Here is a 114,555-nt window from a genome sequence, read left to right on the forward strand (position 1 = left end):
GCATGGTCAGATCCTCGCGAAATCGACCCTGCCAGTTAAAAACTGTTACCTATGTGCGTGAACTGATTTGTAACCCATGTGGGTGAGTCATACCGGCGAGGACCTTTTGGTTACTTTTGGGTCCCTCCAAAAGTGACCCGCTGTAAGAGCGGAACCATAAGTGGCCGTTACCTAAATAACGGATATGTACACCCCGCCAAAAAAAACCACCCCCCATCTGATACTTTTCCCAATCTCAACTGGCAAACACATCAACCCCACCCCACAGGCCCCCATCCATGCGAGTGATCCGCAGCGCACTGCTCAGCCTGGCCCTCACCAGCGCCGCCATGGCCGCGCAGTTGGACGCTGTCACCCTGCACACCTACCAAATCACCCCCGGCCCCCTAGGCGCCACGCTGTCGAGCTTCGCCGTGGACGCCGGCATCGCCCTGTCGTTCCTCCCCGCCCTCACCGAAGGCCTCACCAGCCCCGGCCTCTCCGGCACCTACTCGACCGAAGAAGCCGTCACCCGCCTGCTCGCCGGCAGCGGCCTGGAAATGGTCTTGCGCGAAGACGGCAGCTACACCCTGGTACAACGCCGCGTCACCCTGTCACAGACCACCGTCAGCGCCACCGAACAGCGCGCCGACAGCCTGCCACCGGCGTATTCCGGCGGCCAGGTCGCCGTCGGCGGGCGCCTGGGCATGCTGGGCAACAGCGACGTGATGGACGCCCCGTTCAGCGTCAGCACCTACACCGCTGCGTTGATCAAAGACCAACAGGCAACCACCGTCGGCGACTTGCTGGAGCGTGATTCCTCAGTGCGCTCCACCGGGCAAACCGGCGGCATCGTCGATTCGTTTTTCATCCGTGGCTTCCCGGTCGGCGAAGGCAACCTCGGCGAGTTGGCCTTCGACGGCGTGTACGGCGTGGCCTCCAACTACCGCGTGTTCACCGAGTACGCCGAACGCATCGAAGTGGTCAAAGGCCCCGGCGCGCTGCTCTACGGCATGTCGCCCAACAGCGCGGTGGGCGGGGTGATCAACGTGGTGCCCAAGCGCTCCCTCGACGAAGACCTCACCCGCTACACCGCCAGCTATGCCCAGGATTCGCACGTCGGCAACCGCATCGACATCAGCCGCCGCTTTGGCGACGAGCGCCGTTTCGGCCTGCGCCTCAACGGCGGCGTGCAGCAAGGCAACACGGTGATCGACGACCAATCCCGTGAAGTCGGGATTGGCGCGCTGTCCCTGGATTATCAGGGTGAACGCCTGCGCACCAGCCTGGACCTGATCTCCCAGGAAGAAGAGTTCGACGCCGCATCCCGCCCGTTCCTGATCGCCCCCGGCGTGGCCATTCCCGACGCCGCGAACGGCCGCACCAACGTCAGCCAGGACTGGGGCTGGTCGCGCACCCGCGACAAGTCCGCGTTGCTCAGCGGCGAATATGACCTCAGCGACAACCTGACCCTGTTTGCCCACGCCGGTGGCGGCAAATCGGCGGTGGCGCGTATGTCCGACCAGACCCCGAAGATCATCAACGCCGCCGGCGACACCGACTCGACACCGGGCTATTACCGCTTCGAAGTGCAGCGCTACACCGTAGACGCCGGCGCCCGCATGCGTTTCGACACCGGGCCGGTCAGCCACAGCGCTGTGGTGCAAGCCAGCCGCTATCGCGATGAGCTGTCGCGGGGGATTATTTCCGGCGACTCGGTGCTGTCGAATATCTACCACCCCATCGACCGCCCCAAGCCGTCGATTGCCAAGCCGGATGCGCCGAAAGTCTCCGCCACCGAGCTGTCCGGCGTGGCCATCGCCGACACCCTGTCCGTGCTCGACCAACGCGTGCAAGTCACCATGGGCCTGCGCCAGCAGCGCATCCAGTCCAACAACTACAACAGCGCCGGCGCGGTGACCACGGCCTACGACGACGGCAAGACCACGCCGCTGTTCGGCGTGGTGCTCAAGCCGTGGCAGCACGTGGCGTTCTACTACAACTACCTCGAAGGCCTGAGCAAGGGCGACGCAGCGCCGTCCAACGCGGCGAATGCCGGGGAGATCTTTGCGCCGTACGTGTCCAGGCAGCATGAAGTGGGGGTCAAGCTCGACTACGGCACCTTCATGTCAACCCTGGCCCTGTTCCAGATCGAAAAGCCCAGCGGTGAACTGGCCGCCGGACGCTTCTCGGTGCAGGGCGAACAGCGCAACCGTGGCCTGGAATTGAACCTGTTTGGCGAAGTCGCCCCAGGCACCCGCCTGCTCGCGGGCGTGACCCTGTTGGACGCACAACTGACCCAGACCGCCATTGCCGCGAACCGTGGCAACTCCCCGGTGGGCGTGCCCGAGGTGCAAGCCAACCTGTGGGGCGAATGGGACACGCCGTGGGTCGAGGGGCTGACGTTGACCAGCGGCGCGATCTACACCGCCAGCCAGTACGTCGACCAGGCCAACACCCAACGGCTCGACCCCTGGACCCGCATCGATGTCGGCGCACGCTACAGCACGCGCATCGCCGAGCGGCCGACCACGTTCCGCGCCACGGTGCAGAACCTGTTCGACCGCCAATACTGGTCCGGTGTGGCCTCCTACGGCGCGTTCTCCCAGGCGTCGCCACGCACTCTCCTCCTCTCGGCCACGGTCGATTTCTGATACCTGCAAGGGCTCCCATGATGCTTTCGATTGTTCGACGCGGCCACGTCCTGGCGGCGCTGTTGTTCACCGGGTTACTGGCCATGCCGGCGGTTGCTGCGCCCACCACCGTCACCGACCTGCTCGGGCGCCAGGTCAAGGTCAACCTGCCGGTGCAACGGGTGATTCTCGGCGAGGGCCGCCAGCTGTACCTGGTGGCCGCGCTGGACACACAAAACCCCATCGAACGCATCGTCGGCTGGCGCAAGGACCTGATCCAGTCCGACCCGGACACCTACAACGCCTACCTGCGCAAATTCCCCGCCATTGCCAAGATCCCCACCTTTGGCGGCTTTGAAGACGGCACCTTCGACATCGAACAAGCCATCTCCCAACGCCCTGACGTGATCATCCTGAATATCGAGGCGCAACACGCCACCGAGGATGCGCGCTATATCGAGAAGCTCGACGCCCTGGGCATCCCCGTGGTGTATGTGGATTTTCGCAACCAGCCGATGACCAACACCGAGCCGACCATGCGCCTGTTCGGCCAACTGTTCGGCAAGGAGCCACAGGCCGAGGCGTTTATTGCGTTTCGCAACCAGCAGATCCGCCGCGTCACCGACGTGATTGCGGCGCAGCAACCGACGCGCCCAGCGGTATTTATCGAACGCATCGGCGGCTATACCGACGATTGCTGCCTGAGTTTCGGCAATGAAAACTTCGGCCTGTTCGTCGAGATGGCCGGCGGCAATAACATCGCCAAGGGCATCATCCCCACTACGTTCGGCCAATTGAACCCCGAGCAGGTGATCGTCGCCAACCCGGCGCAGGTGGTGGTGACCAGCGCCAACTGGGAGGCGTTCGCGCCGGGTGGGCACTGGGTCGGTGTCGGCCCCGGCGCAGACATGGCCGAGGCCCGACGCAAGCTGGCGTGGTACACCCAACGCCCGGCCTATGCCGGCATCCAGGCCCAGCAAAACCAGGCCTTCCACGCCATCTGGCACCAGTTCTACAACAGCCCGTACCAGTTCGTGGCGATCCAGCAATTGGCCAAGTGGTTTCACCCGACGCTGTTTGCCGACCTCGACCCCGAGGCGTCCTTTCGCGAACTGCACGAGCGCTTCCTGCCGGTGCCATATGAGCCGGGCTACTTCGTGAGCCTCAAGCCATGACCGTCACCTACCGCCGCCTGGTGCTGCGCAAACGCCTGATCCTCTGCGCCCTGGCCGTGCTGTTGCTGGGCAGCGTGCTGCTCGACCTAGCCCTGGGCCCGGCGCGCTATAGCCTCAGCGAAGTGCTCGGCGCCCTGCTGTCGCCCGAAACGGCCACGCCGCAAGTGCGCGTGGTGATGTGGGACATCCGCCTGCCCGTGGCCTTGATGGCCGTGGCGGTGGGCGCCGCGCTGTCCCTGGCCGGGGCGCAGATGCAGACCATCCTCAACAACCCGCTGGCCAGCCCGTTCACCCTGGGCCTGTCCGCCGCCGCCAGCTTCGGCGCGGCCATGGGCCTGGCGTTTGGCGTGGCGTTGTTTCCGCTGGCGGCGCAGTACATGGTGCCGCTCAACGCGTTCATCATGGCCATGCTCTGCGCGCTGCTGATCCACTTCCTCAGCCTGCGCCGTGGCGTGACTGCGGAAACCATCGTGCTGCTGGGCATCGCCCTGGTGTTCACCTTTAACGCGCTGCTGGCGCTGGTGCAGTTTTTTGCCACCGAGCAAGCCGTGGCCGCCGTGGTGTTCTGGACCATGGGCAGCCTGACCAAAGCCACCTGGCCCAAACTCGGGGTGATCTGCCTGGTGATCCTGATCACCCTGCCGATCTTCGCCAAGCGCGCCTGGGCCCTGACCGCCCTGCGCCTGGGCGATGACAAGGCCGCCAGCTTCGGCATCAACGTGCGCAGCCTGCGCTTCCAGACGCTGATCATGGTCAGCCTGCTCGCCTCGTTCCCGGTGGCGTTTGTCGGCACCATCGGCTTTATCGGCCTGGTGGGACCGCACATCGCGCGCATGCTGATCGGCGAAGACCAACGCTTCTTCCTGCCCGCCTCGTTGCTGACCGGTGCGTTGATCCTGTCGGCCAGTTCGGTGGTGAGCAAAACCCTGATCCCGGGTGCGATCTTCCCGATCGGCGTGGTCACCTCGCTGATCGGCGTGCCGTTCTTTATCTCCCTGATCCTCAGCGGGAAGAAAAACTCATGGTAAGTATCCAACTGGACGACGTGGGCGCCTGCTACGGGCCGCGCACCATCATCCGCGGCGTCAGTACCGCGCGGTTTGTCGGTGGCCAGGTGGTCGCCGTGGTCGGCCCCAATGCGGCGGGCAAATCCACCCTGTTCAAGCGCATCGCCGGGCTGATCGACGGGCCGGGTGAGGTGAGCCTGCAAGGCTCGGCAAAGGGCGTGCAAGGCATCAGCTACATGCCCCAGGGCCTCAACGCCAGCGCCCGCTTGACGGTGTACGAATCGGTGCTGCTGGCGCGCAAGCAACTCGCGCCGGGCTGGGCGGTGCACGATGATGAGCTAAAACTGGTGGATGAAATGCTCGATGCCCTCGGCATCCGCGACTTGGCCTTTCGCAACCTCGGCGAACTCAGCGGCGGCCAACAACAGTTGGTGTCCATCGCCCAAACCCTGGTGCGCGAGCCCGAGGTGCTGCTGATGGACGAACCCACCAGCGCCCTCGACATGCACCGCCAGGTCCAGGTGCTGAACTTTATGCGCGCCCTCGCCCGCCAGCGCCAGGTCATCGTATTCATCGCCCTGCACGACCTCAACCAGGCGCTGCGCTTCGCCGACCAGGTACTGGTGATTGCCGACGGCACGGCCCAGGGCAGCGGGCCAAGCCACGAGGTGATCAACGAGGCGATGTTGCGCGCGGTGTACAAGGTCGAGGCGCGTATCGAGCGGTGCAGCCGGGGCCAGCACCATATCCTCATCGACGACATTGTCTGACTGACCTATTCCTCGCGAATTCTTGCCTGATCCTGCGGACTTGACGACGGCCGGCCACATGGCCCTTGCGCGGTGGTCTAGAGTTCGACACTAAGCGGCCAACGCATTTCCTACTCAATAAAGGCCGCACCTACCGTCGATCAGCAGGTGAGCCATGGAATTACGAATCAACCAGACGACCTATCAGGTCGATGCTGATGCCGATACCCCGTTGCTGTGGGTCATCCGCGATGACCTCGGCCTGACCGGCACCAAGTACGGCTGCGGCCTGGCCCAGTGCGGCGCCTGTTCGGTGCTGGTGGACGGCAATGTGGTGCGCAGTTGCGTGACCCCAGTGGCCGGCGTGGTCGGGCGTGAAATCACCACCATCGAGGCGATTGAGGCCGATGAGGTGGGCAAGCACGTGGTCGCGGCCTGGGTCGAGCATCAGGTGGCGCAATGCGGGTATTGCCAGTCCGGGCAAGTGATGGCGGCCACGGCGCTGCTCAAGCACACCCCCAAGCCCAGCACCGAGCAGATCGACGCGGCGATGGTCAACCTGTGCCGTTGCGGCACGTACAACGCGATTCATGCGGCGGTCAACGACCTGGCCAAGCAGGAGAACGCCTGATGAAAGCGCGCGATGACTTATTCGATGGCCCGGTGAACCTGTCACGCCGAGCTTTCCTTGCGAGTACGGCGGTGGGGGCGCTGGTGATTGGTTTCGGTTTGCCGCTTGGCTCGTCCAGGGTGCAGGCCGCCACTGCCGAACGGGGTACCCAGGTGCCGGCGTTCCTGGAGATTCGCCCGGACGGCAGCGTGCGGTTGCTCAGCCCCTTTATGGAAGGTGGGCAAGGCACGCACACGGCGATGGCGCAGATTGTCGGCGAAGAACTGGACGCCGACCCCGCCACGTTCATCGTCGAAGCCGCACCACCTGGCGAAGCTTATGTGGTGATGGAAAACGGCATGCGCATCACCGGCGGCAGCATGTCGGTGCGCATGAGCTACCCGACCATGCGCCGCCTCGGTGGGCTGGCGCGGGCCATGTTGCTGCAGGCCGGCGCCGAGCAATTGAACGTGCCGCTGGCCGAACTGAGCACTCAACCCGGCCGCGTGGTACATGCCGCGTCCGGGCGTTCCCTGGGCTACGGCGAGTTGGCCGGGCGCGCCCTGGACATGCCGGTGCCGGACCCGGCCACCATCACCCTGCGTGACCCGAGCCAGTTCCGCTGGATCGGCAAGCCGGTGCGCCGCGTCGATGCCTATGACAAATCCACCGGCAAGGCGCAGTACAGCATCGATTTGAAGGTCGACGGCATGCTCCACGCCGCCGTGCAGCACGCGCCGCGCCTGGGCATGACCGTCGGCAGCCTGCGCAACCAGGCGCAGGTCGAAGGCATGAAAGGCGTGCATTCGGTGCACCAGTTGCCTGGCGCCGTGGCGGTGGTGGCTGAGCGTTGGTGGCACGCCAAGCGTGCGGTGGAGGCGATCCAGGTCGATTGGCAGGAAGCCGGCGCCGACGCCAAGGTACGGGTGATGCCCGCTGACTTTTCCAGCGATGGCTGGCGCGAAGTGCTCGCCGCCCAGCAAGGCCCGGCCCGTGACGATGAAAACGAAGGGGATGTCGCGGCCGCGCTGAAAGGCGCCAAGACGAGCGTCGAGGCCACCTACCACAACCAGTACGTCAACCACGCCCAGCTGGAACCGCCGTCTGCCCTCGCCCGCTTCAACGCCGACGGCACGCTGGACATCTGGCTGCCCAACCAGGCGCCGGACATGTTCCGCACCGACATCGCCAAGCGCGCCGGCCTCGACCCGGCGCAGGTCAACCTGCACTCACCGTTGCTCGGTGGTTTTTTCGGCCGGCATTTCCTGTATGACTCGGCCAGCCCGTATCCCCAGGCCATTGCGCTGGCCAAGGCGGTCGGGCGCCCGGTCAAGCTGATCTGGAGCCGCGAAGAAGAATTCCTGCGGGATGTGCTGCGTCCGGTGGCAGTGGTCAAGTTCCGCGCCGCGCTGGATGACAAAGGCTTCCCTGTGGCCATCGAGGCGGTGAGTGCCACCGAAGGCCCCACCGAAGCGATTGCCGGCAAACAGGGCGACAAACTCGACCCCACGGCGCTGGAAGGGTTGTCGGGCAAGTCCTATGCCATCCCCAACAAACGTATCGCGCAGATCTACGTCAAGGGCCCGGCAATGCTCGGCTACTGGCGTTCGGTAGGCAATTCGCTGAATGACTTCTTCTACGAAGCGTTTCTCGATGAACTGGCCGATAAAGGCGGTCACGACCCTTATGAACTGCGCCTGCACCTGCTGCGCGACAACCCACGGCTGACCACGCTGCTGCAAGCGGTAGGCGAGTTGTCCGGCGGTTGGAAACGTGGGCCGTTCACCGCCGCAGACGGCAGCCGCCGTGCGCGCGGCGTGGCCATGGCTTCGCCGTTCGGCTCCCACGCGGCGGTGATCGCCGAAGTGTCGATTGAACACGGCCAGGTCAAGGTGCATGACATCTGGGAAGCGATTGACCCGGGCAGCATCGTCAACCCGGCGATTGTTGAAGCCCAGGTAAATGGTGCGGTGGCGCTGGGCTTGTCGCAGACGCTGCTGGAAGAAGCGGTGTATATCGACGGCAAGCCTCGGGCGCGCAACTACGACCTGTACCCGATCCTGCCGCCGTCGCGGATGGCGCGGGTGCATGTGCGGATCGTCGAGAGCGGCGAAAAGATGGGTGGCATCGGCGAACCGCCGCTGCCCGCCGTCGCGCCGGCCGTGGCCAATGCGGTGGCGCAGTTGACCGGCCAGCGTATTCGCAGCCTGCCCTTGAGCCGTCACACCTTCAGCTAACCGCCAGGAAATGCCAATGAACAACCGTCGATTCGCAAGAACCGCAGGCTGGCTGGTGCTGCCCTGCCTGGTCGCCGCAGGGGTGCTGGCCTGGTATGTTACCCGCCAGCCCGCCTCGCCTTTTGAACAAGCGCAAAGTGTGGATGCCGCATTGGTCAGTCGCGGCGAGTACGTCGCCCGGCTCAGTGACTGCGTGGCCTGCCATAGCCTGCCGGGCAAGACGCCGTTCGCCGGCGGCCTGGAGATGGCCACGCCGTTGGGGGCGATTCACGCCACCAATATCACCCCGGATCGGGAGCACGGCATCGGCAACTACTCACTGGCCGACTTCGACCGCGCGGTGCGCCATGGCGTGACGCCGGACGGGCGTCGGCTGTATCCGGCGATGCCCTACCCGTCGTACGTGAAGCTCAGCGACGACGACATCCGTGCGCTGTACGCGTTCTTCATGAAAGGCGTGCAACCGGCCAGCGAACCGAATATCCCCAGCGACATTCCCTGGCCGCTCAACCTGCGTTGGCCCATCGCGCTGTGGAATGGCGTGTTCGCGCCGAGCACGCCCTACGCGCCCAAGCCGGAACAGGACGCCCTGTGGAACCGTGGCGCGTATATCGTGCAAGGCCCCGGCCACTGCGGCAGTTGCCACACGCCGCGCGGGCTGGCGTTCAACGAGAAGGCGCTGGACGAGTCCGGCGCGCCGTTTCTCGCCGGTGCCCTCCTCGACGGCTGGTATGCGCCGAGTTTGCGCCAGGACCCCAACACCGGATTGGGGCGCTGGAGCGAGCCGCAGATCGTGCAGTTCCTCAAGACCGGGCGCAACGCCCACGCGGTGGTCTATGGCTCGATGACCGAAGCGTTCAACAACTCCACCCAGTTCATGCAGGACGACGACCTCGGCGCCATCGCCCGCTACCTCAAGTCACTGCCCGGCGACCCACAGCGTGACGGCACGCCATGGCAATACCAGGCAGCTACCGCCAGCACCGGCCCGGGCGCCCACACCTACGCCACCCGCTGCGCCTCCTGCCACGGCCTGGATGGCAAGGGCCAGCCCGAGTGGATGCCACCGCTGGCCGGCGCCACCTCGGCCCTCGCCAAGGAAAGCGCCTCGGCGATCAACATCACCCTCAACGGCTCGCAACGCGTTGTGGCGGCAGGTGTGCCGGACGCCTATCGCATGCCGGCGTTTCGTGAGCAACTGTCGGACCAGGACATTGCCGACGTCCTCAGCTATATGCGCAGCACCTGGGGCAATAATGGCGGCGCGGTGGATGCGAAGGCGGTGGGCAAGCTGCGCGGGCATACCGATCCGGCCAGTAGCAGCCCGATCATTCTGCATATGCGCTGAGGTCGGGCTTGATCATTCCCACGCTCTGCGTGGGAATGCCGCCGGTGACGCTCTGCGTCAAGCCTTCAGAACGGACGCAGAGCGTCCGGGGATGCATTCCCACGCAGAGCGTGGGAACGATCGATCCTCCGACAATCGAAACAGAATCCCACTACAAAGCGAACTGATCATTACGCGCGGAAATTGGTTGTGGGTCTCAGCAGAATTGAGACCCCAACTGATCGACGGAACAGGACCTTGGCCGATCAAAGCCAACCACGGCTTATCAATGCCCTGACTGACGGTCCCTTCAATCGCTTTGTTATACATATAAAATATGCATAATTACGACATTCAGGATTCAGTTCGATGCAGCAAAAAATATCGCCAATCAGCAAAAGCACAAGGGCATAAGCCTGGCTGACGCAGAACCGGTGTTTAACGACGAGGCAGCCCTGACGCTGCAAGACCATGACCACAATGAAGAACGCTGGGTGACCATGGGCACGGACGCCAAGGGACGCATATTGGTGGTGGCCTACACCTACCGTGACCCCAACTTCGTACGCATTATCAGTGCCCGGCTCGCCTCTAAAAATGAACGGCGCCAGTACCTGGAAACTTGAACCATGAAAGACGAATACGACTTCAGTAACGCCAAGCGTGGCGCAATCGCCAGCAACAAAGGCAAGACCCGCATCACCATCATGCTGGACGATGCGGTCATCGACGCCGCGCGCGCGCTCGCGGAACAAGCGGGCACAGGCTATCAAACGGTGATCAATAACCTGCTGCGTCAGGCATTGCTGCCCCAGGACACGCATGCTCTAGCGCCTGTTCCGAAGAGGCGAGCCAAGACCCTGCAAGTTCTCAACAGCAGCATCAGCCTCTCAGAGGTCGAAGCACTGGAGCAGCAACTGATTGCGGTTGCTGGTGAACTGAATCGGGTGCTGGGCGCGTCCAAACCGACCCCATCAAAAACTAAAGCCCCACTATGAGGCTGATGCTGCTATCGAATCGTTTGAAAGTCGGGCAACGCCTTGCGCCGCCGATGTTCAAACCAAAGATAGACCACGGGTGTGGTGTACAGCGTCGTATCTGCGACACCGCCAGCCCACAGACACTGGAGATCCAATGTGGGAGCGGGCTTGCTCGCGAATACGGTGGATCAGCCAATGAATCTGCTAACTGACACACCGCATTCGCGAGCAAGCCCGCTCCCACATTTTGATCGCCGTGCAGCAGGGTACTTCGGTGGGTTGCTGGCGTTTTGTCATGGTTTGTAAAGGGCCAGCAAGCCGTGTCGCTTTAAATTGCAGGACGTTTCCTAGACAATCCCTGCCGCCTTGTGCCTGCTGAAATCGGTGGCTAGTCTGCGGTCCGTCACTGCCCATTCAGTGATCGGGTTTAGTCGCTCGGATTCTTAATCAGGCGCATGGTTCTCCATGAGGTTTTATGGTGGCTGTGCGCAGGGCACCTTCGGGTGCGCCGGATTTTCCTGATTTGCCGGTCGACTAACCTGCGCACAGCCGCCACCCATCGTTTAGTCGCGATGGGGCCGGCTTCTGACTTAATCAGGAGCTTCATCATGAACAAAGTTGCCCCCGATCCGCCCTTCGACCCCGCCAAAGACCGCGCCGCCTTCAACCGCGCCATCGATCATTACCTGCCCACCCATGGTTTCCACTCGGTCAACGAAGACCTGAGCTTCGAAGATGCCCTGCTCTACACCGCCAGTTTGCTCGACAGCGCGTCGGCCACTGCGCTGGATTGTGGTGAGCAACTGGCAAGCCCCGAGCGAGCGAAGATACTGGCTGTGTGGCATTTGCTGGAGATTGCCAAGACCACGGTGGATCGCTCTATCAACTGCCTGAAACACGGTTGAAACAGGTTAGATCGTTCCCACGCTCTGCGTGGGAATGCCGCCGGTGACGCTCTGCGTCACGCCTTCAAGAGCGGACGCAGAGCGTCCAAGGATGCATTCCCACGCAGAGCGTGGGAACGATCATTAGCGCCGATCATGAAAATTAATAATTTTATAAATTATCTAAATAACAATATTTAATAATTAGCTTATTCGAAAAAAGAATTTCACTACGGTTTTTTATAGTAATAAATTCAGTTCAACCCCACCTTAATCGTTTCCCTACCTCGCTTTCGAAGCTGTACCCACGCCACGGGCCAGTACCAGAATCAATGGACTATTGCTGACATGCCCGATATCGCCTGCGCCCTACCGCTGAAAAAGTTTCACCTGTCCTTGCTGACCAGCTCCCTGCTATTGGCCGCCGCGCCATCGTTTGCCGATGACGCCAAGCTCGACACCGTGACCGTGATCTCCACCGGCCTGCGCGGCCAGGAGCGCACCGTGGCCGACAGCCCGGCGCCGATTGACGTGATCAACAGCGACCAGTTGCTCAAGACCGGTCGCGCGGAGTTGTCCGAGGCGATTGCCAAGTTGCTGCCGTCGTTCAACTTCGGCACCAATATCGCCGGCTACAACTCGGTGACTCGGCCCTTGAGCAACCGCAGCCTGGGCCCGGCGTACACCCTGGTGCTGGTCAACGGCAAACGCCGGCACAACGGCGCCACCGGCCAGCGCGGCTCCATCGACAACAGCGGCGCGAATGCGGTGGACATCGACCTGATCCCGGTCAGCGCCGTGGACCATATCGAAGTGCTCAAGGACAGCGCGGCCGCACAGTACGGCTCGGATGCGGTGGCCGGCGTGATCAATATCATCCTGAAGAACACCAAGAGCGGCGGCCACCTGGAGACCAGTTACGGCCAGCTGTTTTCAGGCGAAGGCGAGACGATCAAGGTGGCTGGCGACCAAGGCTTCGAGCTGGGCCAGGGCGGCTTTTTCCACCTCTCCGCCGACGCGCGCAAACGCGGCAATGCGTCGTGGAACGACAAGGCCGACAGCAGCGTCAAGGCCTTCAACGACCCAGCCAAGGAAGCCGCCTGGGACCGCGTGGCAATCAAGAACGGCGACCCTGACCTCAAGGCCTTCAACCTCGCCTACAACGCCGAACTGCCCCTGGAAAATCTCACGCTGTACTCGTTTTCCACCTACGGCGAACGCGATGCCGAAGCCGCCAACTATTTCCGCCTGCCCACCGGCACCGCCGCCGTGCCTGAGGTGTTCCCCGACGGTTATTACCCGCTGAACAACATCAAGGACCGCGACTACCAACTGCTGTTTGGCGGCAAGGGTGAAGTGGCCGAGTGGAACTGGGACCTGAGCACCACCTACGGGCGCAACAATGTGCACCACTCCAGCGACCTGAATATCAACCCGTCCCTGGGCACCGCGTCGCCGACCAAGTTCGACAACCTGGCGACCTTCCGCTTTGAACAGTGGGTGAACAACCTCGACTTCACCCGCCGCTACGACAGCCTGTTCAACCTCACGTCGCCAGTACAGGTGTCGGCCGGCCTGGAACATCGCTGGGAGCATTTCAGCACCTTCGCCGGTGACCGCGAGGCCTATATCACCGGCACCTACCCCGCCGCGTCGGGCGCGCAGGCGGCGGTGACGATCCGCCCGGAAGATGAAGTCAGCCTGATCCGCAACAACGTCGCCGGTTACCTGGATTTGGGTTTCGACCTGACCGACAAATGGTTCCTGGACGTGGCCGGTCGCGTCGAACATTACGACGACGACTCGGGCAACACCTTCGGCCTCAAGGTCAACTCACGCTATGAACTGACCGACAGCGTAGCCGTGCGCGGCACCGTCGGCACCGGCTTCCGTGCGCCGTCCCTGACGCAGATCGGCTACACCGTGGCCGACAACCGCGTGGCCCTGGATGCCGACGGCAACGTGGTGCCCGCCGTGACTCGCCTGACGCCGTCGGGCAGCAACCTGGCCAAGGCCCTTGGCGGCGATGACCTCAAGCCGGAAAAATCGCGCAACCTCGGCCTCGGCCTGACCTGGCAACCGGCGCCACGCACCAGTATCACCGCCGACGCCTACCTGATCGACATCGACGACCGCATCGCCCTCACCAGCAATATCTACGACCGTGGCAACGGCGCGATCAACGCGATCCTCACCGCCCAAGGCGTGCCGTCCGGTACCTGGGTCAACTACTACACCAACGCCTTCGACACCCGCACCAAGGGCCTGGACGTGGTCGCCGACCACACCACGCCGCTGGATGCCTATGGCGAGGTGCGCTGGAGCCTGGGCTTCAACTGGAACAAGACCACCATCCAGGACAGCCGCGACACCCCGGCCGCGCTGGCCAACACCGGCGTGACCCTGGTGGGCCGCGACCGCGCCGGTGACCTCACCGACGCCTCGCCCAAGACCAAATGGATCCTCGGTGCCAACTGGAAAATCGACGACCTCGCGGTGAACCTGCAAACCGCGCGCTACGGCGCGGTCAAGACCCTCGCGGTCAACCCCAGTGGCGATCGCAGCTTCGGCGCCAAATGGATCACCGACCTCGACGTGAGCTACACCTTCGTCGACCACCTCACCGTGAGCATCGGCGGCACCAACATCTTCGACGTACGCCCCGACAAGCACGCGGTGTACAGCAACCTGGGCCTGGCGGCCTACGGCAACCCGCCGTTCTACCCGGGCGGCGGCTACTGGTACACCAAACTGGCCTACGACTTCTGATTCACACCGTGCATGCACCCGAACCGCCACATGAGGGCTAACCATTGACTACCTCCAACTTGATGAGCCGCTTGCTGGCCCCGTGCGCCCTGGCGCTGGCCCTGGCCGGTTGCTCGCCTTCGGGTGAGCAGGCCCAGGCCAACAAAACCCTGAACATCGCGTTCTTTGGCGACAACACCATTCTGGTCAGCGTCGACCCGTTCCAGGTCTATTGGCTGGAACACCGGGTGCTGCTGCGCAATGTCGCCGAGTCCCTCACCGACCAGGACCCGGAAACCGGCAAGATCATCCCGTGGCTGGCCAAAAGCTGGGAGGTCAGTGACGACGCGCTGACCTACACCTTTCACCTGCGCGAAAACGTGACCTTCAGCAACGGCGAACGCTTCGATGCCAAGGCGGTGAAGACCGCGTTCGACAGCGACAAGGCCCTGGCCACCGAGCTGCCGGCCACGTTTGGCGCGACGTACCTGGCGGGTTACGACCACGCCGAAGTGGTCGATGACTTCACCGTCAAGCTGGTGCTGTCGCGGCCCAACGCGGGGTTCTTGCAGGCCACCTCCACCACCAACCTGGCGATCCTCGCGCCCGCCTCCTATGCGCTGACGGTCAAGGAGCGCTCCCTGGGCAAGATCATCGGCACCGGGCCGTTCGTGCTGCAGAGCTACACCCCGGAAGTCGGCGCGCACCTGACCAAACGCAAAGGCTACGCCTGGGCCTCGGCCAATATGAAAAACCAGGGCGAAGCCCATCTGGACGCCATCGACGTCACCTACATTCCCGAAGAAAGCGTGCGCAACGGCCTGTTCCTGCAAGGCAAGGCCGACATCCTGTGGCCGCGCAACCCGTTCTCCGAAGTGGACCTGAAACTGTTCCAGTCCAAGGGCGCGACCATCCAGAGCCGCTCGCTGCCGGGCCCGGCGCTGAACCTGTACCCCAACACCCGTGGCGAACGCATCCTCGCCGACCGGCAAGTGCGCCTGGCGGTGCAGAAGTCCATCGACCGCACGAGCTACGCCAGCACCGTGTACAACGCCGAGTTCCCGGTGGTGCAAGGCATCTTCGACGTGACCACGCCCTTCGCCAAAAGCCAGGCGGCCAAGCTCGGCTATGACCCGGCGGGCGCCGAACAACTGCTGGATCAAGCTGGCTGGGCCAAGGGCGCCGACGGTTACCGGCAGAAGAACGGCAAGCGCCTGAGCCTGAGCTACAACATCAGCCCGGCAGAAACCGCTGGCGACGTGTTGATCCAGGACCAACTGCGCAAGGTCGGCATCGAGGTGAAACTCAGCGTGGTCACCCGTGCCGAGTGGGTGGCCAACAACTCGGCGGGCAACTACGACCTGACGATCAACTACATGACCCGCGCCGACCCGATCATCCTGCAAACCATCCTTGATCCGCGCACCGCCAACAGTTCAACCGTGGCCACCAACACCTATGAACCGGCCACACTGGAAAAAGCCAAGGGCTTGTTCGACGCGGGCATCACCGCCACTCAAGGCCCACAACGCGCCGCCGCTTATGGCGACCTGCAAGACCTGCTGATCGATGAAAGCTCGGCGTTCCCGGTGTATGAGCGGGTGTGGCAGGCCGCGACGTCGGCCAAGGTGAAAAACTTCCGCTGGACCGCAGAAGGTTTCGCCCTGCTGGGTGATATCGAGATCGGCACGCCATGAGCCGCTACCTGATCGGCCGGGTCGGCCAGGCGCTGCTGGTGTTGTGGGGCGCCTACAGCATCACCTACTTCATCCTGTATCTGCTGCCGGGCGACACCCTGTCGCTGATGCTCAGCGCCTCGGGCATGGAGGCCGATGCGCTGTCGGTGGAAGACCTGGCCAAGGCACGGGCTTATTACGGTTTGGACAAGGGCGTGTTCGAGCAGTACTTCGACCTGCTGTGGGGCGCGTTGCGCGGTGACTTCGGCCAGTCGCTGTCGATGAACCGCCCGGTGGCTGAATTGCTGGTGGAGCGCCTGCCGCAAACCCTGTCCCTGGCCGGCCTGGCCATCGTGTTGTCGTTGCTCGGCGGCATTGGCTTGGCCTACCTGACCGCGTATATCCGCTGGCAACCGTTGAAAAAAGCCCTGACGCGCCTGCCGTCATTGGGCTTTTCGGTGCCGGTGTTCTGGATGGGCTTGTTGCTGATCCAGGTGTTTGCGTTTGGCCTGGGCTGGTTTCCGGCCACCGGCAGCAAGGGCTTTGAAAGCCTGATATTGCCCGCCGTGACCCTGGCGATTCCCAGCGCGGCGGTGTACGCCCAGGTGCTGCAACGCAGTTTCCAGGGTGTGTGGAAAGAGTCGTATATCGTCACCGCCTACGCCAAGGGCCTCAGCCGCGGCCAGGTGCAGGCGCGCCACGGCTTCAAGAATGCAGCGTTGCCGATCCTCACGCTGATCGGTTTGCAGGTGGGCAACACGGTGTCCGGTGCGGTGCTGGTGGAAACCATTTTCGCTCGCTCCGGCATCGGCCGCCTGGCTCAGGAAGCCGTGTTGCGCCAGGACATCCCGGTGGTGCTGGCCATCGTCGCGGTGTCGGCGGCGGCGTTTGTGCTGGTCAACCTGCTGGTGGACCTGCTGTACCCGTGGCTCGACCCGCGTATCTCCCACACGCCAAAGGTGTCCTAGACCATGACCATCCTTGAGCAGAACCTGCGCGGCACAGCCCTGCCGGCCAGCCAACCGCTGTGGCGCCGCCGCAGCCGCCTGCAACGCGCCACGGCGGTGTTGCTGCCGTTGCTGCGCAAACCCGGTTTCAGCCTGGCGCTGCTGCTGGTGCTGTTCGCGCTGGTCTCGGCCGTGGTGCCGCACCTGCTGACCAGCTTTGACCCCTACGCCACCGCCCCCGCCGACAAGCTGCGCGCGCCCAACTTCACCCACTGGTTCGGCACCGACGAGCTGGGCCGCGACCTGTTTACCCGGGTGGTCTACGGCGCGCGCCTGTCGATGCTGGCGGCGTCGCTGGCGGTGGGCATTGCGTTGTTGGGCGGGCTCGGGTTGGGTATCCTCTCGGGCTTTGCCGGCGGGCGGATCGACTCGCTGATCATGCGTTTTGTCGATGTGCTGCTGGCCCTGCCCGGCGTGCTGCTGGCCCTGGCGATTGTCACGGCCATCGGCTTTGGCACGGTGCCGGTGGCCATCGCCGTGGGCGTCGGCATCATTCCAGGGTTCGCCCGCACCACCCGCGCCGAAGTGCTGCGGGTCAAGACCCTGCCCTATGTCGAAGCCGCGCGCCTGGGCGGCGCCAGTTGGGGGCGCACCTTGCTGCGCCATATCCTGCCGAATGCCTGGGGCCCGGTGGCGGTGTTGGCGACCCTGGACTTCGGCGCCGCGATCCTCGCCACAGCCGGGTTGAGTTTTCTCGGTTTCGGCGCGGTGCCTCCGGCTGCCGAATGGGGCACGTTGATCGCCAACGGCCGGCACTTTCTGATCACCGCGCCGTGGGTGTCCCTGTTGCCCGGCCTGTTCCTGGTGGCCGTGGTGTTCAGCCTCAACCATATCGCCCGCACCTTCGAGGAGACCCAACGATGAGCGCTTTAGTGGATGTGCGCCAACTCAGTGTCAGCTACCGTTCCGGCGGGCAACTTAGTCCCGCAGTTAAAAAGCTGTCGCTGGCGATTGCCGAGGGCGAGACCGTGGCGATTGTCGGCGAGTCCGGCTCGGGCAAATCGACCCTGGCCAACGCGATCCTCGGCTTGCTGCCGGACAACGCGCAGATCAGCGGCGGCGAACTGTGGATCGCGGGCAACGACCTGACCCACGCCAGCGAACGCCAGAAGCGCGGCGTGCGCGGTCGCACCGTCGGGCTGGTACCGCAGGACCCAATGGTCAGCCTCAACCCGACCTTGCGCGTGGGCCAGCAGATCGCTGAAGCGTTGATCCTGGCGCACGGCAAACGCTATCCCGGCGTGGATGCCGACATTGTCGAGCTGCTGCAACAGGTGGGCATCGACAACCCGGTGTTGCGCGCCCGCCAGTATCCCCACGAACTTTCCGGCGGCATGCGCCAGCGTGTGCTGATCGCCATCGCCCTGGCCGGCAACCCGCGCCTGATCATCGCCGACGAGCCCACCAGCGCCCTCGACGTGACCGTGCAGCGCAAGATCCTCGACCACCTGCAACGCCTGGTCAGTGAGCGCGGGATTTCGCTGCTGATCATCACCCACGACCTCGGCGTGGCCACCGACCGCGCCGACCGCATCCTGGTGATGCAGCAAGGTGAGCTGGTGGAACAGGGCCCGCCCCGGCAGATCCTCGACGCGCCGCAACACGACTACACCCGCGCCCTGATCGCCGCCGCGCCGGCGTTCGCCAGGCGCCGCGAACCGTTGCTGAATCTGGACCCTACGCAGGCACCGATCCTCAGCCTGCACCACGTCGGCAAGACCTTCGCGCTGCCCAAGGTCAAGGGCGAAGCCAGCACCTTCCTGGCCCTGGAGGACTTGAGCCTGGAGGTCTACCCCGGGCAGACCCTGGCGATTGTCGGCGAGTCCGGCTCGGGCAAGAGCACGGCGCTGCGCATTGCCCTCGGACTGGAAAAACCCAGCCACGGCCGCGTGCACTTCGAACAGCAGGACATCACCGACCTCAGCTGGCGCGAATTCCGCCCGCTGCGCCAGCGGATCCAGCTGGTGCAGCAGAACCCATTCGCCGCCCTGGACCCGCGCTTGACGATTTTCGACAGCATCGTCGAGCCGCTGGAATCCTTCGGGCTGCTCAAAGGCGCCGCCCTGGAACAGGCCGCGCGCGAACTGATCAGCCGCGTGCACTTGCCCGTCAGCTACCTGGACCGCCTGCCCCGCGAACTCTCTGGCGGGCAATGCCAACGTGTGGCCATCGCCCGCGCCCTGGCCTTGAAACCGGACCTGTTGCTGCTGGATGAGCCGGTCAGCGCCCTCGACGTGTCGGTGCAGGCGCATATTCTTGAGCTGCTGGAGGAGTTGCAACGGGAGATGGGGATTGCTTATGTGCTGGTGTCGCACGACCTGTCGGTGGTGGCCAACTTTGCGCACCAGGTGTTGGTATTGCGCCATGGTCGGGTGATCGAGCATGGCTCGGTGGAGCACATCTTCAACCGGCCGGCGACGGAGTACACCCGCGAGCTGATTGCGGCGATTCCGGGGCGGCAAGCGGCGGCGTGACTCGGTCAAAAAAATGTGGGAGCGGGCTTGTGTGGGAGCTGGCTTGCCTGCGATAGCTATGTGTTAGGCGCTGAGGCTTTTTGGTCGGAGTACATATCCGTTATTTAACTGATCGTTCCCACGCTCCGCGTGGGAATGCTCCCCGTGACGCTCTGCGTCACCCTTGCGCATGGCTTGAGTGTGCCGCCGTCTGGTGGGACGCGGAGCGTCCCAGGAGGCGTTTCCACGCAGAGCGTGGGAACGATCATCCCAGGCGAAAAAAAACCACTCGTACGAGTGGCTGTTTTTTTTGCGGCGGACGGGTCAATCGTGGCCCGCACCGGCCTTGAAGCTCGACGGGTTGATCCCGAACTGCTTGCGAAACGCCGTCGCAAAATGGCTGGCATTCGCGTACCCCAGGTCCGACGCCACTCGCATCACCGACGCCTCGCCTTCCATCAGGCGACTGCGCGCCTGGGCCATGCGTGCTTGCTGGAACACGCCGTACACGCTGTTGGCAAACAACTGGCGAAAGCCCCGCGTCAATTTCGGCTGGCTCATCCCGGCCTCCCGCGCCAGCTCGGGCAGGCTGGGCGCCTTGCCCAGGTCCGCGAGCAAATACTCGCGGGCGCGCAGCAGGCGTTGGCGGTCGAGGGGGCTGAGGCGGCAGGTGCAGGCGAGGTTGCGCCGGGCTTGCAGGAACAGGCTGACCAACGTGACGCTCTGGCCGTACAGCCACAGGCTGCTGCGCGGCTGGGACAGGTCCATGGCGTTGCACAGCAGGTGCGCGGTGGCGCTCATTTCACCGCTGCGGTAGCCGTCGAGGAAGCAATGCTCACAGGCCAGCGCACTGCCCAGGGTCGGATCAATCTCCACGTCCCACTGGGCCAGCAACTGCGGGTTGATCATCACCGTGATGTTGTCAATCTCGCCCTGCTGGTGATACAGGCCCTCGCGGCTGCGACCGAAGCTGATGCTGCCGGCGCCTTCGTTGATCGCATGGCGTGTGTGCCGGCGGCCGTCGTGGAAGCTGCAATGGGCCTTGCCCTTGAGGCGGTGGGTGAAGCTGAAGTGGATGCGTTCGCTGTCGTCCTGCAACGGCAGCTCCACGGGCTGAGCAAACGTGCTTTGCCAGCGCACGATATCCAGCCCACCGTGCAAGGTCACGCGGGTGACACGGCACTGGTTGCCGGGGCCGAATTCGCCGCGATAGCCGTTGGCAATGATCTGCGAGACCGGCGTGGGCGCCTGAACAGCTGACATCGTTGAATCTCCCTGCTGACCGGATACGGCTCGAATCAGACCACATCGGGGTAGAGTCGCGCAATTGATAATCACTAGCATCTTGACCGTTATCGCGACTCCCAAAAACCCTCAGCCAAGGCCCCATCATGTCGACTCGCCGACTCGCGCAAAGTAGTTACACTATAACAATAGCCATCAGTTTGACACTCTGTCATCACGCCTACGCCGACACGCCCGCCGAAGCGGTGCAACTGCCCGCCTCCACCGTCACCGCACGCATGACGCAGGAAGACCCCAAGGACGTGCCCATCAGCCTCAGCGTGATCAGCGGCGAACAGTTGCGCGTGCAACGCCTGGACACCCTGGAAAGCGCCCTGCGCAACACCTCCGGGGTCAGCGTCAACTCGTCCGGTGGGCCGAATGACTTCAACGTGCTGATCCGTGGCGTGGGCTCGCTGTACCAGATGTCGATGGATGACAGCTCCGTCGCGTTCAACATTGATGGCGTGCCGGTGTCGTCGCGCAGCCTGGGGTTCGAGACGCTGGACGTGGAGCGCGTCGAAGTGCTCAAGGGCCCGCAAGGCACGCTGTCCGGGGCGATCGGCCAGGCCGGCGCGGTGAACATCACCACCCGCCAGCCGACCCGCGAACTGCAAGGCTATGTGCGCGGCGAAGTCGGCCAGCAAGGCCAGTTCCTCAGCGAAGGGGCGATCGGCGGCCCGCTCAGTGACCAGCTCAGCGGGCGCCTGGCCGTGCGCAGTGCGGGCTACGACAGCTGGATCGACAACGACCAGAACAATCACCCCCTGACCAAGCCGCGCAACGAAGCCTTCCGTGGCAGCCTGCTGTGGGACGTCAACGACGACACCCACGTGCTGTTCAGCGCCGAGCGGCAAAAGACCAAGCGCGCCACCAACTCCCTGGTGCTGCGCCCCTACGGCAGCGACCCGAGCCTGGACCTCAGCCCCGGCCTGTTCGATGACAACTACAAGACCACCGAGCGTTATGCGATCAAGCTCGATCATGATTTCGCCAACAGTCGCCTGACCTCCACCACCGCCACCAGCACCGCCGACTTCGAAGGCCTGATCGCCTACGACAGCAAGCTGATGGGCGCCCTCTACGGCACCCCGAGCGAGTTCTGGGTGGTGGATAAATCCTTCGAGCGCAGCTGGAGCCAGGACGTGCACCTGAGCGCCCTGCCCGACGCGGACGTGTTCTGGGTCACCGGCCTCGCCGCCTCGCGCAACGAACGCAGCTACGACACGCCGCGCAATACCTACGGCACCTCCGGGGCGAAGTTCCGCGATTTCACCACGACCACCTATGCGGGCTACGGCGAAGCCACCTTCCCGCTGACCGAGCGCCTGAAGTTGACCACCGGCTACCGCCATTCCTGGGACCGCAAGACCTACGACGGGCAGTATTTCGCCGGCAGCGATGCGGTCAACGACTCGCGCAAACTCACCGACCACTACGGCACCGGCCGTGCAGCCCTGAGCTACGCCATCAGCCCGCAGACCAATGTCTATGTGCAGTTGGCGCGGGGCTATAAGTCCGGAGGTTTCAATGACTACGCCTCGCAGGTCAGTGACAGCCAACCGTACAAGGCCGCCATCAGCAAAACCGCCGAGCTGGGCTTCAAGAGCGAGACCGCCGACCGCCGTGGCAGCCTCAATGGCGCGCTGTTCTTCACCCGCGTCCACGACGACCACCTGCTCGGCTACGATGCCGCCACCTTTGCCACCAACGCGTTCAACGCCGACACCCGCACCCGTGGTGCCGAACTGGAAGGCAGTTGGCACTTCGACCACGGCCTGACCCTGGCCGCCAGCGCCACCTACCTCGACGCCAAGATCACCAGCGCGGTGCTGGGCATCCAGGCCGGTGACGTCAACGCCGGCAACCGCACCCCGGACGTGCCGCGCTGGAGCGGTAACTTCAACGCCAGCTGGAAACACCCGCTGGGCAGCGTCGCCAGCCTGGGCGACACCACGCTGAACACCAGCCTCAACTACCACCTGGTGGGCGAACGCGCGGCCGATCCGCAGAACCATTTCAACCTGGACAACTACGAGAAACTCGACCTGCGCGCCGGCCTCGAAAGCCGCTTCGGCGAGGTGTATGCCTTCGCCGATAACCTGCTGAACCAGACCTACGACACCTACGGTTTCTACAGCGACCCGGTGGCCTATGGCGCCCCCGCGCGCCGCCGCACCCTGGGCGTCGGCTACACCTATCAGTTCTGAACAAACCGGGGAGCCGGCGTGCCGACTCCCCGCGCCTCAAAACGCGTAGCTGTAACCCACCCCCGCCGAGCGCCCGCGTGCCGGCATGCCGGTCAGCACCGCGTCGGTCGAGTAGGTGCCGTACAGGTCATAACGCGCATCCAGCAGGTTGTCGCCCCACAGGTAGACTTCCGAACCGCCGCTTTCCAGGCCCAGGTGCAAATCCAGCTTGGCGTGGCCCTTGAGGTCATAGTGGTTTTGCGCGTCGGCCGGGCGGTTTTTCTGCACACGGTAGTTGAGCAAGGTGTTCAGGCGTGGCGCGGGCAAGCCCAGCAGGTTCGGCAAGTCGCGCGTCCACGCCACACTGAAATTGCCACTCCACAACGGCACATCCGGAACCCGGCTGCCAGCGGCCACATCGCCGCCGGACACGCCCGGCGCATCGGACGTCACCACCGCGTTGGTGTAGCTCACGGCACTGCCCAGGGTCAGTTCATCGTTCACATGCCAGGTCGTCGACAGCTCAGCGCCCTTGCTGCGGGTGTCGGCGTTCACTGCGCTGACGGCCAGGCTGGTGAAGTCGTAACCGAGCAAATGGTCATCGGCGACACGGGTGATAAACAACGCGCCTTCCACGCTCAGCGCACCACCGGCACTTTCATGCTTGAAGCCCAGTTCGGCGGCATTCACCTTCGCTGCTTTGTACGGCTCGCTGTCCTTGACCGTGGTGGCGTAATCGTTGAACCCCGCCGATTTGTAGCCACGCGACACCACGGCATACAGGTTGGTCTGCGCGGTCAGCGCATAGGCCAAGGCCACGCGGCCGGTGCTGTAGTTGTCCTGCAGCTGGCGGCTGTCGCCGGTCACCGCACCGCCACTGGCGTAGTCGGCGCCGTAGGTCTTGCGGTCCCAACTGTGGCGCAGGCCGGTGGTGAGCTTCCAGCGCTCGCCAAGCGGCACGGTGATCTCGCCATAGGCCGCGTAACTGTTGGTACTGAAATCGCGCTGTTGCCAGGAGCCGTTGGTGAAGTTGTCCGAATCGAAACTGCGCTCGGACCGCGCCAGGTTCACCCCGCCGACCCAGAACACCTCGGCGTCCGGCAAGGAGCCCAGGCGCAGGTCCTGGCTCCACACCTGCTCGCGGGCCGTGTCTTCGATCAAGTATTCGAACGGCGCACCGTAGAGCGCGCGGGTGATGTTGCGGTCGTAGCCCTTGACCGCATTGAAATCGGTGCGGGTGTAAGCGCTGATCGAAGTGAGGCGCGCCTGCGCCAGGTCGTGGTTGAGTTCGAAGGAGTAGCGTTCGTTGGTCTTCTGGTTGCCGTCAAACACACCGGGGGTGTAGTCCAGGCTCGGGCGGCTGCCGAACGGGCGCAGCATTTCCAGCCCGGCGTAATGCTCGGCGCGTTGGCGCTCGGCCACCAGCAGGCCGGTGGTGCCGCTGTCGTTGTCCCACAGCAGGCTGCCGCGCAGGGCCAGGTCGCGGGGACGGGTCAACGGGTCGCCGTCCTGTTGGTCATCGACCCAATTGTCAAAGCCTGAGCGGCGCACGGCGATGCGCCCGGCCAAGGTGTCGGTCAATGGCCCGCCCACCGCGCCCTCGGTCATGAATTGGCCTTGCTGGCCGACTTCGCCGCGCACATAGCCTTGCACGTCGCGGGTCGGCTTGCGCGTGGTGACGTTGATCGCGCCGGCTTCGCTGTTGCGCCCCAGCAACGTGCCCTGGGGGCCCTTGAGCACTTCCACTTGTTGCACATCCAGGGTGGCCATGGCCGCGTTGCGCACCGACATCGGCACGCCGTCCACATTCAGCTGCACCGAGCCGTCATCCATGCTCATCTGGTTCAGCGAACCGACGCCACGGATGCGCACGTTGGCATCGTTGGCGCCGCCCCACGAATTGACGTCCACTCCCGGCGTGGCGCGCAACGCGTCTTCGAGGGTGCGCAGGCGCCGGGTCTCCAGGGCCTGGCCGTCGAGCACCGACAGGCCGAACGGGATGTCCTTGGCGCTCTCCTGATGCAGCCGCGCGCTGACCGTCAGCGGCGCCAGCTCGAGGGTCTCGGGGCTGGGCAGGTAGTCGGCGGCAAACGCGCTGCACATCTGGCTGGACAGGGCCAGGGCCAAGGCTTGGGTGAGCACGTTGGCGCGCCAGCCTGGCGGTCGGCGCAGGGGTTTGAGGGTCACTTGGGCAGGCATGGAAAACTCCAGGGATAAGGGTTTCAGGACATTCATCGCGGTGCTCCCCAGCGCTGGCGCGCCTGGGTCACCACGGCTTCCGAGGGCGCGCCGAGCAGGCCCTGGATCGAAACGGGCCATCCCTGGCCAGTGCGCACGGCGGCAGTCATTGCCAGCAGTTGTTCGGGGCTTTGGCGAGCGACCCAGTCGAGGCTGGCCAACGGCGCATAGAACGCCGCCCAGCCCTGTGCACGGGCGCTGGCCAGGGTGCCGACGGGCTCGCCGTCGCTGGCCAAGGCGCGGGTCAGGTCGTCGGCCATCAGCGTGATCAAGGCGGCGCGGGCCTGTGGACCGTCCACCTCGCCCACACAGAGCAAGCCCACGGCCCCGGCCACGCCTTGACTGAGCCACACATGCCCCGGTTGTTCGCGCAGGTCGCTGGCACTGAGCAGTTGCTGGCGGGCCAACAGTTCGGCGATCTGCGCGCGCCGTGCCCAGCGCCCGACGCCGCTGGCAGCCACGTCCCAGTCAGGTGACTGGGCCAGCAGCAGGTGCGCGTTGCTCAGGCGACTGGCGCCCATGCCGCTGGGCCACTGGCTCAGTTCGCTGACGATGGGGCTTGCGCCCAGGCGCCGGGCCACGCACGCGGTCATCGCCGTGAGGTCGTCGCGCACTTCGCGGGCGGTGTGCTGGCGGCTGGCATCGGCCAGCACCTGCACACCGTCGAGGTGTTGGGCCGAGGCCAGTGGCGTCAGGTGGTAAGCGAAGTCCAAGGGATGCTGGCTGTGGCCGCTGAACGGCTGCCCATCCAGGCTGATCGTCCATTGCCAATCCCCGGCTGGGGCCACGGCTTGCGCCGCCACGGCCGCGCCCACCGGCAGCGCCGGCGTGAGCGCGGGCAACCCAGCTTCAGTGCGTTGCGAGGGGGCGCGTACGGCGCGCTCCGGGTCCAGGCCCAGGCGCGGCAGCACCCGGCGCGCCTCCAGCCACGTGGCCTGGGGTGTCAGCCACAGGCCGTCACCGTCGGCGGGCCAACCACTGGCGCTGAGGGTCCAGTGCAACGTCACGCTGCACCCTGCCACCGCACACTTACCCAAGGGGATGCGCAGGTGGTCGCTGGCCTGTTCGACGGCGACCGCTTGGCCCATGACGCTGGCGCCGGTCACGTGCAACCCCGGCGGCAGTTCGGCGTCCAGATGGCCGTTGTCGGCGATTACTCGGTCCAGGCGCCACAGCCCTTCTACTTGGCGACGCAGGCTGTCGATCTGCACCTGCACCTGCCCACCGGCGACTTGCCACGCGCCGGCATCGGCCAGCCAATGCTGTTCCCAGGCGGCACGTTCGGCCAATTCGTCGGCGCTGGAGCGGTAATCGCCCTGCTCCACCAGATGGCGATGCAGCAACACACCGCTGCCGAGCAGGCCCAGCACACCCAGTGCCAGCAGCGCCGCGGGCACACGTCCCCAACCACGGGGCGCAAACAAGGCCGCCAACGCCACCATCACCGCACACCCCGCCAGCTTCCAGCCCGCCAGCGTCGCCAGGTACGGCCACCACGGCGCCCAGCCGGTCAACGCCGACAACGCCACATGGGCGGGGATGGCCATTTCATAGGGCGGGTAACTCACCAGCCCCAATTCATGGTTGAGCACCAGGAAAAACGTCAGCAGCATCGACGTCGCGTAAGCCAGGCCGGCGCGGCGGATCAGCGTGTGTACCAACAGCGTCAGCATTGCCAATTCCAGCAACGGCGGTGCGAACACCAGCAGTTGATAGGTCAGCACAAAACCCGGGGCCAGGCTTTGCGGTGCCGCAAGCGCACTGATCAGCAGGCTGGCGGCGCCCGGCACCAGTGCCAGCAGCAACGTCGCCACCGCCACACACAGCACCCGACCAAAGAGGCGCACCCACGCCGGGGCCGGCGTGGCGTGCAGCATCGCGCCCAGGCCTTCGACGTCATCGCGCCGGCACACCAGCCCCACCAGCGCCGCCAGCACAAACGCCAGCACCAGGAACAGCGCGCTGGACAGCAACGGCAAGCTCAAGTCCGCCCTCGGCACCATCGGCCCACGGGCGTGCCACACCCCATGGACAAAGCCGCTGAGCACACCCATTACCATCAGCAGCGCCAGGGCCAGCCACCACACCTTGCGGGCGAAAATTTGGCGTGACTGCCAACGGGCTTCGTACCACAGCGCCCGAGGCCAATAACTGCGCAGCACGGGGCCGGGCACAGCGGTACTCTCGGCCCAGCGCACCGGCGGCTCTGCCAGTACTGCACCGGAACGGCGGCCCATCAGGCCCTCGCGCGTGGTGCGCGCCAAGACCCAGGCCAACAGCACCAATGGCAGCGCACACCAGAGGCTGCGGTTGAGCCAGAAGCCTGGGGTCAGGGCCAGCAGGGCCTGGGATTTCTGCGCGGCGGTCCAGGTTTCTACCTGGGCCTGGGCAAAGGTAAACAACGACGGATCGAGGCTGGCCGCCAACAATGGGTTGATCTGCCCGCCCTTGAGCACCACCACCGCAAACATCCACAACAGCATCAGCACGGTGGCCAACGCAAACGGCGCCGCCAACCCGCGACTGCGCAACGCCAGCAGGTAATACAACGCGCCGATGCCGGTGCTCACCGGCAACAGCAAGGCCACCCAGGCGAACCCCAGCGCCGACCAGGCCGGCGCGCCGATGCTCGCCGCCGGCACCCAGCCCAGCCAGGCGAGGATCGGGCTCAGTAAAAAGCCCACCACCAGGGCACTGGCGAGCAAACCGCCGACCACCGCCGCACCGATAAAACGTCCCCACAGCAGCGCCGGCAGCGACACCGGCAACGCCAGCAGCACCTCTTCCAACTGCGCCTTGCGGTCGCGCAGGGCCGGCTGGGCAAACACCCAGGCCCAGGCAAAAAACAGGAAGAACATGCAGCCGCAGGACATCAGGTAGATCAGGCTCGGGGCGTTGCGCGGGATCTCACTGGCGCCCATTTTCTGCACGTAGTCGGCGTTGGTCAGGGACATCAGCAAGTAGCCGGCCAGGCCGAGGAACACCAGCAAGGGAATCCCGCTGCGCAGCCCGGCACGCAGTTCCACCCAGGCTTCGCGGCGCATCAGGGCAAAGTTGTTCATGCGTCGGGCGCCTCGCCGGCCTGGGCCAAGGCCAGGTAATAGATATCTTCCAGGCGCGGTGCGTGGGGCGTGAAACGCGGATCAAGGGGCCGCTCGCCGTGTACGATCACCCGGCTGCCTTGCGGGCTGGCCGCCACATGCAACGCGGCCGGCAAGGGTTCGCCACGGCCAAACGGCGCTTGCCACAGGCGCCCCTGCTCGGCCGCCAGCAGGTCCGCCGGGCGGCCTTCGACGATGATCCGCCCAGCGGCCAGGACGGCCAGGCGACTGCACAGGTTCTCGACGTCTTCGACGATATGGGTCGACAGCAGCACAATCGACTCGGCGGCAACGTCCGCCAGCACTCGGTGGAAACGATTGCGTTCCGCCGGGTCGAGGCCCGCCGTCGGCTCATCGACAATCAGCAAGCGCGGCGCGCCCACCAGTGCCATGGCAATGCCAAAGCGGCGCAGCATGCCGCCCGAATACGTGGCCAGCGCACGGTGTGCGGCGTCTTGCAGGTTGACCTTGCTCAGCAAGCCTTCAATTTCCTCGCGGCGTTGCCGGGCATCGGTGCGGCCCTTGAGCCAGGCGAAGCGGTCGAGCAGGTCACGCGCGCTCACGCCGGGATAAGCGCCCAGTTGCTGCGGTAGATAACCGAGGCGCTGGCGCAGGTGATTGCCGTCAGCCAGTACGTCCACGCCATCCAGATGAATACTGCCGGCGTCTGCCGGTTGCAGCGTCGCCAAGGTGCGCATCAGGCTGCTTTTGCCGGCGCCATTGGGCCCCAGCAAGCCATACATGCCTGGGCCCACGTTCAGGTCCACGCCGCGCAGCGCTTCGACGCCATTGTTGTAGCGCTTGCGCAGGCCGCGCACTTGCAAACCTGAATCGACTGACATCTGCCACTCCAAGAACACCGGTTGAGGGAAATACCTGCCCGCGAAACAGGCAGCCTGGAACGGTAGCCAGGGCCACCGGTGGGCCTCTACCCGATTCAAGTCATTTTCCAACCGTATCGCGCCACCGGTGCGCCCCGGCACATGGATGCGGGGCTAAATCGACCCGATGCGGGTAGCCCACCCTTCAGGAATGGCTAGCATCGTTGGCCCCGCCATGGCCCTACGGAACCCTGATGACAACCGCCCTGGACACCTTGAAACGCCCGGTCAACCCGCTGATTCGCCTGGGCGTGCTGTTTGCCGCGATTGGCGCGCTGGTCAACCTGGTGCCCTTTGTCGGCCTGACCGAATTGGCCCGGCTGCTCTTGGCCGGCAACGTCGCGCGTCACACCTTGTGGTCATGGGCCGCGCTGGTGGTGATCGCCCTGAGCCTGGGCTGGGTGGCCAACGGCGTGGCACTGTGGCTCACCCACGTCGCCGACCATCGCCTGCAAGCCGGCTTGCGCGACGCCATGGTGCGCAAGCTCGGGCGCGTGCCCCTCGGCTGGTACAGCGACACCACGTCCGGCGCGGTGCGCAAAGTGGTGCAGGATGACCTCGAAGACCTGCATCACCTGGTCGCCCATCACGCCGTGGAACTCACCGCCGCGATCGTCACGCCCCTCGCCGGGTTGGTGTGGCTGGCCAGCCTCAACGGCTACCTGGTGGTGCTGGCGGTGCTGACCCTGCCGGTCTATGCGCTGGCCTATGCCCTGATGATGCGCGGCTTCGGCAGCAAGATGCAGTTGCTGGACCAGAGCATGACCCGGGTCAGCGCGGCGATTGTCGAGTTCGTCCACGGGATCGCGGTGGTCAAGGCCTTCGGGCGCGGCGGCCAGGCCCATCGCAGCTATCAGCAGGCGGTCAGCCAGTTCAGCCAGCAGTACGCCGGTTGGGTGCGCCCGTTGCTGCGCCTTGAGGCGTTGTCGTCAATGGCCCTGAGCGTGCCGGTGATTCTGCTGGTCAGCCTGGGCGTGGGCAGCCTGCTGTTGGCGCGGGGCTGGGTCACGCCGCTGGAGTTGTTCGCCGAAACCCTAGTGGCGGTGGTGATCCCGCAATCGTTATTGGTGATCAACCAGAGCCTGACCGCGCAACGCACCGCCCTGGCGGCTGCCGCACGCATCGAGGCCCTGCTGGATATCGACGAACTGCCAAGCCCGGCGGCCTGCCAATCGCCCGAGGGCAGTGCCATCACCTTCGACAACGTGCAGTTTGGCTATGACCCCGCCCACTTGATCCTCGATGGCATCACCCTGCATTGCCCGGCGGGCACGGTCACCGCGCTGGTGGGGGCATCGGGCGCAGGCAAGTCGACTCTGGCCAAGTTGGTGCCGCGCTTTCACGACGTCACCGCTGGCCGCGTATTGGTCGGGGGTGTCGATGTGCGCCAGATCGACCCGCAGCAGCTGTACCGGCACGTCGGCTTTGTGCTGCAAGACGCGCAACTGGTGCATGGCAGCGTGGCCGACAACCTGCGCCTGGGCCGCCCGCAGGCCAGCGACGAAGACATGCAGGCGGCCGCGCGTGCGGCGCAGATCCACGCGCGTATCGAGGCGCTGCCCCGTGGCTATCAGTCGGTGATTGGCGAGGACGCGATATTCTCCGGCGGCGAAGCCCAGCGACTGTCCATCGCCCGCACGCTGCTGGCCGATACGCCGGTGCTGATCCTCGACGAAGCCACCTCCCACGCCGATCCAGAATCCGAAGCGCTGATCCAGGACGCGTTGTCGGCGCTGGCCAGAGGGCGCACGGTGCTGGTGATCGCCCATCGCCTGGCAAGTATCCGTGGCGTCGATCAAATCGTCGTCCTCGATCATGGCCGCGTGATCGAGCGCGGCCGTCACCCTGACCTGCTGCACGCCGATGGCGCCTACGCCCGCTTGTGGCGCGCCACCACCCCCGACCTGGAGATGCCCTTGTGATCCGCAGCCTGCTCACCCTGTTGGGCCCGGCCCATGCCCCGCGCCTTTACCGTTACCTCGCCTGGCTGGTGACCAGCGCCGTGCTGCAAGGCTTGGCCGTCGCGTTGTTGGTGCCGATCCTGCGCACGCTGTTCGCCGGCGACTTGCCGACGGCACTCGCCTGGCTGTGTGCCCTGGCGGCGATGGTGGTCCTGACGTGCATCGCCCACTATCAGCAGGCGATGCAAGGTTTTGCCCTGGCACTGCTGGTGCTGACGACCCTGCATGATCGCCTTGGCCAACACCTGATGCGCCTGCCCCTGGGCTGGTTCAACACGGAAAAGGTCGGGCGCCTGTCGCGCAGCGCCACCAGTGGCACGTTGATGGTCACCGGTCTGTTTGCCCATTACCTGGGACCGGTGGTGTGCGGCGTGGTGGTACCCGCCACGGTGGCCCTGACGCTGTTTGTGTTCGATTGGCGCCTGGGCCTGACCGCCGTGCTCTGTGCACCGCTGATCTACGCCACCCATCACTGGTCGGCCAACGCCATTGCGGCCAATGACCAGCGCGTCGAAGCCGCCGCGACTGTGGCCGGCAACCGTGTGGTGGAGTTCGCCCGCTACCAGCCGGTGCTGCGCGCCTTTGGCCAGGCGCGGGGCGGCTATGCACCGTTGCATGCGGCCAACCTTGCGCAGAAACACGCCGGCGGCTCGATGCTGGCGCAGACCTTTCCCAAATTGCTCGCCGGTGGCCTGACTGTGCAACTGGCCTTCGCCCTGCTGGTAGGCGTCGGCATTGCCCTGGCGGCAACCGGTGCAATCGACGCCATCCAACTGGTCGCACTGCTGGCCCTGGCCGCGCGTTTCGTCGGCCCGCTGGCCGAAGCTGCCGCACGCAGTGGCCTGCTGCGCATGGCCGGCAACGACCTCGATCAACTGGTGAGTATCCTGCGCGAGCCCGGCCTGCCAGAACCGGCAAGCAGCCAGCCACTGACGGCGCCCGGCAGCCTAGCGTTTGAACACGTGAGCTTTGCCTATCCCAGTGGCCCATTGGTGCTCAAGGACCTGACCTTCAACGTCCCGGCCCATTCCATGACCGCCATCGTCGGCGCCTCGGGTTCGGGTAAAACCACCATCACCCGTCTGTTGATGCGCTTCTTCGATGCCAGCGAGGGCCAGGTCAAAGTGGGCGGCGTGGATGTGCGCGAGCTGTCCAATGCAGCGTTGATGGCGCAACTGTCCCTGGTGATGCAGGACGTGTACCTGTTCGACGACAGCCTGGAAGCCAACATCCGCGTCGGTAGCCCCGATGCCAGTGCACAGCAGGTGGCCGAAGCGGCGCGCCTGGCCGGGGTCGATGAAATCGTCGCGCGCCTGCCCCAAGGCTGGCACACCCCCGTGGGCGAAGGCGGCGCCAGCCTCTCCGGCGGCGAACGCCAGCGCGTGTCCCTGGCCAGGGCCCTGCTCAAGCGCGCGCCGATCCTGTTGCTGGACGAGGCCACCGCAGCGCTCGACCCGCAGAACGACGCCTACGTGCAAGCCGCGCTCCGCACGCTGATGCACAACGCCACGGTGCTGGTGATTGCCCATCGCCTGCCGACCATCATGGCGGCCGACCAGATTCTGGTGCTGGATGAAGGGGGTTTGGTGGAGTCTGGTACTCATGCGCAATTGCTGGGGCGGAACGGCCGGTATGCGGGGTTCTGGAAGGAGCGTCAGCGGGCGGGGGGATGGCGGCTGGAACGAGCGACGCAAGGCGCTGACCGTGGGTAAACCGCTCAACGCATGGTCAAACCACCATCCACCGCATATTGGCTGCCGGTCACGTACGACGAATCATCAGACAGCAAAAACAACGCAACTGCCGCGGCCTCGGCCGCCGTGCCGACCCGTCGAAGGGGCAGTTGATTGACCAGCCCATCCTCGAACTGCTGCCGCACGTCATTGGCCATGAAGTTGCGGAAGTTGGTATCAATCGGCCCGGGAACCAATACATTCACACGGATCCCCCGCTCCCCCAATGCCGCCGCACAACACCTGGCCATTGAAATCATCGCTCCTTTGGTCGCGGCATAAACGCTGGCCATCGGGGCCGACTCGTAGGCTGAGGTCGATGAGGTCAAGACAACCGAGGCGTGGGGAGACAACAGGTCCTTCAATTTCGCGATCTGTAGCAAAGGCCCTCTCGCATTGGCATTCATCATGCGATCAAAAAACGCTGCATCTGTGTCTTCAATGGCGCCCACTTGCGCGTAACCGGCATTCAGCCATAAGCCATCCAGACCGCCCATTTCTTTAACCACGTCCACCAACTGCGCAGTGGCCGCTGGATCCGCTGCATCGTTTTTAAATACCCATGCATTGGAAGGCAGAATATCCGCAGCTTCTTCAAGGTGTTCCTGGCTATAGCCGGTGACAGCGACCCGACCGCCCTCATCCGCAATTCGCTTGGCACCTGCCAGCCCCATGCCACTCGTACCACCGGTAATCAAGATCCGTTTACCTGAGAATCTGCCCATAGGTTTGCCTCCATTGCCGACATGAAAAATCTCAATGCGGGGGCAGTATTGCGTAATTGGATCCATTTGATAATGCGCTAATATCCGCATGACCCATTAAGGAAGTGGACACAATGCGCGGCAACGAATACGCCCAACTCCAAGCATTCGCCGCGGTTATTCAGCAAGGCAGTTTTGTCCGCGCCGCAGCCCACCTGGGGATGTCTGCCTCTGCACTGAGCCAGACCATCCGCAATGCCGAAGAGCGACTGGGTGTTCGCTTGGTCAACCGTACGACACGCAGCGTCTCGCCAACCGAGATCGGCGCACGACTCCTTGAGGAGCTGCTCCCCGCCCTGGCGTCGCTTGATTCGGCAGTCGCCCGGCTAAAAGAGTCCAGCGAAGGCCCTAGCGGACTGTTGCGCATCAACACGACCCGCGTTGCAGCCACTCATTACCTTGCGCCTCTGATCGGACCCTTTCTGCGGGCTTACCCCGGTATTCATTTCGATATCGTCACTGATGAACGCCTCGTGGATATTGTCGCCGGAGGGTTCGACGCCGGAGTCAGGCTCGGCAAAAAGCTGGACCGCGATATGGTCTCCCATGGTCTCGGCGGCCACCTGGAAATGATGGTCGTTGCCTCTGCCGACTACCTCACCCGCTACGGCACCCCGCACACCCCGAGAGACCTGGTGAACCATCAATGCCTGACGTACCGATGGCCTACGGACGGAAGCCTGTATCGCTGGGAGTTTGAACGCAATGGCGAGCTTCTCGAAATAGATGCCCAGGGGCCATTGGTGGTGACAGAGCCGGAAATGCTGACGCAAGTCGCTCTCGACGGGGTGGGCATTGCGTATCTGTTCAGGCACCAAGTGGCAGACCTTATCGAGACAGGCCAATTGATCCACCTCCTCAAAGAGTGGACGCCGACCTTTCCGGGGTTCTATTTGTACTACCCCAGCCAACGCCAAATGGCCCCGGCCCTGCGCGCTTTTGTGGATTTCGTGGTGCAGTATCAACAGCCGGACCCTGTCGCTCTCGACACGCCCGAGGCGGGCTCGGCATCACGCGTTTAGGTGCGTTGCTGTGGGCCAACTCAAATTTCAGGCAAAAAAAAGCCACTCTATTGAGTGGCTTTTTCTTAATGCTTGGAGCGGGAAACGAGACTCGAACTCGCGACCCCGACCTTGGCAAGGTCGTGCTCTACCAACTGAGCTATTCCCGCTTGGTGATGCGCATTCTATACAAATCTCGTAACCGGTCAACCCTTTGATTCAAAAAAGTTTTATTTCTTTTCAACGGTAGTGCGCAGATGAGGCCAGGCAGCGCGCAGGTACTGGAGCATGGACCACAGCGTCAGGCCGGCCGCGATCAGCAGCAAGGCGTAGCCCGTCAGGACCCAGAACGAGAAGTCCGACGGGTTGGCCAGCAGGATCACCAGTGCGAGCATCTGCGCAGCGGTTTTCCATTTGCCCATGTTGGACACGGCAACGTGGGCGCGGGCGCCGATTTCGGCCATCCATTCGCGCAGGGCCGAGACAACGATCTCGCGGCCGATGATCACGGCGGCCGGCAGGGTCAGCCACAGGTTGCCGTGTTCTTGCACCAGCAGGACCAGGGCCACGGCCACCATCAGTTTGTCGGCCACGGGGTCAAGGAACGCGCCAAAGGGCGTGCTTTGTTCCAGGCGGCGGGCCAGGTAGCCGTCGAGCCAGTCGGTGGCGGCCGCAAAGGCGAACACAGAGCTGGAAGCGGCATAACTCCATTCGTACGGCAAATAGAACAACAGAATGAAAATCGGAATAAGCAGGACGCGTAGAACGGTGATCAGATTAGGGATATTCATCGGCACAACTGGCTACGAGGTGGAAAGGCATTCTATTCGCTGTGCAGATTTGCATAAATCAGCTCAGCGAGCTTTTTACTGATACCGGGTGCTTTGGCTATTTCGTCAATGCTGGCACGGGATAGCTCCTGCAAGCCACCAAAATGTTTAAGCAAGTCGCGACGTCGCGTCGGGCCAACCCCCGCTACCCCTTCCAGGGTTGAGGTTCGCCGGGTTTTGCCGCGACGGGCGCGGTGCCCGGTAATTGCAAAACGGTGGGCTTCGTCACGAATCTGCTGGATCAGGTGCAGTGCAGGTGAGTCGCCCTTCAAAGTGAACTCATGGGCGGCATCATTCAAGTACAACGTCTCGAAACCGGCCTTGCGCGTGGCGCCCTTGGCGACACCGAGCAGGATGAGGTCGGGCACTGCCAGCTCGTTGAGCACGTCACGGGCCATGGACAGCTGGCCCTTGCCGCCGTCCACCAGCAGGATATCCGGCAACTTGCCCTCGCCGTCCTTCAACTTGCTGAACCGTCGTGTCAGGGCCTGGTGCATGGCGGCGTAGTCATCGCCGGCGGTGACGCCTTCGATGTTGTAGCGCCGGTAGTCAGACTTGATCGGCCCTTCCGGCCCGAACACCACGCAGGAGGCGACGGTGGCTTCGCCGCTGGAGTGGCTGATGTCGTAGCACTCCAGGCGCTGCGGTGGCTCGTCCAGGTTGAGGACTTCGGCCAGGGCGTCGAAGCGTGCGGCGACGTGCTGTCGATTGGCCAGGCGTGCGCTCAGGGCCTGCTCGGCGTTGGTCACCGCCAACGTTTGCCAGCGGGCACGGGTGCCGCGTACGCGGTGGCTGATGTCCAGTTCGCGGCCACGCAGCTCGTGAATCGCCGCGATCAGCGTAGGGAAGTCTTCGTGCACCACATTGACGATCAGCTCCGACGGCAAGTCGCGCTCGGGGCTGCTGACGTAGTACTGGCCAAGGAACGCAGCCATGACTTCGGCGACGTCCTCATCGATACCGGTCTGCGGGAAGAAGTTCTTGCTGCCCAGCACCCGACCGCCACGCACGCTGATCAGGTGCACACAGGCACCACCGGGGTTGACGAAGGCGGCGATCACATCCACGTCGCCGGTGCCACCTTCCATGCTCTGCTGGTCCTGTACGCGGCGCAGCAGGGAGATCTGGTCGCGCAGCTCGGCGGCGCGCTCGAAATCCAGGGTGCTGGCGGCCTGTTCCATGGCGGCGGAGAGTTCATCGGTGAGCGCATTGCTACGCCCTTCGAGGAACATCACCGAATGGCGCACATCTTCGGCGTACTCGGCGGGCTCAACCAGGCCCACACAAGGCGCCTTGCAGCGCTTGATCTGGTATTGCAGGCACGGCCGGGTGCGGTTCTTGTAGAAGCTGTCTTCGCACTGGCGCACAAAAAAAGTCTTTTGCAGCAAGCTCAGGCTCTCGCGGATCGCGCCAGCACTGGGATACGGGCCGAAGTACTTGCCCTTCTGCTTCTTCGCCCCACGGTGAATGCTCAGGCGTGGGAAGTTGCCGTCGGATAAAAACACGTAGGGGTAGGATTTATCGTCGCGCAGCAGGATGTTGTAGGGCGGCCGCCATTCCTTGATCAGCGTCTGCTCAAGCAACAGCGCTTCCGTCTCGTTAGCGGTGATGGTGGTTTCGACCTGGGCGATACGCGCGACCAATGCCGCCGTCTTGGGCGCCAGGCCGCTCTTGCGAAAATAACTCGCCAGACGGTTCTTCAGGTTCTTGGCTTTACCGACGTAAAGCAGGCGGGCCTCGCTGTCGAACATGCGGTACACGCCAGGGCGGCCACTGCAGGTTGAGAGAAAGGCACTTGGATCAAACGGCGTGGTCATGTCAGGCGCTGGCGTCCACCATGCCGTGGCGCACCGCGAGCAGGGTCAGTTCAACATCACTGCTGATGGTGAGTTTCTCGAAGATGCGATAGCGGTAGGTATTGACGGTCTTGGGCGACAGGCACAGCTTGTCCGAGATCGTCTGCACCTTCTGGCAGCCAACGATCATCAAGGCAATCTGGATTTCCCGCTCCGACAGCGCATCAAACGGTGAGTCACTGACGGGCTGGAAGGATTTGATCGCCAACTGCTGGGCAATCTGCGGGCTGATGTAGCGCTGACCGGCAAATACCAGGCGAATGGCTTGCACCATCTCGGCCAAGCCTGCGCCCTTGGTCAGGTAACCCGCCGCCCCGGCCTGCAACAGGCGTGTAGGGAACGGATCTTCCTCGCACACTGTCACGACCACGACCTTGATGTCCGGGTGGCTGCGCAACAATTTGGTCGTTGCGCCAAGACCGCCGATCCCCGGCATCTTGACGTCCATCAACACCACATCGGGTTTCAACTCCCGCGCCTTGATCAGGGACTCTTCCCCGGACTCAGCCTGGCCGACTACTTGCAGGCCATCGATGTCAGCCAGCATTCGTGTAATGCCTGTACGAACGAGATCATGGTCATCGACTACTAGCACCCTAATCAAGCAGACACCTCGCGATATGGTCTTATAGGTTGCTGAACACCTTAGCAAAAAACCAAGGCGTAGACCTAGCTGCACGCGTCATATATGTAGTGTTTGAATGCACCGCACTCGCCCGCAGAATGGCAGGCGGCCCGGTTTGCGGAGTAAAAGCTCAGGAATCCTGGGGTTGCACCTTGGCTTTGCCATTGAAAGAAGATGAATGCTCGGCCAGGGTTGAAGTCAAACGGCGAATAGCAGCCTGGTCCTCCTTGAACATTGCGCGATAATCGCCCAATACCTTTTCTTCAACTTGGCTCAAATTTTCCAATTGAATCGGCGTGGCATTCCCGGTCAACACGTACAGGATATCCACACCTCTTTCGGCGACACGAGACAAGTAGTCCGCTTTAGGCGCACGCCCTCCACTTTCGTATTTACCTTGTGCGTTGGCTTCAACCCCTCCTATCTCACCAAAAACTTTCTGCGACAGGCCAAGTCGCTCTCTTTCTTGCCTCAAACGCGAACCGATTCCACTCATTTGGATGTATGATCCTATTTGGCACACCCCAAGAGGTGACACACTCATCTCTTTGTTAAACGAACTTGAACGGTTTTGAACTATGCCCGGAATCCGTACTGCTGCACAAGCCAAGGCCTGGCTGGAACATCAAGGAAAGTCAGTTCAAGCGTTCGCCCGTGAACATGGCGTTGATCCGGCAACCACCTATCAAGTGCTCGCTGGGCGCAAAAAGGGACGGCGTGGTGAGGCCCACAAGGTAGCGGTCCTTCTGGGCATGAAAGAAGGGATCATCCTTTCTGAGGCTGATGGCCAAAACAACGATCAGGAAGTCGTCTCCTAAAGGCAGTATGCGCTTATTAGGATTTGGTGCAGGTTTAGCTTGAGAGGCAAACGCGCTCCATACGCCAGAAGCAGTCTTCCTCTCCGACGATGCTCAGCCCCATGCGCTGATAGAGCCGTTTCGCCGGGTTGGTCTTGAATACGGTCAAGCGCAACAAACCCTGAGCGCATGCCTTGAGCGCCATCTGTTCCAGCACCCAACTGCCTGCGCCCTGCTCGCGACAGCTTTCGAGCAGATGCAGTTCGCGGATATACAACGCGTGCCTGTCACGACTCAGGCTGATAAAGCCCAGAACACAGTCGTCGCGGCAAATCAGCCAGTTTTCCCGACCGGCCCACGCCGTATCAAAACCATCGTTGGACCACAGCAGGCCATAGTGCGCGTAATAGCCGCTCATGGCCTCGTGGGTCAGTGTGCGTGCGAATGTCAGGTCGCGATCCGTCGCCGCGCGCAGGTGGAATGCCATTTACAGAGCCACCACTTGGCCAGACCACTGCCCGCTTTCGCGGCGGGCTATCACCAATGCGTCCCCCGCCCCCGGCACCGCAGCCAGCAACCTGCCATCATCGGCCCAGATCGCACTGCGACCCGCGCACACGTATCCGCCGGATGGGCCACCATGATTGGCCATCAACACCAACAGGTCATGCTCGGCGGCGTAGCCTTGCAGCAGGGCACTGTCTGTCGCGTAGCCGCCTTCGCTGATCAAGACACCAGCGGCGTACACATTTGCCCGCGCTTCGACAGCAGCAAGCGGATGACTCGCATGGGAAAAGTCTGCACACACCGCCAGCGCAATCCGCTCGCCACCCAACTCAAGTACAGCGCCACCCTGCCCTGGGACAAATGCAACTTCTTCACCCGGATGCAGGTGCTGCTTGGTGTACACCGCCAGGGAGCCGTCCGCCCCCAACACCAATGCGCCGATCAACACACCGGCCTCGGGCGCCAAGCGGATCGGCATCCCCACCACTGCCGTCAACCGCAGCGCCTGCACCATCTCGCGCAGCGGCGCCAGTACCGCGTCATCCGGGGCGATTGCCAAGCCGGCAGCCAATGACGGTTCATAGCCCGTCAATGACAACTCTGGAAACACCAACACCTGCACACCGTGCTCCGCTGCCACGTGCATAAACGCCAGGTGTCGCTGAAGGTTGGCGGGTATGTCGCCGGCAATGGTGATTGATTGAGCAGCAGCAAGGGCAAAGGCAGTCATGGTCGCGTCCAGGCAATCATTATCAAAGTGTTACAAGCATATCTTGGTCCATAGCGGTAAGTACCCCCACGCCATAGAAATTACTGATTGAATCCTCCTGCGTGCCTCTAGTAAGCTCCCCTCCATTACTTGGAGACACAACATGTTGCAACTCACCCACACTCAGGTTTGCCCTGCTGCCAGCGCCCCGCGCTCGGTGTCGGCTACCCGTGTGAGCGGTTCGAGCGCAGCTGTAAGCTTTTATTTTGGGTATTGGTTTAGCCACTGGCGCGCCTGATACCTGAAATCGGCGCCCACTACTCAAGGGGTCGCCTACCAGAGAAATCTAACCCCCGGTCGGCTCCCCGACCGGGGGTTTTGTTTTTTCAGGCTCTCAAAAAATTTCGTAAGAACACTTAAGGAATCACGACATGAACTACGCCACCTATTACCGCTACGACACTTGCACTGCATGGCGATTTAGCAAGCTCCGTTCGGGACAGCCTGCCGCCTCCGATCGGTCACCTATTGGTGGCAAGCCAACACACGTAGCCGATACGGCCAATTGTCGAACACCCCAGTAGGGCCAAGCGCGCGGGAATAACCCGCCGCTTGCCCAGGAAGCCTTGAATATGAACTCTGCCACCGCCGCTCTGCCCCTGCCGAACCTGAACAGCGCCAATGAAGCCCTGACCCAGCGCCTGCCCAGCTCCCTTGAGCTCAAGCACCAACTGCCCCTCAGCCCGTTCCTCAACGAGCAGATCCAGGCCCATCGCCAAGCCGTGCGCGCCATCCTCAATGGCGAAGATAAGCGTTTGCTGGTGATTGTCGGCCCGTGCTCGATCCACGATCCGGAATCGGCCATGGAATACGCCCGCAACCTGAAGAAACTGGCCCTGGAAGTCAGTGACCAGATGCTGCTGGTGATCCGCGCCTACGTCGAAAAACCCCGTACCACCATCGGCTGGAAAGGCCTGGCCTACGACCCGCACCTGGACGGCAGCGATGACATGGCTGCCGGCCTCACCCTGTCCCGTCAACTGATGCGCGAAATGCTGCGCCTGGGCCTGCCGGTCGCCACCGAACTGCTGCAACCCATGGCCGCCGGCTACTTCGATGACCTGCTCAGTTGGGTGGCGATTGGCGCGCGCACCACCGAGTCGCAGATCCACCGCGAGATGGCCAGCGGCCTGGGCATGCCCGTGGGCTTCAAGAACGGCACCGACGGCGGCGTCGCGATTGCCTGTGACGCGATGCGCTCCGCCTCCCACCCGCACCGCCACTTCGGCGTCGACAGCCAGGGCCATCCGGCGATCATCCAGACCCCGGGCAACCCCGACACCCATCTGGTGCTACGCGGCGGCCACCGTGGACCCAACTACGATGTGCAAAGCGTGGCGCAGGTGAAGCACGACCTGGGCAAATCCAAGGTGGCGGCGCGGATCATGGTCGATTGCAGCCATGCCAACAGTGGCAAAGACCCCTTGCGTCAGCCGGCGGTGTTCAACGAGGTGCTGGAGCAGCGCCTGCTAGGCGACACCTCGCTGATCGGCATGATGCTGGAAAGCCATTTGTTCGAAGGTTGCCAGCCACTGGGCGCGTCGATGAAATACGGCGTGTCGGTCACCGATGGCTGCCTGGGCTGGGACGCCACCGAGCAACTGCTGCGCAGGGCGGCAGAGCGGTTGCGAGCAAAATAACGCACTGAGTTCAACGGGTTGATCGTTCCCTCGCTCTGCGTGGGAAAGCATCCCGTGACGCTCCGCTTCACAAAGCGGACGCAGAGCGGCCATCGCGGCGTTCCCACGCGGAGCGTGGGAACGATCAATGTGTGCGCCCTCCCACGGATCGACCAAGGCGATTCGTGATCTGCGGTAAAGAGTCCTTTTCGGACTTGGCGGTTTTTCCGAAGGAACGGCAGGCGGATACTCAGCGCCATTGTCCACACCCTTCTGGAGTTACCGATGTCTACCCCCACGCAAACCGTTCCGGCCTTCGGCCTCGGCACCTTCCGCTTGCAAGGCAAGGTGGTGATCGATTCCGTGAGTACTGGCCTGGAACTGGGCTACCGCGTCATCGACACCGCGCAGATCTATGAGAACGAAGCCGATGTTGGCCAGGCGATCGCCGACAGCGGCATCCCGCGCGACGAGCTGTTCATCACCAGCAAGATCTGGATCGCGCATTTCGCCGAAGGCCAGCTGATCCCCAGCCTGCGCGAAAGCCTGCGCAAATTGCAGACCGACTATCTCGACCTGACCTTGATCCACTGGCCATCACCGGAAGACCAAGTGCCCGTCGCCGAATTCATGGGCCAGTTGCTCGAAGCCAAGCGCCAGGGCCTGACACGCCAGATCGGCGTTTCCAACTTCACCGTAGACCTGATGAAACAGGCGATTGCCGCAGTGGGCGCAGAAAACATCGCCACCCACCAGATCGAACTGCACCCCTACCTGCAAAACCGCAAGGTCGTGGACTTCGCCAGCGCCAACGGCATCCACATCACCTCCTACATGACCCTGGCCTACGGCGAAGTGCTGAAAGATCCGCTGATCCAGCAGATCGCCGAACGTCACCAGGCCACTGCGGCACAAGTCACGCTGGCCTGGGCAATGCAACTGGGCTACGCGGTGATCCCTTCATCCACCCAACGCGCCAACCTGGAAAGCAACCTCAAGGCGCGGCAACTGACCTTGACCGCCGCGGATATGGCGCAGATTGCCAGCATGGAGCGTGGCCATCGCCTGACCAGCCCCAAGGGCATCGCGCCACAGTGGGACTAAACCCCGGCGACAGGTGTCCGGGACAGCTCCCGTAGCCAAGGCAATACCCGCAAGCCGCTGGTGGCTGCGGGCGGGTCGATGATGTCCATGAAGTGTTCGAGGTTGACGTTGTCCGGCACGCCCGGCAGCCGCACCAGCACCGCCGGCGTGACAGCGGCGGGATTGCCCAGGTCGAGGTGATCGTAGACCAGCACATGGCGCACCTGGGGCGGTGGCCCGTTGACATCGGCCGCCAGCCCCGCGTTGATGATCAGAACATCGAACGGCTCAGCCGGGATAGCGGTAAGAATCTGCACCTCGTCGAAGGTTTGCACTGGCACGATCCGGTGATATCCCAGCTGATTGAGCATTTTCTCGATGTACAGCCGCTGCAGATGCAGCTCATCGGCAATCAGGATAGTCAGTGCTTTGTTTGGCATGGCAAACCCCTGGATAGGCAGTACTCGACAGTGAGCGCAGGCCATTTTCCAGACATAGGCCGACGGCAAAATCAGGCATGTTCCCTCTTTGCGTAGGGGGTTTCCCAAACCAGCCGAACGGTGATCAAGGTTGATTGCAATAAACGCTCAATGCCTGATGCAAATCACCGATTGCCGAACTGACATCGCCAACGGCTGAACCCAGCGCCTCCCGGTCTTGTTTCTCACACACCGCCTCCAGCCCTTCACAACAGGTGATCACGCCTTGTGCCTTGACCATGCGTGCGCCCCCTTTGACGCGGTGTGCAAGGTCGTGCAGCTTGGCAAAATCAAACGCGCGTTGCAGTGCCGGCAACAAGGCGAGGTCGGCCTCCAGGCTTTCAATCAGCGGGATCAACAGCTCTTTGAGGGCGTCACGATCATCCCCCGTCAATGCCGTCAGGGTACTCAGGTCAAACGTCGCCGGTGTACCCACCGGGGCACCGCGCGCGGCGCGCGGCGCGAGTACCGAGCGCAAGTCATCCAGGCCAGTGGGCTTGAACAGGCACCCGTCCATACCCGCGAGCCGACAGCGCTCGGCCTCCTCCGGCTGGGCATTGGCGGTGAACCCGAGCAATAGGCATGGCACCAGGCCTCGCTCCCGTTCCTGGGCGCGAATGTCGCGCGCCAACTGGTAACCGTTCTTCAACGGCATGTTGCAATCGGTGATGACCACGTCAAAGTGTCCTGCTTGCCAGAGTTGCCCCCCTTGAACACCGTCGTCGGCAGTGGTGATGTGGTGGCCCAGAAAACTCAGTTGCCGCGCCAGCAGCAGTCGATTGGCGCGATAGTCGTCGACCACCAGGATGTTCAACGCCAGGTTCGGCAAGTCATCCTCCACCACCGTTGACGCCTGGGCCGGCAACTGCGCCGACAGCGCCAGCACCAACCGCACATCGACCCGCGTGCCCTGGCCCATCACACTGCTCAAGTGCAACTGGCCACCGAGCATTTCGCACAAGCTGCGACTGATCACCAGGCCCAGGCCAGAGCCACTGCGTGCCGACTGCTCGGTATTGCTCCCCTGGATAAACGGGTTAAACAACCGCTGCTGATCCTCGGCACTGATGCCGATGCCAGTGTCTTGCACCCATAACCGCAGCGTCAGTTGACCTGCGGTCACAACCCCTTGGGCACCGAGTTGCACCTGTCCGCTGGCCGTAAACTTGATGGCATTGCTCAACAGGTTCGACACCACTTGCTTGAAGCGCAGCGGGTCGATCAGCACCGTACAGTCAATCACTGGATCGAGCTCAACCTGCAACGCCAGGCCCTTGGCTCGCGCTAGCCCCTCAAACACCCGCGACACCGACGCCAGCAACTCCTGCAGGTTCGCCGGCGCCAGGGCCAAGGACAGATGGCCGGATTCGATGCGGGCGATATCAAGAATGTCGCCAATAAGTTCCAACATGCTGCGCGAGGCCACCGACGCCACTTCCAGCGCATCGCGGTCGGCCCGGCCCTGCTCGGCGTTTTTCAAGGCCAGTTCGATCATGCCGATCACCGCGTTCATCGGCGTACGGATCTCATGGCTCATCGTCGCCAGAAAGGTGGTCTTCGCACGGTTGGCGGCGTCGGCGTCGTCCTTGGCCTCCTGCAACTGGCCCAACAGACGCTGGCGTTCACTCACATCCACCCAGCCCGCAATCATGCCCACCACACTGTCTTGGCCATCACGGTACGGCAGCATCCACTGGTAGATGGTCAGTACTTCACCACTGGGTACCCTGAGTATGCGGTCATGAATCTGCGGCTCGCCGCGCGCCATCAACTGCATATAGTCGTCATGAAAAGACTGGGCCTGAGGTGGGTTGCCGGTGTCCGTTTCCATTACGGTCTTGCCGATCACATCCTCCAGCTTGAAGCCGAACACATCGAGGTAGGCGTTGTTGCAGGCCATTAATCGGCCCTGGCGATCTCGCACATAGATCGGATGGGGCGTGCCATCGATCAACACACTCATGAAGCGCATCTGGTCGCTCAAAGCACGTTCAGCCTGGACTCGCGTGCGAATCAGGCGGCGCAGGTAAATGGCCCAGCCCAGGGTAACCAACAGCAACAACGCCGCCAGGCCGAACGCCTGGACGATTGCATTGCGATGACGTAGCCAGTAGCTATCACCGATGATCACTTCGCCGCGCCAGTGATTGGTCAGCTCATCCATTTCTTCGGGCGTGATGCTCAGCAGGGCCTTGTCGAGGATTGAATACAGCTCCAACTGGCTGCGATTGACACCAAAGGCAATCCGCGCGGACTCCGTACCCACCGTGCTGGTGATATGCAGCCGATCACGGTAATCACGCGCGATCATGTAGCGCGCACTGATCAGCGAAACAACGGTTGCATCGACACTCCCTTTGGCGACCAGCTCCAAGGCCTGTTCGGGGTTCTCCACATCGACAAACCCAATACCGGGATAGTCCGTAGCCATCTGCGCGGCGAGGCTGTTGCCACCGATAAACGCCACGCGCTTGCCGGGCAGATCCTCCAGCGTGACCACGCGTTCATCATCAGCACGCACCACCAACACGTAAGGATTGGACAGGTAAGGCCGAGTAAAACGCAGCTTCTCGGAGCGCGCGACGCTGGGGGTGATGACCGCTATCATATCCAGCTGGCCGACGCTGACTTGGTCAATTTGCCGAGGCAACGAACTGCCCTGCTCCACCTCGAACTTCAAGCCAGTGCGCAAGCTGATCCGTGACAACACTTCGGCACTCAACCCTTCGAACTGCCCTGTCTCATTGAAAAAAGACAGCGGGACGAACTTGTCGAGCACCGCCACCTTCACCCGTGGATGCTTCTCCAGCCAGCGCTGCTCACTGTCACTCAAGCGCAACCGGTCAGCCTCAAGGAAACCACTGCCGCCGGCACTCCATCGGCGCAGAATTTCCATCTGCTGGCCGGCCGGTATAGCAGCCAGCGCAGTATTGATGATGTTAAGCAGACGCTCGTTTTCCTTGCTGAAGGCGAACCCGAACGGGTTGACCTCCAGGGCAGAGAAATCTGCCATGCGTACGTTATTGAGATGATTCTTGTTGATCAGGTAGCGAGTGCTGATGACATCGCCCAGGTAGACGTCCGCCTGGCCAAATGCCACAGAGCCGATAGCCTGGTGGGTCGAGCCGTACAACAGCAATTGCGCCTTGGGGTAAAAGGCCTGGACAGCATCGGGTTGCATGTAGTGGTAAAGCATCGCTACGCGCTTGCCCGCCAGGTCAGCGGGCAACGACTGGCTGTCACCTGCACGGGTCACCAGCACCGGTTGATCACTGGCGTAGGAACGAGACAGGGCCAACTGTGGGTCGGCGGCCTCATAACCATTGGCCGACCCGACGAAATCCAACGCGCCCAGCTTGAGCGCCTCAATCAATTCATCACGGGTGTCGTAACGTCGCACCTCAATGGTGATATTCAGCGCCTGGGCGACCAACGCCGCATAATCAGCGGAGATGCCTTCAAGCTCATTATCATTGCTCATGTCGAATGGCGCGTAGTCAGGTGCCGAAACCCCCATCACCAACGTGCGCCGCTCACGCAGCCAGCGCCAATCCGCCTCAGCAAGCTGTACATCAGGTTTTTCAAGGGTGGAATGGCCGAGCAGGCGCAGAGTGTGTGGTTCATCCAGGGCCATCGCTACGGAGGGCAACAGCCCTATCAGCAGGATAGCCGTGAGTTTCACCAGCCGAAGGGTATTCATTTAGGATCAGATCAGATGGTTGCGCTGGGCGAATTTTGACAAATGCACCACCGACGACATACGCAACTTCTCCTTGAGGCGTGTCTTGTACGTACTGATCGTCTTGTGACTAAGCAACATGTCATCGGCGATTTCCTTGTTGCCCAGGCCCAGGGCCAGCTTCTGCAACACCATCAACTCACGGTCCGACAACGCGTCCACCAGCTCACGCTCAGTCGTTTGCAAATCATCTCGGCGTACCGAGCTGGTCGGCAGGCTGGGAAAGCAGCTGTAGTTGGACATTACGGCCTTTATCGCCTTTTGCAGTTCGTCCAACTCACCGGTCTTGGACACATACCCCATGGCTCCCGCACGCATGCAGCGCGTGGAAAAAAACACCGCCAGGTACGACGTGAGCACCAGGATCTTGCATGGCAAGCCCAACGCCTTCATCCGACTGATCACCTCCAAGCCTCCAAGCTTGGGCATCGCCAGATCGAGAATCACCAAGTCGGGGCGCACCTCGCGTGCAATCTGCATGGCATCAGCACCGTTGCCCGCCTCTAAGATTTTATCGAAGCCTTCCTGCTTCAGGAGATAGCGGACCGTGGCGCGAATAAACGGGTGATCATCCACAATTAAAGCTGTGCTCATAAACAAACCACCTGAGAGGACTAAGTAACCTGACACATCACACGGGAGCCAGGCACCTGTTAAAAATGACAGTTCCGACGAACGGCGCTGCACTCCATCGAGGCGCATGCCAGGCAGAGCCTGGTCCCTCCAATTCCACAACACCCTCGAGAACGCGAGGCCGTGCCATTGCTGCCGGGTAGCGGCAAGCGCGCAACCTTAACAACGGCGGGATGTTTGAATTGAAGGGATAGTCCTGACTGCATGTAGGACTTTTCCTCACAAAAGCATAGTCAACGCTATGCCCGACAGCCGGCGTACTAGTCGGTGGTACTTGGGCTCCAGAACGCCTGCACCACCAGGGTCGAGGTGGAAATACGCGCCACCAGCGCGTCCAGCTCATCACCGTCAACGGACGTCACGGCCAAGGTGGCTTCGATCTCCACCTCATCGCTGCCAAACGGGCGCACGTCCACATCACTGGCGGGGTAGTTGCAGCGTGCAAGTTCTGCCTCCAGCAAGGCCAGCACCGCCTTTTGCTGGGTACGCCGCGCGATGACATACAGAATGTTGGTCACCTCGGCCGACACCACATCCAGCGGCTGGCGGTTGATGTTATTGACGATCGGCCGCAGCAGAGTATTGGCCGCCAGCACAAACAAGGTGCCCAGCAACGCTTCGAGAATCAGGTCGGCACCGGCACAGGCCCCTACCGCGGCCGACGCCCATAGCGTGGCAGCGGTGTTGAGGCCACGCACATTGCCTTCCTCGCGCATGATCACGCCGGCACCCAGAAAGCCGATGCCCGACACGACGTAGGCCACCACCCGCACCGCACCTTCCGCGCCGCCCAGGCGGTTGGCCATATCGACAAAAATCGCCGCGCCCACTGCCACCAGCACATTGGTACGCAAACCCGCCGTGCGCTGCCGGTACTGGCGCTCGAAACCGATGAGGCCACCGAGGATAAACGCCGCGGACAGGCTGACCAGGGTATCGACCAGGGAATTGAGGTTGATGTTATTGATTGCTTGCATGAAAAAACTCCATGAATGCGGCGGCAAATGGGAGATGCCGCCGCACGGCTTTGCAGAAACGGGAGTTTCGGGCAGCAGGTCACACACCGGGGTTACCCAGGTGTTGGTCAGCGTCGATGAGAGGGATTCAGGCAGGCGCCAGGACTGGCTGCTGCCGGGATGCCGCTTCTCGCTTGCAGGGCGAGACAACGGCATCGAAAGATGCGCGTTACCTTGCCAAGGCTGTGCCGGTTACCAGGACCGGCCGACGACTGTCGCTCGAACAAGTACCCACTGAGGGTCTCCGCTATTGATAAAAACGCGCGAAGCTTACGCCCCGACTGCGCGAGAGTAAACCGTAGGAAAGTGTCCGTATTGTGAACAGGAAACTTCTTCAGAATGGGTTCAGGAACCACGCTCTTGAACCCAGACGGATCAGGGGCGATCCCTAACCACCAACGCCAGGTAATCCTCGACCTGACCACCCGCCAGCGCCTTGACCTGAATCGACACCCTGTTCACCTGCCGCCCCATCGTGATCCCCTCACGAGTACGCACTTGCACGTACCCAAGCCTGGGCCAGAAGCGCTCGGCCTTGGTATTGCCGATGACTACCGTCAACCGCAGCCACTGAGCCCCTTGCTCGGCAGCCCAGCATTCGAGATCCGCGTGCAGCCGCTGAGCCAGCCCAGTGCCATGCAAATGCGCACCCACCAGCAGCAAGCCGATATGCCACACACCGACCGCCAACAAATCCGCCGCGATGTTCACCACGGCAACCAACCGGCCTTCGGCATCGCGATAACCCAGCCAGTACATCCGAGTACAACGCCACCCCGCCGGCAACGCGCCCTGCAACTCTTCACGCGCCTCGGTCGGCGTGGCGGCCTCGCCGTTGACCGCGATGAAATACGCCGGCGCCTGCTCAAAAAACCGTTGCAACTCGGCTTCATCGCGATCGCCCAACTCAACCACGCGAATGCCCTCAGCGGTGCAACTCGGCAACACCTGTCGATCAACGTCCATGTTCACCCCGCCTCATTCATCCCGCGTCAGCACTTCCAACAATTCGATCTCAAAGCGCAGATGGCTGCCGGGCTTGATATGCGCGCCCATCGAGCGCTCGCCGTAGGCCAGGTGTGCCGGCACAAACAGCGTGCGTATGCCACCCACCTGCATGCCCATCAAGCCTTGATCCCAGCCTTTGATGACACGTCCGGTGCCGATCACACACTGAAAGGGTTTACCGCGCTCCCAGGATGAGTCGAACACCGTACCGTCTTCCAACGTGCCCGTGTATTGGGTGGTGATCAGCGCGCCCTTGACCACGGTTTTACCGTCGCCCAGACGGATATCGGTGATCTGGAGTTCGTCGTTGCTCATGGGGGCCTCGCTGGATGTGTGGAGGGTGGGTTTTTCCCAGAACTGAGTGGGTTTGGCAAGCGTAGAGAATGTCGGCGTTGTGGCGCTCCCCTTTGGCTCGCATGCAACCTACCAAGGAGAGAATCATCTCTGGATAAAGCGCAAACCAGGAAATGCACCACAACACTACAAGAACCATCTGACTCCCATTTAAAAACTCCGTCGCCTCTTATAAACATTCAACCACTTTGGGTTGCATAACAATAAGAGGTCACCTTCCATGAGCGAACCTACAAGCCCTGCCCGCGTAGCTGTCATCCAGTTTGACCCTCAGGTCGGCATGGCCAATCGAGCAGATAATTTACGCCAGAGCCTCGCCTTGGCAACCGAAGCTGCAAATGGCGGCGCCAATCTGATCGTACTGCCAGAACTCTCCAACTGCGGCTACTTCTTCAGTAGCCGCCAGGACGCTTACGATCATGCGGAGCCGGTTCAGAATGGCGCGAGCGTGAGCGCTTGGATTGAGTTCACGCGTAAGCATCAGGTGTATCTGGTGGCTGGCCTGAACGAAGTCGATGGCGTGCAGCTATTCAACACTGCCGTGCTATTAGGACCCGATGGGTTCATCGGCAAGTATCGCAAAGCGCATTTGTGGAACTTGGAAAAACTCTGGTTCACTCCCGGCGATACCGGTTTTCCAGTATTTGAAACACCCATCGGCCGCATAGGTTTATTGATCTGCTGGGACATCTGGTTCCCGGAGGTGCCGCGAATTCTCAGCCAGCAAGGCGCGGATATCATATGCAGCCTGAACAACTGGGTGTGGACACCACCGCCACTGTTCGACGAGGCAGGCAAATGCATGGCGTCCTACCTCACGATGACCGCAGCCCATGTGAACAATGTATTTATCGCAGCCGCCAGCCGTATTGGCGAAGAGAGGGACGCTCGTTATCTCGGGTGTTCGTTGATTGCCGGGACAAATGGCTGGCCGATCGGCGCCGTGGCTTCCGCCAATCGACAGGAAATCCTGTTTGCGGATATCGACATCACCAGTGCTCGGAGCGCGCCTATATGGAACAGCTTGAATGACCTGCAACGTGATCGACGCATTGATCTCTACGATCAAATGCTCGGGTATTCCCAGCATCGCGCCCTGCCGCGCTAAGTTGAGGAGTGATCATGGAAACGCTCCTTCCACCCAGCAAAAACAGCCGATCAGTAACGGACATGATAGTTCTGACCGCGGGATTTATCAGTGCGTTACTCGTGATCTTGGTTGCATTCAATCACCGGGATTCCTGGCCAGATTATGGTGAGATGGTCGAGAGCCTGCCTCATCCCGTTGCGTGGCTAAGATGGGTACTCGGGGATATCAGTGAAGTTGCCTTCTACAAACATGAACTCGCATCACTCGGCCTACTCAGCGGCGCATATCTGGCTTGGTGGGCAAATAAGCGCGGGAAAGCCTGGCAAGGCTTTGCCATTTCCTACGGTACCGGGTTATGGCCCTGGCTCATCACCAGTTCACTCATGGGCCTGCTGCTAAGCAATTTGCTGTGGGGCTGGAGCGTCACCGCCGAGACGTGGCAACCGACATTCGCAGCATTTGTTTCCTTGCCCGCGGCAATGGTGCTGATGTTTGGTGGCGGCTGGAAGGTCACGCTCAATGGTGCCGTGTTGGGGGCTTTGCTCGTAACGCCGATGTGTTTGTTGATCGTGAACTTCGTGTGTACGCCATTGGGTTTGCCGGCGGTGATTGGCAATGTGTTGGGCATGGCTGTGGGCAGCGTCATAGCGTTTGCGCTGTGTCGTCGCGTTCCCTCAATAGTGCGCTCGGACTACATCACACTAGTCAAATCCCCGCCTGCGAAACCGTCCAACTACGGTGTCGTCTGGAGCCTGCGCCGGGTTCTCGCAGACTTTTCTGAAGCGCCATTTTTCGGAAACGAGTTAGCCAGTATCGGGCTGCTGGCAGGCGTGCTGCTCGCCTATGCTCTAAACCCCACGAGCCCGGCTTATGGATCGGGGCTGGTATTGCATCTGATCAGTGCGCAAGCCCTGACTTCAGCGCTGGGCGTCGTCATCTGGCGGCATCAGTGGATCAAGCGGGGCTGGTATCCGACTTATGTGCCATTGGTGTCGGTAGTGCCTGCAACGGTGTTGACCCATGGCGGCAGTTGGATGGTGATCGGCTCAAGTGCGCTGCTGGGTGCACTCATCGCACCGCCGTTGGCCTGCGCCATTTCAGCGAAATTGCCAGCACACTTTCACCCCTATATCGGCAATGTGCTGTCCATGGCGCTAAGCACGTTACTGGTAGTGCCGACGGTAGGCTGGCTGATCTTAGCCTGAGACCATCACTTTGCCTGATCCGAATGCACCCATTGCGTTGGTGCATTCACCCCCCCATGCGCAGCAATTGCGCTGCACTATCCTGAACCCCAAGTGTCGTACTCCCATGCGCCCAACCGCCGGAGCCCCCATGACCCAAGATGTCCTCGCCAAAGAAACCAACCGCCGCCAGTTGCAGCAGATCATCTCCGGCCTGTCCGACGGGATCATCCTCGCCGAGGTCGACCAGACCATCCTCTGGGCCAATGAAGCCGCACTGAGCATGCACGGTGTTGATAACGTCGAGGCGCTGGGCGCCAACACCCAGGAATACGCCGAACGCTTCGCCCTGCGTTATCGCAACAACCACCCCGTGCTGCTGGAAAACTATCCCCTCGCCCGTGCAGCCGCGGGCGATGAATTCAGCGATGTGGTGGTGGAAGTCACGCCCACCGACGATACGGACAAGACCTGGGTTCACCGCTTGCGCAGCCTGGTGATCAGCGACTCTCGCGGCGATCCTGAGTTGCTGGTGCTGATCCTCAGCGACGCCACCGAATGGGCCAGCGCCGAGCAGCGCTTCGAAAAAACCTTTAATGCCAACCCGGCACCCGCCGTGATCTGTCGCCTCAGCGACCTGCGCTACATCAAGGTCAACCAGGGGTTTCTGGAGATGACCGGCTACAACCGCGACCAGGTCATCGGCAAATCCGTCTATGAGCTGGACGTGCTGGAACAGGCCGAGCGCAAGGACCTGGCCATCCAGCGCCTGGGCGAAGGTGCCACCATCCCACAGATGCAGGCCGAGCTGAGGCTGCCCGAGGGCGGCAGCAAGCTGGTGATCGTCGCCGGCCAGCCGCTGGACATGAACGAGGAAGACTGCATGCTGTTTTCCTTCACCGACCTGGAGCCGCGCCGCAAGGCGGAAATCGCCCTGCGCCAGAGTGAAGAACGCTTCGCCAAGTCGTTCCGCCTCACGCCCGTCCCCACCCTGGTGTGCAGCGCCGACAATCGCCAGGTGGTGGACGTCAACGAAGCCTTTATGAGCATCACCGGCTATATCAGTGAAGAGCTGATCGGCAAAGCCATCGAAGACATCGACTTTATCGACAGCCCCCAAGCGGGGGCGCAGTTGTTTGCCACCCTGGAAAAGTCCGGCAACCTCGACGGCCAGGACCTCAAGGTGCGCAAGAAAGGTAACGAGGTGATCGACTGCGTGGTGTCTGCCGACACCGTGATCATCGAGGACGTGCCCTGCTACCTGCTGGTGCTGATGAACATCACCGAACGCAAACGCTCGGAGCTGGAACTGGTGGCGGCCATTGAGGAAGTGATGCAGGACGCCTCCTGGTTCAGCCAGACACTGATCGAGAAACTGGCCAACGCCAAAAGCGTCAACAGCCCCAATCTGCCGAACGTCGCCTTTACCGACCTGACTGCCCGCGAGCGCGATGTACTGGGCTTGATCTGCGAAGGCCTGGCCGACAAGGAGATCGCCTCGCGCCTGAAACTGGCGCCCAACACTGTGCGCAACCATGTGGCCACGGTGTACTCCAAGCTCGGCGTACACAGCCGCAGCGCGGCCATCGTCTGGGCCCGTGAACGCGGGTTGTTTGCCGGTGAACTGCGGCTTAAAAAGTAAGCCCTTGAAGTGCAAATGCACTAGTACGCCTAGTGCGAATTCGCCTTATGGCGCACACGGGCAATCAATAACCTTCAGGTGTCGAAGTTCATGCCCTGAAGGAACCCGCATGTTTACCCTCTCTCAACTGCGAAATTGCATCGAAGAAGGCCTGTCGCCACTGACGTGTGAATTCACCCTGTGCCGGGACGCGTCGCTGACCCTCAAGGTCTACGACCTGGATACCGGCCGGGTAGACCTGGTGGTGACCGGGATCAGCACCAACCGGCTGCAGACCCCGCAAGAAGTGGAAAAAATGGTGGAGGAGCTGCGCTACGAACTGCACAGCAACACCGTCGGCAAGCTCACGCTGGAGGACTGGCCTTCAGCGACGCCCCAATGAAATAGAACACCCCGCCGCCCACGATAAACGCCCCCAGCATGTAGAACATGTAGTGGGCCGGCTGGCTGGCCAGTACCAGGCCACACAACACCGGCCCCAGGGCGGCACCGAGGTTGGACAGGTTCTGCGCGCCGTAGTACATGCCGCGCAGGTGGTCCGGGGCGATACGGTCGATAAACATATACTCGGCCGGGAACACGATAATCTCCCCCACCGTAAACACCGCCATCGCCAGCACCCACCACAGCACGCTGGTGGACAGCGCAAAGCCGATCAACCCCAACATGAACATGCTCAAGCCGAAAATCAGCCACTGGCTCAGGTGGCGGTGGGAAATTCGTCGGCCAATCACATACTGCAAGGCAATCACCAGCACGGCGTTGGTAGTAAGGACGGCGCTGATGACGGTGTAGGTGTATTCCGCAGTGGTGGTGGTCACCAGATATTGCGACAGGTAGGCCGTGAACTGGCCGAACACCACGGCACTGAGCAGCCCGCCCACGGTGAAGCACACCAGCCGGTGATCCTTCAACAGCACGCGGCCAACGGCCACAAACGACACCGGCTTCTGCGTCGCGTCAACCGTGGTCAGCGTGCGGTCGCCCCAGCGCCAGTACAGCAGGAAAAAAACCACCCCCAACAGCGCCGACAGGATAAACGGCAGGCTGATATCCAACTTGGCCACCACTGCCCCGAACGCCGGCCCCACGGCATAGCCAATGTTGGTCAGGGTGTACTTGATGGAAAACACTTCACTGCGCGCCTCTTCCGGCAACAGGCTGGCAAAGCCGGCCTTCACGGCGATGTCGATGACCGCATAAGCCAGGTTGATCAGGATCAGGCAGCTGTAGAACGCCCAGATGTTCTGCGCGAGCAGCGTACCGATAAACCCCAGCACAAACAGCACACTCAGGCCAAGCAGCAGCCGGTAGCTATTGATGCGGTCGACAAGAAAGCCGCCGTATACGCTGAGCAATGAACCGACGATCAATGAACTGCCGATCACCAGGCCGACCTGGGTGATGTCCAGGGCGAAGTGGCTGGTCAGGTAAATCACAAGATAGGGAAACGTGATTGCCTTGGCCAATGTCAGCATCAACGTGGCGGACAGCAACAGGTTCACGGTACGCGGGTAGTTTCTTATTGTGGCAAGCATCCTGCTCTCGTTCTTTCAAGGTGAAGCGGTCAGTAAGGTCGATCACCTTAACGCAGTAGCGCGCGAGCACGTAAGTGCTACCTCACGATGTCGCTCATTGAGCTACCTGTGTATGGCATTTGAGGGCCAGCGATACGACAGGATGACTGCTCAATCCTCTCTACTGGTCCCGCCCATGCAATCCCGATCAGCCCCATCGTCCCCACTGCTGGAATCCTTGAACGCCAGGGATGCGCTGTTGAAATCCCGACTTACCGAAAAAATCCTCGCACTGAATGACGAGGTACTCGACAAATTAACGCAACAGCCGACCTTTTCCCTGTTTGTGCAACGTGCCTTCAACCGAACCTTTGCAACACTGCCAACCCCTCTGGATGTAAATAACACATTCATCAAAGTCGGCGCCGATACATCGCTCACGAGCCAACTCTCCAATACGGGAAAACTGACACCGATACTGCCTACGCTGATGGAGGCTGTGGCGCAAAGGATCGTGAGCAACACCCCCACCACCTATACCCATCGTGCGGTGAGCTTTCACCTCTCCCTTAATACCGAGGACGAGGCTGAACCCGTCACAGGCATCACCGCTGACGCATTCGCAGACTTTCTCAACACCCTGGCGAGTGGGCTGGACACACAGTTCAACGCGTACTTGGACGAATTCTGGAACGGCCCAGTCAACCTGACCGAGGTCCGTACCTGCAAGGAATGGGTGGCCGAAAAACGCCTCGAAATAATGAAAAACGAAGTAGCGCTGCTCAAGGCCGACGGTGTGCTGGAGGCCTCGGATGAATTGTTGCTCACCCAGCTCACACAACATCCGGATGCGCTATCGCGCGCGGCTTTACCCGGCTACCGGCCTTGCGCTTACGGGCTGGCCATCAACGATAAACTGTCCACTGACATTCCTCTGTACGGCGCGTTCGTCATCACCTCGCGAGACCAGGATGACGCCACGGTTCACCCCGAAGCTGACCGCCCCGCTCCACAGGTGCGCGACATCGTTGTCGCAACCAACGTTGGCAGCGTCATGCTGTTTCTTCCAGGCAGCGGCTTCGAGAGATTCGACTCCCTGGCCAGCCTTGACCAGGAACTGCATCGGCGGTTGAACAGCCCACTGGAATTCCCAGGCTTCATGGAACTGATGGAAGAAAAGGATCGCGCGACGGGCCTCGCGTTTCATCAACAACCGAGCACACGTGATCGGTTTCGCTACATCGAAAAGCTGGAGTCGATTTTCACCTACAGCCTCGATTCGCTTTACGTGCAGCTGCAGGCGCAATTCACCTGGATGGTGGCCCACTATCAAAGACAAAAAGATGACATCGACAGTGCTCACCTGCCTGCAAGCCTCGACCGCGTGGCCGACTTTGCTCGCGCCTTCGACGCCAGTGGTGTTCTAACCGCCAGAGTGCGAAAACAGATCCAACGGGACCTCCGACAGTTTCTCAAAGACGCCACCCCCACAGAGAAGCAGGAGTGGGAGGCCGCCGTGCGCGACTACAGCGACTATTTGCGCACGCTCGACACAGCGGGCGGGCTTCCCTCGCTGTCGCAGTACAGTGACCGGCAAACCTTGCTGGCCTACAGCAATGATCAACTGCACCAGGAACTGGAGGCTGAATACGGCCTTACCGTAAACCCGGACGACATAATCGTCCACACCAAAAGCTACGTGATTCGGCAAACGGGTGCCTACGTGGTCGGCTCAAAGCCGCTCCCGCCAGAGCCGGGTTCCAAGGTATTCAAATCGCGTAAGCGAACATTGACCCAACTGGCCCTGGAAAACGTGGAATGGATCGACCTCAACTTCATCAACTTCTCAAGGCTGACCAATAGAGACCAAACACCCTTTACTGCGTTGTCCGTCACCCAGGTCAAAGATTTGATACGCAAAGTCAACATCGGCGACAGCTACGACCGTTTTTTGAAAGAACGCCTGATGACCTCCGAAGCGGCAAAGATCGAGCAGCAAAGCTTCACGCAGGTGATGGCTCTGCAAATACGGGTCGATGCGCTGGAGGCGAAAATTGCTCGCGACTTCCTCCCTGACAGGCTCGACCGAGGTTTCAACTGGGTAATGAGTGTGCTCGCGGGGCCCACCGATGACGACAAGCGGCGTAAGGTCGAAGAACATCGAATTACCGTCAGCAGCTTGAGATTACGCGGCGAGAGAGTCCGCGGCGTATTGGTTTTTTCAACCGCCTCCCAGAATGTCGCCTCAAAGGTGGTGTACACCCCGCAAGCCAGCGGCGGTCGGTTGTTCCATGAGTACGCCGACGCTTCAAGCATGCACCGCGACTTCATTAACCACAGTGCCTGGCGTGAGTACCTGATTGAACGCACAACGCTGAGCGCCCGAACCAGGATTCGCAGCGTATTGAACGGCGGTGCCGGGGAGTCCGTCATAGCGCTTACGCGGATCGCCGATAATTTCCTGGAAGAAGCCTATGCAATAGAAGCTTCGACCATCATCAACGATGCCGGCGCCCAATCCACCAGCACACAGGAGGCCAATGTCGCGTCCGCCACGACCCTGATCACTGCGGCATTGGACGTCGCAACCATGCTTTTCCCGGTCAAGATCATGCTGCCAATCGGGTTGGCCAGAAGCATTCTGTCGGTGATCAACGCCGTAGAAGCCGCGCAACTGGGTGATCGTGAGACGGCGGCCCACTACGTCGTGCGCGCATTGGGCGAGCTGCTGGGCGCCGTGATCGACGGTGCCGTGGGTGCTGGCACTTTACGTTCGACCCCAGCCCTGCGCCCATCACCCTCCGGGCTAGACCCCAAACTGTCACTGGCAAAGAAGCCAGAAGGTATAACCCCCCTTACGGGATGGGAGTCACATCAAATCTACGTGCGCGATGTGGTCGAGCCAAACACCTTTCAAGCCCCACAGCATTTCCTGCTGGAGAAAAGCCGCTGGTATTCCATACGTCGTGACAGCGACGCCGAAATATGGCGGCTCAGGGACCCACGTCGTGCCCAAGGCACCTACAAAGGCGATCCGTTGTATCGCAACAGCGGGGGCTCGTGGGAAATCCGTTCGCCCGGGTTAAGTGGCGAAGGCTTGGGACTACTGGGTGGCGCGCCAACACCGACTGCTGCGCAAAGGGCATTGATGGACCTGTTCCCGTATCTGGACCAAGAGCAGGCTCGGCACGTGTTTTCTTCGTTTATTTTCCCTGTCGCCCGTGTACAGGAACTCGAAATGTCATTGGTCCATCATTTGCGAACATCGCTGTCCGTGCCGAGCGGCTATCAACGCTATCTTTTTCTCGTTACCCCCGAGCAGTTTATTGCACGGGTCAGAGGGCGGCGGCCATCGAGCACGGTAACGCCAAGCCCAGTGGAGCCGACGCCTGGGCCAAGCCGCTTGGCTACCGGACAGCCGAGACGTTCACGGCCTGACGAAGAGCGCTTTGTGGATTGGGGGCAAACCCTGGATGCCACGGCGCTGGCTGCGGTACCAGAACGCCCGCAGATCTGGCGCGGGACGGCGCCGCAAGCAGGCGCTAACGCGCCAGAATACATTCAGATAGATGGCCGCCACTACGCAATCCTGCCGGGCGGCAGTATGCAAACTGGCGCAGTGTTGGTGCCAAACAACCTCCGATATTCCAGGTTCATTGATTTTGAGGACATCCTTCACTACAACCTTTTCGATCAGCCCCGGCCTGTGGGGTACAGCGCTTCGCTGTCAACCTGGATGATCGGGTTCGTACCCTTTCGCCGTACGCTGACCACCTACATCCGGGAGGCTTTCCCTTTCTTTTCCGATCGAAGCGCGAGGCAAATCGCCGAGGCTCTATTCACCAACACCAACCCGTCAGGGCTATCCTCCAACGGCTATTCACGCCTGTTGAACACCATACGGGACTGGAGAACCTGGTCGATCAGGCCGTCGGTGACACCGAGCGATCCGCTCTTGTTGCTCAACCGACACCCACTTGCATACAACCAAAACTTTTGGACGTTAACCCCCAGTCCAAATCGGTTCACCCTGCTGGAGTTGAACACTTCTCGCGTCCCGGGAGTCCTCGCAGCCCAAGCGTTCCTACATCAAAACGATGTGACAACCCGGGCACTCATGAGCACCATTTTGAGGAACAGCGGGTATGAAGTATTTGAGCTCGCAGCACCGGACCACTTCCTCTTCAGGCGCACCGGGCACACCACCGTCTATTGGCTTTCGTTGCGTAGAACACCGTCGAACACGCTCGCTTACCGGAACTACATCGAACCAAGTCCGCAACGCAACAGCTTTCAGAATTTGCCGACAGGGCTTCGGGCAATGGCGTCACTGGCGCATGCCAACGGTAGCTTTGTACCCTTGATCGGGGTCTTGCGGGTCAATCGAAGAGCACACGTGGTGACACCCTTTATTTTTATGCCTTAAGGTCAACTGAGCAAAACCGATCAGGGCCTACCGACTCCGCCCCCCTGATCGGCGACCCGACATCATGTCACTGTAAACACCTCACTTTTTGACTGGGGTGATCTCAAGGATCGTACCGTTGGTGGTCTTGAGCAGTACGAATTTATCCCCCACCCGCGCCCATTGGCTGTCGGCTTCTGGCTGCTTGAGGCCACGTTTTTTCCAATCGCTGACGGCCGATTCCTTGCGCATCAGGATATCCGGGGCGCGGTCGCCTTCTTTCAAGTCACGGGTGTTGATGTTGGAAGGCTGCACGGTTTCCTGCGGGGTATCACCGGCCTGCGCGACAAAACTGGCAGTGGATAGGCTGGTGGCGACCAGCAGGCAGGCAACGAGGGATTTGGCTTTCATGGGTGCTCCTTCAATGAATGGTGCGTACCCAGGTTCCGACCGCTGCTGCGCGGGATCATTCAATCAAGCCTCTGTGGCGAGGGAGCTTGCTCCCGCTGGGCTGCGCAGCAGCCCCAAAAACCCCCACCGAGAACTGCCTGGAAAACCTCGGCGTATGAGTTGGGGCCGCTTCGCGGCCCAGCGGGAGCAAGCTCCCTCGCCACAGGGGGGTAACCGTCATAACCAGGATGCATCCCACAATGGGTAGTCGCCAATATGCTCGACCAATCCCCCTCGCAAGGGGTTGCCGATGATGTAGCGGGCGATTTGAATCAGGTCTTCTTCAGCACGCGCCGCGCGGTCATGGTATCCGCTTTGCCAAAAAGCACCCCACGTACCACTGGCCCGATTGATCGTTAAAGTACTTCTGGATTTCACTCGCCGCATAACCTGGGGTAACGCCGCCTCTCGTAACTCAAACAGCCAGTGGAAATGGTCCGGCATGATGACCCACGCGAGAGAGCTGACCAGACCAAGGTCATGGGCCTGCCTGAACTCTGCAACCAGTAATCGTCCCAGGTAGAAGTCGGTAAACACTGGCCGCCGTTGATAAACCACCGCGGTCACCAGATAAGCACGACCTGATTCTGAATAACGGCCACGACGTAACAGATGAGAGTTGGGTTTCTGAAGCAATTCACTGCTCCCGTGAGTTGATGAGTGGTCACTTCACGCTAGCAACCACCCTCAATCCCCCCACCCAATTCAATATCCCCATGTTTCCACCCACCAATGTGGCGAGGGAGCTTGCTCCCGCTGGGCTGCGCGGCAGCCCCAAAAGCCCCCACCGAGAACTGCCTGGAAAACCTCGGCGTTTGAGTTGGGGCCGCTTCGCGGCCCAGCGGGAGCAAGCTCCCTCGCCACAGGAGCTTGAACAAACGCAGATATTTCATTGCCCATATGAAATAATTCATGTAATTTTTCATGAAATTATTCGACATAAATTTCATGACACCTCAAGAAGAACTCGCCACCCTCGCCGCGCTTATCCACGATCTGCGCAAGCACAAGAAGCTCACCCTCGCCCAGCTCGCGCAAAAGATCGAGCGCTCGGTGGGTTTCCTGTCCCAGGTCGAACGCGGCCTGTCACGCCCGACCGTGGCAGACCTCACTGCCATCAGCCACGCCCTCGACGTGCCCACCACCTACTTCTACAGCCAGCCCAAGCCCAAGGCCGTGGACTGGATCACCCGCCCCAACGAACGGCGCACCGTGTATTACGCCAACGGCATCACCGACATCCTCGTGTCGCCGAGCATGAACGGCGCCTTCTCGATGCTCGACAGCCTGCTCGCCCCAGGCGCCAACAGCGGTGAACAGACCATGAGTGACCGCGCCGAGCAGGCCGGTTTTGTGCTGGAAGGCGAATTGACGCTGTGGGTGGAGGGTGAAGCCGATTCGGTCACCCTCGGCCCCGGCGACAGCTTTCACCTGGCCAGTTTCGCCCACTGTCGCTACGCCAACCTGACCGACCTGCCCGCCCGCGTGCTGTGGGTTTACAACTAGGAGCTGCACCCGTGAAAAGCCATTCATCCACCCTGCTGGCCGAAGTACGGACCTTTCGCCAGAACCACCCCGACGTGCGTTACGTCGACCTGATCGCCCTGGACATTCCCGGGCACTTCTACGGCAAGCGTTATCCCATCGAGATGCTGGAAAAGGTCGCCGCCGGCAGCCCGCTCAAGCTGCCGCAGAACGCAGTGCTGCTAGGGGTTCAGGGTGGTTTGTTCAAGATTGGCGATTACTGCTTCAACGACGGCGACCCAGACGCCAACCGCCGCCTGGTACCGGGCACACTCAAGCCGGTGAGCTGGGAATCGCAACCGCTGGGCCAGATGCTGATCACCTCGGACGGCACCGAAGCGCCCATCGAATTCGAACCCCGCGAAGTGCTGGCCAAGGTGCTGGAACGCCTGCACCACAAAGGCATTCACCCGGTGGTGGCGTTTGAGTTGGAGTTCTATCTGTTCGACAAGAAACTCGACAACGGCCTGCCGCAATTCGCCCGCGACCCGCTTAGCGACGACGCCGACGACCAGCCCAACCTGCATATCGAACGCCTGTCGCGCTTCAGCGACGTGCTCGATGACATGGCGCAGACGGCAAAGGACCAAGGCATCGACATCACGGTGATCACCGCCGAAATCGGTCCCGGCCAGTTCGAGATCAACTTTGGTCACTTGGACGACGGCCTGCGCGCCGCCGACTGGGCCGCCCTGTTCTGCCGCAGCACCCGTGGCGTGGCGCTGAAACACGGCTACCGCGCCAGCTTCATGGCCAAGCCCTACCTGCAATACCCCGGTAGCGGCATGCATGTGCATGTCAGCCTGTATGACGCTGCGGGCAACAACCTGCTGGCGGCGCACCAGCAGCAACCCCTGCGCCATGCCGTGGCCGGTTGCCTGGAGTTGCTGCCGCACTGCATGCCGATCTTCTCGCCGAACCACAACGCCTTCCGCCGCCTGGGCGGCACGGTCAACGCCGCGACCCGCGCCAGCTGGGGCTTTGAAGACCGCGACGCGTGCGTGCGCATCCCCGAATCAGACCCACGCAACCTGCGCATCGAACACCGCCTGGCCAGCGCCGATGCCAACCCGTACCTGGTACTGGCGGCGATCCTTGTCGGTTTGGAACACGGCCTTGAAGCCAAGCGCGAACCCATCGCCCCACTGAACGACGACCGCAGCAGCGGCACCGATTTCCCCGTGGAGATGCTCGATGCGGTGCGCGCCATGCAGCATCAACCGGTATTGCGCGATAAGCTGGGCGCCGAATTTGTCGACGTGTACTGCGAGAACAAGCGCCAGGACCACTTGGCGTTCCAGCAAGAGATTCACGCCAGGGAATACCGCTGGTTTCTCTAAATCACCCCCATGGACTCACCGATGACCGACCACAGCGCCCCGGCCCTTAAAGAAATCTTCAATGTCGAACGCCTGCAACACATCGCCAGCGAAATGACCGCGGTGTACCCGGCGTTCGACGCCAAGGGCTTTCTCAAGCATGCCAAGGCCGGGCTGGCCGAGTTGTCGGTGCTGCAGCGCATGGCGCGGGTCAGCGAGAGCCTGCACGCGGTGATCCCCCTGGATTACCCACAAACCCTGGAGCTGCTGTATGCCCTGGCACCGCGCCTGAACAGCAGCTTTGTCAGCCTGTTCCTGCCGCATTACGTGGCGAGCTATGGAATGGATGACTTCGAACGTTCCATGGCCGCGCTCAAATATTTCACCACCTTTGGCTCCGCCGAATTCGCTATCCGCCCCTTCCTGCTGCACGACTTCCCGCGCACCCTGGCGGTGATGCAAACGTGGTCGCTGGACGCCAACGACCATGTGCGCCGCCTGGCCAGCGAAGGCTCGCGACCGCGCCTGCCCTGGTCCTTTCGCCTGGCCGACGTGCAGGCCAATCCCCAGTTGTGCGCGTCGATCCTCGACAACCTCAAGGCCGACCCCAGCCTGTACGTGCGCAAGTCGGTGGCCAACCACCTCAACGACATCACCAAGGACCACCCGGACTGGGTCCTCACGCTGATCGAAGGCTGGTCACTGGACAACCCCCACACCGCCTGGATCGCCCGCCACGCCCTGCGCAGCCTGATCAAGCAAGGCAACACCCGTGCGCTGACGATCATGGGCGCAGGGGCCAAGGCCGAGGTGACGATTCATCAGTTGAGCGTGACACCGGCGGTGATCAACCTTGGGGAGCGGATCAACCTGTCATTCAGCCTGGAGTCCACCGCTGACACCGCGCAAAAACTGGTGGTGGACTACGCCATCGACTACGTGAAAAGTGCGGGGCACAACGCAAAAAAGGTGTTCAAGCTCAAGGCGTTTACCTTGGGCGCGGGTGAACAGCACAGCATTCGGCGCGAGCAACATATCCGTGAGCTGACCACGCGCAAGCACTATCCCGGCAAACATGCAGTGCACATATTGATCAACGGCGAGCAGCTCGCCAGCGCCGAGTTCGAACTGCTAAAACCCTGACACAAATCAAACAAAAGGCTCTATCTCGGGCCTTTCAGCCAGATAGATTGTCGAACAATCCTGGCATTCTCCGTTGCGATCCATTATCATCCGGCGCCTTCTCGCTACCTGTCAGGTAGCTGTTTCAATGTGTCACCCGAGGCGCCCATGTACCGTTTTTCGTTTCACCGTCCCTTGCTTGCCATCAGTCTGGGGCTCGCAGCCCCTACCGTTTTCGCCGCGCTGCAACCCTTGGCCGAAGCCCCACTGGCCAGCGACACCGAGCTGCATTGCCACTTCAATCGTGACGCCAGCACCGACTGCACCACCACCTACCACTACACCATCCTCAAGCCCAACGGCCGTGAGATGCTCTCGCGCATCGACTTCGATTACGCCGAAGGCGACACCTTTGAAGTGATCAGCGCGCAATCCACCCAGCCCGGCGCCAAGCCGGTTGCCCTGGCCGATACGCAAATCGATACGCGCACTGCGCCCAACCCGGACCAGGGTTTCAGCCGCGACAAGCAGACGTCCCTGGCCTTCCCCAACCTGCGCGTCGGCACGCAGATTCGCTACACAGTGCGCGAACATCGCCCGGCCAAACCGCTAATGACGCAGTTTCACTACGCCCTCAAGTTCGGCCCCAGCGCGGCCCGGCGCGACCGCTTCAAGGCGCGGTTCACCGCCGAGCGGCCGATCCAGTGGCGCACTGAGCTGTTTGATGGCTTCAAGGTGACGCCATCGGCCAACGGCAAGACCCTGGACGTGGTGCAAAAAAAACCGACCTTTCTGAACTACATCAACGAATCGTCCAACGCTGCGCTGCTGCGCATCCCCCGCATCGAAGTGGGCAGCGCCGTGGAGCAACAGGCGTACTTCGGCGATTTCGCCCAGCGCTACAACCAGATCCTCGGCGCCAGCCTGCCGCCACAAAGCGCGGCTGCCGTCGCCGCCGCGCGCGACTTGGCGCCCGCCGAACGGGTCGGGGCGTTGATGCAGCACCTCAACGATCACTACCGCTATCTCGGCGATTGGCGTGCCACGGAGCGCGGTTATGTACCGTTCAACCTGGCGGAAATCGAGCAGCACGGCTATGGCGACTGCAAGGATCTGGCGATTCTGCTCACCGCCATGCTCAAGGCCAGCGGCATCCCCGCCGAATCCGCCTGGGTCAGCCGTGGCGATGTGGTGGAGTCGCTGTTGATACCTGGCACCAACGCGCCCAATCACGCCATCGTGCGTGCAGAAGTGAGCGGCCAGGTCTGGTGGCTGGACCCGACCAACCCGGTGTTTGCCCCGGGCCAAACCATGCCCGACATCCAGGACCGCTGGGTACTGGTCAACGACGCCCAGGGCCAGGTGCGCAAAGAACATATCCCGCTGGAACGCCCCGAAACCAGCCTGCGCCTGGACAAACAGGTGCACTACGACACGCAAGGCAACGCTGCAATCCAGGCCACCCTCGCCTTCAGCCGCCTGCCGCTGATGCAACTGAGCGTCGCCGATCGCCAGCAAGGCAGCACCGCCACCGACCAGAACATCTGCGCCAACTTCGGCCATGAAATCAGCGACTGCCACGTCACCCGCGCGGCCACCGGTTTTGTCGTACACGACGGGTATAGCGTCAACGCAACCATGAACGACCAGCGCGCGCTGGAGAAACTGGCGGATGGCTACGTCTACACCGATGAGTCGCTCAAAGGCCGCTGGGATGCCTTCGTCTACTACCGCCGCCAAGGGCAGCAGGCCGACCTCGACCAGGGCAACCCGGAAACCAATGACTACACCATTACTCTGAGCGGTGGGCAGATGGAAAAAGCCATCCCCGGCTGCCAGGTGCGCTCACCGTGGTACGACCTGGGCCTTGAAGGCCAGCGCGAAGGCGGTGCACTGCGCTATCACTATCGCCTGACCCAGAAGATGCGCTGGCTGACCCATGATGAAATGGTCAGCGCGGCGTTTGGAAAGATGGTCGACGAGGCACGGGCCTGTGCGGAGCAGGTGCATCAGGTGGTGAAGCTCTAATACCTTCCTGACACACCAAAATCCAAATGTGGGAGCGGGCTTGCTCGCGAAAGCGGAGTGTCAGTCAGTACAGGTGTGACTGATTCACCGCTTTCGCGAGCAAGCCCGCTCCCACACAAACCCACACAGGTTTATCCAATGTGGGTCAGTTGGATTCGCCGAGCAGCAACCCCTGCTCCCGCGCGCACAACTCCACCACGTAATCCCACAACACCCGCAACCGCACCGATTTGTGCAACTCCCGCCGCGAGCTGATCCAGTAGCTGCGCATGATCCCCTCCCCCGGCAGCAACGCCACCAACTCCGGGTCTGCCGAGGCCATGAAGCACGGCAACACGGCAATCCCCAAGCCCGAACGCGCCGCCTGGTGCTGGGCGATCACGCTGGTGCTGTGGAACACCACCTTGGGGTTGCGGCAGAAGCTGCTGAGGAATTTCAGTTCCTGGCTGAATAGCAGGTCGTCCACATAATCGATCCACGCGTGCGCCGCGAGGTCTTCGCGCTTTTCAATCGGCGGATTGCGCTCCAGGTAGTCGCGGCTGGCGTAAAGCGCGAGGCGATAGTCGGTGAGTTTGCGCGTGACCAGTTGGTCGACGCTGGGGCGCTCCAGGTGGATGCTGATCTCCGCTTCGCGGTTGAGGATGCTGACGAAGCGTGGCACCGCCACCAGTTCCACTTCCAGGCCTGGGTAGCGATCAAACAGCCCACCCATGCGGCTCGCGAGAAACATCACCCCCAGGCCTTCGGCTACGCCCAGGCGAATCTTGCCTAACGGCGCGGCGCTGTGGGTGAGTTCGTCCTCGGCCAAGAGCGCGACGTTTTCCATGGCTTCGGCGTGCTTGAGCAGCGCTTCACCAGCGGGCGTCAGCTCGTAGCCCTGGGCATGCTGCACAAACAGCGCAGTGCCAAGGCTTTTCTCGATGGCCTCGATATGCCGGGCGACGGTGGCGTGGGTGGTTTTCAGGCGTTGCGCGGCGGTGAGCAGGCGGCCGCTGCGCTGTAACTCCAGAAAGTAGCGCAGGTCATTCCAGTCGAACATGTCGCCTCCCTCTCCATGGTCCCGGGTCGCGTTATTTAAACTCACTGTTTAAAAACGCACAGCAGCTGGGTAAAAACTAACATTTTTAAGACGAAAACTAACAACTAGGATGAGGGCAATAAGAAAAACAAGCGAGACCCCAGATGCCCACTGCAACTGCTGAATACGATTACATCGTCGTAGGCGCCGGCCCCGCAGGCTGCCTGCTGGCCAATCGACTGTCCGCCAACCCCGCCCACCGCGTGCTGCTGCTCGAAGCCGGTGGCCGCGACAATTACCCCTGGATCCACATCCCCGTCGGCTACCTGTACTGCATCGGCAACCCGCGTACCGACTGGTGCTTCAAGACCGAAGCGCAAGAAGGCCTGCAAGGCCGTGCGCTGAGTTATCCACGGGGCAAGGTGCTGGGTGGCTGCTCGTCCATCAACGGCATGATCTACATGCGCGGCCAGGCCCAGGACTACGACGGCTGGGCGGCGGCAGGCAACCCGGGCTGGGCGTGGGACGATGTGCTGCCGCTGTTCAAGCAGAGCGAAAACCATTTTGCCGGTGGCTCGCAATTCCACAGCGATGGCGGCGAGTGGCGGGTCGAGCAACAGCGCCTGCACTGGCCGATCCTCGACGCGTTCCGCGATGCAGCCGCGCAAAGCGGCATCGCCAACATCAACGATTTCAACACCGGTGATAACGAAGGTTGCGGCTACTTCCAGGTCAACCAGAAGGCCGGCGTACGCTGGAACGCAGCCAAGGCGTTTCTCAAGCCGATCCGCCAGCGGCCCAATCTCACCGTGCTGACTGAAGTGGAAGTGGACCGCGTGCTCCTGGAAAACGGCCGCGCCACTCAAGTCGTCGGCCGTCAGTTGGGCCAGTCGCTGAGCTGGAGGGCGCGTAAGGAAATCGTGCTGTGTGCCGGCTCGGTGGGCTCTCCGGGCATCCTGCAACGTTCCGGGATAGGCCCGTCCAGCGTGCTAAAACCGTTGGGCATCGAGGTCGTGCGTGAACTGCCTGGTGTTGGCGGGAACCTGCAGGACCACCTGCAATTGCGCCTGATCTACAAACTGGAAAACGCTCGCACCCTGAACCAGGTCGCCGGCTCCGTATGGGGCAAGCTGGGCATGGGCCTGCAGTATCTTTACAACCGCAGCGGCCCGCTGTCGATGGCCCCCAGCCAGCTCGGCGCGTTCGCCCGCTCGGGCCCGGAACAGACCTCGGCCAACCTCGAATACCATGTGCAGCCGCTGTCACTGGAGCGTTTTGGCGAGCCGCTGCACGCGTTCCCGGCATTTACTGCGTCGGTCTGCGACCTGCGCCCGCAGAGCCGTGGCCGCGTGGATATCCGCTCGGCCAACCCGGCGGATGCGCCGCTGATCCAGCCCAATTACCTCAGCCATCCCGAAGATTTGCGCGTGGCCGCCGATGCGATCCGCCTGACGCGCCGCATCGTTGCCGCACCCGCCCTGCGCGCATTCAAGCCGGTGGAATACCTGCCCGGCGATTCCCTGCAAACCAGAGATGAACTGCACGAAGCCGCCGCGCGTATCGGCACGACGATCTTCCATCCAGTGGGCACCTGCCGCATGGGCAGTGATGCCGATGCGGTGGTCGACGCCCAACTTCGCGTGCATGGCGTGCCCGGCCTGCGCATCGCCGACGCCTCGATCATGCCGCGCATCACCTCCGGCAACACCTGCTCACCCACGCTGATGATCGCGGAAAAAGCCGCGCAGCTGATCCTTTCGCCGAACACAAGGAGCCTCACTGCGCAAAGAGAACTGGTCCATGCAATCTGAATAGCGGCGCCACACCTGGCGCCGACAGTGGAACAACAATAAATAATCACTGTGAGGGCTACCCGATGTCAGAACATGCTCAACCCCTGGGTTCGGTCATAGACGCGAGCACCAACAACGACTCAAAGAAAGTCATCTTCGCCTCGTCCCTGGGGACGGTGTTCGAGTGGTATGACTTTTTCCTCTACGGCGCGCTGGCAGCGGTGATCAGCAAGCAGTTCTTTGCCGGGGTCAACGACACCACGGCGTTTATCTTTGCCTTGATGGCCTTTGCGGCCGGCTTTGTAGTGCGGCCCTTCGGTGCGCTGGTGTTCGGCCGCCTGGGCGACATGATCGGGCGCAAGTACACCTTCCTGGTGACCATCATCCTCATGGGCGTGGCGACGTTTTGCGTGGGTCTGTTGCCGACCTACGCCAGCATCGGCATTGCCGCGCCGATCATCCTTATCGTGCTGCGCATGCTCCAAGGCCTGGCGCTGGGGGGCGAATACGGCGGCGCGGCGACCTATGTGGCCGAGCATGCGCCTGCGGGCAAACGCGGCTTTCATACCAGCTGGATTCAATCCACCGCGACCATCGGCCTGCTGCTGTCGTTGCTGGTGGTGCTGGCCTGCCGCTACTTCACCGGCGACCAGTTCGAAGTATGGGGCTGGCGCATTCCATTCCTGTTTTCCATCGTGCTGCTGGGCATTTCCACCTGGATCCGCATGAGCCTGCACGAGTCGCCGGCCTTCTTGAAAATGAAAGAGGAAGGCAAGGCAAGCAAAGCGCCGATCAGTGAGTCGTTCGGCAACTGGGACAACCTCAAGGTGGTGCTGATCGCGCTGTTCAGCATCAACGGCGGGCAAGCGGTGACCTTTTACGCGGCGCAGTTCTATGTGCTGTTCTTCCTCACCCAGTTCCTCAAGATGGACCCGGCCCTGGCCAACATGCTGCTGATCATCAGTGTGGTGATTGGCGCGCCGTTCTTTATCTTCTTTGGCTGGCTGTCGGACAAGGTCGGGCGCAAGCCGGTGCTGATGCTCGGCCTGCTGTTGGCCACCGTGCTGTACTTCCCGATCTTCAAAAGCCTGGCGCACTACACCAACCCGGCGATGGACCAGGCCAGCCAACAGGCACCGATCACCGTGCTGGCCGACCCGGCCACCTGCACTTTCCAGTTCGACCCGGTGGGCAAGGCGAAATTTGACAGCCCGTGCGACAAGGTCAAGACCTTCCTGGTCAAGCAGGGCCTGCCCTACAGCAGCGCCGCCGCCCCAGCGGGCAGCCCGGTGCAAGTGAGTGTGGGTGAAGTGCGTATCGACGGTTTTGACGAAGCGGCCCTGCGCGGCGCAGTGACCCTGGCCGGCTACCCGAGTTCGGCGGATGTGGCCCAGGTCAACAAAACCATGGTGGTGGTGCTGATCGTCGCACTGATCCTGATCGCAGCCATGTGCTACGGCCCGTTGGCCGCGTTGATGGTGGAACTGTTCCCGACGCGCATCCGCTACACCTCGATGTCCCTGCCCTACCACATCGGCAACGGCTGGTTTGGCGGGTTCCTGCCGACGGTTTCGTTTGCGTTGGTGGTGTACACCGGGGATATCTTCTATGGCCTGTGGTACCCGGTGGTGGTGACGGGGGTGAGCCTGGTGGTGGGGATGTTCTGCCTGAAGGAAACCCGGCACGTGGACATCGATAATAACTAAGCCAATCTGCTGTGGGAGGGGGCAAGCCCTTCCCACACTGGTTTTATGGCTGCCACACAAATTGCTGTACATCCATACAGATAATGGTTGATCAATGCCGGTTTACTGAGCATTCTGCACAGCATCAACCCGATCTGATGTGATAACCATGCGGCTGTACCTCTGTGAAAAACCCTCCCAGGCCAAGGACATTGCGGCCGTGCTCGGCGCCAGCCGCCGCGGCGACGGCTGCTGGCTGGGCAATGGGGTCACAGTCACCTGGTGCATCGGCCATCTGCTGGAAACCGCCCCGCCCGACGCCTACGACGCCAAGTACAAACGCTGGGTGCTGGCCGACCTGCCGATCGTCCCGGAAAAATGGAAGATGCGGGTCAAGCCCAAGACCGCCAGTCAGTTCAAGGCGGTCAAGCGACTGCTAGGGGAAGCCCAGGAACTGGTGATCGCCACCGACGCCGACCGCGAAGGCGAGATGATCGCCCGTGAGTTGGTGGAGCACTGTCGCTATCGCGGGACGATCCAGCGCTTGTGGCTGTCGGCACTGGACGATGCGTCCATTCGCAAGGCCCTGGCCGCACTCAAGCCCGGCGCCGAAACCTTCAGCCTGTACCACTCGGCCCTTGGCCGTTCCCGCGCCGACTGGCTGATCGGCATGAACATGAGCCGATTGTTTACCTTGCTCGGCCGCCAATCCGGGTATCAGGGCGTACTGCCCGTGGGCCGCGTGCAAACCCCGACCTTGCGCCTGGTGGTGGACCGCGACCGCAGCATCGCCGATTTCGTACCGGTGGCGTACTGGGCCATCGACGTAGACCTGCAACATCAGCACATGACCTTCACCGCCCAATGGCGCGCGGCCGAGGATGCCTGTGATGACCAGGGCCGTTGCCTCAACCTGCAACTGGCACAAGACGCCGCCGATGCGATGCGCCATGCGGCCAGCGCGCGCCTGGTCAAGCTACGTACCGAACGCATGCGCGAGGTGGCGCCCCTGCCCTTCGACCTCGGCACCCTGCAGGAAATCTGTTCCAAAAAGCTCGGCCTCGGCGCCCAGGAAACCCTCGACATCGCCCAGTCCCTTTACGAAACCCACAAGGCCATCACCTACCCGCGCAGCGATTGCGGCTACTTGCCGCTGAGCCAGCACAGCGACGCGCCGAAGATTCTCGCCGCCCTGGGCCGGGCCGATGCGGCCGTGAATGAACTGATGCCCCATCTCGACCCGCAACGCCGTTCGCGGGCGTGGAACGACGCCAAGGTCAGCGCCCACCACGGCATCATTCCCACCGGCGCCGGCAAGGACGCGGGGCAACTCACCGGCAAGCATCGCGCCGTGTACACACTGATTCGCGCACGCTACCTGGCGCAGTTCCTGCCCAACCATGAATACGATCGCACCCAGGCGGATTTCGACTGCGCCGGGCAAGCGCTGAGGGCGGTAGGCAAAGTGGTGATCGAGCCCGGCTGGAAACGCGCCCTGCCCGAAGCCCTGGCGCCCGCCAAGGGCCGCGAAGCCCCTGCACCGCAAGCCTTGCCCACGCTGGTACAAGGCCACGAGTATGCGGTGGCCAAGGTCAACCTCAAGGACCTGTGGACCCAACCGCCCAAGCCCTTTACCGAGGGCGACTTGATCAAGGCGATGAAAAACGTCGCCAAGCTGGTGGAAGACCCACTGCTCAAGCAAAAGCTCAAGGACACCACTGGCATTGGCACCGAAGCCACTCGCGCCGGGATTATCCAAGGGTTGCTGGACCGTGGTTACCTGGTGAAAAACGGCAAGGCCTTGTCGGCGACTCCGGCGGCGTTCAGCCTGATCGACGCCGTGCCCCGCGCCATCGCCGACCCGGGCACCACCGCGATCTGGGAGCAAGCCCTGGACATGGTGCAAAGCGGAGAGATGAGTCTGGAAGAGTTCGTCGCCAAGCAGGCGGCCTGGATGAGCAAGCAGGTGGCGCGCTGCAATGGCCTGCGCATGACCATCACCGGCCCGCCAGGCCAAGGCGCTGCTGCGCCGAGGAAAAAGAAGCGCAAGAGCGCCCCACGCAAGGCGGCTGCCAGCCCCCGGCGCGGCAAAAAACCGGCGAATGCCGGGTAAAACCGAAAAAAAGTCCGGCGAATGACGTTTTTCGACGGGTTTCACGCCGCTTTGGACCTTGCCCTCGCGTGGGCCGTCTAGGATTCTGTAGGGGACCCGCTGACTTCCTAACAACAACACCGGAGTGGCCGCCATGAAAACCGTTGCACAAGTGCTCAAAGCCAAGGACCAAAAGAATCAGGAAGTCCATGTCATCAAACACGACCACACCGTGTTTGAAGCGCTGGTCCGCATGTCGGAGAAAAACGTCGGGGCCTTGCCGGTCGTCCAGGATGGCGTAGTGGTAGGCATCATCAGCGAACGTGACTACGCGCGCAAAATCATGCTCAAGGGGCTGTCATCGGTCACCACGAAGGTCCACGAGGTGATGAGTTCTCCGGTGATCACCGTCGACACCCACAAAAAAGTCGATGAATGCATGAACATCATGACCGACAGCCACCTGCGCCACCTGCCCGTTGTCGAAGACGGCAAACTGCGAGGGCTGCTGTCCATTGGCGACCTGGTGAAAGAGGCCATCGCCGACCAGGCAGACCTGATCAAGCAACTGGAGCAATACATTCGCGGCGAATAGGGGAAACCCATGCTCGACAGCCTGGAACATCAGGATGACCACCTCGACACCCTGCATCGGGCCATGGCCGAACGGCGCTTTCTGGTGCTGACCGGTGCGGGAATCAGCACGTCCTCGGGAATACCCGACTATCGCGACAGCGAAGGCGTGCGCCGGGGCAAGGCGCCAATGATGTACCAGGAATTCCTCGCCACCGCGCAAGCCCGCCGCCGTTATTGGGCGCGGGCGATGCTGGGTTGGCCGAGGGTGCGCATCGCCCTGCCGAACCCCGCCCATCGAGCCCTGGCGGCCCTGCAACAACACCAACGCATCAGCGGGTTGATCACCCAAAACGTCGACACCCTGCATGACCAGGCCGGCAGCCATGACGTGATCGAACTGCACGGCAGCCTGCACCGGGTGCTGTGCCTGGACTGCCAGCAGCGCAGCCCGCGTGATGTGATCCAACAACGGATGGAACACGAGAATCCCTACCTGGCCGGCGTCGACGCCGTGCAAGCGCCCGATGGCGATACGCTGCTTGATCCTGCCTTTGAAGAACGCTTCCACATCCCTCACTGCCCCCATTGCAACGGTCAACGCTTGAAACCGGATGTGGTGTTCTTCGGCGAGAACGTCGCCCAGGCTACGGCCGCCAAGGCCATGGTGGCGGTGGAACAGGCCGAGGGGTTGCTGGTGGTCGGCTCATCCTTGATGGCTTATTCAGCGTTTCGCCTGTGCAAGGCGATGGTGGAACAAGGCAAGCCGGTGATTGCCATCAACCTGGGCAAGACGCGGGGGGATGAGTTGTTGCAAGTGAAGATCGAGGCATCGTGCGAACGGTTGTTGCCGTTGCTTGTTGAGCGCCTGACATAGCAACACCACCCCCATCTAAAATATGGCCCGGGCTTGTGTGGGAGCTGGCTTGCCTGCGATAGCGGTGGTTCAGTTGCAGAAATACCAGCTGACTGGCCGCCATCGCGAGCAAGCCCGCACACATTGATCGTCCCCACGCTCTGCGTGGGAATACCGCCAGTGACGCTCTGCGTCACGCCTTAAAAAACGGACGCAGAGCGTCCAAGGATGCATTCCCACGCAGAGCGTGGGAACGATCAACATAAAATCTCCCACAAGGTTTTGCAGTGAATCAGTCAGCTACGAGCCACGACCCGCAACGCCAAAAAATGACGCCCAAGTCACAATTTCACGCATCCCCCCGCCCCCACGGCGATTCATGTAGTGACCAAAAATAATCACTACATAACCGTTGACGTAACGTTTTTGTCCTTGCATTATCGAGACGTCTCCCGGATCGGGAGCGTTGGTAACAAGCGTTTTGAAAGAGCTCGTCTGACCGCCGAGCTGTTTTTTCCGGATGTGCACTGCCCACAAGGCAGATTGATGAAGCTGACCGGCCCGCAAGGATCGGTACAAGGAGCTCAAACGCTGCTTGTCTTCGTTATGAAACCATTGCGTAGCAGTTCATCAGCAAGACTACATGCATCAGGTTCAAGACCCTGCCCGTATTCGGCAGACCGTCACTGACGCCCGGTTTTCGCAACCGGAGACAACTAAGCAGTTTTAACGAATCAATTGATAGATCGCCAACTGGTCAAGGGGCTTACACATGAATCTGAACAACCAACCAACTATCGACGAATTGGCTGAGATGTTCGCAGCGCAGAAAGACACACTCGACGACCATATCCTGTGGATTGGTAAGTCGGGCGAAGTGCAACTTGACTGCCTGGCGCCCAATACCCAAGAAGCCGAATTTGACCGCAATAACCGTGAACTGGCAGCGCGCCTGAAGGTGTACCGCCGTGGCCAGGGTTATGTCGGCAAGAAGGCTGCAGCTGATCGCAACTTTATCGAACAAGTATTCGACACACTTAACAATGCCTGGGCAGCCGTCAAGGACAGCTCGCAAGTTAAAGTGATTGATCGCTACTACTAGAAAGTAACTTGTGCACTACTTGTGGGAGCTGGCTTGCCAGCTCCCACACTTGTTTGTGGTGTATTCAGAAAGTCGGAAAACGCCCCTTCGCCGCCTCATCCCGAAAAATATCAAACAGCACTTGTGCCGCCGCCGAGAGTTCATGCCCCGGTTTGGTCAGCACACCTATCGGCCGTTCGATCACCGGGTCGCGTAACGTAATGCAATGGGCGCCCGCCTCTTCCATCTGCCGCGCGCATAACGCGGGCACGGCGCTGACACCCAAACCGCTCGCCACCATCTTGCCCACCGTCGCCAGTTGATGGCTTTCCAGCGCCACCGGCAGCTTCATCTGCAAGGCACCCAGGTGTTCCTCCAGCATCACCCGCACGGTCGAAGGCCGTTGCAAGGTGATGAAGGGATGTTCCAGCAGGCTTTTCCAATCGACTTGACTGCATCGCGCTAGCGGCGAATCGCCCGGCACCACGGCAATGAAACGGTCCAGATACAGCGGCGTAAACGCCAGCGAAGAACCTTCAGAGGGCTCGAACGCCACGCCCAGCTCCACCTGGCGGTCGCGCACCATCTCCAGCACCTGCTCGTTGATCAAGTCATGCACGGTCACATTCACCTGAGGGTAACGCGCACGGAATATCTTCAGGATCGGCGGCAGCAGGTTGCCGGCAAACGAGGGCATCGCCGCCACCGTCACGCGCCCGCGTTGCAAAGTGAAGCGCTGGCGCAGTTCGTCTTCGGCGTTGTCCCAATCGGCAATCAACCGGCGCGCCAGGGGCAACAGGGATTCACCTTCAGGCGTGAGCGCGACGTTGCGGGTATTACGACTGAACAGGCGCCCGCCCAGCCCTTCCTCCAGGCCCTTGATGGTCAGGCTCAACGCCGATTGCGAGAGGTGCAGACGCTCGCAAGCGGCGGCAAAACTCAGGCTCTGGGCCACGGCGAGAAAGGCGCGCATCTGTTTAACGGTCATGAGGCTGCTCCGGACGACTGCTCGACTATGCTGTTTTTTAAATCAATCAACCTTAAAAAACAACTTAACAAATCAATCCGGCAGCGCAACACTCGGTTCATTGGCTGGCCCACAAACAATAAAAGAGGTGCATATGGCAGGTTTCGATAAACGCGTGGCGTCCTATGAAGAAGCGCTGGCGGGCCTGGAGGACGGCATGACTGTGCTCTCCGGTGGTTTTGGCCTGTGTGGCATTCCAGAAAACCTCATCGCCGAGATCAAGCGCAAAGGCACCCGCGACCTGACCGTGGTTTCCAACAACTGCGGCGTCGATGGTTTTGGCCTGGGCGTGCTGCTGGAACAAAAGCAGATCAGCAAGGTAATCGCGTCCTACGTCGGTGAAAACGCGCTGTTCGAGAAGCAGTTGCTCAGCGGCGAGATCGAAGTGGTGCTGACTCCCCAAGGCACCCTCGCGGAAAAAATGCGCGCAGGCGGCGCCGGTATCCCGGCCTTCTTCACCGCCACCGGCGTCGGCACGCCCGTTGCCGAGGGCAAGGAAACCCGCGAATTCAAAGGCCGCCCGTACCTGATGGAAGAGTCCATCACCGGCGACTTCGCCATCGTCAAAGGCTGGAAAGCCGACCACTTCGGCAACGTCATCTATCGCCACACCGCCCAGAACTTCAACCCGCTGGCCGCCACTGCCGGCAAGATCACCGTGGTCGAAGTCGAGGAAATCGTCGAACCGGGCGAGCTGGACCCGGCGCAGATCCACACCCCTGGCATCTACGTCGACCGGATCATCTGCGGCACGTTCGAGAAGCGCATCGAACAGCGCACCGTACGCAAATAATCCGCCTCCAGCCCGAACAATAAGGACTCAGAACATGGCTCTTACCCGCGAACAAATGGCTCAACGCGTCGCCCGCGAGATGCAGGACGGTTTCTACGTCAACCTCGGTATCGGCATCCCGACCCTGGTGGCCAACTACATCCCCGACGGCATGGAAGTGATGCTGCAATCGGAAAACGGCCTGCTGGGCATGGGACCGTTTCCGACCGAAGACACCATCGATGCCGACATGATCAACGCCGGCAAACAGACCGTCACCGCGCGCATTGGCGCGTCGATCTTCTCCTCTGCCGAATCCTTCGCGATGATTCGCGGCGGCCACGTCGATCTCACCGTGCTCGGCGCCTTTGAGGTGGACGTACAGGGCAACATCGCCTCGTGGATGATCCCCGGCAAGCTGGTCAAGGGCATGGGCGGCGCCATGGACCTGGTGGCCGGCGCGGAAAACATCATCGTGATCATGACCCATGCGTCCAAGGACGGTGAGTCGAAACTGCTCAGCCAGTGCAGCCTGCCGCTGACCGGTGCGAACTGCATCAAGCGTGTGCTGACGGACCTGGCGTACCTGGAAATCGAAGATGGCGCTTTTGTCCTCAAGGAACGCGCACCTGGCGTCAGCGTTGAAGAGATTGTGAGCAAGACCGCCGGTAAACTGATCGTCCCGGACCACGTTCCAGAAATGCACTTCCAGTGAGGACAGATTCCATGCAAGACGTCGTGATTGTTGCTGCCACCCGCACCGCCGTGGGCAGCTTCCAGGGTTCGCTGGCAAATATTCCGGCACCGGAACTGGGCGCCGCCGTGATCCGTCGCCTGCTGGAGCAGACCGGCCTCGACCCGGCCCTGGTCGATGAGGTGATCCTCGGCCAGGTGCTCACCGCAGGCAGCGGCCAGAACCCGGCGCGCCAGGCTTCGATCCTTGCCGGCCTGCCCCATGCGGTGCCGAGCCTGACCCTCAACAAAGTCTGCGGCTCCGGCCTCAAGGCCCTGCACCTGGGCGCCCAGGCCATTCGCTGCGGCGATGCCGAGGTGATCATCGCCGGTGGCATGGAGAACATGAGCCTGGCCCCGTACGTATTGCCCGCCGCGCGCACCGGCCTGCGCATGGGCCATGCCAAGATGATCGACAGCATGATCACCGACGGCCTGTGGGATGCGTTCAACGACTACCACATGGGCATCACTGCCGAGAACCTGGTGGATAAATACGGCATCAGCCGTGAAGCCCAGGATGCGTTCGCCGCTGCGTCTCAGCAAAAAGCCGCGGCAGCGATCGAAGCCGGACGCTTTGCCGACGAAATCACCCCAATCCTGATCCCCCAGCGCAAAGGCGACCCAGTAGCCTTCGCCGTGGACGAACAGCCCCGTGCCGGCACCACCGCCGAATCGCTGGGCAAACTCAAACCGGCGTTCAAGAAAGACGGCAGCGTCACCGCCGGCAACGCTTCCAGCCTCAATGACGGCGCCGCCGCAGTGCTCCTGATGAGCGCCGACAAGGCCAAGGCCCTCGGCCTGCCGGTGCTGGCGCGCATCGCCAGCTACGCCAACGCCGGCGTCGACCCGGCGATCATGGGCATCGGCCCGGTCTCGGCCACCCGCCGCTGCCTGGACAAGGCCGGCTGGAGCCTGGGTGACCTGGACCTGATCGAAGCCAACGAAGCCTTCGCCGCGCAAGCACTGGCGGTGGGCAAAGAGCTGGAATGGGATGCGGACAAGGTCAACGTCAACGGCGGCGCCATTGCCATCGGCCACCCGATTGGCGCCTCAGGCTGCCGCGTGCTGGTGACCCTGCTGCATGAAATGATCAAGCGTGATGCCAAGAAAGGCCTGGCGACGCTGTGCATCGGTGGCGGTCAGGGTGTGGCCCTGGCTCTCGAACGTAGCTGATTGGCAAGAGCACTATTGAAAAGGCCCGGTTCCACGAAAACCGGGCCTTTTCTTTGCCCGCTCTATCTGAATAAACACAGTCCAACTGTGGGAGCTGGCTTGTGTGGGAGCGGGCTTGCTCGCGAAGACGGAGTGTCAGTTAAAAATCAAGTGACTGACACTCCGCTTTCGCGAGCAAGCCCGCTCCCACACAAGCCCGCTCCCACATTTGATCTCTATCGTTCATCAGAGCGAGGCACCGCAAACACCGCATTCGCCCGCACCACCACCTTCTCCCCCACTTGCACACTCACCGTGGCAAACGCCATCTGCCGCCCACGCTTGTGATGTTCCAACTTCACCACCATCCACTCCCCCACCTGCACCGCGCCCAGGTAGTCCAAGGTCATGCTCGCCGTAATCAACGGCAGCGGTGGGTCACTGGAAAACGCCATCGCATACCCCATGCCGACATCCGCCAACGTCGCCAACACTCCGCCATGCACGGTGCCGCGGCCATTGGCGTGGCGATTGTCGGCGCGCAAGCCGATCTCCAGTGCCAGGCCTTCACCCCGGCAGTATGCCGGGCCCAACAAGTCGAGCAGCGGGCTGCTGCGGGGCAGTGAAACAAAACCTTCGGGGGCAGCGATCATGGCGGGTTCTTCCTTGGCGTCAGACCTGAGGTGTACTCCAGCCCGTCTGCGCCAGCCATCACCATCAGCCACGCAAATCCTGCACGATGCTTTGCGTTAATCCGCCAGACCCGCTTTAATCGCCGTCCAAATTTCCCCGCACCTCCCAAGGAACCGCAATGCGCCATCTGGACGGCAAAGCCACACCGCTTATTTTGATCTTGCTGGCAGGCCTGACCCTCGCCGGTTGCTCGCCCAAGGATCACTCCCGCGCACGGGCGATCAACGGCGAACAAAGCCAGGCCGGCGCGCAATTGGCCTATGAGCACGAACTGACCCTGGCTCTGCCCGGCGCCCTGCTAGCGCCGCGTATGCAGGCCACGCGCGAGGCCTGTGAAACGGCACGCTTTGGCGCCTGCAACATCCTCGGCATCACCGAAGACGGCAACGGTGGCGAGATCATCCTGCGCATCGCGCCCACCGGTGTGGAGCCGATGGTCGCCATGGCCACGGAAGGGGGCACGCTCGGCCAACGCATCACCACCGCCGAAGACCTGGCCGACGCCGTCGCCGATGTACGCCGCCGCCAGGATCGCCTGCAAGCCCAGCAACAGCGCCTGGACGAATTGGCCAAGCGCAAGGACATCACCGTCAGCGACTTGATCGCCTTGAGCAAAGAGCAAGCCGCCATCGAAAACGAGTTGCAGGAACTGGCGCAGGTCTCCGCCAACCAGCAACGCCGTCTCGACACCAACCGCGTGACCCTGAACTTCCGCTCCTCCGACGGCGCCAACCAACCATCGCGTTTCAGCCGCATGTTCAGCAACCTCGGCGACAACCTGGTGAACGGCACCGCCGACGCCCTGGAACGCGCAAGCTATGTGCTGCCGTTTGTGATCCTGGCGTTCCCGGTGGTGTGGTTGTGGGTGTGGCTGTGGCGCCGGTTTATTGTGGCGAGGGAGCTTGCTCCCGCTGGGCTGCGAAGCGGCCCCAAAAAAGTAGAACGCGGTGGATCAGACACTAATCAGTGACGGCCTTGGGGCTGCTGCGCAGCCCAGCGGGAGCAAGCTCCCTCGCCACAGTCAGCGCTTCATGCAGCGCTGATAGCGCTCATCCACGCGCTTGGCAAACCACGCGGTGGTCAGGTTGCGGGTGATCTTCGGGCTCTTGAGTACGATGCCCGGCAGAATTGCCCGTGGCATCGGCTTGCCGGCCGCTGTGTCAGCCAGCGCAAACACGCGTTTGTAGAGGGTGGTGTCTTCAAAGTCCAACTGCTCGCCCTGCTCCAACTGGCTGCGGATGCTGGGGTTGCGCATGTCCAGCTTCGCGCCCAGTGAGCGCACGGCCAGCTCGGTGGTACCGGGCAGCAACGAGCCGTAGCGAATCAAATCCCCATCCAGCGCCAGCTCGGTGCCAGAGACACGGCTGACCGCCGCCTGGAATGCCGCGTTGCGACTGGCGTACCAACCCGCGTTGAAGTCGGCAAAACGATACAGCGGCTGATCGTAGTTCACCGGGTAACCGAGCAAGTGGGCGATGCCAAAGTACATGCCGCCACGGCGGGTGAAGACTTCGCGTCGGATCGTGCCATCCACCGTGTAGGGATAACCCCGTGCCTGTTTCTGCGCAAACTCGATGCTGACTTGCATGGGGCCAGCGGTGTGTACGGGGTTGAAACCACCGAACAAGGTGTTGCCCAGGGGCACCATGCTGATGAAATCGTCGAAGATGCCGCTCAAGTCCTTCTCGGTGCGCGCGGCCTCCAGGCGCTCGGCGTAGGTCTTGCCGGTGGGCGAACGCAGTTGCAAGGTGCTGCGTACCACTACCGCTGGCACATACACCTTGGCGGCGCGGCGCAGCATTTCGTCCCTGGCGATCTTGCCCATATTCGGCACGGAAGGATCTACCTGGTAGGTGGACTCCTGCTCAGTCACCGCCAGTACCGCGCAGATGTTCTCGGTGCTTGGGTAGATCTTCTGGGTGTCAAAGGCCGTGTAGATGTCCTGAGCCCAGCCCTTGCGATCCGCCACGGTCGTCGGCAGCAGGCGCACGATCTGCGCCTTCACCTCGGCTTCGTCGCGCTCAGGCTGCTGCGGGCCGCGCGCGGTGGAGCAACCGGCCAATACCAGCAATGGGGTGAGGCACAGGATCAAGCGGCGTAGGGACATGGGGCTTCCTTGAATAACGACAGACCGGGTATATCGACCGGTAAGTGTAACCAGGGTTCGCTGACCGGGTGCGCTCGCCAACCCGCGTCTATCGTGACAGGATCTGACATCGACCATTCCTACACGGAGTTTGAATGCCATGCTCAGCCTGAATTTTCTTGTCACTTGCCTGATTGTCGTACTGATTCCCGGCACCGGCGTGATTTTTACCGTGTCCACCGGCCTCACCGCCGGCAAGCGCGCCAGCCTGTTCGCCGCGCTGGGCTGCACGGCCGGGATCATCCCGCACCTGCTGGCCTCGATTCTCGGCCTGTCCGCCCTGCTGCACACCAGCGCGTTGGCGTTCGACATGCTCAAGTACGCCGGTGTCGCCTACCTACTGTATGTGGCCTATGCCACCTGGCGTGATCGCTCGGCCTTTGCCGTCAGTGACTCGCCCGTGGTTGCCAGTGCCAGCAGCCTGATGCTGCGCGGCCTGCTGATGAATATTCTCAACCCCAAGCTGACGATTTTCTTCCTGGCCTTCCTGCCGCAGTTCGTCGCGCCAGGCAGCACGGCGCCTACCGTGCAGATGCTGGTATTGAGCGGCGTGTTCATGGCGATGACGTTTGCGGTGTTCGTGATGTATGGCCTGCTGGCCAATGTGTTTCGGCGTGCGGTGATCGAGTCACCACGGGTGCAGAACTGGCTGCGACGCAGTTTTGCGGCGGCCTTTGCGGGGCTGGGGTTGAATCTGGCGTTTGCGCAGCGCTGATCTTGGTGGGAGCCAGCTCCCACACAAAACCAGCACCTACATCTTTAGATCCCGGCCAGGGCCAGGTCCATCGCAAAGTAGGTGAAGATCAAATCCGCACCGGCGCGCTTGATCGAGCCGAGGGTTTCGCGCACGACGCGGTCCTCATCGATCGCCCCCGCCTGGGCGCCGAACTTGATCATCGCGTACTCACCGCTCACCTGGTACGCCGCCACCGGCAAGCGCGAGGCTTCGCGGATGTCGCGGATGATGTCGAGGTAGGCCCCGGCCGGCTTGACCATCAGCGCATCCGCGCCTTCCTGTTCGTCCAGCAGCGATTCACGCACGGCTTCGCGGCGGTTCATCGGGTTCATCTGGTAGCTTTTGCGGTCGCCCTTGAGCGCACTGCCGCCGGCTTCGCGGAACGGACCGTACAGCGCCGAGGCGAATTTGGTGGAGTAGGCCATGATCGGGATGTGGGTGAAACCGGCATCATCCAGGGCGCGGCGGATCGCCTGGACCTGGCCGTCCATCGCCGCCGACGGTGCGATCACATCGGCGCCGGCGCGGGCGGCGGCCACGGCTTGCTTGCCGAGGTTGACCAGGGTCGCGTCATTGTCGACGTGGGCGCCGTGCATCACGCCGCAGTGGCCGTGGTCGGTGTATTCGCAGAAGCAGGTGTCGGACATCACGATCATGTCCGGCACGGCGTCCTTGATGATCGAGGACATGCGCGAGACCAGGCCACGTTCCTTCCAGGTGTCGCTGCCGCTGGCGTCCAAGTGGTGGGACACGCCAAAGGTCATCACCGACTTGATGCCAGCGCGGGCGTAACGCTCGATCTCGGCGGCCAGTTTCTTCTCCGGGATTCGCTGCACGCCCGGCATGCTGGTAATCGGCACGAAGTCGTCGATTTCTTCTTCGACGAAAATCGGCAGTACCAGATCATTGAGGGTGAACTCGGTTTCCTGGAACAAGCCACGCAACTCCGGGGAGCGGCGCAGGCGACGTGGGCGGGCTTGGGGGAACTGGCTGGTCATGGCGGTCCTGAAATAGGGTGAAGGCTTTGGGGCGAAAGCTTATGCCCACCGGCATAGGCAACACAAACGCCGAGGGCCCAACAGTGTATTGCGAGGCCCGCAACAATTCATTGATCTAGAGCCGTAGACGCCCTTCAATGCACACCGCGACCGCACCGCCCACCCAGATGTCATCGCCCTGGCGCTCAATACGAATGCGCCCCGCACGCCCCAAGGCCGTGCCCTGGCTGACCACATAGCGCTCAGGCGCCAAGCCTTCGCCCAGCAGCCATTGGGCGATACCGGCATTCAAGCTGCCGGTGGCGGGGTCTTCCGGGGCGCCATCTCCGGCGATAAATCCGCGTACTTCAAACTGCGTATCCACCGCGTCGCGCGCGGGGTCGCAGGGGGCAATCACGCCTACGGCCAAGCCGAGCAACTGCGCATAGTCCGGCTGTAAATTCAGAACCTGATCGCGATCGGCCAACATCAGCGCCAGCCATCCAGCGCCATTGTCCACCCATTGGCTGCGCACAACGTCTTCGGCGCGCAAGCCCAACCCTTGGCACACACGCTCCAGCACCGGCGCCTCCACTGAACCGGCGCGCAGTAAAGGCGGCGCAATAAACGCCAGTTCATCGCCCTGGCGGCGCACGCGTACCAGGCCGATCTCGCACTCCTGGATGATGTCCTCGCCCTTGGGCACACCGCCTGCTTGCAGCCACGCATGGCATGAGCCCAACGTCGGGTGCCCGGCGAACGGCAGTTCCTGCACGGTGGTGAAAATTCGCACCCGGTAGTCAGCACGGGGATCACGGGGCGTCAGCAAAAACGTGGTTTCACTGAGATTGGTCCAGTTGGCGAAATCGGCCATCTGCTGGTCCGTCAGGCTGTCAGCGCCCAACACCACCGCCAGGGGGTTGCCCTTGAGGGGCACGTGACTGAATACATCCAGTTGTTTGAAATCGAAAGTCGGCATGCTTCAGCTCGGAATATTCAGACCACGAATCACCGCCGGCCGGGCGACAAAGCCATCCAGCGCACGCAGCACATTAGGGAAGTCGGCGATGCCCACCAGGTCGCCGGATTCGTAGAAGCCAATCAGGTTGCGAATCCACGGAAAGGTGGCGATGTCGGCAATGCTGTAGTCGTCGCCCATGATCCAGGTGCGGCCCAGCAGGCGTTTTTCCAGCACGCCCAGCAAGCGCCGGGATTCAGCGGCGTAGCGGTCGCGCGGGCGCTTGTCCTCGTAGTCCTTGCCGGCAAACTTGTTGAAGAAACCCAACTGGCCAAACATCGGGCCGATACCGCCCATCTGGAACATCAGCCATTGCAGGGTTTCGTAGCGCGTGGCCGGGTCTTCGGACAGCAACTGGCTGGTTTTCTCGGCGAGGTAGATCAGGATCGCGCCAGACTCGAACAGCGCCAGCGGCACACCGCCAGGGCCATCGGGGTCGATGATCGCGGGGATCTTGTTGTTGGGGTTCAGGGACAGGAACTCGGGGGACATCTGGTCCTGGGTCTCGAAACTGACCTTGTGCGCCTCGTAGGGCAGGCCCAGCTCTTCGAGCATGATCGAGACTTTTACCCCGTTGGGCGTGGGTAGCGAGTACAGTTGCAAGCGTTCGGGATGCTGCGCGGGCCATTTGCTATTAATCGGGAAAGCGGCGAGTGGGTTCATCGGGAAATCCCCTGAGCAGAAAGGCCACATGATAGTCATCTACCCGGTGTCCTGCATGGGTCATCAATGCGCAACATCCGCGGCTTATTATCCCGCATGGGCGAACCAATACGCCCTTGGACACTCTTAAGTGCGCTTTAACGGTGAATGGAGGCACCTTGCTATAACGACAGGAAAACCGCAGGACGCCCTAGGCGTCACTGGGGCCGGGCGTGTCGGCCCTCACCCGATGCACTGAAGACTCTAGACCAATGACAATCAAGCCTCTGTGCCTTGCGCAACGCCTGAAACGCTATTCATACATTATGTTGCCGCTGTTGCTGGTGGGCGGTGCCATCGGCCTGACCCTGGAGTCGCGCACCAGCCGTGCCGAACAGGCCGACGGCGTGCAAACCCTGGTGTTCCTGCGCCACGGTGAGAAACCGGCCGGCGGCCTGGGCCAACTCAATTGCCAGGGCCTGAACCGGGCGATGAACCTCGCCACCCTGTTGCCGGAAAAGTTCGGCAAGGCCGACTTCGTGTTTGCTGCCAACCCGACACGCAATGTCGAGGAAGGTGAGCTGGACAATTCCTACAGCTACATTCGCCCACTGATGACCATCAGCCCCAGCGCCATCAAATTGGGCCTGCCGGTGAACATCAACTTCTCGGCGAATGACACCAGCGACCTGGCCGATGAACTGGTGGAAGACAAATACCACAACGCCACCATCTACACCGCCTGGTCCCACGGCTACCTGCCGGAGTTGATCAACAAGGTGGCAAGCGAAGCCTCGGGCGAGAAACACACCATCACCGACGACTGGTCCGGCAGCGACTACGACACCCTGTATGTGCTGACGCTGACCTGGCACAACGGCAAGGCCTCGCTGCTGAGCCGCAACTACAAGCAAGGTTTGAACAACGGCGAAGAGTCCTGCCCGGAGCCGACGCAGGTCAGCGCCGAATCCTGAGATCGCAGTTGATCGTTCCCACGCTCTGCGTGGGAACGCATCCTGTGACGCTCTGCGTCACCCTTAGTTAGCGGGGTGGCATTCCCACGCAGAGCGTGGGAACGATAAGGCCGGCTGCGCTCTTGGGAGCGCAGCCGGCCTTTGTGTTTCTGCGGTTACTGCCGGGCGGCGAGCAAACGCTTGTGACGGTTGCGGCGGGCGATGTTCAAGCACTCGATCGCTGCCGAGAACGCCATGGCCGCGTACACGTAGCCTTTCGGTACATGGGCGCCAAAGCCTTCGGCGATCAGCGTCATGCCGATCATGATCAGGAAGCCCAGGGCCAGCATCACCACGGTCGGGTTATCGTTGATGAACTTGGCCAGCGGTTCGGCCGCCACCAGCATCACGATCACCGAGGTCACCACGGCGATGATCATGATCGGCAAATGCTCGGTCATGCCCACGGCGGTAATGATGCTGTCGATGGAGAACACCAGGTCCAGCAACAGGATCTGGCCGATGGCCGCCGCAAAGCCGATGGCCACAGTGTTGCCGACGCTGGCCTTCTCCTCGGGCTCCGGGTCCATGCTGTGATGGATCTCGGTGGTGGCCTTCCACACCAGGAACAGGCCGCCGGCGATCAGGATCATGTCCTTCCACGAGAACGCCTGGCCGAACACTTCGAACACCGGCGCCGTCAATTGCACGATGAACGCGATGGTGCTCAACAGGCCCAGGCGCAATACCAGCGCCATGCTGATGCCGATGCGCCGCGCCTTGGCCCGGTGTTGCTCGGGCAATTTGTTGGTGAGGATCGAGATAAAGATCAGGTTATCGATGCCCAGCACGATCTCCATGACGATCAAGGTCGCCAGGGCAACCCAGGCGGTGGGGCTGGCGGCCAGTTGTAAAAGGTAATCCATAGGTCAGTCCTGACGTTGTGCTGGGAAATTAGGTTTCTTTGGTGTCGGAAGCTTCTTCAGCTTCATCTTCTTGCTTCTCAGGCTTGATCAGCCCTTGCGTCGCTTCACTCAACGCCTGCTCGGCGGCCTTGTGGGTGTCGTCGATCGCTTGCTTGGCCGACTCGGTCGCTTTGCCCAACACCTGCTGCGCGCTTTTTTCGACCTGATCACAACCGCTGACCACTACCAATGAAAGCGCAAGCAACGCTGCCGTGCCCAGGGAATTGAGTTTCATGATGTATTCCTCGTTAGAACCATTGGGTCCAAGTAGTGGCCCCGCGATAGCGAGGCATTCTATGCAGGTGAACAGTTCAGGAAAATTCGTATTTTTCTCGCGTATACTTCGGTTTTTACGAAGTGACGGCGCGTATGCTCAATTACCGACAACTGCATTACTTCTGGGTCGTGGCCAAGACCGGCAGCATCGTGCGCGCCTGTGAGCAACTGAACCTCACGCCGCAGACCATCAGCGGGCAGATCAGCTTGCTGGAGCAGACCTTTGGTATCGCGCTGTTTCAGCGGGTCGGCCGCCAGCTTGAACTGACCGAGGCCGGGCGCCAGGCCCTGCCCTACGCCGAGCAGATGTTCCAGACCGGCAATGAATTGGAAGCGATGCTGCGCGCCCAGCCCAATGAACAGCAGATCGTGTTCCGCGTCGGGGTGGCGGATGTGGTGCCCAAATCCATCGTCTACCGGTTGATCGCGCCGACCATGGAGCTGAGCGAACCGATCCGCATCACCTGCCGTGAAGACAAACTCGAACGTCTGCTGGCCGACCTGGCGATCCAGCGCCTGGACCTGGTGATCTCCGACAGCCCCATGCCGACGCACCTGGACATCAAGGGCTACAGCCAGAAGCTGGGCGAATGTGGGATCAGTTTTTTCGCCACCCAAGCGCTGGCTGACCGCTATGGCGGCGATTTCCCACAGTGTTTGCAGGGTGCACCGTTATTGATTCCGGGGGCGGAGACGGTGGTACGCAGCCGCTTGCAGCGTTGGTTTGCCGAACAGCAGATCCAACCCAAGATCATTGGCGAGTTCGACGACAGTGCGTTGATGCAGGCATTCGGCCAATCCGGCAGCGGGATTTTCATCGCACCCAGCGTGATTGCCGATGAGGTGGTGCGCCAGTACGGCGTGGCGCTGATCGGCCAGACCACGGCGGTAACCGAGTCGTTCTACGCGATCTCGGTGGAGCGCAAGGTCAAGCACCCCGGCATCGTGGCGATTACCGAAGGGGCAAGGCGGGAGTTGTTCACCGCCCTGCCCTGACACTTCAGGCGCTGGCTGCGACCGGTTGCTTGGCGGTCATCAACCACAGTGCCAGCAGAATCGACACCAGGATAAACCCGGACGCCGCAAAGCCCAGGCTGCCCAGGCCAAGGGTGTCGATCACATGCCCACCGACCAGCGCGCCCAGGCCAATCCCCAGGTTGGCCCCGGCGATATTCAGCGACGCGGCAAACGCCGGCGCATGGGGCGCGGCTTTCATCAAGCGCACATGGCTGACCAGGAACATCGCCGCCTGGGTCACGCCCCACACCGCCATCGCGGCGGCCAGGCCAATGGTGGAGTGAATCGCCGGCACCAGCGCGACCATCCCCGCAATCATGAAACCGCAGAACACCATGGACGCGATCAACGGATGGCGATCCACCGCGCGCCCGCCCAATGAATTGCCGATCAGGCCGACTGCACCGAAGCCCATCAGGCACCAGCCCACCAGCGTGCCGTCAAAGCCGGCCAGACGCTCGAGGATGTCCGCCAGGTAGGTGTAGGCGGTGAACATGCCGCTGAACACCAGGATCGACAACAGGATATGGCCCTGCATCAGCGGGTTGCGCAGGATCTTGAACTGCGAGCGCAGCGACACCTGGTCGTTCTTCGGCTGGGTCACCGGCAGGTAGATAAACAGCAGCAACGCCTTGGCCAGCGCCACGACCGCGAGGATGGCAAACGCGCTGCGCCAGCCGAACATATCGGAAATCAGCGTGCCCACCGGGATGCCGAACACCGTGGCGCAGACAATGCCGAAGCCGATCTTCTCGATGGCGCGACCGGCGAATTCCGGGCCGACGATATCCACCGCCGTTTCACTGGCCAGGGCCCAGAACACTGGCAAGCCCAGCGCCGGAATCAACCGCGCCAGGGCCATCACCCAGATATTCGGCGCCAGCGCAGCCACGGTATTGGCCACCCCGAACAGGATCAGGATGCTGATGAACAGGCGCTTGCGTGGGAAGCGCGCGCAGTAGGCCGTGAGAAACGGCCCGAATGCCGCGACGGTAAAGGCGAACAAGGTCACCAGCAGCCCGGCCTGGGACACGCTGACATTCAGGTCCCGGGCGATGGACGGCAGCAGGCCGACGATGACGAATTCTGTGGTCAGCACGGTAAAACCGGCGGCCGACAGCAGCAGGATGGGGAACAGCATGAAAACTCCAGAAACGACGACAGCAACGACAGCCCAAAGGGCCCGCTGATAGAGAGGAAAGGTGAGAGGCGAGAATATTAACAGAGTATGTCTGGCTTTGCCGAAGCCCTACGGGCGCGGGTGACGGAATGCCGCAGCGCCAGGGAGCTTTCCTACAGCATGCTAGACTCTGCGCCTGTTTCCTACAGCCCTTTCTGCCTGCAATGCTGCGCCCTATTAAAAAAATCAGAGACAACTGTTTATGACTGCTGCCCCTTCCCTGCTCCAGCGCCTCACACGCGTCAGCCTGGTTACACAAATTGTCATCGGCTTGATCGCTGGCATTCTGCTCGCGCTGTTGGCGCCCCAAGCGGCCCAAGCCAGCGGGTTTGTCGGCAAAGTGTTTGTTGCCGCGCTCAAGGCCGTGGCGCCGATCCTGGTGTTTGTACTGGTGATGGCGTCGATCGCCAACCATAAACACGGCCAGGAAACCCACATCAAGCCGATTCTGTTCCTGTACTTGCTCGGCACCTTTGCCGCTGCCGTGGTGGCGGTGATTGCCAGCATGTGGTTCCCGTCCTCGCTGGTGCTGATCACCCATGACGCCGCGGTCAGCGCCCCCGGCGGTATCGGCGAAGTGTTGCAAGGCCTGCTGTTGAGCGTGGTGGACAACCCGGTCAGCGCGCTGATGAACGCCAACTTTATCGGCATCCTGGCCTGGGCCATCGGCATGGGCATCGCCATTCGCCATGCCGGCGAAACCACGCGCACCGTGCTGGACGACCTGTCCAACGGCGTGACGCTGATTGTCCGAGTAGTGATCCGCTTCGCGCCCCTGGGTATTTTCGGTCTGGTCGCCTCGACCCTGGCCACCTCCGGTTTCGGCGCCCTGCTCGGTTATGCGCACCTGTTGGTGGTGCTGATCGGTTGCATGCTGTTCGTGGCGCTGGTGATCAACCCGGCCATCGTGTTCTGGAAACTGCGCCGCAACCCGTACCCGCTGGTGCTGATGTGCCTGCGCGAAAGCGGCATCACCGCCTTCTTCACCCGCAGTTCGGCAGCGAACATCCCGGTCAACCTGGCGTTGAGCAAGCGCCTGGGCCTGCATGAAGACACCTACTCGGTGTCGATCCCACTCGGTGCCACCATCAACATGGCCGGCGCCGCCATCACCATCACCGTGCTGACGCTGGCCGCCGTACATACCCTGGGCATCGCCGTCGACCTGCCCACCGCCGTGCTGCTCAGCGTGGTCGCCGCGATCTGCGCCTGCGGTGCTTCGGGCGTAGCCGGTGGCTCGCTGCTGCTGATCCCGCTGGCGTGCAGCCTGTTCGGCATCCCCAGCGAGATCGCGATGCAGGTGGTTGCGGTCGGTTTCATCATCGGCGTGTTGCAGGACTCGGCGGAAACTGCACTGAATTCGTCCACCGATGTGCTGTTTACCGCTGCGGCCTGCCTGGGCAAGGAAGAGCAACCGGCCTGACCTGCGCGCACAAAAAAGCCGGGGCGGTTCTTGAGTGAACCGCCCCGGCTTTTTTTTGGCTGCTTAGAACGCGCCCATATAGTCGCGCTTGCCCACTTCCACACCGTTGTGACGCAGCAGCGCGTACGCGGTGGTGACGTGGAAGAAGAACTGCGGCAGGCCGTAGGTCAGCAGATAGGACTGGCCGCTGAAGCGCTTCTCTTTCGGCGTGCCTGGACGGGTGATGATCTCGATGCCTTCCTTGCCGTCGATTTGCTCAGGCTTGATGGTGTCGACAAAGGCCAGCACCTTGGCGATCAGAGCTTGCAGGTCAGCGAAGGTCACTTCGCCATCTTCGTATTTCGGCACTTCGATCTCGGCCAGGCGCGCGGAAACGCCCTTGGCGAAGTCCACGGCGATCTGCACTTGGCGTACCAGTTGGAACATGTCCGGGAACAGGCGCGCTTGCAGCAACGCGTTCGGTTCGATGTTCTTGGCGGTGGCGTGGGCTTCGGCCTTGGTCAACACACCGCTCAAGGCGGTGAGCATTTGCTTGAAGACTGGGATGGAAGCGGCGTACAGGGAAATGGTCATGGCAGTCTCATGGTTATGGCACGGTTTGAACAGGCAGCGATTATAGACCGCCCGGTCGCTTGTCTTTTATTTTTTCCGGCTTACGCTAGGCACTTCACTGCATAGGGAAAGCGCGATGACCGCCGAGCACGACACCGACACCCCTGAGCCGCGCCTGAACAGCACGGAAATCCGCATCCTGGGCTGCCTGATCGAGAAACAGGCGACCAACCCGGAAACCTACCCCCTGACCCTCAACGCCCTGGTGCTGGCCTGCAACCAGAAGACCAGCCGCGAGCCGGTGATGAACCTCAGCCAGGGCCAGGTCGGCCAAAGCCTGCGTGTGCTGGAGGGCCAAGGCTTTACCCGCCTGGTGATGGGCAGCCGCGCCGACCGCTGGGAGCATCGCGTGGACAAGGCGCTGGAACTGGTGCCGGCCCAGGTGATCCTGATTGGTCTGCTGTTCCTGCGCGGCCCGCAAACCGTGAATGAGCTGCTGACCCGCAGCGGGCGCATGCATGATTTTGAAGACGCCGAGCAGGTGGTGCATCAGCTGGAACGCCTGATAGCCCGTGGGTTGGCGCTGCTGGTGCCGCGCCAGGCGGGGCAGCGGGAAGATCGCTATACCCATGCGCTGGGGGACCCGGCGGATATCGAGGTGATTATGGCGGCTCGGGGTAATCCGGTTGAGCGTGGGACCGGCGGGGTTTCAGCCGAGCGCATCGAAGAACTGGAAGCAAGGATTGCTGCACTGGAAGAACGCCTGACTCAGCTGGAGCAGGCATAACACCACCCTAAATGTGGGAGCGGGCTTTTTGTGGGAGCGGGCTTGCTCGCGAAGGCGGTGGTTCAGCCACCTTCTCCAGCGACTGACACACTGCATTCGCGAGCAAGCCCGCTCCCACACAAACCCACTCCAACATGAGAGCTTCGGTGGTCTTTAGCTTCGGGCGAAGGCCACTGCCGCCTGGAACTGTTCATCGGTCGGCCGCACCCCGGTGTACAACACAAACTGCTCCAGCGCCTGGATCGCAATCACTTCCAACCCGGTAATCACCTGCTTGCCCTGGGCCCGACCGCGCACGATCAACGGTGTTTCGGCGGGGATCGCTACCACATCGAACACAGTGTCCGCCGCATCGACAGCCGCCGCGTCAAACGCCAACGCATCCGCCTCTGCCCCACCGGTCATGCCGATCGGCGTCACGTTGATCAGCATCTGCGGGCGTGCATCGCCCAGGTCTGCTTGCCATTCATACCCCAGGTTCTGCGCCAACGCGCGGCCCGCCACCTCGTTGCGCGCCACGATCAGACCATTGGCGTAGCCGCCGTCACGCAAGGCGCTAGCCACGGCCTTGGCCATGCCGCCGCTGCCGCGCAGGGCAAAGGTCGAGTCTTTTGGCACGGCGTGCTTGACCAGCAGTTGTTCGATGGCGATGTAATCGGTGTTGTAGGCCTTGAGATGGCCGTTGGTGTTGACGATGGTGTTCAGCGAGTCGATGGCTTGAACCGAATCGTCCAGTTCATCCACTAAGGCAATGGCGGCCTCTTTGAACGGCATGGAAACCCCGCAACCACGGATGCCCAAGGCACGGATACCACCGATCGCGCCAGGCAAATCCTGGCTGCTGAAGGCTTTATAGTAGAAGTTCAGCCCCAGCTGTTCGTACAGGTGGTTGTGAAAACGCAGGCCAAAATTCCCCGGGCGCGCCGACAGAGACATGCACAGTTGGGTGTCTTTGTTGGGGTGCATCTGCATGGGTAACTCCTTGAAGTAAGCAAATCGGTACAGACCTTACACAACCTTTACCAATCGGCCGTGCTGTTTTCCAGAAATACGTTGTCTTAAAAGTATCCCCGCGACAATCCTTGAGTCTATTGATTGCAGACCACAAGCGCAGGGGCTAACCGAGGAATGACCATGATTCGTACAATCCCCAAAATCGCCCTGCTGGTTGGCGCACTCGCGATGGCAGGCCAAGCCTCCGCCCACGGTGGTGGTTGGGGTGGCCCGGCCGTACTGGGTGCTTTAGTCGGCGCCGCCGTCGTGGGCTCCGTGGTTGCCAGCCAGCCGCGTGAGGTCTATGTGCAGCAACAGCCGGTGTATGTGCAACCGCAGCCGGTGTATGCCGCCCCGCCGCCGGTCTACTACGCACCGCCACCGCCGGTGTACGTGCAACAACAGGTTTACTACCGCCCCGCGCCGGTCTATTACGGCCCACCGCGTGGCTACTACGGCCCTCCCCACGGCTATTACGGTCGCGGCTGGTAAGCGCCAATCGTCTGAAACAGGCCCCGCCCATCCTGCGGGGCCTTTTTTTTGCATGAAAAGTCTGGATTTATCGCACCAAGGTCGCTGTGAGAACAATGGCCGAGGCGTAATCCCACATCATCGACACCATTGTCTACTTGCTCGACCGGGCTTCGCGCTGTCATGTTTGTGTCACGCCACGCTCTCACTATCGAGCCTGTCCACCCAATAACAACAAGGACGACTGACCATGCCCACGCAACACCCACACCGCACCGCTGGCCTGTGTACCTCCAGCAAGGTCTATAGCGCCCTCACCGAACTCAAGCACCTGGAAGGCCACCGCAGCGCCAAATTCCTCGCATTGCTCGCCGAAAACCTGGTGCGCAAGGGCTTGCTCAATGAGCCGGAAGTGATGGCGATGCTCGACCAAGTGGTGGACTGACGCGTCACGTCAATGTCCACTATCGAGACAGGTGATTTTTCCTATATCACGCTGCCGCGTAAGGTGACTTCCATAGCAATTGGAGGTTCTTATGCCCACTGTTCAAATCATGTCTGTCATCGGCAGCGCCGTCCCCGCCCCCCTGCGCGAGCTGGGCTTGCTGGCCTGCTGGTACGTGGTGCGCGATGGCGAGGCCATCAGCGGCCCGCTCACCTCGCTGTCCGCCGCCGAAAAACAACTGCAACGTGCCTCGAACTTCAAACTGCACGCCTGAACCTCACGGCAATGGCAACTTGACCCGCGGCTTGCTCTCCACAAACAGCGCCCAGCTGGACATGAACAACGCTGCCACCAGCGGCCCGATCACAAAACCGTTCAGGCCAAATACCGACAGCCCGCCCAGGGTCGAGATCAGGATCAAGTAATCCGGCATCTTGGTGTCCTTGCCCACCAGGATCGGGCGCAGCACGTTGTCCACCAGCCCGATCACAAACACGCCAAACAAGGCCAGCACCACGCCCTGCCAGATCGAACCGCTCAACAGGAAATAAGCAGCCACCGGCCCCCATACAATGCCGGCGCCCACTGCCGGCAACAGCGACAGAAACGCCATCAGCACCGCCCAGAGCAACGCACTGGGAATGTCCAGGAACCAGAAGATCAACCCGCCCAACGCGCCTTGCGTCACGGCCACCAGCACGTTGCCCTTGACCGTGGCACGCACCACCCGGTTGAACTTGAGTTGCAAGCGACGCTTCTGCGGCTCGGCCAACGGCACCGCCGTGCGCACTTTACGCACCAATTCGGGGCCGTCGCGCAGCAGGAAGAACAGCAGATACAGCATGATGAAAAAGCTCACCAGGAAGTCAAACGTGCCCTGGCCAAAGCTGAACGCCTGGGACGCAAAGAACTGGCTGCCTTGCATCGCGCCCTTGACGATCTTCTCGCGCAGCCCCTCCAGGTTGCCCATGCCAAAGCGATCCAGCAGGTGCTGGAAGTACGGCGGCAGGAAATTCTTGAACTGCTCGATGTAACCGGCCACGTCCAGCTTGCCGCTTTCGACGTTTTTATAGAGCGTCGCCCCCTCTTGCACCAACAAGGCGCTGGTGATGATCACCGGCAGGATCGCGATCACCAGGCACACCGCCAAGGTGGCCAGGGAGGTCAGGTTGCGGTTCCAGGCAAAGCGCTGCTGCAAGCGGCGCTGCATCGGCGCAAAGATGATGCCGAGGATCACTGCCCAGAACACTGCGCCGTAGAACGGCAACAAGATCCAGATAAAGGCGACGGTCACCAAGACCAGCAGTAACAGCAGGGTTTTGAATTGCAGGTTGGTTTGATTCATGTCCGGTCCATGTCAGAAAAGCAGAAGGCCTGCGTAGGCCCCTGCTGCTTAGTCCACACCCGGCGCTACGAGTGCCCTCTTTGTTGCAAGGCTAGACCCAGATCAATAAACCCCGCGCCGGCTTGCTCTACCCTGCCGCACTTTTTTGACTCAAGTACCGACCATGTCCCCTGTTATCGCCCCCGAACTGCTCGCCCCCGCCGGCACCCTGAAAAACATGCGCTACGCCTTCGCCTACGGTGCCGATGCGGTCTACGCCGGCCAGCCGCGCTACAGCCTGCGGGTGCGCAACAACGAATTCGACCACGCCAACCTGGCCCTCGGCATCGACGAGGCCCATGCGCAGGGCAAACGTTTCTACGTCGTGGTCAACATCGCGCCGCACAACGCCAAGCTGAAAACCTTCCTCAAGGACCTGGCGCCGGTGATCGCCATGGGCCCGGATGCGCTGATCATGTCCGACCCCGGCTTGATCATGCTGGTGCGTCGGCACTTTCCACAGATGCCGATCCACCTGTCGGTGCAAGCCAATACGGTGAACTGGGCCAGTGTGGAGTTCTGGCAACAGCAAGGGATCTGCCGGGTGATCCTGTCGCGGGAATTGTCCCTGGAAGAGATCGGCGAAATCCGCGCGCAAGTGCCGGCCATGGAACTGGAAATCTTCGTCCACGGCGCTTTGTGCATGGCCTACTCCGGGCGCTGCCTGCTCTCCGGCTACATGAACAAGCGCGACGCCAACCAAGGCACCTGCACCAACGCCTGCCGCTGGAAATACCAGGCCACGCCGGCGGTGGAGAACGCCACGGGCGAGATCGTCCAGGAATTCCAGCCGACCCTGGGCATTGGCACGCCGACCGACCAGGTATTCCTACTACAGGAAGCCAACCGCCCCGAAGAACAGATGCCCGCCTTCGAAGACGAGCACGGCACCTACATCATGAACGCCAAGGACCTGCGCGCCGTACAGCACGTGGAGCGCCTGACCCATATGGGCGTGCACTCGCTGAAAATCGAAGGCCGGACCAAATCCCACTTCTACTGCGCACGCACCACCCAGGTGTATCGCCGGGCCATCGATGACGCGGTGGCCGGCCGCGCCTTTGACCGCAGCCTGATGACCGATCTCGAATCCCTGGCCCAGCGCGGCTACACCGAAGGTTTCCTGCGCCGGCATGTGCACGACGAATACCAGAACTACCAGAACGGCAGCTCGGTCTCTGAACGCCAGCAGTTTGTCGGAGAATTGACCGGCGTGCGTCGGGGGGAGCTGGCCGAGGTGAAGGTGAAGAACCGCTTTGCCGTGGGCAATCACCTGGAGTTGATGACGCCTGCGGGCAATTTCCACTTTGACCTGGGGATGATCCGCAACGCCAAGAACGAGGCTATCGACGTGGCGCCGGGGGATGGACACACGGTGTATGTGCCGATCCCGATCGAAATGGCGCTGGGTTTTGGCCTATTGATGCGCGACGTTTAAATCTGGAACTGTTCGAGGCGTTGCCCCAGGCGTTGGCCCGGTTTCGCCAGATTGCCCGAGGTCTTGGCGCCCAGCGGGGTCTCATCCGGCACGATAGCCAGGTACTGGGCTTGGGCATTCAGGGCCGATACTTTTCCACCAGAGCCAATGCAATGGCTTCAGTCTGGGCGTCGGGAGTACCCGAGATACCATCAGGTCGGAAATGCATTTGAAAGGCCCGGATGACTTGGCGGGTTTCGTCGTCCAATACGTCGGTCTGCGGGATCTTGTAACCATAAGCGGCGAGGGCCTTTTGCAAAGGACCTACCGCAACCACTTGAAACGGCGGACGTTCGCCAAGGTATGTTTGTACCGTCACCGCGTCAGGCCATGCACCTATGCCCTGTTCGGCAAACGCCTGCCAGGGAAACAACGGTCCGGGATCAGACTTGCGCGCGGGGGCGATGTCACTGTGCCCGACTACATTCTGCGGCTCGATGGCATAACGCTTGATTACATCCGCTGCGAGCTGCTTGACCAGCTCCAACTGCGCAGGGGTGTAGGGAAACCATAGTTTTCCGGTCGGGCCTTCGATAAAACCTGCATTGACGATTTCGATGCCAATGGATGTGTCATTGAGATTGGTGCGGCTTCCCCATTGACTGACACCGGCATGCCAAGCCCGCTTTTCTTCCGGCACCAACTGCAGCGTCACCGGCAATTTGTCGTACAGGGTCGGAGTAGTGAGCGCTAGATAGTGAGCACTCGCAGTACCCGTGGTGAGAGCTGCAAGGGATTGGCTGTCATCAAAAACCGTGTAATGCAGAACCAAATAACGAATCCGTTCGTTCTGACTTTGAGAGCTGTGCGTAGTGTCGATCACGTAACCGTTTTTCGAGATGAGATTTTGCGGACCTGTGGCGCAGCCGACCATCATCAAAAGCGGTAGGCAAAGGGCAAGTTTCTTCATCGGAGCACCTACCATAAAGTGGGGAAGCTCCAGACTTTAACGATCAGCAGGCGCTCAACCAACGCGTTGCAGCTCATGAACGTCAAGTAGAGAAGGGCCCTTCACAAACTGCAGATTTTTCCGAAAAACATCGCCAGCAAGAGCCGGCTAGCCACAGGTCTGGATATTAAAAGCGGGTCAAAGGGTCATCGCCGCCAGCCAGCCGAATATCAGCAACGGGATGTTGTAGTGCAGGAAGGTCGGCACCACGGTGTCCCAGATATGGTGGTGCTGGCCGTCGATATTCAGGCCGGAGGTCGGGCCGAGGGTGGAGTCCGAGGCCGGCGAACCGGCATCGCCCAAGGCGCCCGCCGTGCCGACGATGCACACGATGGCCATCGGGCTGAAACCCAGCTGCACACACAGCGGCACGAAAATCGCCGCCAGGATCGGCACCGTGGAAAACGACGAGCCGATGCCCATGGTCACCAGCAAGCCCACCAGCAACATCAGCAACGCGCCGACGCCACGGCTATGGCCGATAAACGCCGCCGAGGTTTCCACCAGCGAACGCACGTCGCCGGTGGCCTTGAGCACTTCGGCAAAGCCCGACGAGGCGATCATGATGAAGCCGATCATCGCCATCATCTTCATGCCTTCGGTGAACAGGTCGTCGGTGTCGCTCCAACGCACGATGCCCGACACCGAAAAGATCAGGAAGCCTGCCAGGGCGCCGATGATCATCGAGTCCAGCCACAATTGAATGATGAACGCCGAGGCAATCGCCAGGCCGGCCACCAGCAAGGTCAGCGGGTTGTATTGCACCGCCACTTGCTCGACGCGCTCGATTTTCTCCAGGTCGTACACGCGCTTTTTGCGGTAGCTGACAAACACCGCCACCAACAGCCCGACCACCATGCCCAGCGCCGGCAGGCCCATGGCGTGGGTGACGTTGACCTGACTGATGTCGACGCCGCTCTTGGCCACGTTGGCCAGCAGGATCTGGTTGAGGAAGATATTGCCGAAGCCCACCGGCAGGAACATATACGGGGTGATCAGGCCAAAGGTCATCACGCAGGCGATCAGGCGGCGGTCCAGTTGCAGCTTGGTCAGCACGTACAACAGGGGCGGCACCAGCAACGGAATAAACGCGATATGAATCGGCAGGATGTTCTGCGAGGCAATCGCCACCACCCACAACAGGCCGATCAACAGCCATTTGACATGGCTACCCCCGCTGGCTTCCTGGCGATCCACCAGCATCAACGCCTTGTCGGCCAGGGCGTGGGCCAGGCCGGACTTGGCAATCGCCACGGCGAAAGCGCCGAGCAAGGCGTAGGACAAGGCCACGGTGGCGCCGCCGCCCAAACCGCCGTTGAAGGCTGTGAGCGTGGCATCAATGCCCAAGCCACCGGTGAGACCACCCACCAGGGCGCCGACGATAATGGCGATGACCACATGCACGCGGGACAAACTGAGCACCAGCATGGTGCCGACCGCGGCAATGACTGCGTTAATCATGGATACCTCAAGCAGAAACATAAAAAACAGGCATGCCCGCGCCACGGCAGGCCAAAGGCGGCTGTCAGCGTGCAGGCTTGGAGGAGGTCTTATTAGAGGGCGCGCACTTTGCCGCAGGCGGCTTCGCATGTCAAAACTGCGGTGTCAGCAAACTGTGGCCAGAGGGCTTTCGTGGCGAGGGAGCTTGCTCCCGCTGGAGTGCGCAGCGCTCCCAAAAATCTTGGGGCCGCTTCGCAGCCCAGCGGGAGCAAGCTCCCTCGCCACAAAAAACGAGATTCAATTGAACGTTTAAACAATAAAGAATCATAAACAGCGGCCGATAACCTGATTCACTGTGTTTTCAGGTTAAGGATGCTCCTCGATGTCCCTCAGACAGCTGTCCATTCAATGGAAAATCACCCTGCTCGCCGGCCTTTGCCTGCTGGGAATCGTGACCCTGCTGGTGGGTCTGTCGCTGTATCGCATGGAGCAGAGTTCCGCGCAGGTCAAGGCGTCCAGCATGCAGATGCTCGACGAAGCCGCCCAGGCGCGCATCGAGGCCCAGGGTGAAGGCCAGGCGCTGGGTATTCGTCGCCAGTTCATGGACGCCTACCAGTACGGCCACGGCTTTTCGCGCCAGGTGCTGTTCTTGCGGGAACAGGCGGAAAAGCGCTTCCTTGACGCCTTCGACACCCGTGAAGACCTGACCCGCCAGGTCAAGGCCGCCTTGCAGGCCAACCCGGACCTGCTCGGTTTGTCCCTGGTCTTTGAAGCCAACGCGCTGGACGGCAAGGATGAACTCTTCGCCAACCAGGCCGAGCTGGGCAGCAACGACAAGGGCCGCTTCGCCCTTTACTGGTCGCAGCCGACCCCAGGCAAACTGGAGTCGATGGCGCTGCCGGAAAGCGACATGGCCGACACCAGCGTCGGCCCCAGCGGTGAAAAAGCCAACGCCTGGTTCACCTGCCCGCGCACCACGCTCAAGCCCTGCGTGATAGAACCCTACTTCTATGTGATCAACGGGCAAAACGTGCTGATGACCAGCATCGTGTTCCCGCTGATGGTCAACGGCAAAGTCATCGCTTCGCTGTCGGTGGATATCAACCTCAACAGCCTGCAGGCCGTGAGCCAGCAGGCCAGCCGCAAGCTGTACGACGGCCAGACCCAAGTCAGCATCATCAGCCCCACTGGCGTGCTCGCCGGCTACAGCCCGGATGCGAGCAAGCTCAGCCAGCGCCTGGACCAGGTCGACAGCACCAGCGGCGCGCAACTGATCGGCTTCCTGGCCAGCGGTTCGCAGATCCGTAGCCTGCGCACCGAGCATCAACTCAAGGTGCTGGCGCCCTTCGCGCCGATCCCCGATGGCAAATTGTGGGGCGTGTTGCTGGATGTGCCGGAAAAAGTCCTGGTCGCGCCCGCCGAGGCGCTGAAAACCCAGCTGGATGCCGACAATGCCAAGGGCACCCTGCTGGAACTGGGCCTGGGCTTGTTAGCCGCCGTCGTCGGCCTGATCCTGGTGTGGCTGATGGCGCGCAGCGTGACCCGGCCGATCCTCGGCGTGGCGCACATGCTCGAAGACATCGCCAGCGGCGAAGGCGACCTGACCCGCCGCCTGGCCTACGACAAACAGGACGAACTGGGCCAGCTGGCTGGCTGGTTCAACCGTTTCCTCGACAAACTGCAACCGATCATCGCCGAGGTGAAGCGCTCGGTGCAGGACGCCCGTGGCACCGCCGACCAATCCGCCGCGATTGCCACTGAAACCAGTGCCGGCATGGAGCAGCAGTATCGCCAGGTCGATCAGGTGGCCACCGCCTCCCACGAAATGAGCGCCACCGCCCAAGACGTCGCCCGCAGCGCGGCCCAAGCAGCGCAAGCCGCCCGCGATGCCGACCAGGCCACCCGCGAAGGCCTGACCGTGATCGACCGCACCACCACCAACATTGGCCACCTGGCAGCCGATATGAGCACCGCCATGGCCCAGGTCGAAGGCTTGGCCGCCAACAGCGAGAAAATCGGCTCGGTGCTCGAAGTGATTCGCGGCATTGCCGAGCAGACCAACCTGCTGGCCCTCAACGCCGCCATCGAAGCCGCCCGCGCCGGTGAAGCCGGTCGTGGTTTCGCGGTCGTCGCCGACGAAGTGCGCAACCTGGCACGCCGCACCCAGGAATCGGTGGAAGAAACTCGCCTGGTGATCGAACACCTGCAAAGCGGCACCGAGGAAGTGGTGGGTTCCATGGGCAACAGCTATCGCCAGGCCCAGGGCAGCGTCGAACAAGTCGGCCAGGCCGTCACCGCCCTGCGCCAGATCGGCGAGGCGGTCACGGTGATCAGCGACATGAACCTGCAAATCGCCAGCGCCGCCGAAGAGCAAAGCGCCGTGGCCGAAGAGATCAACAGTAATGTGGCGACCATTCGCGATGTGACCGAGTCACTGTCGGAGCAAGCCAATGAATCGGCGCGGGTGAGCCAGGCGTTGAACAGCCTGGCGAATCAGCAACAGGGCTTGATGGACCAGTTCCGGGTCTGAAGACTGGAAAAAAAACACTGCGAGAGCAGGCTTTTGTGGCGAGGGAGCTTGCTCCCGCTGGGGCGCGAAGCGGCCCCAAAAAAGCTTGGGCCTGCTGCGCAGTCCAGCGGGAGCAAGCTCCCTCGCCACAGCAAGCTCACACACAATTTGATCGGCGTTCTATCCGTTCTGGCGCTTGGGCAGCTCGATCAGCACTTTGAGCCCGCCCAACTCGCTTTCCTGCAACTGCAATACCCCGCCCCACACCTCGACGATGTCCCGCACGATCCCCAACCCAAGGCCATGGCCATCGATCTGTTCGTCCAGGCGCGTGCCACGGCTGAAGACCTGGTCGCGCTGGGTTTCGGGGATGCCGGGGCCGTCGTCTTCCACCACCAGCCAGAAACTGTGCTGTGTTTCGCTGACCGTCAGGCGCACGTCGGCGTCCGCCCATTTGCAGGCGTTGTCCAACAGGTTCCCCAGCAATTCCAGCAGGTCGGAACGGTCCCACGGCAATTTCAGGCCGGGCGCTGCGTGGCAGCTCAGGTCCAGGTGTTCGCCGTGGATCATGTTCAACGTGGCCAACAGGCCAGGTAACTCCGTCTCACAGTCGAACAAGGCGCCGGGCAAGGTGTCACCGGCCAGGCGGGCGCGGTTGAGTTCGCGGTTGAGGCGCTGCTGCACGTGTTCCAGCTGGTCGCGCAGCAGTTTGGCCAACTCGGGATGGTCCTTGAGTTGTTCGCTGGAGGCCGCGCTCAACAGCACCGCCAATGGGGTTTTCAGCGCATGGCCAAGGTTGCCCAGGGCATTGCGCGAGCGTTTGAGGCTGTCTTCAGTGTGCGCCAGCAAGTGGTTGATCTGCGCCACCAGCGGCTCCAGCTCCAGCGGCACCTGGGTGTCGAGTTGCGAGCGCTGGCCCTGTTGCAGTTGCGCGATCTGGTTACGTGCGGTTTCCAACGGACGCAAGGCCCGGCGCACCGTCACCCGTTGCAACACCAGCACCAGCAGCAGTGCCGCCAGGCCCAGCACCAGACCGATCTGACGCATCAGGCGAAAGCTTTCGCGCACCGGCGTGTAGTCCTGCGCCACGCTGATGGAAATCGCCTGGCCGAAACGCTTGTAGTCCTCACGCAGCACCAGCAATTGCTGGCCGTCCGGGCCCAGCTGCAGATTGCCCTTGAGCCCCGCTTCAGGAAGATGGGGCAGATCCTGGTCCCACAGCGAGCGGGAACGCCAGTGTTTATCGGCAAAATCGATACGGAAATAGTGCCCGGAAAACGGTCGCTGATACGCCGGCGACAGGCGATTCTCATGCAGTTGCAAACCCTCGGGGCCGCGCACCAGCGCCACCAGCAGGCTCTCGCTGTCGTTGCGCAGGCCCGCTTCCAGGTAACGCTGCAGGCCGGTTTCGAACAACCACAAACTGGTTTGCGCCAGCGCGATGCCGACGATCACCATCACACTGATCAGGCCCAGGCTCAGGCGCCGTTGAATCGACCTCATGCGGGGCTGGCGCCAAACCGGTAACCCTGGCCACGGCGAGTTTCAATCACACTGCGGCCCAACTTGCGGCGCAAGTGGTTGACGTGGACTTCCAGCACGTTGGAGTCGCGCTCGGTTTCACCGTCATACAGGTGTTCAGCCAGGTGGCTTTTCGACAGGATCTGCTCGGGGTGCAACATGAAATAGCGCAGCAGGCGAAATTCGGCGGCGGTCAGCTGGATTTCCGCGCCATCGCGCAGCACACACTGGCGCCCTTCATCCAAATGCAGGCCAGCCGCTTGCAGGGTGGGCTGGTTGGCCTGGCCGTGGGAGCGGCGCAACAGCGCCTGGATGCGCAAGTACAGTTCTTCCGGGTGAAAGGGTTTGCTCAGGTAATCGTCAGCGCCCGCCTTGAGCCCTTCGATGCGCTCGGCCCAGGAATCACGGGCGGTAAGGACCAATACCGGGATGGCCAGCGCGGCGGCGCGCCACTGCGCCAGCACATCAAGCCCCGGCAGGCCCGGCAGGCCGAGGTCGAGGATGATCAGGTCGTAGGGCTCGCTACGGCCCTGGTACACGGCGTCGCGCCCGTCGGCCAGCCAATCGACGGCGTAGCCTTGGCGTTGCAGGCCGGCCAGCAGTTCATCGGCCAACGGTACGTTGTCTTCCACCAGCAGCAGGCGCATCAGTCTTCCTCGTCTTTGATCAACACACCCGTGGAGGCGTCCAGCTTGATTTCACGCACGACACCCTCGTTGGTGACCAGCTCCACCTCATAGGCGTACTTGCCATGCTTCTTTTCAAGTTCGGCTTCCAACAAGCGGGAACCGGGGTGGCGCGCCATGGCTTGTTGCAACAGCTCTTCCAGCGGCAGGATCACGCCCTGTTGCCGCAGCGCCAATGCCTCATCCTGATCGAGGTCACGGGCCGCCAGGCTTGAGCAAAAAGCCAGGAGCACCAATGCTATTCGACTGCCGGCACGTAAATTTACCTTCATTAGGTTTCCTGATGATTCTTGAGAACCTGCCCGGTGAGCGCGTCCAATTCAATTTCCCACTCGATGCCGTTGGCATCTTCCAGTTCGACTTGGTAGAGGTACTTGCCGTACTCCTCGTCGAGGTCGGTGTCCAGCAGCGTCGAGCCAGGATGCAAGGCCAGGGCCGTGGCTTCCAGCTGATCAAAGGCGACAATAGTAACAGTGCCGGGTAACTTCAGCGGCTTGTCGGGGTCCACTGCCCAGGCCTGCAGCGCCGAGGAGGCAATGATACCGGCGGCGACCAGCGCTGTGAGGCGCTTCATAATAAGTCTCCGTTTCAGGATATTGTTCCTACGCCAGCCACCGTAACCGCTGCAACTTAACTGAAACTGAATTGCCACCATGGCATTTTCGCCCCAACCCCTGCTGCCACAGAGATCGGAATGACAGCCATCCACATCAAGTTTCCCGCGCTGACGCTCAAGGCCGGCAAACGGGCCTTTGCGCGCATTCGTGAGCTGGGCCTCAAGCCCGCCGATGTCGGTATCCTCCCCGGCGCGGCTGGCGGGCCCAAAGCGTTGGGCATCCAGGGCCTGGACCTGGCCCTGTTTGGCGACTGGCTGCCCCGCGCGCCACGGGAACGGGCGCTGATCGGCGCGTCCATCGGCTCCTGGCGGTTCGCCAGTGCCTGCTTGCCCGACCCCGTGCAAGGCCTGCTTGACCTTGGCCGCCTGTACAACGAACAGCGTTTTGCCAAAGGCGTGACCATGGCCGAGGTCAGCCGGAGCTGCCAACGCATGCTCGACGACCTGCTGGCCGGCCGTGATGCACGGGTGCTGGACAACCCGGACTATCGCCTGAACATCATGGTGGTCAAAAGCCATGGCCTGCTCGCCGACGACCACCGGGGCCGTTTGGGCCTGGGCCTGTCATCGGTGATTGCCGATAACCTGCGGGGCCGCGCGCGGCTGGCGCGGCATTTCGAGCGGCTGATCATCCACGACCCGCGCCAGGCGCCGCCGGTGCACCCGTTGACGGACTTCCCCTCGCGCTTTCTCGCCCTGGAACCCGGCAACCTGCGCCAGGCCCTGCTGGCCTCCGGCTCGATCCCCATGGTGATGCAAGGCGTGCGCGACCTGCCCGGCGCAGGCGCTGGCACCTACCGCGACGGCGGCCTGCTGGACTATCACCTCGACCTGCCCTACCACGGCGACGACATTGTGCTGTACCCGCACTTCACCGACCGGGTGATCCCCGGCTGGTTCGACAAGGGCCTGCCGTGGCGCCGCAGCAATCAACAAGGCTTGCAAGATGTGTTGCTGCTCGCGCCGTCCAGGGACTACCTGGCCCGCCTGCCCCACGGCAAATTGCCGGACCGCAGTGACTTCAAGCGCTTCCTCGGCGATGACGCAAGCCGCAACAAATATTGGCAAACCGCAATGAGCGAGAGCCAACGGCTGGGGGATGAGTTCCTGGCGTTGGCCGATAACGGCCAGTTGGGCGAACACCTGCAAGCCCTTTGACCCAGCGGTATGCGCGGCGACGGAGCAAGCTGTTAAACTCGCCGCCTGCCAGATACCTGAACGAGCTGAAAACACTGTGGAAATCTTCAAGGAATTTACTTTCGAGTCCGCCCACCGCCTGCCGCATGTGCCGGACGGCCATAAATGCGGGCGCCTGCATGGGCATTCGTTCAAGGTGGCGATCCACCTGAGCGGCGACCTCGACCCCCATACCGGCTGGATTCGCGACTTCTCGGAGATCAAGGCGATTTTCAAGCCGCTCTATGAGCGCCTCGACCACAACTACCTCAACGACATCCCCGGCCTGGAAAACCCCACCAGCGAAGTGCTGGCCAAGTGGATCTGGACCGAGTTGAAGCCCCTGCTGCCGGAACTCAGTGCGATCCGTATCCATGAGACCTGCACCAGCGGTTGCATCTATCGCGGTGAGTGAAGCGCCGCGGTGAAAAAGCCACCCTTGCGGTGGTTTTTTTATGCCCGGCTCCCGTACAGTCGTGGCTTCCAGCCGCCAAGGAGCACGCTGCAATGATGCGCCCCGCCACTGCCGAGGATGTCGCAGCCATCGAAGCTATCGTCCAGGCTGCCTACGCGCCTTATATCGAACGAATCGGCCGCCAGCCCGGCCCGATGCTGGAGGATTATCGCCGGTTGGTCGACGCCGGCGGGGTCCACGTGCTGGACAACGCCGGGCGCGTGCAGGGTTTTGTCATCCTGATAGAGGAGGACAACGCCCTGCTGCTGGATAACCTGGCCGTCGCCCCGGATGCCCAAGGTCTTGGTTTGGGGCGCCAGTTGATGGATTTTGCCGAACGCCAGGCATTCGATGCGGGCCACGCGGCCATCTTCCTGTACACCAACGAAGCCATGACTGAGAACCTCACGCTGTACCAACGTCGCGGCTATGTCGAAACCCATCGGGCCGAAGAACACGGCCTGCGCCGCGTGTACATGAGTAAATCCCTTTAGGAGACCCCATGGAAAACACTTGGCTGGCCCAAGCCAAGCGCCTGCAAGCGCTGGCGTCTACAGGCCTGCACTTTTGCACCGACGACTTCGAACGCGAGCGCCTGGAAGAAATCGCCGAGATTGCCCACAGTATGCTCGCGCAGTTGGGCAACGTGCCGCTGGAACGTATAACCGGACTGGTGCCGGACTTTGCCCAGCGCTATTCAACGCCGATGCTCGACGTGCGCGGTGCGGTGATCGAAGGCAACCGGATCCTGCTGGTGCGTGAATCAACCGATGGCTGCTGGGCGTTACCGGGCGGTTATGCCGACATCGGTCTGTCGGCCGCAGAAAACATCATCAAGGAAATTCGCGAGGAAGCCGGGCTGACCGTCACCGCGCGGGCGCTGTATAGCGTCACCCACAAGGCCAAGGGTCTGTATCGACCGGATGTGCGGGACTTCTACAAACTGTATTTCCTGTGTGACCGTGTGGACCAGTTGGCGCCGATGGCGGGGTTCGAGACCACCGAGGTGGGATTTTTCCGCCAGGATGAACTGCCGCCGCTGTCCCGTGGACGCACCATCGAAAGTGATCTGGAAGCCGCCTTTGCGTTCCATCGCGGCGAGACTACGCAGACGCTGTTCGACTGATCTCATTTACTGGTTTTGCCCAAGAGGAACTTGCCCATGCACATCATCAATGCCCGCCTGCGCAACCGTGAAGGCCTGCATGATCTGCACCTGGAACACGGCAGGATTGCCAGCATCACCCCACAAACCAGCGTGCCGACGCCAAGCGCCAACGACCTGGACGCCGCCGGCAACCTGGTGATCCCGCCCTTCGTCGAGCCGCATATCCATCTCGACGCCACCCTCACGGCCGGCGAGCCACGCTGGAACATGAGCGGGACCTTGTTCGAGGGTATCGAGTGCTGGGGCGAGCGCAAAGCCACCATCACCTTTGCAGACACCAAGACCCGCGCCAAACAAACCATCCAGGCCCTCGCCGCCCACGGCATCCAGCATGTGCGCACCCACGTCGATGTCACCGACCCCAACCTCACGGCGCTGAAGGCCATGCTGGAAGTGCGTGAGGAAAGCACGCACCTGATCGACCTGCAAATCGTCGCCTTCCCCCAGGAAGGCATCGAGTCCTACCGCAACGGCCGCGAGCTGATGGAAGAAGCCATCCGCCTGGGCGCCGATGTGGTCGGTGGCATTCCGCATTTTGAATACACCCGCGACCAGGGCGTGAGTTCGGTGAAGTTCCTGATGGACCTGGCCGAGCGCACCGGTTGCCTGGTGGATGTGCATTGCGACGAAACCGACGACCCGCACTCGCGCTTTCTTGAAGTGCTCGCCGAAGAAGCCCGCAGCCGTGGCATGGGCGCGCGCGTCACCGCCAGCCACACCACGGCCATGGGTTCCTACGACAATGCCTACTGCGCCAAGCTGTTTCGCTTGCTGGGGCATTCCGGCATCAGCTTTGTCTCCTGCCCGACCGAGAGCATCCACCTGCAAGGGCGCTTTGACAGTTTTCCGAAACGCCGCGGCGTGACCCGCGTCAACGAGCTGCTCGAAGCGGGCATGAACGTGTGCTTTGGCCAGGACTCCATCGTCGATCCCTGGTACCCGCTGGGCAACGGCAACATCCTGCGTGTGCTCGAAGCCGGCTTGCATATCTGCCATATGCTCGGCTACCGCACCCTGCAAAGCGCCCTCGACCTGGTCACCGATAACAGCGCCAAGGCCATGGCCCTCGGCGACCGTTACGGCTTGAAGCCAGGGCGGCCGGCCAACCTGTTGATCCTCTCGGCAGACAGCGACTATGAAGTGATTCGCAGCCAGGGCCTGCCGCTGTATTCGATCCGCAACGGCAAGGTGTTGATGAAACGTCAGCCGGCGCAGGTGGCGTTCATGATCAGCTAGTTTGCCGACGCGCTGTGCCGAACAGGCTGACACTGAGCAACGTGTCGGCGTTGGCCTGCAAGCGCACCGGCGCCGTACCGCCCGGCATCACCACCGCGACCTCACCCGCCGCTACCCAGCCGGCGCGCCACGCCGCACAGGCCACCGCGCTGGCACTGGTGCCGGACGACGCCGTGGGCCCTTCGCCGCGCTCAAAGACACGGGCAATCACGCGGTTGTCGGATTCCCGGGCGGCCCATTGCAGGTTGACGCCGGCGGCACAGGGCTGGCCACGGCCAACCGGCGGCGCAAAGGCAATCGCCTGCAAGGGTTCGAAGAGCGCGGGCTGCTGCATCTCTGCGTTGTCCGGCAACGCCGACGCGTGCGCCACCAATGTCACGCAATGGGGGTTGCCCACCCGCACAAATTGACTCTGCAGCCAGTGCGGGTTGATCGCCGCCAATGCGCTGACGTGGCTGAGTCCGGCGTTGCCAACCTCCGATGCGCCAACCGCCAGCGGCCCAAACGCAGGCTGGCCCAATGCAAGCCAAAATCCCGCTACCTGTTCATAGACCGCAGGTTCCACCCAGGTGGTCACCGGTGAGGCACCGCCGGGTTGGTCGTGATGCACGCGCAACTCACTGGCCGCCGTCATCAAGCCCTGGTCCGTGAGGGCCTGGGCAAAGATCGTCAGGCCATTGCCACTGCGCTCGGCGAGAGTGCCGTCGGTGTTGACGATCAACAGGTCAAACGGCGGCTCGACCTGGAATGGCCCGACCAGCAAACCATCGCAACGGTGGGCCTTGGCCGCTGGCGGGCGCGGTGTCGAACCCCAGCCGCATTCGGACGCGATCGCCGCTGCTGCCCATGCCTGGCGATCACGCGCGGCCTGGGCGGCAGTGTCGGCGAGGTCGATGCCTTGTTCGCGTAAAAAGGCCGGGCTGACCACCCCATAGACATTGCCCCGGGCATCATAGAAGTGGGTCATGGCAGCGCCTGCCAGGAATTTTTCATCGGTTCTTCCGCTCGTTTGCCTACACACTGGGACAGCAGCGTATTACAGAATGCCGTGTCGGTGGGAGGCGGTCTGGAAGGTGCGCAACCATTGCGAGAAGCCTGGGGTTCGCCAGTTCCCGCAAGGACTACGCACCTTCCAGACCGCCTCCGCTGGAACCGATACACCTTACGTGGCGAGTAACACTTAAAGCGTTCCGGGTTTGTAAAAATAAAATTCACCGCTGCCACCTCTACGGGAACCCGGCTCGCTCACCACGGCCTGATGTGCAAGGATGTCGCGCCGGACACCGTTCGTTGAACGCAAAACCAAGGATTTTCCATGACCGCCATCCCCACCCCTGCGCCCGTGATTCCCGGGCGGCTGGAGCAAATGTCCACCCGCATCGCATTTTTCATCGCCGGTTTCGGCATCGCGGCCTGGGCGCCGCTGGTGCCCTATGCCAAGGCGCGGGCGCAACTGAACGAAGGCACGCTGGGCCTGTTGCTGCTGTGCCTGGGCGTGGGCTCGATCATCGCCATGCCGGTGGCCGGCGCACTGGCGTCACGCTATGGCTGTCGGCGCGTGTTGAGCGCCGGTACGATCCTGATTTGCCTGGCCCTGCCGATGCTGGCCACCGTCAGTTCGATCCCGTGGCTGATAGCCGGCTTGTTCCTGTTTGGCGCAGGCCTGGGCACGGTGGACTCGACGGTCAACCTGCAAGCCGTGATCGTCGAACGGGCCAGCGGCAAAACCATGATGTCGGGCTTTCATGGCCTGTTCAGCCTGGGTGGGATTGTGGGCGCCGCCGGTGTTGCCGGGTTGCTGGGGCTGGGCTTTACGCCGTTGCAGGCGACCCTGGTGGTGGTCGTGATCATGCTCGTGGCCTTGCTCAAGGCCGGGCCGCACCTGTTGCCCTACGGCAGTGAAAGCGCGGGGCCGGCGTTTGCCGTGCCCCATGGCGTGGTGCTGTTTATCGGCTGCCTGTGCTTCATCGTGTTTCTCGCCGAAGGCGCCGTGCTCGACTGGAGCGCCGTGTTCCTCAGCGCCGAACGTGGCCTCGACGAAGCCTACGCCGGCCTTGGCTACGCCGCATTCGCCCTGACCATGACCGCCGGGCGCTTGACCGGTGACGCCATTGTGCGCCGCCTGGGCGCCACCCGCGTGATCGTGATCGGCGGCGCGTTGGCCACGGCGGGCATGTTATTGGCAACACTGTTCCCTGCGTGGCAAACCGCGCTGCTCGGCTACGCGTTGGTCGGCGCCGGCTGCTCGAACATTGTGCCGGTACTGTACAGCGCCGTCGGCAAGCAAACGGTGATGCCGGAACATATTGCCGTGCCAGCCATCACCACCCTGGGCTACGCCGGTATTCTTGCCGGGCCTGCAGTCATCGGTTTTATCGCCCACGGCAGCAGCCTGAGCACGGCTTTTGTGCTGATCGCGCTGTTGCTCGCCGGCGTGGCCGTCAGTGGCAAAATCCTCAGGGTGTAACCCAACCAATTGGCCAGGTATTACCTGGCTTTGTGCATCTTGTCCTGCTCAAGCCAGCGCTCCACGCCTTTATTGCTGATCCAGCCTTCCTGGTGAGCCGGGCCGAACATCCGTGTGCCACTGGCACGCTCCAATGAACGCGACAGGCCCGGGCGCTCGATGATGTTCTTCGCCGTATACACGCTGAGTTCGCTGTACTGCTTGCCGGGCAAGCCGGTGGCAGGGTCCAGCTGCGACTGGCCGTGTGAGCCGACAGCGTCGGGGTCGCGCATCACAGCCCTGAGCCCGGCGACTTCCACGTACTGGTGCTTGTCAAAAAAGAAGGCCCGATCCCTAGTCTGGTCACGCAACTGCTCGAACAAGCCCTGAAAAGCCTTGACGACATGGGCGTTATCTTGCGCATGGAATGGGTCTTGGCTGAATGCACTCGGCGAGCTGTTGCCCTGCAAAGCAGTGGCGGCGCTCGCCAGGCTGTCACGGGTGATGTCGCCGTCGATACTCAATATTGCATCTCTCAAGGGCGGGCGGTTGTTGATCTCCCGGGCCACCAGGATTAAGCCGTCCAGCTTATCGTTGTCGCCCATCGTGGCTTCTGCGACCTGGCGCAAGGCTGACAGCGTCAGCCGCCCGTCCTTCAGGAAGGGGTGTAACAAACCGAAGCTTTCCCGCAGCGTTTCGGCCAGTTGCCTATCTTTGGTGTTGACGTCTGGTGGCAACAGGCTCGCACGCGTAACGGGCGGGTTCTGCAAGGCGCGGTGTTGCAGGCCAGACACGCCACCGCGTAACAGCGTCGGCCGGCTGGGCAGGTTATCCGGGCGAGACCGGGGCGCATGATGGGGTTCGCTCCAGGCATCATGATGGATAGCTGATGTGCGCTCAGCGGATCGCATGTCCGTATCTGCCAGCACCGCTGGCCGTGCGTGATGTAGTGCGCCATCGATTGTCATGTGTCTTCTCCCACTTTTCTCAGATCCACACTTGATTCCTTGAATGCAAGCAAACCTCTGTGGTGAGCAGGGCACGACGGTTCCAAATCCGCGCACAATACCAATGACAGTATGTAAAAAAGGCGGCAGCCCCCCGATCAGTCGGCCTTTTGCAGGCCCAGACTCGCGATCAACACAGCCAAGGCACTGACGATGTATCGCAAGGGTGAGGCCGCGGTACCGCTCCCCTTCACTGGCGCCAGCATGCCCCGGGCAAAATCATCGGCGACCGGCGCCTGAAATTGCCGTTGTGCGGCAAAGGCTTTCATACGCAAGGCTTGAGCAGCGTAACGGTTTGCCGACGCGCTGCTGGGGAGGCCTGCGGATGCTCCAGCATCGTCCAGCGTCGACTGTGAATCCGAAAAGTCAGGTGGATAACATCCTTGGCGAGATTGAAATGAAGTTGTAGTCATGTCTGGACCCCTGGCTCGGTTCCTGAAAGCGACCCGTACCATCAGAGTCGCCGAGGTTGTATGACGTGAGTGGCGCCCCGCTGGAAATGGTTCCTGACACATTTCTCTTAGGGCATGAGGCGCCGCAAGAACACTCACGGAGCCCCAAGCCAGCAGGCTTTTCAATCAGCGGGATAAGCGCTGGATTTCCCTTCGACTCAGATGCCCATCTCCATTGCGGTCCATCGCCCCCAGCAAGTTGCCGCGGCTGAGAACGGCCTGTGCCAACTGGATGAGGTGATCCTTGGACGAGTCACCCGTCAGCGGCTGGCTAGCCAGTTTTTTCAAGTCTCTGATGCTGATTTGTCCGCCCCAGCGCCGCGCCAACTCATCGAAATGACTGAGCATCTCCCCGGCGATCTCCTTGTCACTCTTGTATCTGAAATAGTTCGTGTCATTAAGAGCGTCGCGCAGATCTTGTTTGCTGAACCGGCCGTCTGTCGCACCGGTTCCGTTGTTGCGGTCCAGGGCCTGCATCAAGTCGGGGCGGTTCAAAAGTTCTTTGGCCAAGCGAATATTGTTGTTCATGACGGGATCGTTACCTGGCTGCCTGTTGGCCATTGCCCTGATGTCGCGGGTGGTCATGTGCTTCCCATGGGCGGACCCCGTGAACGCGTTGAAATTATCCAGCAGTGCCTGCGTCAACTGCTCATGATTCTGCGTTGAGTAATCCGGCTTCGGGTGAGGCCGGCCGATCGATGGGTTTGGCCGCGGCGGCGCACTGTTGCAGGGAGGGCAGGCAGGCGGGCGGCAACCGCCAAACCATTGGCTGCCCCACTGCTTGAACTGTTCGAGGAAAGTTGGATGGCGCGCCACACTCGCCATCGCCAAAGGGTCGGGGTTGTGCCGCGCGTGATGGGGATCGCCACCTCGATTGACCGGCGGCTGGTGATCTCCAAATACCGGGCCGGACGCTTGTTCTCGCGAGTTGAAGTTAACATTCGCCTGGTTTTTCCCCTCTGAAGAGGGCGTGGAAGGCGCCGTGCGCTTGGCCTGCGGTGTGAGTGGCGAAGCATCGAGGGTGGCTGATGACGGTACAGGTGAGTCCAGGGTCGATATCGACATAGATGGCTCCGAAGCGAGAGGTTGAGTCGTGAACCTGCTTGCCCAACAAATGTCCAGGCAAATCAGGTATCCCTCTGTGTGGTGCTCTTGTCGGAATCGGTTCCTATGCAGGCAGCCGGCGGTCGTATGAAAGCGTAGGAAAACCCCAAAAAGAAATCGCAGCCCTTGAGCTGCGATTTTTCCTATCCGTTATGGATCAGAACCCGACGCTTGCCTGTACAAAGAACGTACGCGGCTCGCCCAGGTACAACCCGGCGTTGTTGTCGCTGGAACGGGTGTAGTGCTGCTGGTCGAACAGGTTTTTCACCCCCACGCCCAGCTTCAGGTTCGACAGCTGCTCGCCAAAGTCATAGCCACTGCGCACGTTGACCGAGACATAGCCCGGAATATCACCGTATTGGCCATCGGCAGTGCCTTGGGTGATGTAGGTGGTACCCGTGCCCGGTGCGCGCTGGCCGGACTGGGCGTAGACGTCCAGGTTGTGGGTCCAGTGATTGACGTCATAACGCAGGCCCAGGGTTGCCACTTCACGGGAATACAGCGGCAGGTCGCGCCCCTTGAACGCCACATCGCCTTCGGCGGTGGCCTTGGTGTAGGTGAAACCGGCGTTGGCGGTCAGGCCGTCCAGGCGCGGGTCGAGGTTCGACAGATCGTAGTGGGCCGAGGCTTCGATACCGGTGTGCTTGGTGGCGCCGAGG

General features: G+C 61.9%; 100 protein-coding genes, 1 tRNA gene and 2 pseudogenes (1 of these 103 only partly in view). 58 read left to right on the top strand and 45 right to left on the bottom strand.

Features of this window, described 5'->3' with window-relative positions; genetic code table 11:
• Positions 1–278 precede the first annotated feature (278 nt).
• The 15 genes from ACZRMO_RS20825 to ACZRMO_RS20895 all read left to right on the top strand — a co-directional run bounded on the left by ACZRMO_RS20825 (position 279) and on the right by ACZRMO_RS20895 (position 19,486).
• The gene (locus ACZRMO_RS20825) at positions 279–2,633 is read left to right on the top strand and encodes a TonB-dependent siderophore receptor (protein WP_463974047.1); all 2,355 of its coding nucleotides are present in this window, start codon (positions 279–281) and stop codon (positions 2,631–2,633) included.
• A 20-nt stretch (positions 2,634–2,653) separates the two neighbouring features.
• On the top strand, positions 2,654–3,787 hold the full coding sequence (locus ACZRMO_RS20830) for an ABC transporter substrate-binding protein (RefSeq protein ID WP_463974151.1): 1,134 nt from the start codon (positions 2,654–2,656) through the stop codon (positions 3,785–3,787).
• On the top strand, positions 3,784–4,815 hold the full coding sequence (locus ACZRMO_RS20835) for a FecCD family ABC transporter permease (protein ID WP_463974048.1): 1,032 nt from the start codon (positions 3,784–3,786) through the stop codon (positions 4,813–4,815). The genes ACZRMO_RS20830 and ACZRMO_RS20835 overlap by 4 nt, the downstream gene beginning before the upstream one ends.
• Positions 4,809–5,564, top strand: a complete 756-nt coding sequence (locus ACZRMO_RS20840; RefSeq protein ID WP_463974049.1) for an ABC transporter ATP-binding protein — start codon at positions 4,809–4,811, stop codon at positions 5,562–5,564. Before ACZRMO_RS20835 ends, ACZRMO_RS20840 begins: the two co-directional genes overlap by 7 nt.
• Positions 5,565–5,718: 154 nt before the next feature.
• A complete protein-coding gene (locus ACZRMO_RS20845; RefSeq protein WP_448186166.1) occupies positions 5,719–6,174 on the top strand; it encodes a (2Fe-2S)-binding protein in 456 nt (151 codons plus the stop codon).
• The gene (locus tag ACZRMO_RS20850; RefSeq protein ID WP_463974050.1) at positions 6,174–8,390 is read left to right on the top strand and encodes a xanthine dehydrogenase family protein molybdopterin-binding subunit; all 2,217 of its coding nucleotides are present in this window, start codon (positions 6,174–6,176) and stop codon (positions 8,388–8,390) included. The genes ACZRMO_RS20845 and ACZRMO_RS20850 overlap by 1 nt, the downstream gene beginning before the upstream one ends.
• A gap of 16 nt (positions 8,391–8,406) precedes the next feature.
• Positions 8,407–9,738: a c-type cytochrome gene (locus ACZRMO_RS20855; protein WP_463974051.1), complete on the top strand. Its 1,332-nt coding sequence runs from the start codon at positions 8,407–8,409 to the stop codon at positions 9,736–9,738.
• Between the two features lie 323 nt (positions 9,739–10,061).
• Positions 10,062–10,343, top strand: coding sequence for a BrnT family toxin (locus tag ACZRMO_RS20860; RefSeq protein ID WP_463974152.1), 282 nt, complete (start codon positions 10,062–10,064; stop codon positions 10,341–10,343).
• Between the two features lie 3 nt (positions 10,344–10,346).
• Positions 10,347–10,715: a BrnA antitoxin family protein gene (locus ACZRMO_RS20865; RefSeq protein ID WP_463974052.1), complete on the top strand. Its 369-nt coding sequence runs from the start codon at positions 10,347–10,349 to the stop codon at positions 10,713–10,715.
• A gap of 590 nt (positions 10,716–11,305) precedes the next feature.
• Entirely contained in the window at positions 11,306–11,602 is a 297-nt protein-coding gene (locus ACZRMO_RS20870) for a DUF6124 family protein (RefSeq protein WP_463974053.1), read from the top strand.
• A 327-nt stretch (positions 11,603–11,929) separates the two neighbouring features.
• On the top strand, positions 11,930–14,350 hold the full coding sequence (locus ACZRMO_RS20875) for a TonB-dependent receptor plug domain-containing protein (RefSeq protein WP_463974054.1): 2,421 nt from the start codon (positions 11,930–11,932) through the stop codon (positions 14,348–14,350).
• Positions 14,351–14,412: 62 nt separating this feature from the next.
• Entirely contained in the window at positions 14,413–16,026 is a 1,614-nt protein-coding gene (locus ACZRMO_RS20880) for an ABC transporter substrate-binding protein (protein ID WP_463974153.1), read from the top strand.
• Positions 16,023–16,973: an ABC transporter permease gene (locus ACZRMO_RS20885; protein ID WP_124525128.1), complete on the top strand. Its 951-nt coding sequence runs from the start codon at positions 16,023–16,025 to the stop codon at positions 16,971–16,973. The genes ACZRMO_RS20880 and ACZRMO_RS20885 overlap by 4 nt, the downstream gene beginning before the upstream one ends.
• Before the next feature lie 3 nt (positions 16,974–16,976).
• Entirely contained in the window at positions 16,977–17,876 is a 900-nt protein-coding gene (locus ACZRMO_RS20890) for an ABC transporter permease (protein ID WP_463974055.1), read from the top strand.
• Positions 17,873–19,486: a dipeptide ABC transporter ATP-binding protein gene (locus ACZRMO_RS20895; RefSeq protein ID WP_463974056.1), complete on the top strand. Its 1,614-nt coding sequence runs from the start codon at positions 17,873–17,875 to the stop codon at positions 19,484–19,486. The genes ACZRMO_RS20890 and ACZRMO_RS20895 overlap by 4 nt, the downstream gene beginning before the upstream one ends.
• A 303-nt stretch (positions 19,487–19,789) precedes the next feature.
• Here the strand turns inward: ACZRMO_RS20895 and ACZRMO_RS20900 are convergent, their stop codons facing one another.
• Positions 19,790–20,728: a helix-turn-helix domain-containing protein gene (locus ACZRMO_RS20900; protein ID WP_463974057.1), complete on the bottom strand. Its 939-nt coding sequence runs from the start codon at positions 20,726–20,728 to the stop codon at positions 19,790–19,792.
• Positions 20,729–20,910: 182 nt separating this feature from the next.
• On the opposite strand from ACZRMO_RS20900, the gene ACZRMO_RS20905 reads away from it, so the two are divergent.
• Entirely contained in the window at positions 20,911–22,959 is a 2,049-nt protein-coding gene (locus tag ACZRMO_RS20905) for a TonB-dependent receptor (RefSeq protein ID WP_463974058.1), read from the top strand.
• 36 nt (positions 22,960–22,995) lie between these two features.
• Here ACZRMO_RS20905 and ACZRMO_RS20910 read toward each other — a convergent pair whose 3' ends face one another.
• Genes ACZRMO_RS20910 through ACZRMO_RS20920 form a run of 3 tightly spaced genes read right to left on the bottom strand, consistent with a single transcriptional unit; the run spans position 22,996 to position 29,119 of the window.
• Positions 22,996–25,137 carry a TonB-dependent receptor gene (locus ACZRMO_RS20910; protein WP_463974154.1) on the bottom strand — a complete coding sequence of 714 codons (2,142 nt, stop codon included), beginning with the start codon at positions 25,135–25,137 and terminating at the stop codon, positions 22,996–22,998.
• Positions 25,138–25,169: 32 nt separating this feature from the next.
• The gene (locus ACZRMO_RS20915; RefSeq protein ID WP_463974059.1) at positions 25,170–28,238 is read right to left on the bottom strand and encodes a hypothetical protein; all 3,069 of its coding nucleotides are present in this window, start codon (positions 28,236–28,238) and stop codon (positions 25,170–25,172) included.
• Positions 28,235–29,119 (bottom strand): ABC transporter ATP-binding protein, encoded by an 885-nt coding sequence (locus tag ACZRMO_RS20920; RefSeq protein WP_463974060.1) that lies wholly within the window; start codon positions 29,117–29,119, stop codon positions 28,235–28,237. The genes ACZRMO_RS20915 and ACZRMO_RS20920 overlap by 4 nt, the downstream gene beginning before the upstream one ends.
• A 233-nt stretch (positions 29,120–29,352) precedes the next feature.
• Here ACZRMO_RS20920 and ACZRMO_RS20925 point away from each other — a divergent pair, with 233 nt between their 5' ends.
• Complete coding sequence (locus tag ACZRMO_RS20925; protein ID WP_463974061.1) at positions 29,353–31,080, top strand: ABC transporter ATP-binding protein; 1,728 nt, start codon at positions 29,353–29,355, stop codon at positions 31,078–31,080.
• The gene (locus ACZRMO_RS20930; RefSeq protein WP_463974062.1) at positions 31,077–32,831 is read left to right on the top strand and encodes an ABC transporter ATP-binding protein; all 1,755 of its coding nucleotides are present in this window, start codon (positions 31,077–31,079) and stop codon (positions 32,829–32,831) included. Before ACZRMO_RS20925 ends, ACZRMO_RS20930 begins: the two co-directional genes overlap by 4 nt.
• A 5-nt stretch (positions 32,832–32,836) precedes the next feature.
• On the opposite strand, the gene ACZRMO_RS20935 is transcribed toward ACZRMO_RS20930, so the two are convergent.
• Positions 32,837–33,577 (bottom strand): SDR family oxidoreductase, encoded by a 741-nt coding sequence (locus ACZRMO_RS20935; protein WP_463974063.1) that lies wholly within the window; start codon positions 33,575–33,577, stop codon positions 32,837–32,839.
• A gap of 113 nt (positions 33,578–33,690) precedes the next feature.
• Here ACZRMO_RS20935 and ACZRMO_RS20940 point away from each other — a divergent pair, with 113 nt between their 5' ends.
• Positions 33,691–34,638, top strand: coding sequence for a LysR family transcriptional regulator (locus tag ACZRMO_RS20940; protein ID WP_463974064.1), 948 nt, complete (start codon positions 33,691–33,693; stop codon positions 34,636–34,638).
• A 73-nt stretch (positions 34,639–34,711) separates the two neighbouring features.
• On the opposite strand, the gene ACZRMO_RS20945 is transcribed toward ACZRMO_RS20940, so the two are convergent.
• The 5 genes from ACZRMO_RS20945 to ACZRMO_RS20965 form a co-directional block, all read right to left on the bottom strand.
• Positions 34,712–34,787 (bottom strand) — tRNA-Gly (locus ACZRMO_RS20945).
• Positions 34,788–34,847: 60 nt separating this feature from the next.
• On the bottom strand, positions 34,848–35,408 hold the full coding sequence (gene pgsA / locus ACZRMO_RS20950) for a CDP-diacylglycerol--glycerol-3-phosphate 3-phosphatidyltransferase (protein ID WP_003232771.1): 561 nt from the start codon (positions 35,406–35,408) through the stop codon (positions 34,848–34,850).
• Between the two features lie 32 nt (positions 35,409–35,440).
• Positions 35,441–37,264: an excinuclease ABC subunit UvrC gene (gene uvrC, locus ACZRMO_RS20955; protein WP_026136870.1), complete on the bottom strand. Its 1,824-nt coding sequence runs from the start codon at positions 37,262–37,264 to the stop codon at positions 35,441–35,443.
• A gap of 1 nt (position 37,265) precedes the next feature.
• Complete coding sequence (gacA, locus tag ACZRMO_RS20960) at positions 37,266–37,907, bottom strand: response regulator transcription factor GacA (RefSeq protein WP_026136871.1); 642 nt, start codon at positions 37,905–37,907, stop codon at positions 37,266–37,268.
• Positions 37,908–38,058: 151 nt separating this feature from the next.
• Entirely contained in the window at positions 38,059–38,424 is a 366-nt protein-coding gene (locus ACZRMO_RS20965; protein ID WP_463974065.1) for a helix-turn-helix domain-containing protein, read from the bottom strand.
• A gap of 82 nt (positions 38,425–38,506) precedes the next feature.
• On the opposite strand from ACZRMO_RS20965, the gene ACZRMO_RS20970 reads away from it, so the two are divergent.
• Complete coding sequence (locus tag ACZRMO_RS20970; protein ID WP_017737468.1) at positions 38,507–38,746, top strand: DNA-binding protein; 240 nt, start codon at positions 38,507–38,509, stop codon at positions 38,744–38,746.
• A gap of 34 nt (positions 38,747–38,780) precedes the next feature.
• Here ACZRMO_RS20970 and ACZRMO_RS20975 read toward each other — a convergent pair whose 3' ends face one another.
• Positions 38,781–39,212 carry a GNAT family N-acetyltransferase gene (locus tag ACZRMO_RS20975; RefSeq protein WP_463974066.1) on the bottom strand — a complete coding sequence of 144 codons (432 nt, stop codon included), beginning with the start codon at positions 39,210–39,212 and terminating at the stop codon, positions 38,781–38,783.
• Entirely contained in the window at positions 39,213–39,962 is a 750-nt protein-coding gene (locus tag ACZRMO_RS20980; RefSeq protein WP_463974067.1) for a carbon-nitrogen hydrolase family protein, read from the bottom strand. It lies immediately after the preceding gene.
• A 611-nt stretch (positions 39,963–40,573) separates the two neighbouring features.
• On the opposite strand from ACZRMO_RS20980, the gene ACZRMO_RS20985 reads away from it, so the two are divergent.
• Positions 40,574–41,641: a 3-deoxy-7-phosphoheptulonate synthase gene (locus tag ACZRMO_RS20985; RefSeq protein WP_463974068.1), complete on the top strand. Its 1,068-nt coding sequence runs from the start codon at positions 40,574–40,576 to the stop codon at positions 41,639–41,641.
• 264 nt (positions 41,642–41,905) lie between these two features.
• Entirely contained in the window at positions 41,906–42,724 is an 819-nt protein-coding gene (gene dkgB, locus ACZRMO_RS20990; protein ID WP_463974069.1) for a 2,5-didehydrogluconate reductase DkgB, read from the top strand.
• On the opposite strand, the gene ACZRMO_RS20995 is transcribed toward dkgB, so the two are convergent.
• The 6 genes from ACZRMO_RS20995 to ACZRMO_RS21020 form a co-directional block, all read right to left on the bottom strand.
• Complete coding sequence (locus tag ACZRMO_RS20995; RefSeq protein ID WP_463974070.1) at positions 42,721–43,143, bottom strand: chemotaxis protein CheY; 423 nt, start codon at positions 43,141–43,143, stop codon at positions 42,721–42,723. The two genes, dkgB and ACZRMO_RS20995, sit on opposite strands and share 4 nt — an antisense overlap.
• Before the next feature lie 124 nt (positions 43,144–43,267).
• Positions 43,268–46,882 (bottom strand): transporter substrate-binding domain-containing protein, encoded by a 3,615-nt coding sequence (locus ACZRMO_RS21000; protein ID WP_463974071.1) that lies wholly within the window; start codon positions 46,880–46,882, stop codon positions 43,268–43,270.
• Positions 46,883–46,888: 6 nt separating this feature from the next.
• Positions 46,889–47,515, bottom strand: coding sequence for a response regulator (locus ACZRMO_RS21005; RefSeq protein ID WP_463974072.1), 627 nt, complete (start codon positions 47,513–47,515; stop codon positions 46,889–46,891).
• Between the two features lie 299 nt (positions 47,516–47,814).
• Complete coding sequence (locus ACZRMO_RS21010; RefSeq protein WP_124525159.1) at positions 47,815–48,531, bottom strand: MgtC/SapB family protein; 717 nt, start codon at positions 48,529–48,531, stop codon at positions 47,815–47,817.
• A gap of 414 nt (positions 48,532–48,945) precedes the next feature.
• Positions 48,946–49,536, bottom strand: a complete 591-nt coding sequence (locus ACZRMO_RS21015; protein ID WP_463974073.1) for a GNAT family N-acetyltransferase — start codon at positions 49,534–49,536, stop codon at positions 48,946–48,948.
• A gap of 12 nt (positions 49,537–49,548) precedes the next feature.
• Positions 49,549–49,893 (bottom strand): FKBP-type peptidyl-prolyl cis-trans isomerase, encoded by a 345-nt coding sequence (locus ACZRMO_RS21020; RefSeq protein ID WP_463974074.1) that lies wholly within the window; start codon positions 49,891–49,893, stop codon positions 49,549–49,551.
• 259 nt (positions 49,894–50,152) lie between these two features.
• On the opposite strand from ACZRMO_RS21020, the gene ACZRMO_RS21025 reads away from it, so the two are divergent.
• The 4 genes from ACZRMO_RS21025 (at position 50,153) to ACZRMO_RS21040 (ending at position 54,230) form a co-directional block, all read left to right on the top strand.
• Positions 50,153–51,040 (top strand): nitrilase family protein, encoded by an 888-nt coding sequence (locus tag ACZRMO_RS21025; RefSeq protein ID WP_463974075.1) that lies wholly within the window; start codon positions 50,153–50,155, stop codon positions 51,038–51,040.
• A gap of 14 nt (positions 51,041–51,054) precedes the next feature.
• Positions 51,055–52,227, top strand: a complete 1,173-nt coding sequence (locus ACZRMO_RS21030) for a hypothetical protein (protein ID WP_463974076.1) — start codon at positions 51,055–51,057, stop codon at positions 52,225–52,227.
• 130 nt (positions 52,228–52,357) lie between these two features.
• Positions 52,358–53,848, top strand: coding sequence for a PAS domain S-box protein (locus ACZRMO_RS21035; protein WP_463974077.1), 1,491 nt, complete (start codon positions 52,358–52,360; stop codon positions 53,846–53,848).
• Between the two features lie 109 nt (positions 53,849–53,957).
• Complete coding sequence (locus tag ACZRMO_RS21040) at positions 53,958–54,230, top strand: DUF1652 domain-containing protein (RefSeq protein WP_124525165.1); 273 nt, start codon at positions 53,958–53,960, stop codon at positions 54,228–54,230.
• Here the strand turns inward: ACZRMO_RS21040 and ACZRMO_RS21045 are convergent.
• Positions 54,193–55,386, bottom strand: a complete 1,194-nt coding sequence (locus ACZRMO_RS21045; RefSeq protein WP_463974078.1) for an MFS transporter — start codon at positions 55,384–55,386, stop codon at positions 54,193–54,195. The genes ACZRMO_RS21040 and ACZRMO_RS21045 overlap by 38 nt on opposite strands.
• Before the next feature lie 238 nt (positions 55,387–55,624).
• Between ACZRMO_RS21045 and ACZRMO_RS21050 the strand changes: the two genes are divergently transcribed.
• Positions 55,625–59,791, top strand: coding sequence for a dermonecrotic toxin domain-containing protein (locus ACZRMO_RS21050; RefSeq protein WP_463974079.1), 4,167 nt, complete (start codon positions 55,625–55,627; stop codon positions 59,789–59,791).
• Between the two features lie 81 nt (positions 59,792–59,872).
• Here ACZRMO_RS21050 and ACZRMO_RS21055 read toward each other — a convergent pair whose 3' ends face one another.
• On the bottom strand, positions 59,873–60,181 hold the full coding sequence (locus ACZRMO_RS21055; protein WP_463974080.1) for an RcnB family protein: 309 nt from the start codon (positions 60,179–60,181) through the stop codon (positions 59,873–59,875).
• A 216-nt stretch (positions 60,182–60,397) separates the two neighbouring features.
• On the bottom strand, positions 60,398–60,856 hold the full coding sequence (locus ACZRMO_RS21060; RefSeq protein ID WP_463974081.1) for an REP-associated tyrosine transposase: 459 nt from the start codon (positions 60,854–60,856) through the stop codon (positions 60,398–60,400).
• Positions 60,857–61,168: 312 nt separating this feature from the next.
• Between ACZRMO_RS21060 and ACZRMO_RS21065 the strand changes: the two genes are divergently transcribed.
• From ACZRMO_RS21065 to ACZRMO_RS21080, 4 genes are all read left to right on the top strand, one after another.
• Complete coding sequence (locus ACZRMO_RS21065; RefSeq protein WP_010211306.1) at positions 61,169–61,726, top strand: helix-turn-helix domain-containing protein; 558 nt, start codon at positions 61,169–61,171, stop codon at positions 61,724–61,726.
• Between the two features lie 11 nt (positions 61,727–61,737).
• Positions 61,738–63,084 (top strand): glutamine synthetase family protein, encoded by a 1,347-nt coding sequence (locus tag ACZRMO_RS21070; protein ID WP_463974082.1) that lies wholly within the window; start codon positions 61,738–61,740, stop codon positions 63,082–63,084.
• A 21-nt stretch (positions 63,085–63,105) separates the two neighbouring features.
• Complete coding sequence (locus tag ACZRMO_RS21075) at positions 63,106–64,206, top strand: DNA alkylation repair protein (RefSeq protein WP_463974083.1); 1,101 nt, start codon at positions 63,106–63,108, stop codon at positions 64,204–64,206.
• A gap of 147 nt (positions 64,207–64,353) precedes the next feature.
• Positions 64,354–66,213: a DUF3857 domain-containing transglutaminase family protein gene (locus ACZRMO_RS21080; protein WP_463974084.1), complete on the top strand. Its 1,860-nt coding sequence runs from the start codon at positions 64,354–64,356 to the stop codon at positions 66,211–66,213.
• Between the two features lie 145 nt (positions 66,214–66,358).
• Here the strand turns inward: ACZRMO_RS21080 and ACZRMO_RS21085 are convergent, their stop codons facing one another.
• Positions 66,359–67,252, bottom strand: a complete 894-nt coding sequence (locus ACZRMO_RS21085) for a LysR family transcriptional regulator (RefSeq protein ID WP_463974085.1) — start codon at positions 67,250–67,252, stop codon at positions 66,359–66,361.
• A gap of 143 nt (positions 67,253–67,395) precedes the next feature.
• Between ACZRMO_RS21085 and ACZRMO_RS21090 the strand changes: the two genes are divergently transcribed.
• The 6 genes from ACZRMO_RS21090 to ACZRMO_RS21115 all read left to right on the top strand — a co-directional run bounded on the left by ACZRMO_RS21090 (position 67,396) and on the right by ACZRMO_RS21115 (position 75,332).
• On the top strand, positions 67,396–69,042 hold the full coding sequence (locus tag ACZRMO_RS21090; protein WP_463974086.1) for a GMC family oxidoreductase: 1,647 nt from the start codon (positions 67,396–67,398) through the stop codon (positions 69,040–69,042).
• Positions 69,043–69,107: 65 nt separating this feature from the next.
• The gene (locus ACZRMO_RS21095; RefSeq protein ID WP_463974087.1) at positions 69,108–70,730 is read left to right on the top strand and encodes an MFS transporter; all 1,623 of its coding nucleotides are present in this window, start codon (positions 69,108–69,110) and stop codon (positions 70,728–70,730) included.
• Between the two features lie 148 nt (positions 70,731–70,878).
• Positions 70,879–72,822: a DNA topoisomerase III gene (locus tag ACZRMO_RS21100; protein WP_463974088.1), complete on the top strand. Its 1,944-nt coding sequence runs from the start codon at positions 70,879–70,881 to the stop codon at positions 72,820–72,822.
• A gap of 133 nt (positions 72,823–72,955) precedes the next feature.
• Positions 72,956–73,396, top strand: a complete 441-nt coding sequence (locus ACZRMO_RS21105) for a CBS domain-containing protein (protein WP_463974089.1) — start codon at positions 72,956–72,958, stop codon at positions 73,394–73,396.
• 9 nt (positions 73,397–73,405) lie between these two features.
• Positions 73,406–74,251 carry an NAD-dependent protein deacetylase gene (locus ACZRMO_RS21110; protein ID WP_463974090.1) on the top strand — a complete coding sequence of 282 codons (846 nt, stop codon included), beginning with the start codon at positions 73,406–73,408 and terminating at the stop codon, positions 74,249–74,251.
• Between the two features lie 751 nt (positions 74,252–75,002).
• The gene (locus ACZRMO_RS21115) at positions 75,003–75,332 is read left to right on the top strand and encodes a hypothetical protein (protein ID WP_017736562.1); all 330 of its coding nucleotides are present in this window, start codon (positions 75,003–75,005) and stop codon (positions 75,330–75,332) included.
• Between the two features lie 64 nt (positions 75,333–75,396).
• Here ACZRMO_RS21115 and ACZRMO_RS21120 read toward each other — a convergent pair whose 3' ends face one another.
• Positions 75,397–76,299, bottom strand: coding sequence for a LysR family transcriptional regulator (locus ACZRMO_RS21120; protein WP_463974091.1), 903 nt, complete (start codon positions 76,297–76,299; stop codon positions 75,397–75,399).
• 133 nt (positions 76,300–76,432) lie between these two features.
• On the opposite strand from ACZRMO_RS21120, the gene ACZRMO_RS21125 reads away from it, so the two are divergent.
• The 3 genes from ACZRMO_RS21125 to ACZRMO_RS21135 are packed head-to-tail and all read left to right on the top strand — an operon-like array spanning position 76,433 to position 79,018.
• Positions 76,433–77,131 (top strand): CoA transferase subunit A, encoded by a 699-nt coding sequence (locus ACZRMO_RS21125; protein WP_003190329.1) that lies wholly within the window; start codon positions 76,433–76,435, stop codon positions 77,129–77,131.
• A gap of 34 nt (positions 77,132–77,165) precedes the next feature.
• A complete protein-coding gene (locus ACZRMO_RS21130) occupies positions 77,166–77,825 on the top strand; it encodes a CoA transferase subunit B (RefSeq protein ID WP_463974092.1) in 660 nt (219 codons plus the stop codon).
• An 11-nt stretch (positions 77,826–77,836) separates the two neighbouring features.
• Complete coding sequence (locus ACZRMO_RS21135) at positions 77,837–79,018, top strand: acetyl-CoA C-acetyltransferase (RefSeq protein WP_124525181.1); 1,182 nt, start codon at positions 77,837–77,839, stop codon at positions 79,016–79,018.
• Between the two features lie 215 nt (positions 79,019–79,233).
• Here the strand turns inward: ACZRMO_RS21135 and ACZRMO_RS21140 are convergent, their stop codons facing one another.
• Positions 79,234–79,650 carry a PaaI family thioesterase gene (locus ACZRMO_RS21140; protein WP_463974093.1) on the bottom strand — a complete coding sequence of 139 codons (417 nt, stop codon included), beginning with the start codon at positions 79,648–79,650 and terminating at the stop codon, positions 79,234–79,236.
• 158 nt (positions 79,651–79,808) lie between these two features.
• On the opposite strand from ACZRMO_RS21140, the gene ACZRMO_RS21145 reads away from it, so the two are divergent.
• Entirely contained in the window at positions 79,809–80,660 is an 852-nt protein-coding gene (locus ACZRMO_RS21145; RefSeq protein ID WP_463974094.1) for a DUF4349 domain-containing protein, read from the top strand.
• 51 nt (positions 80,661–80,711) lie between these two features.
• Here ACZRMO_RS21145 and ACZRMO_RS21150 read toward each other — a convergent pair whose 3' ends face one another.
• On the bottom strand, positions 80,712–81,797 hold the full coding sequence (locus tag ACZRMO_RS21150) for a DUF1615 domain-containing protein (protein ID WP_463974095.1): 1,086 nt from the start codon (positions 81,795–81,797) through the stop codon (positions 80,712–80,714).
• 139 nt (positions 81,798–81,936) lie between these two features.
• On the opposite strand from ACZRMO_RS21150, the gene ACZRMO_RS21155 reads away from it, so the two are divergent.
• Entirely contained in the window at positions 81,937–82,551 is a 615-nt protein-coding gene (locus ACZRMO_RS21155) for a LysE family translocator (protein WP_463974096.1), read from the top strand.
• Between the two features lie 44 nt (positions 82,552–82,595).
• Here the strand turns inward: ACZRMO_RS21155 and hemB are convergent, their stop codons facing one another.
• The 3 genes from hemB to ACZRMO_RS21170 all read right to left on the bottom strand — a co-directional run bounded on the left by hemB (position 82,596) and on the right by ACZRMO_RS21170 (position 85,230).
• Positions 82,596–83,570 (bottom strand): porphobilinogen synthase, encoded by a 975-nt coding sequence (gene hemB / locus ACZRMO_RS21160; protein WP_124525185.1) that lies wholly within the window; start codon positions 83,568–83,570, stop codon positions 82,596–82,598.
• A 115-nt stretch (positions 83,571–83,685) separates the two neighbouring features.
• The gene (locus tag ACZRMO_RS21165; RefSeq protein WP_463974097.1) at positions 83,686–84,528 is read right to left on the bottom strand and encodes a PhzF family phenazine biosynthesis protein; all 843 of its coding nucleotides are present in this window, start codon (positions 84,526–84,528) and stop codon (positions 83,686–83,688) included.
• 3 nt (positions 84,529–84,531) lie between these two features.
• On the bottom strand, positions 84,532–85,230 hold the full coding sequence (locus ACZRMO_RS21170) for a glutathione S-transferase N-terminal domain-containing protein (RefSeq protein WP_463974098.1): 699 nt from the start codon (positions 85,228–85,230) through the stop codon (positions 84,532–84,534).
• Positions 85,231–85,481: 251 nt separating this feature from the next.
• Here ACZRMO_RS21170 and ACZRMO_RS21175 point away from each other — a divergent pair, with 251 nt between their 5' ends.
• Positions 85,482–86,183 (top strand): histidine phosphatase family protein, encoded by a 702-nt coding sequence (locus ACZRMO_RS21175; protein ID WP_463974099.1) that lies wholly within the window; start codon positions 85,482–85,484, stop codon positions 86,181–86,183.
• 155 nt (positions 86,184–86,338) lie between these two features.
• Here the strand turns inward: ACZRMO_RS21175 and ACZRMO_RS21180 are convergent, their stop codons facing one another.
• Together ACZRMO_RS21180 and ACZRMO_RS21185 are read right to left on the bottom strand one after the other, a co-directional pair.
• Positions 86,339–87,088 (bottom strand): TerC family protein, encoded by a 750-nt coding sequence (locus ACZRMO_RS21180; RefSeq protein ID WP_017736550.1) that lies wholly within the window; start codon positions 87,086–87,088, stop codon positions 86,339–86,341.
• A 28-nt stretch (positions 87,089–87,116) separates the two neighbouring features.
• Positions 87,117–87,362 carry a hypothetical protein gene (locus ACZRMO_RS21185; RefSeq protein WP_124525191.1) on the bottom strand — a complete coding sequence of 82 codons (246 nt, stop codon included), beginning with the start codon at positions 87,360–87,362 and terminating at the stop codon, positions 87,117–87,119.
• Positions 87,363–87,496: 134 nt separating this feature from the next.
• Between ACZRMO_RS21185 and nhaR the strand changes: the two genes are divergently transcribed.
• Complete coding sequence (gene nhaR, locus ACZRMO_RS21190; RefSeq protein ID WP_017736548.1) at positions 87,497–88,399, top strand: transcriptional activator NhaR; 903 nt, start codon at positions 87,497–87,499, stop codon at positions 88,397–88,399.
• 4 nt (positions 88,400–88,403) lie between these two features.
• On the opposite strand, the gene ACZRMO_RS21195 is transcribed toward nhaR, so the two are convergent.
• Entirely contained in the window at positions 88,404–89,561 is a 1,158-nt protein-coding gene (locus ACZRMO_RS21195) for an MFS transporter (RefSeq protein WP_463974100.1), read from the bottom strand.
• A gap of 241 nt (positions 89,562–89,802) precedes the next feature.
• On the opposite strand from ACZRMO_RS21195, the gene sstT reads away from it, so the two are divergent.
• A complete protein-coding gene (sstT, locus tag ACZRMO_RS21200; RefSeq protein WP_463974101.1) occupies positions 89,803–91,023 on the top strand; it encodes a serine/threonine transporter SstT in 1,221 nt (406 codons plus the stop codon).
• Positions 91,024–91,086: 63 nt separating this feature from the next.
• Here the strand turns inward: sstT and ACZRMO_RS21205 are convergent, their stop codons facing one another.
• A complete protein-coding gene (locus ACZRMO_RS21205) occupies positions 91,087–91,596 on the bottom strand; it encodes a DUF1993 domain-containing protein (protein WP_124525195.1) in 510 nt (169 codons plus the stop codon).
• Positions 91,597–91,711: 115 nt separating this feature from the next.
• On the opposite strand from ACZRMO_RS21205, the gene ACZRMO_RS21210 reads away from it, so the two are divergent.
• Positions 91,712–92,362: a YceH family protein gene (locus ACZRMO_RS21210; RefSeq protein ID WP_463974102.1), complete on the top strand. Its 651-nt coding sequence runs from the start codon at positions 91,712–91,714 to the stop codon at positions 92,360–92,362.
• 153 nt (positions 92,363–92,515) lie between these two features.
• Here the strand turns inward: ACZRMO_RS21210 and ACZRMO_RS21215 are convergent, their stop codons facing one another.
• The gene (locus ACZRMO_RS21215; protein ID WP_463974103.1) at positions 92,516–93,334 is read right to left on the bottom strand and encodes a shikimate 5-dehydrogenase; all 819 of its coding nucleotides are present in this window, start codon (positions 93,332–93,334) and stop codon (positions 92,516–92,518) included.
• A gap of 156 nt (positions 93,335–93,490) precedes the next feature.
• Between ACZRMO_RS21215 and ACZRMO_RS21220 the strand changes: the two genes are divergently transcribed.
• The 3 genes from ACZRMO_RS21220 (at position 93,491) to ACZRMO_RS21230 (ending at position 94,545) form a co-directional block, all read left to right on the top strand.
• Positions 93,491–93,847, top strand: coding sequence for a hypothetical protein (locus tag ACZRMO_RS21220; RefSeq protein ID WP_026136767.1), 357 nt, complete (start codon positions 93,491–93,493; stop codon positions 93,845–93,847).
• Between the two features lie 229 nt (positions 93,848–94,076).
• A complete protein-coding gene (locus ACZRMO_RS21225) occupies positions 94,077–94,271 on the top strand; it encodes a hypothetical protein (protein ID WP_463974104.1) in 195 nt (64 codons plus the stop codon).
• Positions 94,272–94,362: 91 nt separating this feature from the next.
• A complete protein-coding gene (locus ACZRMO_RS21230; RefSeq protein ID WP_305392385.1) occupies positions 94,363–94,545 on the top strand; it encodes a hypothetical protein in 183 nt (60 codons plus the stop codon).
• A 3-nt stretch (positions 94,546–94,548) separates the two neighbouring features.
• Here ACZRMO_RS21230 and ACZRMO_RS21235 read toward each other — a convergent pair whose 3' ends face one another.
• A complete protein-coding gene (locus ACZRMO_RS21235; RefSeq protein ID WP_448186243.1) occupies positions 94,549–95,616 on the bottom strand; it encodes an AI-2E family transporter in 1,068 nt (355 codons plus the stop codon).
• Positions 95,617–95,779: 163 nt separating this feature from the next.
• On the opposite strand from ACZRMO_RS21235, the gene trhP reads away from it, so the two are divergent.
• Positions 95,780–97,093 (top strand): prephenate-dependent tRNA uridine(34) hydroxylase TrhP, encoded by a 1,314-nt coding sequence (trhP, locus tag ACZRMO_RS21240; protein WP_463974105.1) that lies wholly within the window; start codon positions 95,780–95,782, stop codon positions 97,091–97,093.
• A 118-nt stretch (positions 97,094–97,211) separates the two neighbouring features.
• On the opposite strand, the gene ACZRMO_RS21245 is transcribed toward trhP, so the two are convergent.
• On the bottom strand, positions 97,212–98,042 hold the full coding sequence (locus ACZRMO_RS21245) for an N-acetylmuramoyl-L-alanine amidase (protein ID WP_463974106.1): 831 nt from the start codon (positions 98,040–98,042) through the stop codon (positions 97,212–97,214).
• Positions 98,043–98,219: 177 nt separating this feature from the next.
• Positions 98,220–99,539 carry a Na+/H+ antiporter family protein gene (locus ACZRMO_RS21250; protein WP_463974155.1) on the bottom strand — a complete coding sequence of 440 codons (1,320 nt, stop codon included), beginning with the start codon at positions 99,537–99,539 and terminating at the stop codon, positions 98,220–98,222.
• Between the two features lie 583 nt (positions 99,540–100,122).
• On the opposite strand from ACZRMO_RS21250, the pseudogene ACZRMO_RS21255 reads away from it, so the two are divergent.
• A pseudogene (locus ACZRMO_RS21255) lies at positions 100,123–101,193 on the top strand (PDC sensor domain-containing protein); the annotation flags it as partial.
• A 348-nt stretch (positions 101,194–101,541) separates the two neighbouring features.
• A pseudogene (locus ACZRMO_RS21260) lies at positions 101,542–102,051 on the top strand (methyl-accepting chemotaxis protein); the annotation flags it as partial.
• Positions 102,052–102,210: 159 nt separating this feature from the next.
• Here ACZRMO_RS21260 and ACZRMO_RS21265 read toward each other — a convergent pair.
• The 4 genes from ACZRMO_RS21265 to ACZRMO_RS21280 are packed head-to-tail and all read right to left on the bottom strand — an operon-like array spanning position 102,211 to position 104,811.
• Entirely contained in the window at positions 102,211–103,533 is a 1,323-nt protein-coding gene (locus ACZRMO_RS21265) for a sensor histidine kinase (RefSeq protein ID WP_463974107.1), read from the bottom strand.
• Complete coding sequence (locus ACZRMO_RS21270) at positions 103,530–104,198, bottom strand: response regulator transcription factor (protein WP_017736534.1); 669 nt, start codon at positions 104,196–104,198, stop codon at positions 103,530–103,532. Before ACZRMO_RS21270 ends, ACZRMO_RS21265 begins: the two co-directional genes overlap by 4 nt.
• A complete protein-coding gene (locus ACZRMO_RS21275; RefSeq protein ID WP_463974108.1) occupies positions 104,198–104,509 on the bottom strand; it encodes a PepSY domain-containing protein in 312 nt (103 codons plus the stop codon). The genes ACZRMO_RS21270 and ACZRMO_RS21275 overlap by 1 nt, the downstream gene beginning before the upstream one ends.
• A complete protein-coding gene (locus tag ACZRMO_RS21280) occupies positions 104,509–104,811 on the bottom strand; it encodes a PepSY domain-containing protein (protein WP_463974109.1) in 303 nt (100 codons plus the stop codon). The genes ACZRMO_RS21275 and ACZRMO_RS21280 overlap by 1 nt, the downstream gene beginning before the upstream one ends.
• 120 nt (positions 104,812–104,931) lie before the next feature.
• Between ACZRMO_RS21280 and ACZRMO_RS21285 the strand changes: the two genes are divergently transcribed.
• The 5 genes from ACZRMO_RS21285 to codA all read left to right on the top strand — a co-directional run bounded on the left by ACZRMO_RS21285 (position 104,932) and on the right by codA (position 108,887).
• Entirely contained in the window at positions 104,932–106,011 is a 1,080-nt protein-coding gene (locus ACZRMO_RS21285; RefSeq protein ID WP_463974110.1) for a patatin-like phospholipase domain-containing protein, read from the top strand.
• Positions 106,012–106,087: 76 nt separating this feature from the next.
• A complete protein-coding gene (gene queD, locus ACZRMO_RS21290; RefSeq protein ID WP_017736453.1) occupies positions 106,088–106,444 on the top strand; it encodes a 6-carboxytetrahydropterin synthase QueD in 357 nt (118 codons plus the stop codon).
• A 92-nt stretch (positions 106,445–106,536) separates the two neighbouring features.
• Entirely contained in the window at positions 106,537–106,977 is a 441-nt protein-coding gene (locus tag ACZRMO_RS21295; RefSeq protein ID WP_463974111.1) for a GNAT family N-acetyltransferase, read from the top strand.
• An 8-nt stretch (positions 106,978–106,985) separates the two neighbouring features.
• A complete protein-coding gene (locus ACZRMO_RS21300) occupies positions 106,986–107,609 on the top strand; it encodes an NUDIX hydrolase (RefSeq protein ID WP_463974112.1) in 624 nt (207 codons plus the stop codon).
• Between the two features lie 36 nt (positions 107,610–107,645).
• Positions 107,646–108,887, top strand: coding sequence for a cytosine deaminase (gene codA, locus ACZRMO_RS21305; RefSeq protein ID WP_463974113.1), 1,242 nt, complete (start codon positions 107,646–107,648; stop codon positions 108,885–108,887).
• Here the strand turns inward: codA and ACZRMO_RS21310 are convergent.
• Entirely contained in the window at positions 108,880–109,854 is a 975-nt protein-coding gene (locus ACZRMO_RS21310) for a diaminopimelate epimerase (protein ID WP_463974114.1), read from the bottom strand. The genes codA and ACZRMO_RS21310 overlap by 8 nt on opposite strands.
• A 348-nt stretch (positions 109,855–110,202) precedes the next feature.
• Here ACZRMO_RS21310 and ACZRMO_RS21315 point away from each other — a divergent pair, with 348 nt between their 5' ends.
• Positions 110,203–111,354 (top strand): MFS transporter, encoded by a 1,152-nt coding sequence (locus tag ACZRMO_RS21315; RefSeq protein WP_463974115.1) that lies wholly within the window; start codon positions 110,203–110,205, stop codon positions 111,352–111,354.
• A gap of 20 nt (positions 111,355–111,374) precedes the next feature.
• Here ACZRMO_RS21315 and ACZRMO_RS21320 read toward each other — a convergent pair whose 3' ends face one another.
• The 4 genes from ACZRMO_RS21320 to ACZRMO_RS21335 form a co-directional block, all read right to left on the bottom strand.
• Positions 111,375–112,301, bottom strand: a complete 927-nt coding sequence (locus tag ACZRMO_RS21320; RefSeq protein ID WP_463974116.1) for a type III secretion protein — start codon at positions 112,299–112,301, stop codon at positions 111,375–111,377.
• 137 nt (positions 112,302–112,438) lie between these two features.
• Positions 112,439–112,753, bottom strand: coding sequence for a type III secretion protein (locus ACZRMO_RS21325; protein WP_463974117.1), 315 nt, complete (start codon positions 112,751–112,753; stop codon positions 112,439–112,441).
• Positions 112,754–112,918: 165 nt separating this feature from the next.
• Complete coding sequence (locus tag ACZRMO_RS21330) at positions 112,919–113,857, bottom strand: type III secretion effector protein (RefSeq protein WP_463974118.1); 939 nt, start codon at positions 113,855–113,857, stop codon at positions 112,919–112,921.
• A gap of 196 nt (positions 113,858–114,053) precedes the next feature.
• Positions 114,054–114,555, bottom strand: the end of a protein-coding gene (locus ACZRMO_RS21335; protein WP_463974119.1) for a TonB-dependent siderophore receptor. The gene runs 1,895 nt beyond the window's last position; only the last 502 of its 2,397 coding nucleotides appear in the window; its start codon lies off the right edge, out of view — the gene reads right to left on this strand; it ends in the stop codon at positions 114,054–114,056.

This window comes from Pseudomonas sp. B611 (assembly GCF_055407965.1).

What these genes read in the sequence shown, in the direction of transcription:
- ACZRMO_RS21195 (WP_463974100.1), bottom strand. Translation starts at nt 89,561, where the DNA reads ATGCTGTTCCCCATCCTGCTGCTGTCGGCCGCCGGTTTTACCGTGCTG.
- uvrC (WP_026136870.1), bottom strand. Translation starts at nt 37,264, where the DNA reads ATGACCACGCCGTTTGATCCAAGTGCCTTTCTCTCAACCTGCAGTGGC.
- ACZRMO_RS21115 (WP_017736562.1), top strand. Translation starts at nt 75,003, where the DNA reads ATGAATCTGAACAACCAACCAACTATCGACGAATTGGCTGAGATGTTC.
- ACZRMO_RS21230 (WP_305392385.1), top strand. Translation starts at nt 94,363, where the DNA reads ATGCCCACTGTTCAAATCATGTCTGTCATCGGCAGCGCCGTCCCCGCC.
- ACZRMO_RS21135 (WP_124525181.1), top strand. Translation starts at nt 77,837, where the DNA reads ATGCAAGACGTCGTGATTGTTGCTGCCACCCGCACCGCCGTGGGCAGC.
- pgsA (WP_003232771.1), bottom strand. Translation starts at nt 35,408, where the DNA reads ATGAATATCCCTAATCTGATCACCGTTCTACGCGTCCTGCTTATTCCG.
- ACZRMO_RS21180 (WP_017736550.1), bottom strand. Translation starts at nt 87,088, where the DNA reads ATGGATTACCTTTTACAACTGGCCGCCAGCCCCACCGCCTGGGTTGCC.
- ACZRMO_RS21170 (WP_463974098.1), bottom strand. Translation starts at nt 85,230, where the DNA reads ATGAACCCACTCGCCGCTTTCCCGATTAATAGCAAATGGCCCGCGCAG.
- ACZRMO_RS20985 (WP_463974068.1), top strand. Translation starts at nt 40,574, where the DNA reads ATGAACTCTGCCACCGCCGCTCTGCCCCTGCCGAACCTGAACAGCGCC.
- ACZRMO_RS20975 (WP_463974066.1), bottom strand. Translation starts at nt 39,212, where the DNA reads ATGGCATTCCACCTGCGCGCGGCGACGGATCGCGACCTGACATTCGCA.
- ACZRMO_RS21085 (WP_463974085.1), bottom strand. Translation starts at nt 67,252, where the DNA reads ATGTTCGACTGGAATGACCTGCGCTACTTTCTGGAGTTACAGCGCAGC.
- ACZRMO_RS20920 (WP_463974060.1), bottom strand. Translation starts at nt 29,119, where the DNA reads ATGTCAGTCGATTCAGGTTTGCAAGTGCGCGGCCTGCGCAAGCGCTAC.
- ACZRMO_RS20835 (WP_463974048.1), top strand. Translation starts at nt 3,784, where the DNA reads ATGACCGTCACCTACCGCCGCCTGGTGCTGCGCAAACGCCTGATCCTC.
- ACZRMO_RS20875 (WP_463974054.1), top strand. Translation starts at nt 11,930, where the DNA reads ATGCCCGATATCGCCTGCGCCCTACCGCTGAAAAAGTTTCACCTGTCC.
- ACZRMO_RS21150 (WP_463974095.1), bottom strand. Translation starts at nt 81,797, where the DNA reads ATGTCCCTACGCCGCTTGATCCTGTGCCTCACCCCATTGCTGGTATTG.
- ACZRMO_RS21005 (WP_463974072.1), bottom strand. Translation starts at nt 47,515, where the DNA reads ATGAGCACAGCTTTAATTGTGGATGATCACCCGTTTATTCGCGCCACG.
- ACZRMO_RS20900 (WP_463974057.1), bottom strand. Translation starts at nt 20,728, where the DNA reads ATGTCAGCTGTTCAGGCGCCCACGCCGGTCTCGCAGATCATTGCCAAC.
- ACZRMO_RS21280 (WP_463974109.1), bottom strand. Translation starts at nt 104,811, where the DNA reads ATGAAGCGCCTCACAGCGCTGGTCGCCGCCGGTATCATTGCCTCCTCG.
- ACZRMO_RS21130 (WP_463974092.1), top strand. Translation starts at nt 77,166, where the DNA reads ATGGCTCTTACCCGCGAACAAATGGCTCAACGCGTCGCCCGCGAGATG.
- ACZRMO_RS21095 (WP_463974087.1), top strand. Translation starts at nt 69,108, where the DNA reads ATGTCAGAACATGCTCAACCCCTGGGTTCGGTCATAGACGCGAGCACC.
- ACZRMO_RS21020 (WP_463974074.1), bottom strand. Translation starts at nt 49,893, where the DNA reads ATGAGCAACGACGAACTCCAGATCACCGATATCCGTCTGGGCGACGGT.
- ACZRMO_RS21025 (WP_463974075.1), top strand. Translation starts at nt 50,153, where the DNA reads ATGAGCGAACCTACAAGCCCTGCCCGCGTAGCTGTCATCCAGTTTGAC.
- ACZRMO_RS21185 (WP_124525191.1), bottom strand. Translation starts at nt 87,362, where the DNA reads ATGAAACTCAATTCCCTGGGCACGGCAGCGTTGCTTGCGCTTTCATTG.
- ACZRMO_RS21030 (WP_463974076.1), top strand. Translation starts at nt 51,055, where the DNA reads ATGGAAACGCTCCTTCCACCCAGCAAAAACAGCCGATCAGTAACGGAC.
- trhP (WP_463974105.1), top strand. Translation starts at nt 95,780, where the DNA reads ATGTCCCCTGTTATCGCCCCCGAACTGCTCGCCCCCGCCGGCACCCTG.
- dkgB (WP_463974069.1), top strand. Translation starts at nt 41,906, where the DNA reads ATGTCTACCCCCACGCAAACCGTTCCGGCCTTCGGCCTCGGCACCTTC.
- ACZRMO_RS20935 (WP_463974063.1), bottom strand. Translation starts at nt 33,577, where the DNA reads ATGGGCAGATTCTCAGGTAAACGGATCTTGATTACCGGTGGTACGAGT.
- ACZRMO_RS21310 (WP_463974114.1), bottom strand. Translation starts at nt 109,854, where the DNA reads ATGACCCACTTCTATGATGCCCGGGGCAATGTCTATGGGGTGGTCAGC.
- ACZRMO_RS21110 (WP_463974090.1), top strand. Translation starts at nt 73,406, where the DNA reads ATGCTCGACAGCCTGGAACATCAGGATGACCACCTCGACACCCTGCAT.
- ACZRMO_RS20870 (WP_463974053.1), top strand. Translation starts at nt 11,306, where the DNA reads ATGAACAAAGTTGCCCCCGATCCGCCCTTCGACCCCGCCAAAGACCGC.
- ACZRMO_RS20855 (WP_463974051.1), top strand. Translation starts at nt 8,407, where the DNA reads ATGAACAACCGTCGATTCGCAAGAACCGCAGGCTGGCTGGTGCTGCCC.
- ACZRMO_RS21275 (WP_463974108.1), bottom strand. Translation starts at nt 104,509, where the DNA reads ATGAAGGTAAATTTACGTGCCGGCAGTCGAATAGCATTGGTGCTCCTG.
- ACZRMO_RS20925 (WP_463974061.1), top strand. Translation starts at nt 29,353, where the DNA reads ATGACAACCGCCCTGGACACCTTGAAACGCCCGGTCAACCCGCTGATT.
- ACZRMO_RS20965 (WP_463974065.1), bottom strand. Translation starts at nt 38,424, where the DNA reads ATGAGTGGAATCGGTTCGCGTTTGAGGCAAGAAAGAGAGCGACTTGGC.
- ACZRMO_RS20830 (WP_463974151.1), top strand. Translation starts at nt 2,654, where the DNA reads ATGCTTTCGATTGTTCGACGCGGCCACGTCCTGGCGGCGCTGTTGTTC.
- ACZRMO_RS21330 (WP_463974118.1), bottom strand. Translation starts at nt 113,857, where the DNA reads ATGTCGATATCGACCCTGGACTCACCTGTACCGTCATCAGCCACCCTC.
- ACZRMO_RS20885 (WP_124525128.1), top strand. Translation starts at nt 16,023, where the DNA reads ATGAGCCGCTACCTGATCGGCCGGGTCGGCCAGGCGCTGCTGGTGTTG.
- ACZRMO_RS21080 (WP_463974084.1), top strand. Translation starts at nt 64,354, where the DNA reads ATGTACCGTTTTTCGTTTCACCGTCCCTTGCTTGCCATCAGTCTGGGG.
- hemB (WP_124525185.1), bottom strand. Translation starts at nt 83,570, where the DNA reads ATGACCAGCCAGTTCCCCCAAGCCCGCCCACGTCGCCTGCGCCGCTCC.
- ACZRMO_RS20825 (WP_463974047.1), top strand. Translation starts at nt 279, where the DNA reads ATGCGAGTGATCCGCAGCGCACTGCTCAGCCTGGCCCTCACCAGCGCC.
- ACZRMO_RS21100 (WP_463974088.1), top strand. Translation starts at nt 70,879, where the DNA reads ATGCGGCTGTACCTCTGTGAAAAACCCTCCCAGGCCAAGGACATTGCG.
- ACZRMO_RS20895 (WP_463974056.1), top strand. Translation starts at nt 17,873, where the DNA reads ATGAGCGCTTTAGTGGATGTGCGCCAACTCAGTGTCAGCTACCGTTCC.
- ACZRMO_RS21105 (WP_463974089.1), top strand. Translation starts at nt 72,956, where the DNA reads ATGAAAACCGTTGCACAAGTGCTCAAAGCCAAGGACCAAAAGAATCAG.
- ACZRMO_RS21165 (WP_463974097.1), bottom strand. Translation starts at nt 84,528, where the DNA reads ATGCCGACTTTCGATTTCAAACAACTGGATGTATTCAGTCACGTGCCC.
- ACZRMO_RS21140 (WP_463974093.1), bottom strand. Translation starts at nt 79,650, where the DNA reads ATGATCGCTGCCCCCGAAGGTTTTGTTTCACTGCCCCGCAGCAGCCCG.
- ACZRMO_RS21300 (WP_463974112.1), top strand. Translation starts at nt 106,986, where the DNA reads ATGGAAAACACTTGGCTGGCCCAAGCCAAGCGCCTGCAAGCGCTGGCG.
- ACZRMO_RS21045 (WP_463974078.1), bottom strand. Translation starts at nt 55,386, where the DNA reads ATGCTTGCCACAATAAGAAACTACCCGCGTACCGTGAACCTGTTGCTG.
- sstT (WP_463974101.1), top strand. Translation starts at nt 89,803, where the DNA reads ATGACTGCTGCCCCTTCCCTGCTCCAGCGCCTCACACGCGTCAGCCTG.
- ACZRMO_RS21235 (WP_448186243.1), bottom strand. Translation starts at nt 95,616, where the DNA reads ATGAATCAAACCAACCTGCAATTCAAAACCCTGCTGTTACTGCTGGTC.
- ACZRMO_RS21075 (WP_463974083.1), top strand. Translation starts at nt 63,106, where the DNA reads ATGACCGACCACAGCGCCCCGGCCCTTAAAGAAATCTTCAATGTCGAA.
- ACZRMO_RS20910 (WP_463974154.1), bottom strand. Translation starts at nt 25,137, where the DNA reads ATGCCTGCCCAAGTGACCCTCAAACCCCTGCGCCGACCGCCAGGCTGG.
- ACZRMO_RS21000 (WP_463974071.1), bottom strand. Translation starts at nt 46,882, where the DNA reads ATGAATACCCTTCGGCTGGTGAAACTCACGGCTATCCTGCTGATAGGG.
- ACZRMO_RS20850 (WP_463974050.1), top strand. Translation starts at nt 6,174, where the DNA reads ATGAAAGCGCGCGATGACTTATTCGATGGCCCGGTGAACCTGTCACGC.
- ACZRMO_RS21120 (WP_463974091.1), bottom strand. Translation starts at nt 76,299, where the DNA reads ATGACCGTTAAACAGATGCGCGCCTTTCTCGCCGTGGCCCAGAGCCTG.
- ACZRMO_RS21220 (WP_026136767.1), top strand. Translation starts at nt 93,491, where the DNA reads ATGACCATGATTCGTACAATCCCCAAAATCGCCCTGCTGGTTGGCGCA.
- ACZRMO_RS21205 (WP_124525195.1), bottom strand. Translation starts at nt 91,596, where the DNA reads ATGACCATTTCCCTGTACGCCGCTTCCATCCCAGTCTTCAAGCAAATG.
- ACZRMO_RS20980 (WP_463974067.1), bottom strand. Translation starts at nt 39,962, where the DNA reads ATGACTGCCTTTGCCCTTGCTGCTGCTCAATCAATCACCATTGCCGGC.
- ACZRMO_RS21315 (WP_463974115.1), top strand. Translation starts at nt 110,203, where the DNA reads ATGACCGCCATCCCCACCCCTGCGCCCGTGATTCCCGGGCGGCTGGAG.
- ACZRMO_RS20840 (WP_463974049.1), top strand. Translation starts at nt 4,809, where the DNA reads ATGGTAAGTATCCAACTGGACGACGTGGGCGCCTGCTACGGGCCGCGC.
- ACZRMO_RS21035 (WP_463974077.1), top strand. Translation starts at nt 52,358, where the DNA reads ATGACCCAAGATGTCCTCGCCAAAGAAACCAACCGCCGCCAGTTGCAG.
- ACZRMO_RS21125 (WP_003190329.1), top strand. Translation starts at nt 76,433, where the DNA reads ATGGCAGGTTTCGATAAACGCGTGGCGTCCTATGAAGAAGCGCTGGCG.
- ACZRMO_RS20880 (WP_463974153.1), top strand. Translation starts at nt 14,413, where the DNA reads ATGAGCCGCTTGCTGGCCCCGTGCGCCCTGGCGCTGGCCCTGGCCGGT.
- nhaR (WP_017736548.1), top strand. Translation starts at nt 87,497, where the DNA reads ATGCTCAATTACCGACAACTGCATTACTTCTGGGTCGTGGCCAAGACC.
- ACZRMO_RS21265 (WP_463974107.1), bottom strand. Translation starts at nt 103,533, where the DNA reads ATGAGGTCGATTCAACGGCGCCTGAGCCTGGGCCTGATCAGTGTGATG.
- ACZRMO_RS21320 (WP_463974116.1), bottom strand. Translation starts at nt 112,301, where the DNA reads ATGACAATCGATGGCGCACTACATCACGCACGGCCAGCGGTGCTGGCA.
- ACZRMO_RS21090 (WP_463974086.1), top strand. Translation starts at nt 67,396, where the DNA reads ATGCCCACTGCAACTGCTGAATACGATTACATCGTCGTAGGCGCCGGC.
- ACZRMO_RS21065 (WP_010211306.1), top strand. Translation starts at nt 61,169, where the DNA reads ATGACACCTCAAGAAGAACTCGCCACCCTCGCCGCGCTTATCCACGAT.
- ACZRMO_RS21295 (WP_463974111.1), top strand. Translation starts at nt 106,537, where the DNA reads ATGATGCGCCCCGCCACTGCCGAGGATGTCGCAGCCATCGAAGCTATC.
- ACZRMO_RS20940 (WP_463974064.1), top strand. Translation starts at nt 33,691, where the DNA reads ATGCGCGGCAACGAATACGCCCAACTCCAAGCATTCGCCGCGGTTATT.
- ACZRMO_RS20865 (WP_463974052.1), top strand. Translation starts at nt 10,347, where the DNA reads ATGAAAGACGAATACGACTTCAGTAACGCCAAGCGTGGCGCAATCGCC.
- ACZRMO_RS21245 (WP_463974106.1), bottom strand. Translation starts at nt 98,042, where the DNA reads ATGAAGAAACTTGCCCTTTGCCTACCGCTTTTGATGATGGTCGGCTGC.
- ACZRMO_RS21210 (WP_463974102.1), top strand. Translation starts at nt 91,712, where the DNA reads ATGACCGCCGAGCACGACACCGACACCCCTGAGCCGCGCCTGAACAGC.
- ACZRMO_RS20915 (WP_463974059.1), bottom strand. Translation starts at nt 28,238, where the DNA reads ATGAACAACTTTGCCCTGATGCGCCGCGAAGCCTGGGTGGAACTGCGT.
- ACZRMO_RS20970 (WP_017737468.1), top strand. Translation starts at nt 38,507, where the DNA reads ATGCCCGGAATCCGTACTGCTGCACAAGCCAAGGCCTGGCTGGAACAT.
- ACZRMO_RS21010 (WP_124525159.1), bottom strand. Translation starts at nt 48,531, where the DNA reads ATGCAAGCAATCAATAACATCAACCTCAATTCCCTGGTCGATACCCTG.
- ACZRMO_RS21225 (WP_463974104.1), top strand. Translation starts at nt 94,077, where the DNA reads ATGCCCACGCAACACCCACACCGCACCGCTGGCCTGTGTACCTCCAGC.
- codA (WP_463974113.1), top strand. Translation starts at nt 107,646, where the DNA reads ATGCACATCATCAATGCCCGCCTGCGCAACCGTGAAGGCCTGCATGAT.
- ACZRMO_RS21155 (WP_463974096.1), top strand. Translation starts at nt 81,937, where the DNA reads ATGCTCAGCCTGAATTTTCTTGTCACTTGCCTGATTGTCGTACTGATT.
- ACZRMO_RS20890 (WP_463974055.1), top strand. Translation starts at nt 16,977, where the DNA reads ATGACCATCCTTGAGCAGAACCTGCGCGGCACAGCCCTGCCGGCCAGC.
- ACZRMO_RS21055 (WP_463974080.1), bottom strand. Translation starts at nt 60,181, where the DNA reads ATGAAAGCCAAATCCCTCGTTGCCTGCCTGCTGGTCGCCACCAGCCTA.
- ACZRMO_RS20995 (WP_463974070.1), bottom strand. Translation starts at nt 43,143, where the DNA reads ATGCCAAACAAAGCACTGACTATCCTGATTGCCGATGAGCTGCATCTG.
- ACZRMO_RS21285 (WP_463974110.1), top strand. Translation starts at nt 104,932, where the DNA reads ATGACAGCCATCCACATCAAGTTTCCCGCGCTGACGCTCAAGGCCGGC.
- ACZRMO_RS21015 (WP_463974073.1), bottom strand. Translation starts at nt 49,536, where the DNA reads ATGGACGTTGATCGACAGGTGTTGCCGAGTTGCACCGCTGAGGGCATT.
- ACZRMO_RS21040 (WP_124525165.1), top strand. Translation starts at nt 53,958, where the DNA reads ATGTTTACCCTCTCTCAACTGCGAAATTGCATCGAAGAAGGCCTGTCG.
- ACZRMO_RS20845 (WP_448186166.1), top strand. Translation starts at nt 5,719, where the DNA reads ATGGAATTACGAATCAACCAGACGACCTATCAGGTCGATGCTGATGCC.
- ACZRMO_RS21145 (WP_463974094.1), top strand. Translation starts at nt 79,809, where the DNA reads ATGCGCCATCTGGACGGCAAAGCCACACCGCTTATTTTGATCTTGCTG.
- ACZRMO_RS21270 (WP_017736534.1), bottom strand. Translation starts at nt 104,198, where the DNA reads ATGCGCCTGCTGCTGGTGGAAGACAACGTACCGTTGGCCGATGAACTG.
- ACZRMO_RS21325 (WP_463974117.1), bottom strand. Translation starts at nt 112,753, where the DNA reads ATGACTACAACTTCATTTCAATCTCGCCAAGGATGTTATCCACCTGAC.
- ACZRMO_RS21175 (WP_463974099.1), top strand. Translation starts at nt 85,482, where the DNA reads ATGACAATCAAGCCTCTGTGCCTTGCGCAACGCCTGAAACGCTATTCA.
- ACZRMO_RS21215 (WP_463974103.1), bottom strand. Translation starts at nt 93,334, where the DNA reads ATGCAGATGCACCCCAACAAAGACACCCAACTGTGCATGTCTCTGTCG.